Origin of the sequence: Streptomyces sp. NPDC051561 (assembly GCF_044454195.1) — a bacterium.
GTDB lineage: Bacteria > Actinomycetota > Actinomycetes > Streptomycetales > Streptomycetaceae > Streptomyces.
Window position 1 is genome coordinate 129,951 of record NZ_JBITDM010000008.1, and the last position, 115,343, is coordinate 245,293.

Annotated in this window: 98 protein-coding genes, 1 tRNA gene and 1 riboswitch (1 of these 100 only partly in view); of the genes, 34 read left to right on the plus strand and 65 right to left on the minus strand. The window is 71.1% G+C overall.

Annotated features, from left to right (window positions below):
• Positions 1-140: 140 nt before the first annotated feature.
• Complete coding sequence (locus ACIA73_RS19990; RefSeq protein ID WP_399439926.1) at positions 141-980, minus strand: neocarzinostatin apoprotein domain-containing protein; 840 nt, start codon at positions 978-980, stop codon at positions 141-143.
• Between the two features lie 177 nt (positions 981-1,157).
• Between ACIA73_RS19990 and ACIA73_RS19995 the strand changes: the two genes are divergently transcribed.
• Positions 1,158-1,580: a DUF350 domain-containing protein gene (locus ACIA73_RS19995; protein ID WP_399439927.1), complete on the plus strand. Its 423-nt coding sequence runs from the start codon at positions 1,158-1,160 to the stop codon at positions 1,578-1,580.
• An 86-nt stretch (positions 1,581-1,666) separates the two neighbouring features.
• Here ACIA73_RS19995 and ACIA73_RS20000 read toward each other — a convergent pair whose 3' ends face one another.
• From ACIA73_RS20000 to gcvPA, 5 genes are all read right to left on the minus strand, one after another.
• On the minus strand, positions 1,667-2,308 hold the full coding sequence (locus ACIA73_RS20000; protein WP_399439928.1) for a GntR family transcriptional regulator: 642 nt from the start codon (positions 2,306-2,308) through the stop codon (positions 1,667-1,669).
• A gap of 94 nt (positions 2,309-2,402) precedes the next feature.
• Positions 2,403-3,149, minus strand: coding sequence for an SDR family NAD(P)-dependent oxidoreductase (locus ACIA73_RS20005; RefSeq protein WP_399439929.1), 747 nt, complete (start codon positions 3,147-3,149; stop codon positions 2,403-2,405).
• 59 nt (positions 3,150-3,208) lie between these two features.
• Positions 3,209-4,540: an ATP-NAD kinase family protein gene (locus ACIA73_RS20010; RefSeq protein WP_399439930.1), complete on the minus strand. Its 1,332-nt coding sequence runs from the start codon at positions 4,538-4,540 to the stop codon at positions 3,209-3,211.
• Positions 4,541-4,553: 13 nt separating this feature from the next.
• Positions 4,554-6,161: an aminomethyl-transferring glycine dehydrogenase subunit GcvPB gene (gene gcvPB / locus ACIA73_RS20015; RefSeq protein WP_399439931.1), complete on the minus strand. Its 1,608-nt coding sequence runs from the start codon at positions 6,159-6,161 to the stop codon at positions 4,554-4,556.
• Positions 6,158-7,576 carry an aminomethyl-transferring glycine dehydrogenase subunit GcvPA gene (gene gcvPA / locus ACIA73_RS20020; protein ID WP_399439932.1) on the minus strand — a complete coding sequence of 473 codons (1,419 nt, stop codon included), beginning with the start codon at positions 7,574-7,576 and terminating at the stop codon, positions 6,158-6,160. The genes gcvPB and gcvPA overlap by 4 nt, the downstream gene beginning before the upstream one ends.
• 141 nt (positions 7,577-7,717) lie before the next feature.
• Here gcvPA and ACIA73_RS20025 point away from each other — a divergent pair, with 141 nt between their 5' ends.
• From ACIA73_RS20025 to ACIA73_RS20070, 10 genes are all read left to right on the plus strand, one after another.
• The gene (locus ACIA73_RS20025; protein WP_399439933.1) at positions 7,718-9,058 is read left to right on the plus strand and encodes an ABC transporter substrate-binding protein; all 1,341 of its coding nucleotides are present in this window, start codon (positions 7,718-7,720) and stop codon (positions 9,056-9,058) included.
• Positions 9,059-9,065: 7 nt separating this feature from the next.
• Positions 9,066-9,992, plus strand: coding sequence for a carbohydrate ABC transporter permease (locus ACIA73_RS20030; RefSeq protein ID WP_399439934.1), 927 nt, complete (start codon positions 9,066-9,068; stop codon positions 9,990-9,992).
• The gene (locus ACIA73_RS20035) at positions 9,989-10,876 is read left to right on the plus strand and encodes a carbohydrate ABC transporter permease (protein ID WP_399439935.1); all 888 of its coding nucleotides are present in this window, start codon (positions 9,989-9,991) and stop codon (positions 10,874-10,876) included. The genes ACIA73_RS20030 and ACIA73_RS20035 overlap by 4 nt, the downstream gene beginning before the upstream one ends.
• Positions 10,873-12,849 (plus strand): beta-galactosidase, encoded by a 1,977-nt coding sequence (locus ACIA73_RS20040; RefSeq protein ID WP_399439936.1) that lies wholly within the window; start codon positions 10,873-10,875, stop codon positions 12,847-12,849. The genes ACIA73_RS20035 and ACIA73_RS20040 overlap by 4 nt, the downstream gene beginning before the upstream one ends.
• A gap of 2 nt (positions 12,850-12,851) precedes the next feature.
• Complete coding sequence (locus tag ACIA73_RS20045) at positions 12,852-15,032, plus strand: MGH1-like glycoside hydrolase domain-containing protein (RefSeq protein ID WP_399439938.1); 2,181 nt, start codon at positions 12,852-12,854, stop codon at positions 15,030-15,032.
• 432 nt (positions 15,033-15,464) lie between these two features.
• Positions 15,465-17,168, plus strand: coding sequence for an ATP-binding protein (locus ACIA73_RS20050; protein WP_399439939.1), 1,704 nt, complete (start codon positions 15,465-15,467; stop codon positions 17,166-17,168).
• Complete coding sequence (locus ACIA73_RS20055) at positions 17,165-17,575, plus strand: roadblock/LC7 domain-containing protein (RefSeq protein ID WP_384353316.1); 411 nt, start codon at positions 17,165-17,167, stop codon at positions 17,573-17,575. The genes ACIA73_RS20050 and ACIA73_RS20055 overlap by 4 nt, the downstream gene beginning before the upstream one ends.
• Positions 17,572-17,985 carry a DUF742 domain-containing protein gene (locus ACIA73_RS20060; RefSeq protein ID WP_399439940.1) on the plus strand — a complete coding sequence of 138 codons (414 nt, stop codon included), beginning with the start codon at positions 17,572-17,574 and terminating at the stop codon, positions 17,983-17,985. Before ACIA73_RS20055 ends, ACIA73_RS20060 begins: the two co-directional genes overlap by 4 nt.
• The gene (locus tag ACIA73_RS20065; protein ID WP_399439941.1) at positions 17,966-18,580 is read left to right on the plus strand and encodes a GTP-binding protein; all 615 of its coding nucleotides are present in this window, start codon (positions 17,966-17,968) and stop codon (positions 18,578-18,580) included. Before ACIA73_RS20060 ends, ACIA73_RS20065 begins: the two co-directional genes overlap by 20 nt.
• Before the next feature lie 37 nt (positions 18,581-18,617).
• Positions 18,618-20,174, plus strand: a complete 1,557-nt coding sequence (locus tag ACIA73_RS20070) for a cytochrome P450 (protein WP_399439942.1) — start codon at positions 18,618-18,620, stop codon at positions 20,172-20,174.
• A gap of 135 nt (positions 20,175-20,309) precedes the next feature.
• Here ACIA73_RS20070 and ACIA73_RS20075 read toward each other — a convergent pair whose 3' ends face one another.
• Positions 20,310-21,419, minus strand: coding sequence for a hypothetical protein (locus tag ACIA73_RS20075; RefSeq protein WP_399439944.1), 1,110 nt, complete (start codon positions 21,417-21,419; stop codon positions 20,310-20,312).
• A 600-nt stretch (positions 21,420-22,019) separates the two neighbouring features.
• Positions 22,020-22,943, minus strand: a complete 924-nt coding sequence (locus tag ACIA73_RS20080; protein WP_399439945.1) for a phosphotransferase family protein — start codon at positions 22,941-22,943, stop codon at positions 22,020-22,022.
• Positions 22,944-23,071: 128 nt separating this feature from the next.
• Between ACIA73_RS20080 and ACIA73_RS20085 the strand changes: the two genes are divergently transcribed.
• The 4 genes from ACIA73_RS20085 (at position 23,072) to ACIA73_RS20100 (ending at position 27,411) form a co-directional block, all read left to right on the plus strand.
• Complete coding sequence (locus ACIA73_RS20085; protein WP_399439946.1) at positions 23,072-24,427, plus strand: LCP family protein; 1,356 nt, start codon at positions 23,072-23,074, stop codon at positions 24,425-24,427.
• A gap of 64 nt (positions 24,428-24,491) precedes the next feature.
• Positions 24,492-25,370 carry an LLM class flavin-dependent oxidoreductase gene (locus tag ACIA73_RS20090; RefSeq protein WP_399439947.1) on the plus strand — a complete coding sequence of 293 codons (879 nt, stop codon included), beginning with the start codon at positions 24,492-24,494 and terminating at the stop codon, positions 25,368-25,370.
• A gap of 137 nt (positions 25,371-25,507) precedes the next feature.
• Positions 25,508-26,518, plus strand: a complete 1,011-nt coding sequence (locus ACIA73_RS20095; protein WP_399439948.1) for an SPFH domain-containing protein — start codon at positions 25,508-25,510, stop codon at positions 26,516-26,518.
• Positions 26,515-27,411 carry a hypothetical protein gene (locus ACIA73_RS20100; protein ID WP_399439949.1) on the plus strand — a complete coding sequence of 299 codons (897 nt, stop codon included), beginning with the start codon at positions 26,515-26,517 and terminating at the stop codon, positions 27,409-27,411. The genes ACIA73_RS20095 and ACIA73_RS20100 overlap by 4 nt, the downstream gene beginning before the upstream one ends.
• A gap of 74 nt (positions 27,412-27,485) precedes the next feature.
• On the opposite strand, the gene ACIA73_RS20105 is transcribed toward ACIA73_RS20100, so the two are convergent.
• The 8 genes from ACIA73_RS20105 to ACIA73_RS20140 are packed head-to-tail and all read right to left on the minus strand — an operon-like array spanning position 27,486 to position 35,351.
• Positions 27,486-28,670 carry a 4-hydroxybenzoate 3-monooxygenase gene (locus ACIA73_RS20105; protein WP_399439950.1) on the minus strand — a complete coding sequence of 395 codons (1,185 nt, stop codon included), beginning with the start codon at positions 28,668-28,670 and terminating at the stop codon, positions 27,486-27,488.
• A 4-nt stretch (positions 28,671-28,674) separates the two neighbouring features.
• Positions 28,675-29,820: a 3-oxoadipate enol-lactonase gene (gene pcaD / locus ACIA73_RS20110; protein ID WP_399439951.1), complete on the minus strand. Its 1,146-nt coding sequence runs from the start codon at positions 29,818-29,820 to the stop codon at positions 28,675-28,677.
• A complete protein-coding gene (locus ACIA73_RS20115; protein ID WP_399439952.1) occupies positions 29,817-31,358 on the minus strand; it encodes an adenylosuccinate lyase family protein in 1,542 nt (513 codons plus the stop codon). Before ACIA73_RS20115 ends, pcaD begins: the two co-directional genes overlap by 4 nt.
• On the minus strand, positions 31,345-31,938 hold the full coding sequence (gene pcaG / locus ACIA73_RS20120; protein ID WP_399439953.1) for a protocatechuate 3,4-dioxygenase subunit alpha: 594 nt from the start codon (positions 31,936-31,938) through the stop codon (positions 31,345-31,347). The genes ACIA73_RS20115 and pcaG overlap by 14 nt, the downstream gene beginning before the upstream one ends.
• Positions 31,938-32,726 carry a protocatechuate 3,4-dioxygenase subunit beta gene (gene pcaH / locus ACIA73_RS20125; protein ID WP_399439954.1) on the minus strand — a complete coding sequence of 263 codons (789 nt, stop codon included), beginning with the start codon at positions 32,724-32,726 and terminating at the stop codon, positions 31,938-31,940. The genes pcaG and pcaH overlap by 1 nt, the downstream gene beginning before the upstream one ends.
• Positions 32,727-32,737: 11 nt before the next feature.
• A complete protein-coding gene (locus ACIA73_RS20130) occupies positions 32,738-33,925 on the minus strand; it encodes a thiolase family protein (protein WP_399439955.1) in 1,188 nt (395 codons plus the stop codon).
• On the minus strand, positions 33,922-34,569 hold the full coding sequence (locus ACIA73_RS20135; protein WP_399439956.1) for a 3-oxoacid CoA-transferase subunit B: 648 nt from the start codon (positions 34,567-34,569) through the stop codon (positions 33,922-33,924). Before ACIA73_RS20135 ends, ACIA73_RS20130 begins: the two co-directional genes overlap by 4 nt.
• Positions 34,569-35,351: a CoA transferase subunit A gene (locus ACIA73_RS20140; protein WP_399439957.1), complete on the minus strand. Its 783-nt coding sequence runs from the start codon at positions 35,349-35,351 to the stop codon at positions 34,569-34,571. The genes ACIA73_RS20135 and ACIA73_RS20140 overlap by 1 nt, the downstream gene beginning before the upstream one ends.
• 136 nt (positions 35,352-35,487) lie before the next feature.
• Here ACIA73_RS20140 and ACIA73_RS20145 point away from each other — a divergent pair, with 136 nt between their 5' ends.
• The 3 genes from ACIA73_RS20145 (at position 35,488) to ACIA73_RS20155 (ending at position 39,856) form a co-directional block, all read left to right on the plus strand.
• On the plus strand, positions 35,488-37,158 hold the full coding sequence (locus ACIA73_RS20145; protein ID WP_399439958.1) for an IclR family transcriptional regulator C-terminal domain-containing protein: 1,671 nt from the start codon (positions 35,488-35,490) through the stop codon (positions 37,156-37,158).
• Between the two features lie 255 nt (positions 37,159-37,413).
• Positions 37,414-39,312 carry an NAD-binding lipoprotein gene (locus ACIA73_RS20150; protein ID WP_399439960.1) on the plus strand — a complete coding sequence of 633 codons (1,899 nt, stop codon included), beginning with the start codon at positions 37,414-37,416 and terminating at the stop codon, positions 39,310-39,312.
• Positions 39,313-39,430: 118 nt separating this feature from the next.
• On the plus strand, positions 39,431-39,856 hold the full coding sequence (locus tag ACIA73_RS20155) for a pyridoxamine 5'-phosphate oxidase family protein (protein WP_399439961.1): 426 nt from the start codon (positions 39,431-39,433) through the stop codon (positions 39,854-39,856).
• 246 nt (positions 39,857-40,102) lie between these two features.
• Here the strand turns inward: ACIA73_RS20155 and ACIA73_RS20160 are convergent, their stop codons facing one another.
• The gene (locus ACIA73_RS20160; protein WP_399440121.1) at positions 40,103-40,741 is read right to left on the minus strand and encodes a LuxR C-terminal-related transcriptional regulator; all 639 of its coding nucleotides are present in this window, start codon (positions 40,739-40,741) and stop codon (positions 40,103-40,105) included.
• Entirely contained in the window at positions 40,738-42,531 is a 1,794-nt protein-coding gene (locus tag ACIA73_RS20165; RefSeq protein ID WP_399439962.1) for a sensor histidine kinase, read from the minus strand. Before ACIA73_RS20165 ends, ACIA73_RS20160 begins: the two co-directional genes overlap by 4 nt.
• A 319-nt stretch (positions 42,532-42,850) precedes the next feature.
• On the opposite strand from ACIA73_RS20165, the gene ACIA73_RS20170 reads away from it, so the two are divergent.
• The 4 genes from ACIA73_RS20170 to ACIA73_RS20185 all read left to right on the plus strand — a co-directional run bounded on the left by ACIA73_RS20170 (position 42,851) and on the right by ACIA73_RS20185 (position 49,793).
• Positions 42,851-43,897: an MBL fold metallo-hydrolase gene (locus tag ACIA73_RS20170; protein ID WP_399439963.1), complete on the plus strand. Its 1,047-nt coding sequence runs from the start codon at positions 42,851-42,853 to the stop codon at positions 43,895-43,897.
• A 99-nt stretch (positions 43,898-43,996) separates the two neighbouring features.
• Complete coding sequence (locus ACIA73_RS20175) at positions 43,997-46,063, plus strand: hypothetical protein (RefSeq protein WP_399439964.1); 2,067 nt, start codon at positions 43,997-43,999, stop codon at positions 46,061-46,063.
• 90 nt (positions 46,064-46,153) lie between these two features.
• Positions 46,154-47,695 carry an ABC transporter substrate-binding protein gene (locus ACIA73_RS20180; RefSeq protein ID WP_399439965.1) on the plus strand — a complete coding sequence of 514 codons (1,542 nt, stop codon included), beginning with the start codon at positions 46,154-46,156 and terminating at the stop codon, positions 47,693-47,695.
• A gap of 406 nt (positions 47,696-48,101) precedes the next feature.
• Positions 48,102-49,793, plus strand: a complete 1,692-nt coding sequence (locus tag ACIA73_RS20185) for a purine-cytosine permease family protein (RefSeq protein ID WP_399439966.1) — start codon at positions 48,102-48,104, stop codon at positions 49,791-49,793.
• Here the strand turns inward: ACIA73_RS20185 and ACIA73_RS20190 are convergent.
• The 7 genes from ACIA73_RS20190 to ACIA73_RS20220 form a co-directional block, all read right to left on the minus strand.
• Entirely contained in the window at positions 49,748-50,314 is a 567-nt protein-coding gene (locus ACIA73_RS20190; protein ID WP_399439967.1) for a sarcosine oxidase subunit gamma, read from the minus strand. The two genes, ACIA73_RS20185 and ACIA73_RS20190, sit on opposite strands and share 46 nt — an antisense overlap.
• Positions 50,307-53,459, minus strand: a complete 3,153-nt coding sequence (locus tag ACIA73_RS20195) for a sarcosine oxidase subunit delta family protein (RefSeq protein ID WP_399439968.1) — start codon at positions 53,457-53,459, stop codon at positions 50,307-50,309. The genes ACIA73_RS20190 and ACIA73_RS20195 overlap by 8 nt, the downstream gene beginning before the upstream one ends.
• Positions 53,460-53,472: 13 nt before the next feature.
• Positions 53,473-54,705: a sarcosine oxidase subunit beta family protein gene (locus tag ACIA73_RS20200; protein WP_399439969.1), complete on the minus strand. Its 1,233-nt coding sequence runs from the start codon at positions 54,703-54,705 to the stop codon at positions 53,473-53,475.
• Between the two features lie 39 nt (positions 54,706-54,744).
• Positions 54,745-57,207, minus strand: coding sequence for an FAD-dependent oxidoreductase (locus tag ACIA73_RS20205; protein ID WP_399439970.1), 2,463 nt, complete (start codon positions 57,205-57,207; stop codon positions 54,745-54,747).
• Positions 57,208-57,329: 122 nt separating this feature from the next.
• Entirely contained in the window at positions 57,330-58,304 is a 975-nt protein-coding gene (locus ACIA73_RS20210; protein WP_399439971.1) for an ABC transporter substrate-binding protein, read from the minus strand.
• 46 nt (positions 58,305-58,350) lie between these two features.
• A complete protein-coding gene (locus ACIA73_RS20215; protein ID WP_399439972.1) occupies positions 58,351-60,396 on the minus strand; it encodes an ABC transporter permease in 2,046 nt (681 codons plus the stop codon).
• A complete protein-coding gene (locus tag ACIA73_RS20220; protein ID WP_399440122.1) occupies positions 60,393-61,478 on the minus strand; it encodes a glycine betaine/L-proline ABC transporter ATP-binding protein in 1,086 nt (361 codons plus the stop codon). The genes ACIA73_RS20215 and ACIA73_RS20220 overlap by 4 nt, the downstream gene beginning before the upstream one ends.
• Positions 61,479-61,785: 307 nt before the next feature.
• Here ACIA73_RS20220 and ACIA73_RS20225 point away from each other — a divergent pair, with 307 nt between their 5' ends.
• The gene (locus tag ACIA73_RS20225) at positions 61,786-62,532 is read left to right on the plus strand and encodes an IclR family transcriptional regulator (RefSeq protein ID WP_399440123.1); all 747 of its coding nucleotides are present in this window, start codon (positions 61,786-61,788) and stop codon (positions 62,530-62,532) included.
• Here the strand turns inward: ACIA73_RS20225 and ACIA73_RS20230 are convergent.
• The 5 genes from ACIA73_RS20230 to ACIA73_RS20250 form a co-directional block, all read right to left on the minus strand.
• Positions 62,504-63,670 (minus strand): SRPBCC family protein, encoded by a 1,167-nt coding sequence (locus tag ACIA73_RS20230; protein WP_399439973.1) that lies wholly within the window; start codon positions 63,668-63,670, stop codon positions 62,504-62,506. The genes ACIA73_RS20225 and ACIA73_RS20230 overlap by 29 nt on opposite strands.
• 92 nt (positions 63,671-63,762) lie before the next feature.
• Positions 63,763-64,920 (minus strand): NAD(P)/FAD-dependent oxidoreductase, encoded by a 1,158-nt coding sequence (locus tag ACIA73_RS20235; RefSeq protein ID WP_399439974.1) that lies wholly within the window; start codon positions 64,918-64,920, stop codon positions 63,763-63,765.
• Positions 64,917-65,279: a bifunctional 3-phenylpropionate/cinnamic acid dioxygenase ferredoxin subunit gene (locus ACIA73_RS20240; RefSeq protein ID WP_399439975.1), complete on the minus strand. Its 363-nt coding sequence runs from the start codon at positions 65,277-65,279 to the stop codon at positions 64,917-64,919. The genes ACIA73_RS20235 and ACIA73_RS20240 overlap by 4 nt, the downstream gene beginning before the upstream one ends.
• Positions 65,280-65,450: 171 nt before the next feature.
• Positions 65,451-65,645, minus strand: a complete 195-nt coding sequence (locus ACIA73_RS20245; RefSeq protein ID WP_399439976.1) for a hypothetical protein — start codon at positions 65,643-65,645, stop codon at positions 65,451-65,453.
• A gap of 379 nt (positions 65,646-66,024) precedes the next feature.
• A tRNA-Pro gene (locus ACIA73_RS20250) sits at positions 66,025-66,101 on the minus strand.
• Positions 66,102-66,283: 182 nt separating this feature from the next.
• On the opposite strand from ACIA73_RS20250, the gene ACIA73_RS20255 reads away from it, so the two are divergent.
• Together ACIA73_RS20255 and ACIA73_RS20260 are read left to right on the plus strand one after the other, a co-directional pair.
• Entirely contained in the window at positions 66,284-67,027 is a 744-nt protein-coding gene (locus ACIA73_RS20255; protein WP_399439977.1) for a transketolase, read from the plus strand.
• 22 nt (positions 67,028-67,049) lie between these two features.
• On the plus strand, positions 67,050-67,943 hold the full coding sequence (locus tag ACIA73_RS20260) for a transketolase family protein (protein WP_399439979.1): 894 nt from the start codon (positions 67,050-67,052) through the stop codon (positions 67,941-67,943).
• 55 nt (positions 67,944-67,998) lie between these two features.
• Here ACIA73_RS20260 and ACIA73_RS20265 read toward each other — a convergent pair whose 3' ends face one another.
• From ACIA73_RS20265 to ACIA73_RS20310, 10 genes are all read right to left on the minus strand, one after another.
• A complete protein-coding gene (locus ACIA73_RS20265; protein WP_399439980.1) occupies positions 67,999-68,361 on the minus strand; it encodes an MmcQ/YjbR family DNA-binding protein in 363 nt (120 codons plus the stop codon).
• 116 nt (positions 68,362-68,477) lie between these two features.
• Positions 68,478-69,407: an alpha/beta fold hydrolase gene (locus ACIA73_RS20270; protein ID WP_399439981.1), complete on the minus strand. Its 930-nt coding sequence runs from the start codon at positions 69,405-69,407 to the stop codon at positions 68,478-68,480.
• A gap of 69 nt (positions 69,408-69,476) precedes the next feature.
• The gene (locus ACIA73_RS20275) at positions 69,477-70,673 is read right to left on the minus strand and encodes a Gfo/Idh/MocA family protein (RefSeq protein WP_399439982.1); all 1,197 of its coding nucleotides are present in this window, start codon (positions 70,671-70,673) and stop codon (positions 69,477-69,479) included.
• A gap of 99 nt (positions 70,674-70,772) precedes the next feature.
• The gene (locus ACIA73_RS20280) at positions 70,773-71,342 is read right to left on the minus strand and encodes a GAF domain-containing protein (protein ID WP_399439983.1); all 570 of its coding nucleotides are present in this window, start codon (positions 71,340-71,342) and stop codon (positions 70,773-70,775) included.
• 13 nt (positions 71,343-71,355) lie between these two features.
• On the minus strand, positions 71,356-72,090 hold the full coding sequence (locus tag ACIA73_RS20285) for a GTP-binding protein (RefSeq protein WP_399439984.1): 735 nt from the start codon (positions 72,088-72,090) through the stop codon (positions 71,356-71,358).
• Positions 72,068-72,439, minus strand: a complete 372-nt coding sequence (locus ACIA73_RS20290) for a DUF742 domain-containing protein (RefSeq protein WP_399440124.1) — start codon at positions 72,437-72,439, stop codon at positions 72,068-72,070. Before ACIA73_RS20290 ends, ACIA73_RS20285 begins: the two co-directional genes overlap by 23 nt.
• A 2-nt stretch (positions 72,440-72,441) precedes the next feature.
• Entirely contained in the window at positions 72,442-72,879 is a 438-nt protein-coding gene (locus tag ACIA73_RS20295) for a roadblock/LC7 domain-containing protein (RefSeq protein WP_399439985.1), read from the minus strand.
• A 4-nt stretch (positions 72,880-72,883) separates the two neighbouring features.
• Complete coding sequence (locus tag ACIA73_RS20300) at positions 72,884-74,785, minus strand: ATP-binding protein (protein WP_399439986.1); 1,902 nt, start codon at positions 74,783-74,785, stop codon at positions 72,884-72,886.
• An 840-nt stretch (positions 74,786-75,625) separates the two neighbouring features.
• Positions 75,626-76,882, minus strand: a complete 1,257-nt coding sequence (locus tag ACIA73_RS20305; RefSeq protein WP_399439987.1) for an MBL fold metallo-hydrolase — start codon at positions 76,880-76,882, stop codon at positions 75,626-75,628.
• Between the two features lie 214 nt (positions 76,883-77,096).
• Complete coding sequence (locus ACIA73_RS20310; protein ID WP_399439988.1) at positions 77,097-77,876, minus strand: SIMPL domain-containing protein; 780 nt, start codon at positions 77,874-77,876, stop codon at positions 77,097-77,099.
• 466 nt (positions 77,877-78,342) lie between these two features.
• On the opposite strand from ACIA73_RS20310, the gene ACIA73_RS20315 reads away from it, so the two are divergent.
• Positions 78,343-79,215, plus strand: coding sequence for a PfkB family carbohydrate kinase (locus tag ACIA73_RS20315; RefSeq protein ID WP_399440125.1), 873 nt, complete (start codon positions 78,343-78,345; stop codon positions 79,213-79,215).
• A gap of 60 nt (positions 79,216-79,275) precedes the next feature.
• Here ACIA73_RS20315 and ACIA73_RS20320 read toward each other — a convergent pair whose 3' ends face one another.
• Both ACIA73_RS20320 and ACIA73_RS20325 read right to left on the minus strand, forming a co-directional pair.
• On the minus strand, positions 79,276-80,067 hold the full coding sequence (locus ACIA73_RS20320; RefSeq protein ID WP_399439990.1) for an SGNH/GDSL hydrolase family protein: 792 nt from the start codon (positions 80,065-80,067) through the stop codon (positions 79,276-79,278).
• A gap of 255 nt (positions 80,068-80,322) precedes the next feature.
• A complete protein-coding gene (locus tag ACIA73_RS20325) occupies positions 80,323-81,363 on the minus strand; it encodes a peptidoglycan DD-metalloendopeptidase family protein (protein WP_399439991.1) in 1,041 nt (346 codons plus the stop codon).
• Between the two features lie 4 nt (positions 81,364-81,367).
• Positions 81,368-81,574, minus strand: a riboswitch (cyclic di-AMP (ydaO/yuaA leader).
• A gap of 379 nt (positions 81,575-81,953) precedes the next feature.
• Between ACIA73_RS20325 and ACIA73_RS20330 the strand changes: the two genes are divergently transcribed.
• Entirely contained in the window at positions 81,954-82,778 is an 825-nt protein-coding gene (locus tag ACIA73_RS20330) for a tyrosine-protein phosphatase (protein ID WP_399439992.1), read from the plus strand.
• A gap of 86 nt (positions 82,779-82,864) precedes the next feature.
• Here the strand turns inward: ACIA73_RS20330 and ACIA73_RS20335 are convergent, their stop codons facing one another.
• The 18 genes from ACIA73_RS20335 to ACIA73_RS20420 all read right to left on the minus strand — a co-directional run bounded on the left by ACIA73_RS20335 (position 82,865) and on the right by ACIA73_RS20420 (position 103,359).
• Positions 82,865-83,137 carry a DUF6126 family protein gene (locus ACIA73_RS20335; protein ID WP_399439993.1) on the minus strand — a complete coding sequence of 91 codons (273 nt, stop codon included), beginning with the start codon at positions 83,135-83,137 and terminating at the stop codon, positions 82,865-82,867.
• A gap of 1 nt (position 83,138) precedes the next feature.
• Positions 83,139-83,765, minus strand: coding sequence for a helix-turn-helix domain-containing protein (locus ACIA73_RS20340; RefSeq protein ID WP_399439994.1), 627 nt, complete (start codon positions 83,763-83,765; stop codon positions 83,139-83,141).
• A gap of 165 nt (positions 83,766-83,930) precedes the next feature.
• Positions 83,931-85,352: an aspartate aminotransferase family protein gene (locus ACIA73_RS20345; RefSeq protein WP_399439995.1), complete on the minus strand. Its 1,422-nt coding sequence runs from the start codon at positions 85,350-85,352 to the stop codon at positions 83,931-83,933.
• Positions 85,353-85,376: 24 nt separating this feature from the next.
• Complete coding sequence (gene dxs / locus ACIA73_RS20350; protein ID WP_399439996.1) at positions 85,377-87,254, minus strand: 1-deoxy-D-xylulose-5-phosphate synthase; 1,878 nt, start codon at positions 87,252-87,254, stop codon at positions 85,377-85,379.
• A gap of 270 nt (positions 87,255-87,524) precedes the next feature.
• Positions 87,525-88,547, minus strand: a complete 1,023-nt coding sequence (gene hpnH, locus ACIA73_RS20355) for an adenosyl-hopene transferase HpnH (protein WP_399439997.1) — start codon at positions 88,545-88,547, stop codon at positions 87,525-87,527.
• Between the two features lie 5 nt (positions 88,548-88,552).
• Positions 88,553-89,215, minus strand: coding sequence for a 1-hydroxy-2-methyl-2-butenyl 4-diphosphate reductase (locus tag ACIA73_RS20360; protein ID WP_399439998.1), 663 nt, complete (start codon positions 89,213-89,215; stop codon positions 88,553-88,555).
• Positions 89,216-89,224: 9 nt separating this feature from the next.
• The gene (shc, locus tag ACIA73_RS20365; RefSeq protein ID WP_399439999.1) at positions 89,225-91,243 is read right to left on the minus strand and encodes a squalene--hopene cyclase; all 2,019 of its coding nucleotides are present in this window, start codon (positions 91,241-91,243) and stop codon (positions 89,225-89,227) included.
• Positions 91,244-91,386: 143 nt separating this feature from the next.
• Positions 91,387-92,478, minus strand: coding sequence for a polyprenyl synthetase family protein (locus tag ACIA73_RS20370; protein WP_399440000.1), 1,092 nt, complete (start codon positions 92,476-92,478; stop codon positions 91,387-91,389).
• Entirely contained in the window at positions 92,475-93,893 is a 1,419-nt protein-coding gene (gene hpnE / locus ACIA73_RS20375; protein WP_399440001.1) for a hydroxysqualene dehydroxylase HpnE, read from the minus strand. Before hpnE ends, ACIA73_RS20370 begins: the two co-directional genes overlap by 4 nt.
• A 169-nt stretch (positions 93,894-94,062) precedes the next feature.
• On the minus strand, positions 94,063-95,016 hold the full coding sequence (hpnD, locus tag ACIA73_RS20380) for a presqualene diphosphate synthase HpnD (RefSeq protein WP_399440002.1): 954 nt from the start codon (positions 95,014-95,016) through the stop codon (positions 94,063-94,065).
• Positions 95,013-95,915 (minus strand): squalene synthase HpnC, encoded by a 903-nt coding sequence (hpnC, locus tag ACIA73_RS20385; RefSeq protein ID WP_399440003.1) that lies wholly within the window; start codon positions 95,913-95,915, stop codon positions 95,013-95,015. Before hpnC ends, hpnD begins: the two co-directional genes overlap by 4 nt.
• 405 nt (positions 95,916-96,320) lie before the next feature.
• Positions 96,321-97,109, minus strand: a complete 789-nt coding sequence (locus tag ACIA73_RS20390) for an ABC transporter ATP-binding protein (RefSeq protein WP_399440126.1) — start codon at positions 97,107-97,109, stop codon at positions 96,321-96,323.
• A 7-nt stretch (positions 97,110-97,116) separates the two neighbouring features.
• Positions 97,117-98,046 carry an ABC transporter permease gene (locus tag ACIA73_RS20395; protein WP_399440005.1) on the minus strand — a complete coding sequence of 310 codons (930 nt, stop codon included), beginning with the start codon at positions 98,044-98,046 and terminating at the stop codon, positions 97,117-97,119.
• A 104-nt stretch (positions 98,047-98,150) separates the two neighbouring features.
• Positions 98,151-99,023, minus strand: coding sequence for a glycosyltransferase family 2 protein (locus tag ACIA73_RS20400; protein WP_399440127.1), 873 nt, complete (start codon positions 99,021-99,023; stop codon positions 98,151-98,153).
• Between the two features lie 20 nt (positions 99,024-99,043).
• A complete protein-coding gene (locus ACIA73_RS20405) occupies positions 99,044-99,826 on the minus strand; it encodes a CDP-alcohol phosphatidyltransferase family protein (RefSeq protein WP_399440006.1) in 783 nt (260 codons plus the stop codon).
• Positions 99,801-100,868 (minus strand): iron-containing alcohol dehydrogenase family protein, encoded by a 1,068-nt coding sequence (locus ACIA73_RS20410; RefSeq protein WP_399440007.1) that lies wholly within the window; start codon positions 100,866-100,868, stop codon positions 99,801-99,803. The genes ACIA73_RS20405 and ACIA73_RS20410 overlap by 26 nt, the downstream gene beginning before the upstream one ends.
• Positions 100,856-101,593 (minus strand): sugar phosphate nucleotidyltransferase, encoded by a 738-nt coding sequence (locus ACIA73_RS20415; RefSeq protein ID WP_399440008.1) that lies wholly within the window; start codon positions 101,591-101,593, stop codon positions 100,856-100,858. The genes ACIA73_RS20410 and ACIA73_RS20415 overlap by 13 nt, the downstream gene beginning before the upstream one ends.
• On the minus strand, positions 101,590-103,359 hold the full coding sequence (locus tag ACIA73_RS20420; RefSeq protein WP_399440128.1) for a DUF5941 domain-containing protein: 1,770 nt from the start codon (positions 103,357-103,359) through the stop codon (positions 101,590-101,592). The genes ACIA73_RS20415 and ACIA73_RS20420 overlap by 4 nt, the downstream gene beginning before the upstream one ends.
• A 425-nt stretch (positions 103,360-103,784) precedes the next feature.
• On the opposite strand from ACIA73_RS20420, the gene ACIA73_RS20425 reads away from it, so the two are divergent.
• The 3 genes from ACIA73_RS20425 to idi all read left to right on the plus strand — a co-directional run bounded on the left by ACIA73_RS20425 (position 103,785) and on the right by idi (position 106,980).
• A complete protein-coding gene (locus tag ACIA73_RS20425; protein WP_399440009.1) occupies positions 103,785-104,726 on the plus strand; it encodes a cation diffusion facilitator family transporter in 942 nt (313 codons plus the stop codon).
• Between the two features lie 269 nt (positions 104,727-104,995).
• Complete coding sequence (locus ACIA73_RS20430; protein WP_399440129.1) at positions 104,996-106,231, plus strand: GNAT family N-acetyltransferase; 1,236 nt, start codon at positions 104,996-104,998, stop codon at positions 106,229-106,231.
• A 146-nt stretch (positions 106,232-106,377) separates the two neighbouring features.
• Positions 106,378-106,980 (plus strand): isopentenyl-diphosphate Delta-isomerase, encoded by a 603-nt coding sequence (gene idi / locus ACIA73_RS20435; RefSeq protein WP_399440010.1) that lies wholly within the window; start codon positions 106,378-106,380, stop codon positions 106,978-106,980.
• Between the two features lie 46 nt (positions 106,981-107,026).
• On the opposite strand, the gene ACIA73_RS20440 is transcribed toward idi, so the two are convergent.
• Together ACIA73_RS20440 and ACIA73_RS20445 are read right to left on the minus strand one after the other, a co-directional pair.
• Positions 107,027-107,461, minus strand: a complete 435-nt coding sequence (locus ACIA73_RS20440; protein ID WP_399440130.1) for an ATP-binding protein — start codon at positions 107,459-107,461, stop codon at positions 107,027-107,029.
• A 285-nt stretch (positions 107,462-107,746) separates the two neighbouring features.
• The gene (locus tag ACIA73_RS20445; protein WP_399440011.1) at positions 107,747-108,499 is read right to left on the minus strand and encodes an HdeD family acid-resistance protein; all 753 of its coding nucleotides are present in this window, start codon (positions 108,497-108,499) and stop codon (positions 107,747-107,749) included.
• Between the two features lie 87 nt (positions 108,500-108,586).
• Between ACIA73_RS20445 and ACIA73_RS20450 the strand changes: the two genes are divergently transcribed.
• On the plus strand, positions 108,587-109,357 hold the full coding sequence (locus ACIA73_RS20450) for an enoyl-CoA hydratase/isomerase family protein (protein ID WP_399440012.1): 771 nt from the start codon (positions 108,587-108,589) through the stop codon (positions 109,355-109,357).
• A gap of 53 nt (positions 109,358-109,410) precedes the next feature.
• Here the strand turns inward: ACIA73_RS20450 and ACIA73_RS20455 are convergent, their stop codons facing one another.
• Positions 109,411-110,037 (minus strand): DJ-1/PfpI family protein, encoded by a 627-nt coding sequence (locus ACIA73_RS20455; RefSeq protein ID WP_399440013.1) that lies wholly within the window; start codon positions 110,035-110,037, stop codon positions 109,411-109,413.
• Positions 110,038-110,098: 61 nt separating this feature from the next.
• Entirely contained in the window at positions 110,099-111,082 is a 984-nt protein-coding gene (locus ACIA73_RS20460; RefSeq protein ID WP_399440014.1) for a GlxA family transcriptional regulator, read from the minus strand.
• A gap of 153 nt (positions 111,083-111,235) precedes the next feature.
• On the opposite strand from ACIA73_RS20460, the gene ACIA73_RS20465 reads away from it, so the two are divergent.
• From ACIA73_RS20465 to ACIA73_RS20475, 3 genes are all read left to right on the plus strand, one after another.
• Positions 111,236-112,108: a hypothetical protein gene (locus ACIA73_RS20465; RefSeq protein ID WP_399440015.1), complete on the plus strand. Its 873-nt coding sequence runs from the start codon at positions 111,236-111,238 to the stop codon at positions 112,106-112,108.
• 110 nt (positions 112,109-112,218) lie between these two features.
• The gene (locus tag ACIA73_RS20470) at positions 112,219-112,350 is read left to right on the plus strand and encodes an LPFR motif small protein (RefSeq protein WP_399440016.1); all 132 of its coding nucleotides are present in this window, start codon (positions 112,219-112,221) and stop codon (positions 112,348-112,350) included.
• Positions 112,351-112,466: 116 nt separating this feature from the next.
• Positions 112,467-114,920 carry a Tex family protein gene (locus tag ACIA73_RS20475; RefSeq protein ID WP_399440017.1) on the plus strand — a complete coding sequence of 818 codons (2,454 nt, stop codon included), beginning with the start codon at positions 112,467-112,469 and terminating at the stop codon, positions 114,918-114,920.
• A gap of 58 nt (positions 114,921-114,978) precedes the next feature.
• Here the strand turns inward: ACIA73_RS20475 and ACIA73_RS20480 are convergent, their stop codons facing one another.
• Positions 114,979-115,343 carry the 3' portion of a PaaI family thioesterase gene (locus ACIA73_RS20480; protein ID WP_399440018.1) on the minus strand. The gene runs 49 nt beyond the window's last position, so only the last 365 of its 414 coding nucleotides appear in the window; the start codon falls outside the window, past its right edge — the gene reads right to left on this strand; it ends in the stop codon at positions 114,979-114,981.

The window sequence follows — 115,343 nt, forward strand, 5'->3', positions numbered from 1 at the left end:
CCCGCCCCCCGCCCCGCCGGCCCGGCGCCCCCCCCCGGGGCCGCCCCCCCGCCCCCCCCCCCCCCCCCCCCCCCCCCCCCCCCCCCCCCCCCCCCCCCCCCCCCCCCCCCCCCCCCCCGTTCACAGGTGGCCGGCGACCGTTACGGAGTCGGCAGTGGCTGCGCGGGATCGATCCGCAGGGTTGCCCGTACGCTCTCGGGTCCGCGCACCCTGGAGGCGAACGCCACCAGCTCACAGGCCCCCCTGGGCCGGCAGTCGACGGTCCGGCCGGTCCGGGTGGTGAAGGAGGCCTGGACGGTGACCTCGCGCTTCAGCCGCCCCTTGTCGTCCGTCGCGGGCGGGCGCGGTCCACTGGTGCAGTCGTCGTAGCCGATCGCACCGGCCATGCACTGGACGACCAGGAAGTGGTACTGCGGCTCGTAGCCCCGCCCGGTCACGGTGACCTGCTGCCCGTGCTGGAGCTTCCGGTTCGGTTCGATCCGGAAGGTCGGTGCGGCTTCCAGAGTCGCGTCCGGCAGGAAGCTCAGCGGGGTGGAGGTCAGCAGGTTGCCGTTGTTGTCGAACATGGCCAGCTCGCACGGCTCGGCCGCCACCCGGCAGTCGACCTTCCCGGACGGCGTCTCCAGCTGGGAGTAGAGCTTCTTCGGCGACTTGCTGAACGTTCCGTCCGGCAGCACCCGGAACTGCCGCCGGGTGTCGTCGTCGCAGGTGGCCTCCGCCGCGTGGGCGGCGCACATCATCACCCACACATACTGCTTGGCGGGCCCCCCGGTGATCCGGAAGGTGGCGATGTCGCCGTCCCGCAGCCCGGTGGTCCGCTGCACGTTGAGCTGAGGCCCGGCCCCGTCCGCTCCCTCGGTGGCCGCGGCAACCCCCGGTCCCATCCCCACCAGCGACAACAGCAGCGCTCCGGCCGCGAGCCCGGCTCCCGCGACGGCCCTGCGGGATCTCTGCACCAGTCCGTCCGTGTACCTACGCATACAGGTCCCCCCTGTGGTCACGCCCGCCCCTGTGGGCAGGGCGGCACCATGGTGGCACAGGGACACAACGGTCCGGGCACGGTTTGCGTCAGGCCCATGACGCCCCGTGGTACCCGTGCGATAGGTTTTGCGTCTCCCTCAACACCTGCCTCATTACTCGCGGAGACTGACTTCTCAATGGACGACATCGTCAATGGACTTGGCCGCACCGCCGCCTACGGTGCCCTCGGCGTCGTACTGCTGACCCTGGGCATCTTCCTGGTGGACGCGCTGACTCCGGGCAAGCTCGGCAAGCAGATCTGGGAGCAGCGCAACCGCAACGCGTCGCTGCTGCTCAGTTCGGCGCTGCTCGGCATCGGCGGGATCGTCTTCACCTCGATCTGGACCACCTACAACGACTTCGGCAAGGGCCTGGTGTCCACGGCCGTGTTCGGCCTGCTGGGCCTGGTGATGATGGCGGTGGCGTTCTGGGTGGTGGACCTGGTCACGCCCGGCAAGCTGGGCGCGACGCTGGTGGAGGAGGAGCCGCACCCCGCGGTGTGGGTGACGGCGTCGTGCAACATCGCGGTGGCGGCGATCATCTCGGCGTCGATCGCCTGACGACGTACCGCTTCCGGAACGCCCCGCCCACTGAGTGGGCGGGGCGTTCCGGCATGCGGGCGTTCAGAGCCGTCGTCTCATGTCATTCACGGCGCGAGGCGTTCCAGGATGCGGTCCATGCCGCTGTTCCAGTTCTCCTTGAGTGCCGCGACCGCCTGCGTCACGTCGCCGCGCACCAGGCACTCGGCGATCCGCTCGTGTTCCTCGGCGGAGCGTTCCAGTACGTCCTGGTCGCCCAGCGCCACCTGTTCGTAGCGGTGCATGGTCAGCTTCAGTGAGGCGATCAGATCCATCAGGCGGGCGTTCGGGCAGCCGGAGAGCAGCAGGGCGTGCCAGGCGTCGTCGTACCGTTCGATGACGTCGTGCGGTGCCTGCGGGGCGGAGAAGGCGCGGGCCTGCTCCAGCAACTTCGGTGCGAGCCCGGCGAGCTGGGCCGGGTCGCTGGATTCGAGTGCCAGCGATTCGAGGGTGGCGACGATGGTGGTGAGGTCGCGGAACTCCTGGGCGCTCATCGGTGCGAACCGGAACCCCTTGCCACGCTCGCTGGTGATCAGCCCCTCGCGTTCCAGCGAGATCAGCGCCTCCCGCAACGGCGTGCGGCTGACCCCCAGTTCGGTGGCGAGGCGGCCCTCGTTGAGGGGTTCGTCGGTCGGGATGGTGCCGCGCCCGAGCCGTCTGATCAGCTCTTCCTTGACCTGCTCGCGCAGTGGGCGGTTCTCGATTGGCATGTCGGCGGCCCTTCCCCTCGTTGCCTGAAGATTATCGGCCACCACGGGCCCGGCCGTACCTCGGGTGGCCGGGCCCGGTGTCACCGGCCCGCTCTCACGCCGTGCCGCCGCCGTCGACGGGAATGACCGCGCCGCTGATGAAGGCGGCGGCGTCGGAGGCGAGGAAGGCGACGGTCCGGGCGATGTCACGGGGCTGTCCGATACGTCCCAGGGGCCGTTCCGCGGCCTCCTCGTAGAAGGCGTCGGCGCGTTCGCCGAGCTGACGGGCCTCCTCGGCGAGCATCCCGGTGGCGGTGTCGCCGGGGCAGACGCAGTTGACGCGGACGAGGTCGGGGCCGTGGTCGATGGCCATGGCGCGGGTCATGTTGACCACGGCGCCCTTGGAGGCGCAGTACGAGACCGCCCGCGCCCCGCCGGATATCCCCCACCCCGAGCCGGTGTTGATGATGGACCCGCCGCCCTGCGCCGCCATCCCGGGAATCACCAGCCGCGACATCAGCATGACCGACCGGATGTTGACGGCCATCACCAGGTCCCAGTCGTCGTCGGCGATCTCGCAGACGGTGGACCTGCGGATGATGCCGGCGTTGTTGAACAGCACGTCCACGCCGCCGAGTTGGTCCCGCGCGGTGCGTACGGCTTCCTCGCAGTCGGTACGCCGTGAGACGTCGCACCGTACGAAGACGCCGCCCGCCTCCTTGGCGGTGGCCTCGCCTCCGTCGGTGTCGATGTCGGCGACGAGGACGCGGGCCCCGAGTTCTCCGAGCAGCAGGGCGGTGGCGCGTCCGATGCCCGCGCCGCCGCCGGTGACGAGGGCGCGCTTGCCGGTGAGGTCGATCATGAGGCTTCTCCCGTGGTGGTGGGGTGTCTTGTGTGGTCGTGGGGAGGCACTCGGCCGGTTCAGCCGGTGATCCGGTAGAGGGCGGTACGGCCGAGCCCGGTGATCACCCGGCGGTATCCGCAGAGTGCGGCGTCGAGGGCGTCGTCGCCGGTGTCGACGAGGAGGGGCCGCCCGTGGAGTGCGGCGAGCTTGGCCTCCGTGCACAGGACGTGCAGCCGGTCGTCGCCGACGGCCCGCAGCACCTCCGGGGAGAGCTGCTGGTTGCCCCGCCCCAGGAGGAACCCCTGGCCGCCGATGGGCGAGAGAGCGAGGTGCGCGGGGCGGGCGGCGAGGTGGGCGAGGAGCTGGTCCGAGGAGAGGTGGGTGGCGAGGAGGCGGTACGGGGGCGGGGCCGAGGGGGGTGCCCCGGTGGGCGTCGGCGGGCGGGGGCCGGCGCCGGGGGCGGCCGTCACCGTCCGGCCGGGGTGCTCGTGGCTGAGCAGGCTCACCCCGGTCAGGGGGATGTCGGCGCCGAGCGCGGCGGCGACCGCGCGGGTGGTGGTGCCTGGGCCGAGCGCGAGGAGGTCGCCGGGTGCGGGGCGGGAGGCGAGTTCGGCGGCGATCGAGCTGACCGTTTCCGGGGAGGCCGCCGTGGAGCCCGCCTTGCGCTGCTGGACGCGGACGGGAACGTACGGCACCGGGAGCCAGCCGTACAGCCGGGAGGCGAGACGGCCCTCGCGCAGGCGCGCCTCGTCGCGGTCCATCACCTCGGCCTCACGCAGGCCCACCTTTCCCCGGCCGTTCAGCCAGGCGGCGGCGACCTCCCCCGCGGCGCGCGGGTTCACCGCGAACACCGCCGAGTGCATTTTGACCCCGGTCGGGATGCCGAGGACGGGAATGCCGCCCGCCTCGCCGACGGCCGCGAGCACATCGCGGGCGGTGCCGTCGCCGCCTGCGAAGAGGATCAGTTCGGCGCCCTGGGCGACCAGCGCGCGTACGGCGGCGACGGTGTCCTGGGCCCCGGTGGCTCCCGGGCGGACACGGTGCACCGAGGCGCCCCCGGCCGCCCCGGGTGATGCGGCACCGCCCCCGGGCCCGGCACCCCCGGCGGCGTACACCACCCCGGGCACCAGCCCGGCCGCCCGCACCGCCTCCTCCCCCATCCGCCCGGCAGCCGTCAGCACGTCGAACCGGACGCCCGGCGGCGCGCACTCCGCGTACCGGCAGGACAGTTCGGCCAGCGCCACCGCCGCCCGCTCCCCCGCGTGCGGCGCCGCCCCCAACTGCAGAGCGCGCCGCTGGGTGGCCGTACCGTCGCTGCCCTCAAGACCGACCCGGCCGCCGAGCCCCGCGACCGGGTTGACCACCAGCCCGACCACCCGGGGGCGTGTCGCTGCCCCGCCCCCGGTCACCCGCCCCACCCCGTCATGCGCCCTCCACGACCTTCCGCCGGTACGTTCGCCAGCTCGGCGACCACCGCGCCGGGTCGTCCAGCGCTTGCGGCCTGACCCGGTGGATGGTGGAGCGGTGCGGCGCGGTCCGGACGGTCTCCGGGTCCTCGTACGCCTCCCGCGCGACCTCGGAGAGGATCGCCGCATACTCGTCCAGGTCCGCCCGGGAGTATGACTCGGTGGGCTCCAGGGTCATCGGTTCGGGGACCACGTACGGGTGATGGCTCGTCCAGTAGTGGGTGCCGAAGTCGGCTGCCCTGACGCCCAGTTGCTCGCTGTGGATGCCGGTGTCCTCGTGCAGCCGCTGCCAGCTGTACCGCACCTGCTCCACCCGGGGCCGGCCCGCCGCGTACGGCACCGAGACGCCGCGGATCTGCTGGACCAGATGCAGCAGGTAGTTGTTATTGAGGACGGCGGTCTCGGCGACCTCGCGCAGACCTTCGGCGCCCATCGACATGATCCAGGCGTAGGCACGCACCAGGTTGGGGACGACGCCGTGGTACGGGCGGATCTTGCCGACCGAGTGCGGGCGGTCGTCGTCCAGCCAGTAGCGCTCGCCGTCGAACTCGACGGTGGGGCGCGGGAGATAGGGGCCCAGGGCCTCCGTCACTCCACAGGCGCCGGCCGCCGGGCCGCCGCACGCGTGCGGGGTGGAGAACGTCTTGTGCAGGTTGAAGTGGCACAGGTCGAAGCCCGCCTCGCGGGCCCTGGTGATGCCGAGGATGCCGTTGGCGTTGGCCTGGTCGTACGCGCACAGCCCGCCCGCCTCGTGGACGATGCGGACGAAGTCGGCGATCCGGGGGTTGTAGATGCCGGTGTCCTCGGGATTGGTGATGAGGAGGGCGGCGGTGCGGGGACCGACGGCGGCCCTGAGGGCCTCGATGTCGGGGTAACCGTCGGCGTCGGGGTGCAGGGTGATCACCTTGAAGCCCGCGGTCTTGGCGCAGGCGGCGTTGGAGGGGTGGGAGAAGATCGTGGTGATGATCTCGTCGCGCCGGTCCGCCTCGCCGCGGTCGGCGAAGTACGCCCTGATCATGGCCACGTTGGCGTAGATGGCGGCGGAGCCGGCGCCGGGCTGGAGGGAGACCCTGTCCATGCCGGAGACCTCGCGGAGGAGTCCTTCGAGGCGGTGCAGCACGGCCAGTACGCCCTGCACGGTGGAGGTGTCCTGGAGGGGGTGCAGGCCCGCGACGCGTTCGTCGCTGACGAAGCGGTCGTTGACCTTGGGGCTGTACTTCATGGTGCAGGTGCCCTGCCCCACGTCGACGTTGAGGTCCGCGCCCAGCGTCTCCTGGGAGAGCCGGAGGTAGTGGCGCAGGACCTGCTGCTGGCCGATCTCCGGGAGTGCGGGCGGGGTGCGCCGGCGGAGGGCGGCGGGGGCCTCGGCCAGGCCGCCGAGTGCTTCGGTGATCGCCGGGTCGACGGCCGGGACGAGGACGCCGCGCTCGCCCGGTGACCCGAGTTCGAAGATCAGCTTCTCGTCCCAGGACGCCTGGTGGAAGCGGCGCAGTGCGGGCTTGGCGGCGATGCGGGCGTCCTCGGCCGAGACGGCGGCCGGGCCTGCTGCGGGGTGGGCGCTCACTTGACGATCTCCTCCAGGGCGTCGGCCAGTTCGTCGATGTCGGCCTTGGTGTGGACTTCGGTGACGCAGTACAGGGCCCGGTCGGCGGACAGCGGGATGCCGCCGTGGATGGAGCGTTCGAGCAGGTCGGCGTGGATCTCGGCGACGTCGCGACCGCCGGTGAACCGCACCGGGAAGTCCGCGAAGTGGACGGCGTCGGACTGCGGGATCTCCACTCCGGGGATCCGGGCCAGGCGCTGTTTGGCGTACGCCGTGTGGGCGAGGATCGTCTCGCCGATGTCCCGCATTCCCTGCGGCCCCATCAGCGCGAGGTAGACCCCGGCCCCGATGCCGTGCAGCGCGGCGGCCGTGCCGACCCACTCCTTGCCCTCCTCACGGACCGCGAAGGAGGTCCGCTCGTAGGCCACGTCACCGAAGCCGTACTCGCCCTCGACCTCGGTGGGCACCAGCCCGAAGAGCCGGGTCGGGTACTCGGCCACCAGGCGCTCCTCGTCCCGCGCGCCGATGAAGCCGGCGTTGCCGCCGCCGTAGCTCATCCGGATGCCGAGCGGCTGGATGTCACCACAGGTGAGGTCGGCGCCGTACGAGGACGGCGGGGCCAGCACTCCCAGCGAGATCGGGTTGCAGCCGACGACGTACAACGCGCCCGCCTCGTGGGCGAGTTCGCCCATCGGGGGCAGCGCTTCGTCGACCAGGCCCAGCCGGTTCGGCGCCTCGGTGTAGAGCGCCGCCACACCCCCGGCCGCCAGGGCCTCCCGTACGGCGGCGAGGTCGGCGCGTCCGGTCGCCGGGTCGGCGGGCAGCAGCACCACCTCGTGGTCCGGGCGGACGTAGTCGCGGATCTTGGAGAGTTTGTCCGGGTCGATGTCGCCGCTGATCAGCAGCGTGCGGCGGCCGGTGACGCGGCCCGCCATGCGCAGAGCGGTCCCGGCGGCCTGGAAGCCGTCGTACACCGGGACGTTGACGACGTCCACATCGAGGAGCTCCGCCATCAGCGACTGGTACTCCCACATGGTCTGGAAGCGGCCGTGGTCCTCGTACGGTTCACCGGCGTAGGCGGTGAGGAATTCGCTGCGGCCCATCACCTCGTCGACGACGGCGGGTACGTGGTGCGGGTAGCAGCCGCCGCCGAGGAAGCTGAGCAAGTGCGAGGCGGGGGTGTTGCGTCGCAGCAACTCCTCCATGTGGCGCGTCAGTCGGGCCTCGGACCGTAGGGGGGCGGGCAGGTCCAGGGGGCGGCGGAGCCGGATTCCCTCCGGGATGTCCGCGTAGAAGTCCTCGACGCCGGCGACGCCGACCGCGTCCAGCATCGCCCGCCTGACGGCGGGGACCGAGTTGGGAATGTAGGGGTGGGCCACCGGCCCGGATGCCTGGGGCACCGCCGGGGCCTGGGGAGACTTCTCGGGTGGGGTCATGCCGCGCCTTCCGCGTGCGGTGAAAGGCCGGAGCGGGCTCCGGTGATTTCAGGGGCAGTTGACGTACGACCTCTTGACGCAGGGATGCGTCATTCAGTGTTCTGTATACAGCATTAGGTATTCCGACGGCAGGAGACAAGGGTGTCAACTCGACCTGAACGAAGGGCAGTTCTGGCATCCGGGCTGGCGGCCGGAGTCACGGCCGCGCTCGGCGGCTGCGCCACCGGGGGTACCGGTGACAAGGGCGGCGGAAAGGCTCCGGAGGTGAAGGGCGGCGCCGGCCGGCAGCTCAAGGGGTCGATCACCGTCTGGTCCTGGGACGTGGCCGCGAAGGCGATGCAGCGACTGGCGGCCGACTTCGAGCAGAAGCACCCGGGAGCCACCGTCAAGGTCACCGACATCGGATACGACAGCGCCTACGACAAGATCACCGTGGGTCTGCGCGGCGGGTCGGGACTGGCGGACGTGCTGACCGTCGAAGGCCCCCGGATGGCGACGTACATGGGGACCTTCCCGCGAGGTTTCCACGATCTGACCAAGCTCGCGGGACCGCATCAGAAGGACTTCGACAAGGCGGCGTGGAAAACAGTGGTGAACCCGCAGGGCAAGGTGGTCGCCCTGCCGTGGGACATCGGGCCGTGCGGTCTCTACTACCGGACGGACTACTTCCGCGCGGCCCGGATCACCGCCGACCGGATCAGGACCTGGGACGACTTCGTCGCCGCCGGTGAACAGCTGAAGAAGCGCACCGGCCGAAAGATGCTGATCCTCGACCCGGTGGAGGACTCCACCTTCGCGATGCTGCTCCAGCAGCAGGGCCAGCACTTCTACCGGGACGGCCAAGTCGCCGTCGACACCCCCGAGGGCATCCGGGCCGCGACCCTGCTCAAGACGCTCGCGGACAAGGGGCTGGTCGACTACCAGAAGCAGTGGGACGGACTGGTCACCGGCACCAAGGAGGGCAAGGCGGCCACCACGGCGACCGCCGCCTGGTGGATGGGCACCCTGCTGTCCGACATGCCCGAGCTGAAGGGGAGGTTCGGGGTGATGCCGCTGCCCGCCTTCGACGCCGGCGGTGTCCGCACCTCGAACAGCGGCGGCTCGGTCCTCTCCGTACCCGCGCAGAGCAAGAACCCCGAACTCGCGTGGGCCTTCGTCGAGTTCCTGCTGGCGAGCGCCCCGAACCAGGTGTCCATGCTCAAGAACGAGGGCCTCTTCCCCGCCTACCTGCCCGCGCTCGCCGACCCGTATCTGAGCAGTCCGCAGGAGTACTTCGGCGGGCAGCCCGCTCTCCAGGTCTTCGCCCGGCTGGCCCCCTCGACCCCGCCCGTCGAGTACAACAAGGACGGCGCCAAGGCGACCGACATCATGTACTCGACGATCACCGGCATCCTGCTGCGCGACAAGAACCCCGAGGAGGCCCTGGACACGGCCGCCGGACAGATCGCCGCCGCCACCGGCCGGCCGCGGATCGCGGGCTGATCAGCCGATGGCCGCTCCCACGACCACCCTCCCCGTCACCGGCGCCGCCTCACCGAAGGCGCCGCCCCGCAGGAAGCGCCTGCGGGGCGTGCCCTGGCTGTTCGCGGGGCCCGCCGCCGTGCTGTTCGCCGTGTTCTTCGCGTACCCGCTCGGTGCGAGCCTGTGGCAGAGCTTCACCTCGGAGCGCGACGGGGCCTCGGTGTGGGTGGGGCTCCAGCAGTACCGGCGGATGATCGACGATCCGGCGTTCCTGGAGTCGCTGTTCAATGTCGCGCTGATCCTGCTCGTCCAGGTCCCGGTGATGGTGGTGCTCGCGCTGATGCTGGCGGGCCTCCTCAACCAGTCCTGGCTGCGCTTCCGCGGCACCTGGCGGACGCTGTACTTCCTGCCCGCCGTGACCACACTGGTCGCGTACGCCGTGGTCTTCCAGGTGCTGCTGCGCACGGACGGCGGGCTGGCGAACCAGTTCCTCACCCTGCTCGGGCTGAGCCCCGTCGACTGGCTCAACGACCCGGCCTGGGCCCGCATCTCGCTGATCGGCTCGCTCACCTGGCGGTGGACCGGCTACAACGCGGTGATCCTGCTCGCCGGACTCCAGTCGATCGGCAAGGAGCAGTACGAGGCGGCGGCACTGGACGGGGCGGGGACCTTCACGACGTACCGCAAGGTGATCGTCCCGCAGTTGCGGCCGGTGATCCTGTTCTGCGCGGTCACCTCCACCATCGGCACTCTCCAGCTCTTCGACGAGAACTACGTCCTCACCAGGGGCGGCCCCGACAACGCCACCCTCTCCCCCGTCGTCTACCTCTACAAGACCGGCTTCCAGCAGCTGGACTTCGGCTATGCGGCGGCCATCGCCTGGGTGGTGGTCGCGATCATCGCGGTGCTGTCCGTGGCCCAGTACTTCCTGTTCGGACGGGAGCGGCGCCGATGAGTACCACCGTGGTGAGAAGTCCGGCCGTGGCGAAGAGCCCGGCGGTGACGCGGCGGCGGAGCCCGCTGCACAGGCTGGCCGGTTTCGGCGCGGGGCTGGTGCTGGTGGCCGGGGCGGTGGTGAGTCTGGTGCCGTTCCTCTGGATGGCCGTCGCCTCGACCCGGTCGACCTCGGAGCTGTTCCACTCCCCTCCGCCGTTCCTGCCCGGAGGCCGGCTCCTGGACAATCTGGCCCGGCTGGAGGAGACCATCGGCTTCGGCCGGGTGATGCTCAACTCCCTGGGCATCGCGCTCGTGCACACGGTGCTCAGCTCGCTGGTCTCCGCGATGTGCGGGTACGGGCTGGCGAAGTTCCGGTTCCGGGGGCGGGGGCTGCTGCTCGGGGTGGTCCTGGCGACGATGATGATCCCGTTCCAGGTGCTGCTGGTGCCGCTGTTCCAGATGATGGCGTCGCTGGGCTGGGTGAACTCGTACCAGGCGGTGATCCTGCCGTTCCTGGCCAGCTCGTTCGGCATTCTGCTGATGCGCCAGGGTTTCCTGGACTTCCCGGACGAACTCCTGGAGTCCGCGCGGATCGACGGCTCCGGCGAGGTGCGCACCTTCTTCACGGTCGTACTGCCGTGTGTGCGGCCGCAGTTGGGGGCCCTGGTGATCTTCACCTTCATGAGTGCGTGGAACAGTTTCATCTGGCCGCTGCTGATGCTGAACTCGGAGGACAAGTACACCGTGCCCGTCGCGCTCAACACCCTGACCGGTCTGACCCGCATCGACTACTCCGGCCTGATGCTCGGCTCGCTGCTCGCCACCCTGCCCCTGATGGCCCTCTTCCTCTGCTTCCAGCGGCAGTTCATCTCCGGGCTGCTCGGCGGGGCGGTGAAGCAGTGATCCAGTACGGCGGCGACTACAACCCGGAGCAGTGGCCCGAGGAGGTGTGGGCCCAGGACGCCAGGCTGATGCGGGAGGCGGGCGTCACGATGGTGACGGTGGGGGTGTTCTCCTGGGCGAAGCTCCAACCGCGTCCCACGAGGTGGGACTTCGGCTGGCTGGACCGGCTGATGGACCTGATGGCAGAGCACTCGATCGCCGTCGACCTGGCCACCGCGACCGCCTCCCCGCCGGCCTGGCTGGTGCGCGCGAGCCCGGAGGTACTGCCGGTCACCGCCGACGGGGTCCGCCTGGAGTTCGGCTCACGGCAGCACTACTGCCCGTCCTCGGACACCTACCAACGAGCTGCCGCACGTCTGGTCCGCAAGCTCGCCGCGCGCTACGCGAACCATCCCGCGCTCGCCATGTGGCACATCCACAACGAGTACGGCGACCACATCACCGAGTGCTTCTGCGAGGCGTCCGCCGCCCACTTCCGCAGGTGGCTGCGGAAGCGCTACGCGGACATCGCCGCGCTCAACCACGCCTGGGGGACGTCCTTCTGGTCGCAGCACTACGGCTCCTTCCACGAGATAGAGCCGCCGCGCACCGCCCCGGGGCCGGTGAACCCCACCCAGGTCCTGGACTGGCGCCGGTTCTGTTCGTACGCCCTGCTGAGGCTGCACCGCCATGAGCGGGAGGTCCTGCGCGAGCTCACCCCCGACATCCCCGCCACCACCAACTTCATGTCGATGATGGAGTCCCTGGACTACTGGGAGTGGGCGAGGCACGAGGACGTCGTCTCGGACGACGCCTACCCCGACCCGGCCGATCCCCGGGCCCACCTCAACGCCGCCCTGAACTACGACCTGATGCGCTCCCTCAAGGGCGGCAAACCGTGGCTCCTCCTGGAGCAGGCGCCCTCGGCGGTGAGCTGGCGGACGGTGAACACCCCCAAACCTCCCGGCCTGCAACGCCTCTGGTCCCTCCAGGCACTCGCCCGCGGCGCCGACGGGATCATGTACTTCCAGTGGCGGCAGTCCCGGGCGGGCGCGGAGAAGTTCCACAGCGCGATGCTGCCGCACCGGGGCACCGACGCGCGCGGCTGGCGGGAGACCGTCCGCTTCGGGGCGGAGCTGGGGCGGCTCGCGGAGGTCGCGGGCACCTGGATATCCGCCCAGGTGGCGCTCGTCCTCGACTGGGAGTCCTGGTGGGCGCTCGAAGGCACCGACCATCCCTCGGAGCGGATGCGCTGGCGGGAACTGCTGCGTCCTTGGTACGAGGCCCTGCACGCGCGCGGGATCACGGTGGACTTCGTACCGCCGTACGGAGATCTGTCGGCGTACCGCCTGGTGCTCGCTCCCAACCTGTATCTGCTGCGGAGCGAGCACGCCGAGCGGATCGCGGCGTACGTCCGGGACGGCGGACGGCTGGTGTGCGGGCCGTTCAGCGGGGTCGTCGACGGGCACGACCACCTGCACGACGGGGGCGCGCCGGGGCCGCTGCGGGAGGTGCTCGGGGTCGTCGTCGACGAGTTCTGGCCGATACCGGACGGGGACCGTGTGGGAGTGGGGCCGGACGCCGAGGCCACCTGGTGGAGCGAGTGGCTGGTGACCGAGGGGGCGCAGACCCTCGCGACGTACACCTCGGGTGTGCTCACCGGGCTGCCCGCCGTCACCCGCCACTCCTACGGCAGGGGCAGTGCGCGGTACGTCGGCTGCCACCTGGGGGCGGGCATCGGGCCGGTGCTCGACGGGGCGCTGACCGAGGCGGAGGTGCTTCCGGTGCTCGACGGGCCGGTGCCCGACGGGGTGGAGGCGGTCCGGCGCGGCCCGTATCTCTTCCTGCTCAACCACGGCGACCGGGAGACCGACTGCCCCTGCGTTCCCGGACACGACCTGCTCACCGGTGCGCGGACGGGCCGTGTCGCACGGCTCGGGCCGCGCGGCGCGCTGGTCGTCCACCCACTGAAATCCCTTCGAGAAGACAGGTGACCATGCCCCTCCGCCCCCGTACCTCCGCCCTCGCGGTGGCCCTCCTCTCCGGCACCCTGCTCGCCGGAGCCCTCGCGGCCCCCGCCTCCTCCGTGCCGCCGGGACCGGTCGACTACTCCGATGTGCTCGACCGGCAGGGCTCCCCCACCGTCGCGCTCCCCGGCGACGCCGAGGACAACAACCCGGTGAACGTCTTCGCCGACCGGGGCGCCTGGCACGCCTACGCGCTCCCCAGGTCCGGCGACACCGCCTCGTACGGCGGTTTCACCGGACCGCTGTACCTCGCGCAGGAGTACCCGTGGTGGCTGAGCAACGCCTTCAGCCGTATCCGGCTCACCGAGTCCGGGCAGGCGTTGGACCTCGCGGCGGGCGGCGCGCCTCGCTTCACCTCCCAGCCGGGCCGGTTGCTCCAGTCGTACGACCTCGGGCGCGGTCTGCGCCTGACCCTGGAGCTCCGCTTCTCCTCGCAGCGCACCGCGCTGGTCCGGGCCGAGATCCGCAACGAGGGACGCGCGACCCGCACCCTCGACGCGGGCTGGACCGGGAAGTTGCTGCGGCCCGCCGACGCCCCGATGCGGGACGCCCCGGCGCTGAAGGCCACCGCGCGCGGTGCGGCGGTGGACTTCGCGAAGGTGCGGGAGACCTGGGACTACCTCACCGACGGCACCGAGCGCTTCGAGATCACCCACCGCGAGCCGGTCCGTACCACCGTCGACGGCGACACCTACCGTACCGAGGCCGTCGCGCCCGTCACCCTTCGGCCCGGCCGCACTCACTCCTTCGACTGGACCGAGTCGTTCACCTTCACCGAGGCGGAGCGCACCCGTGAGGCGCCCGCGATACGTTCCGCGCTCGCGCGCCCCGATGCGACGGCCCGCGCCGGGGACGGACGCTGGCATCGCTATGTCGACTCGGTGACGCGCGGGGTGCCGGCGGCTCAGCGGCGTACCGCCGTGAAGTCCCTGGAGACCCTGGTCACCAACTGGCGGAGCGCGGCGGGCCGGATCGAGCACGACGGCATCACCCCGTCCCTCTCCTACAAGTGGTTCGCCGGCGGGGTGTGGGCGTGGGACACCTGGAAGCAGGCGGTCGGCACGGCCCGCTTCGAGCCGAAGCTGGCGCAGGAGCAGATCCGGTCGATGTTCGACCACCAGATACGCGCGGACTCCACCGCGCGCCCGCAGGACGCCGGGATGCTCCCCGACTGTGTCTTCTACAACGACCCCGGGCAGGGCGGCGGCAACTGGAACGAGCGCAACTCGAAGCCGCCGCTGGCCGCCTGGTCGGTCTGGAAGGTGTACGAGAAGTCCGGCGACCGGCGCTTCCTGCGGGAGATGTATCCCAAGCTGGCCGCCTACCAGGCGTGGTGGTACCGCAACCGGGACCACGACCGCAACGGCCTGGCCGAGTACGGAGCGACGCTCGACCCGGCGAACGGGACACCGGAGGACCAGCGGCTGGCGGCTGCCTGGGAGAGCGGTATGGACAACGCGCCGCGCTTCGACAAGGCCCTGGGCACCGCCGTGGTCCCCAACAAGGACGCGGCCGGCCGGGTCGTGGGCTACTCCGTCAACCAGGAGTCGGTGGACCTGAACGCCTATCTGGCCGCTGATCAGGCGTACTTGGCGAAGATCGCCGGTGTGCTCGGGGAGCGGGCGGCGGCCGGGCGGTGGGAGGCGAAGTCACGGGCGACCCACACGGCCGTACGCACGCAGATGTATGACGCGAGGTCCGGCTGGTTCTACGACAAGGCGCTCGGGGGCAAGGAGCTGCTGACCGTGCGCGGCCGGGGCATCGAGGGGGCGATTCCGCTGTGGAGCGGGACCGCGTCCCAGGAGCAGGCGCGGGCGGTGCGGGAGAAGCTGAGCGATCCGGCGGAGTTCGCGACCGAGGTGCCGTTCCCGACGGTGTCCAGGAGTTCACCGTACTTCCAGTCGACGAAGTACTGGCGGGGTCCGGTCTGGCTGGATCAGGCGTACTTCGCACAGGAGGGGCTGCGCCGGTACGGGTACGCGAAGGACGCCAACGCGCTGACAGGTCAACTCCTCGCCCGCGCGCAAGGGTTGTCCGGGAACGGCCCGATCATGGAGAACTACGACCCGCTCACCGGGGCTTCGCTGAACTCCCCCAACTTCAGCTGGTCGGCGGCACTGCTGCTGCCGATGCTGACGCGGGAGAGGTAGCCGCCCGGCACCCCTGGCACACAACCACCCAACGCCACCGGCCTGTTCGCCCCTGAGGGCGGGCGGGCCGGTGGCGTTGGGCGTCTTCTATCAAGTCCCGGGTGGTGACGTCCGGCACTCCCGGCATTTTCCTCCCATCCGGTGACTCGGCGTGCACAACCGAGCGCCGAACGTGCAAAGTCGGTGAGTCTATGCCTGGGGCGACGATCGGTGCAGGGGGTTGGGAGAACCGGCCGATGCTCCGATCCGAGAGGGCTAAGCTCGCTGCGCAACGAGCCGAGTTGATGTGAATTCATCCACTTGTTCCCCTTCGCGGTACTTGTTCGCAAAAAGCCAGCATTCTCAGCACCGGCATTCTCACCACCAGCATGCGTCGCAGCACTCGTCACAGACCGCCAACACCGCCCTCAAGACCACCGTCAGAGGCTTTCCATGGTTCGGGTTGATTCCCCCCCACGTCAGGCAGCACATCAGGCACGGCAACCACAGCCGCCGCATCCGGCTCACCAGGCACGACAGCAGGAGTCCTCCTTCGTGCGGCCGCTCGCGCTGGCCGTCGTCCTGGCGATCGCCGCGACGGCCGCCGCCGTGGTCACCGTCACGGAATCCGCCCGGATACCCGTCGTCTGGTCCGGTGCGGTACTGACCGTCGTCGTCGCCCTGTTCACCGCCGAAATCGTGCGGCGCGGGAGGGCGTTGAGGCGCGCGACCGCCGACCACGCACAGCGGATCGCCGGACTTGAGCGACGGCTGGCGGAGCACGACAACGAGACCGTGAGGCTCGCCAAGGAACTGATGCCGGCGGCGATCCACCGGCTGCGCTCGGGCGAGTCACCGGCCGAGACGATGCGCGACATCGTGGACGCCGACGAGCGGTACCGCGACCTGCCGTACGCCCAGCGCGAGTTGCTGCTCACCGTGCTGGAGATCATCGACCTCGAAGAGGCCAGGCGGGAGTCCGCCCAGCGCGCGTTCGTCAACATCGCCCGCCGGGTGCAGGCCATCGTCCACCAGCAGTCCAGCGAACTGCGGCAGATGGAGGAGGACCACGGGCGCAACCCGGAGGTCTTCGACGACCTGCTGCGGATCGACCACGGCACGGCCCTGATCGGCCGTCTCGCCGACTCCATCTCGGTACTCGGCGGAGCGCGCCCCAGTCGCCAGTGGCCGCGTGCCGTACCGCTGTTCAGCGTGCTGCGCGGCGCCATGTCGCGCATCCTGGAATACCGCCGGGTCGATCTGCACTCGATCGCCAAGGTCGCCATCATCGGCACCGCCGTCGAACCGCTCATCCACGCCTGCGCCGAACTGCTCGACAACGCCACCCGTTACTCGCCGCCGCAGACCCGGGTGCACGTCACCGCGGTCGAGGTGCAGACCGGCATCGCCATCGAGATCGAGGACGGCGGCGTCAGCCTCAGCGAGGAAGCCCGCAACCGGGCCGAGAACATGCTCGCGCAGGCCCAGGCCGGTATCGACCTCAACGAACTCGGCGACACCCCCCGCCTCGGCATGGCCGTCGTCGGCCGACTGTCCCAGATGTACAACCTCCAGGTGTCACTGCGGCAGTCCGCGTACGGCGGCGTCCGGGCGGTACTGATCGTGCCGCGCGACATCGTCACCACCGGGCCCGCCCCGGGCATCGCCCACGGCATCGGCGCCTCCGCCGTGCCGCGCGGCGGCAGGAGCGAGGGCATGACGCCCGAGGAGGCCCGCGCACCGCAGCGCAAGCCGCGTCCCGCGGGACCCAAGCCCGTGGTGCCCACGCCCGCGCCCGCCCCGGCGCCCGCGCCCAGGCCGGTGGCGATGCCGATGTCGGCCATGGAGGAGGACGTCCCCGTGGTCACCGAATGGACCGAGAACGGGCTGCCGCAGCGCCGCAGCCGGGGCCGCGCCCCGCTCGGTTCCCACAACCTCCCGGCACAGGAGCGCGCTGCCGCCGCGGAGGCCGCGGCAGCCGCGGCGGCAGCCGGAGCACCACGCAAGGAAGAACCCGAGCCGGGCATCTGGCTCGAAGCATTCACCAAGGCGGCCAACGGAGTGCCGCTGGATCCGCCGGCCGAGACGGACGGTCCGCTCACGCAGCCGGCCGACGCGGATCTGGACAACACGTGGGACAAAGGAGATCTGAAGTGATCCAGCAGCGGGCCAACTTGGACTGGATTCTCAAGGACCTGGCCACCGGGGTACCGCAGATCCACCAGATCGTGGTGCTCTCCGCCGACGGACTGCGGATCGCCCGGCACGGCGGCGACCCCGATGTCGCGGACCGGCTCGCGGCCGCCTGCGCGGGGCTGCAGAGTCTGGCCGCCGCGGTCGCCTCCGAGATCCCGGACAGCGACGGCCGGATGAGAATGGTCGTCATCGAGGTCGACGGCGGCTTCTTCTACCTGATGGCCGCGGGCGCCGGTGCGTATCTCGCGGTGCTCGCCGACGAGACGGTGGACGCGGGAATGGTGGGCGCGAGGATGCGCGACCTGGTCGTACGGATCGGAGCCCACCTGACCAGTCCGCCCCGGCACGACGGGCAGCGCACCGTATGAAGCAGAAACCCCGCCGAGAACGACGGGCGAAACTGCCCGCCCCCGACGCCCCCGGACCCGGTTCCGGGTCCGGTTCGGACAAGGGGGACCCGGAACGGCTCTATGTGATCACCGGTGGCCCGGACGGCAGCGAGCGGGCCTCGCTCGACCTGGTCACCATGGTCGTGGCCTGCTCCATCCCCTCCCCCACGGTGCAGCCCGAGCAGGCCGCGATCCTGCGGCTGTGCCGGGCTCCGCTGTCGGTGGCGGAGATCTCCGCGTACCTCAGGCTCCCGTTCAGCGTGGTCACCTCGCTGCTGACCGATCTGCTCGCCACCGAACTGGTCGAATCGCGCGCGCCCATCGTCCGCGCCGTACTCCCCGACAGGTCCCTCCTCGAAGCGGTGATGCATGGACTTCAAAGGCTCTGACACCCTCGCGGGCCCTCGCTCCGAGGACGTGCTGCCCGCCACCGCCACCGCCGCGGTGAAGGTGGTGATCGTCGGCGGCTTCGGCGTCGGCAAGACCACCATGGTGGGCTCGGTCAGTGAGATCCGCCCGCTGACCACCGAAGAGACCATGACCCAGGCCAGCATCGGGGTGGACGACAACTCCCGGATCGAGGGCAAGACCGCCACCACCGTCGCCATGGACTTCGGCCGGATCAGCATCAGCGAGCAGCTGATCCTGTACCTCTTCGGCACCCCGGGCCAGGAACGCTTCTGGTTCCTGTGGAACGGACTGTTCGAGGGCGCGCTCGGCGCAGTGGTGCTGGTCGACACCCGGCGCCTGGAGGTCAGCTTCGACGTGATCGGGCGGCTGGAGGAGCGAGGGGTGCCGTTCGTGGTCGCCGTGAACACCTTCTCGGACGCCCCGAACCACCCGATGGAGGCCCTGCGCCACGCGCTCGACCTGCCCGACGAAGTACCGATGGTGAACTGCGACGCCCGGCAGCGGGCGTCCAGCCGCGACGTGCTGATGACGCTGATGCACTACCTGCACACGCTCGCCGCGCAGCGCGTCTGACGCCCCCCGAACTGCCCCTTCCTTCCGAGGAGTTGCCTTGACCACCCCCTTCGACCCGTCCCCCGTCCCACCGCCCGAGTGCCCGGCCCACGCCGACGTCGGCGAGTTCGGGCCCGGTGGGCTGCGCCGCCTGTTCGGTCCCGCGCACGAGAAGGACCCGGTCGGCCTGTACGAGAAGCTGCGCGCCGAGCACGGCCCCGTCGCCCCCGTCCTGATCAACCAGGACGTGCCCGCCTGGCTGGTCCTCGGACACAGCGAGAACCTCCACATGACCCGCACCCCGTCCCTGTACTCCCGGGACTCGCGGCGCTGGCGGCTGATCCAGGACGGCACGGTCGGCATGACCAACCCGCTCGCGCCGATCTTCACGTACCAGCCGATCTGCGTCTTCGCGGACGGTGCGGAGCACGAACGGCAGCGCGGTGCGGTCACCGACTCCATCGCCCGGATCGACCACCGGGGGGTGCGGCGCTTCATCAACCGGTTCAGTAACCGGCTGGTCAACGACTTCTGCGAGGCCGGGCACGCGGACCTGGTCGGCCGGTTCGCCGAGCACCTGCCGATGATGGTGATGTGCCAGATCCTCGGTATGCCCGAGGAGTACGACGAGCAGCTGGTGCAGTCCGCCCGCGACATGATCAAGGGCACCGAGACCGCGATCGCGAGCAACGAGTACGTGATGGCGGCCCTGTTCCGGCTGGTCACCCGCCGCCGGGCGGAACCGAGGGACGACTTCGCGACCTGGATGGTGGAGCATCCGGCGGCTCTGGGCGACGACGAGATCGCTCAGCACCTGCGCCTGGTGCTGATCGCCGCGTACGAGACGACCGCCAATCTGATCGCCAACGTGCTGCGCATGGTACTGACCGACCCGCGCTTCCGCGCCCAGCTCAGCGGTGGTCACATGACGCTGCCGGAGGCGGTCGAGCAGACGCTGTGGGACGAGCCCCCGTTCACCGCGATCCTTGGCCGGTGGGCGGCCGGGGACTCCGAACTCGGCGGGCAGAAGATCAAGGCCGGTGACGCCCTGATCGTCGGGATCGCCCCGGCCAATGTGGACCCGGTGGTACGTCCCGACCCGTCGGCCTCCATGCAGGGCAACCGCGCCCACCTGGCGTTCAGTGGCGGACCCCACGAGTGCCCGGGCCAGGACATCGGCCGCGCCATCGCCGACACCGGCGTCGACGCCCTGCTGATGCGTCTGCCGGACATTCAGCTCGCCGTCGAGGAGCACGAGTTGCGGTACCGGAGCACGCTGATGGCCCGGCACCTGATCGAGCTACCGGTGGCGTTCGCGCCGCGCCCGCAGCAGGAGGTGTCCGGTCCGCCGGCCCCGGCCCCGCGCAATGCGCCGCGCCAGGAGTGGCAGGTCAACTCGCCCGCGCGAAACGGCGCACAGCCGTCCGTGACCGCCCAGCCGCTCCCCGCCCAGCCGCTCCCCGCTCAGACGGCCGCCCCGATGGCGGCGCAACCCGGTCCGGTGCCGCAGGCGCCCGGTACCGAGCCGCCCGCCGTCACCCTTCCGCAGCAGAGGCGGGGCTCCGCCCCGGTGCGGGCGTGGCGGGCGCTGGTGACCTGGTGGCGCGGCTACTAGAGGTCGCACCGAACCGGTTTGCGGACGCACGGGCTCCGTCGCGCCCGCCCAGGTGTGCGGCGGAGCCCTCCGCACACCCGAGCCCTTGTCCCGGTGCCCCGCCCGACGGTGTGTCGGAGTGTGCGGCGCGGGGTGTCACGCGGCGTGTCGGACCAGTGGGCGTTCCGCCTCCAGTTGGTCCCACCACCAGGAGATCGCCGGGAGGGGCAGTGCCTCGCCGCTGTCGTCGGCCGGGCGGTGCTTCCACCAGCCGGTCGGGCGGACCGTGACACCGGGTGCGGGCGGCACCTTGTAGCGCGGGCACCGGGACGCCCAGTCGAGGTGTCCGCGCACGAACTGCCCCAGGTCGTGGACGTAGCGCCGCACTTCGGCCCCGCCCTCCCGCAGCACCTGCTCGCGCAGCCGCAGGAAGAGGACCATGACGCGGTCGCGCATCTCGACGGCCCGTTCCAGCGCCTGCGGGGTGCTGCACCCGAGTTCGTGGCGCAGTACGTCGATCAGGTTGAGGTCGTCGTCGGCGCGCAGCAGTTCCTTGTTGCGGGAGTAGAGGTCGTTGTCCCAGCTGACCAGGGTCCAGGTGATTTCGGTGAGGGCCCGCACCCGGGGGTCCTCCATGTCCTCGTCGGGCACTGAGTATCCGGCGACGATCTCCATCATGGCGGTGGAGGGGGCCATGCCGATGGCCCGCATCCACAGGCTGACGTAGTCGTCGAGCGCGGGCAGCCCGGGGGCGCGCCGGCAGTGCGCCTCCCAGACCAGGCCCGAGGTGTAGACCCGCATGGCGTCGACCCAGCGGCGCAGTTGCCGGGGCGTGGCGTAGGTCTCCAGTTCCTGGCGGAGTGCGCGCAGGGCTGCGGCGTGTCGTGACTCACCGGGCGCGGGCACACCGGGCGCTTCCACGGCACGCATTATTCGGGAGGTCTCCTGGGCGAGCTGGCCCGCGGTCGGCTGGGCCTCGTCGCAGACGCCGTCGTCGAGCGAGAACAGTACGGCGTGGAACTTCGCCATCAGGGTGAGCGGTGCCAGGCTGCCGTACGGCATGGTCGACGCGGTGAGGCCGCCGAAGTCGCAGAGCGCGAGGCGCCGGCGCTGATCCGGATCGCTGTCGAGGTCCTGCCGGAACATCCAGTCGACGGTCAGCTCGTTCAGCACCCGTGCCGCCGGATGTGCGGCGGCGGGCACCGGACAGTAGAACGGAATGGTGGGCAGTTGCTGAATCAGCCGGTGATCCGACGCGACAGTCATGGGTTTTCTCCCTGGAGTCCAGGTTTACACCTGCGGTGCGGGGTTCTGCTCCGTACTGGGGCCTATATGCCCATGCCCGATCGTCAATAACAATGCAACTGCCCATCACCTGACTCAAGTTGAGCGCCGGTTGTTCGCACTCGTCGGTCTGGCGCAAATCGCTCCGGGAACGCGCGCCGGTTGATCTGCGGGAGGCGGGCGGGACCACCGTGGCGGATCTTTGCGCGTGCACCCCTCGTCGGGGGGCACCAGAATCGTCCGGAATTCGACGGTTCAGGGCGGGAACAGGAGTACGGGACGAGGTTGGCGGCCGGATAGTGCCTACTCCCGGATCCGCCGGCACATCTGGCGGATTTCACCCTTGCTCCCAGCGCCATGTTCGATATCTGATGCCCCTTACCGGCGGTGGCTCTGCCCGCCCGCGCCCTGCCTGCGCCTCATCGTGCGCCGGTTGCGCTGCCGCGATCCCCCGAATTGAATTCCGCTCGCGTTCGAATACGCATGAGGCATTGCGCTTATGCGTGACGAATATGCGGCACCCGTGGCCGACGATTGCACCGAGGGTGAGCGTCAACAGAGCGACGCCGTGCCGCGCCTCTCTCAGGCTCTCCCGAACCACGTTTCGGCGACCGATTCCCAGGTGTGTTCGGGCGGTGCGGGGAGCTCGCGGAAGTACCGGGTGAAGTTGGAGTAGACGTGCAGCAGGGCGTACGCGAGAAGGTGGCAGGGGTCGAACTCACGGCCGTACGCCTTCTGGAAGCGGCCCATCAGTCCCGGATCTCCGCGGGTGAGGAAGAGTCCGACGGCGACCAGGTCGTACGCCGCGTCCCCGATCATGGCGGGCTCGAAGTCGAAGAGTCCCGTGAGCCGCCAGGTCCGCGGGTCCACGACGAGGTGCTGGCGCATGAGTTCGGTGTGCAGCAGCACGCCGGGGGCGGCGGTCGGCAGGTCGACCGAGTCGAGGAAGCCGTCGATACGCGTGGCCCACCCCTCGGGCAGCTCGCGGGTCCGCTGCCGCTCGACAGCGCCCGTCCGCTGCCGGGCGAGGAAGGCGTTCCAGTCGCCGGGGCCCAGCACGTCGGCGAGCGGGGCGGGATCGAGGGCGTGCAGCGCGGAGAGCGCCTCGCCGGCCTCGGTGACCAGGCGTTCGCGGTCGGCGACGGGGATGCGGGGCCAGACCTGCGAGAGGTCCTCGCCGGGGAGTTGGGACATCAGGACGTAGTGCCAGCCCTCACCGAAGGTGCCGGAGGCGTGCAGGGCGGGGGTGCGGACCGGAAGCCTGCCCTGGAGGTGGGCCAGCACCCGGGCCTCGACAACACCTTCGGCGGCGTCGCAGGTGGGGAACAGTTTGAGGGCGTGCGTGGCGCCGACCGCGTAGACGGGCACGGAGCCCCCGGAGTAGCGGGTCAGGGGCGCCCCGGCCAGACCCAGCCGGGAGCAGAGGTGCCCCGCCGCCGGGCGTACGAGCGCTTCGTCGGGGACGACGGCGTCCCACTCCTCATCGGTGTTCACCTGCGGCAGCATGCGCGGACGATAAGCCGATGATCGGCCCGGCCGCCATTGATTTCTGGGGTGCTTGCGCTACGCTGCCCGCCAGCTTTGACCGCATTTGCGCCATTTCTATCGTCGTTGACTGCCCCTTGGAGGTTGCCTTGCAGCCCAGCCGCTCTCGCTCCGGCCGCTCGCGCTCCGGGCCACGCTCCCGCCGCCGCCTCGCCCTCGCCGCACTGCTGGTGGCCTCGCTCGCCGTGGGCCCACTGCCCGCGACGGCGGATGCTCCGGCGCCGTACACCCTCGCGCACGACAGCACGCTGTCCCCGGCTGCACGGATGGCCCCGGGGACCAATCTGCTGGTGGTCGGGATCGACCGGCGGTCCGGGCTGACGCCGCAACAGAAGCAGCGGCTGTTCGTCAACGGGAAGGAGTGCGACTGCACGGACGTGATGATGCTGGTGCATCTCGCCGAGGACGGGAAGCGGCTGAGTGTGGTCTCCCTCCCCCGCGACTCCTACGTGCGGTTCGCTCCGCACGACCATCCGCAGCACTCCGGCAAGATCAACGGTGCCTTCCAGCACGGCGGGCCCGATCTGGCGGTACGTACCGTGGAGCGGGCCACCGGGATCCGTGTCGACCACTACCTGGAGACCGGATTTGAGGACTTCGCCACGGCGGTCGACCGTCTCGGCGGGGCGAAGGTGTGCACCGACCGTCTCCTTGAGGACCCCAAGTCAGGGCTGCGTCTGCCGCCCGGGACCCATCTGCTGGACGGGCCCGGGGCGCTTCGGTACGCGCGGGCCAGGAAGGTTTCACCGCCCGGCGACCTGGGGCGGGTGCGCCGCCAGCAGCGGGTGCTCCTCGGCATGATCGACCGGCTGTCGGCTGCGGGTGTCTTCAAGGATCCGATGGCTCTCGCGGGTGCGGCACAGGCACTGCTTCCGCAGCTGCGTACGGACGCCGGCACGGGCCTCTCGACGCTGTTCTCGATCGGCTGGCAGCTGCGCGAACTCAGCCCCGCACAGCTGGAGTTCGCGACGGTGCCGATGTCGGCGTTCGACCACCGGGTGGCGCAGTGGGGGTCGACCCTGCTGTGGGACGACGCGCGGGCGGCCCGGCTGTTCTCGGCGCTGCGGGAGGACCGGCCGATCACGCAGGAGCTCAGTCTGCAGGCGGTGCCGGTGGCGATGGCGCCGAGCACGGTGCCGGTGCGGGTGGACGATCCCGATGTGGCGGAGGGGCTGCGCCGCAGCGGCTTCGACGTGACGAAGGCTCAGGCGCCGCTGGTACGGGCCGAGGGGCCGACCGTGATCACCTACGACCCGTACTGGGACCGGTACGCTTCCACGCTGGCCGCCGCCCTGCCCGGCGCGAAACTCAACCCGGTGGCGGGTCACGGCCATGTGTTCCAGGTGAAGGTGGGCAACGGCGGGCGTCAGGTGGCGGAGGTGACGTACGACCGGAGCATGGTGGAGGGGGCACCGTCGACCGGGGAGCAGTTGCGCTGCCCGTAGCGGCGCGGAGGGGCGGGTCGACACCGCTTGTCGGGACCGGAGACGGCGGGTAGGAATGGGTGCCATGACGACTCTCGGTGTGGTGTTCCGTCCCCAGTTGGCCCCGGAGAAGCTGCGTCCGCTGGCGCGGACGGCGGACGCGGCGGGGCTCGATGAACTGTGGCTCTGGGAGGACTGCTTCCTGGAGAGCGGTGTCGCCGCCGCGTCCGCCGCGCTGGCGTGGACGGAGCGGCTGCATGTGGGGGTCGGGCTGCTGCCGGTTCCGCTGCGCAATGTGGCGCTGGCGTCCATGGAGGCGGCCACTCTGCACCGGCTGTTCCCCGGCCGGGTGACGCTGGCGGTCGGGCACGGGGTGCAGCACTGGATGGGGCAGGTGGGGGCGCGGCCCGCGTCGCCGCTGACCCTGCTGCGTGAGCATCTGACGGCGATGCGGGCGCTGCTGCACGGCGAGCAGGTGAGCACCGAAGGGGAGTACGTGCGGCTCGACAAGGTGGCGTTGGACTGGCCGCCGCACGAGGCGCCGCCGCTGTTCGCAGGGGGTGTTGGGCCCAGGACCCTGCGGCTGACCGGCGAGGCGGCGGACGGCACCGTACTGGACGCGTCGACCTCGGCGCAGGGTGTGCGCCAGGCACGTCGGCTGATCGAGGAGGGGCGGGCGGCGGCGGGCCGGACGGCGGACGGCGGACATCGGGTCGTGGTGTATCTGCTGGCGGCCACCGGGTCCGGGGCCGCCGAGCGGGTGCGGGCCGAACTGGCCTCGGACCGGCGGGAGTTGCCGCTGGATCTCGGGGTGTCGGGGGACGCGGAGGCGGTGGCCGACGCGGTCCGGGAACTGGCGGAGGCGGGGGCGGACACGGTGGTGTTGCAGCCGACGGCGGACGAGGTGGATCCGGAGGGGTTCGTGCGGTTCGCGGCGGACGAGGTACGGCCGTTGCTGGGCTAGCCGGAGCCGGAGGGGGTGTGGCCGGCCGGCGGCCCAGCCGGTCCACCACGGCCGTCGGCCGACCACTCTCGTCTTCTTGACGATAAAGGGGTCGCCCTCTTATCGTCTTCATGACGAGAAAAAGGGGGGCCTTCCTCATGGCCGACATCACCCGCCGCTTCGGTTGGCGCCACCTGCGTTCCGCACCCACCGCCCATGTCCGCCACCACAAGCACGGCAAGCTCGTCCATGACGGCCCGGGCCTCAGCTTCTGGTTCCGGTCACTGACCGCCGCACTGTCCGAAGTGCCGGTCAGTGACCGGGAGTTGGCGATGGCGTTCCATGCCCGCACGGCGGACTTCCAGGACGTCACCCTGCAGGCCACCGTGACGTACCGGATCAGCGACCCCGCCACCGCCGCCGCCCGCCTCGACTTCTCCGTCGACCCGGACACCGGTGCCTGGCGCGGCTCCCCGCTGGAGCAGCTGGCGACCCTGCTCACCGAGACCGCACAGCAGCACGCACTGGACACGCTGGCCCGGATTCCCCTGTCGGAAGCACTGGTTGACGGGGTGGGCGCGGTTCGGGAACGGATCGCGTCCGGTCTCGCGGCGGAGCCCCGGCTGCCCGCCACCGGCATCGAGGTCGTCGCGGTGCGGGTGGTGGCGATCCGCCCCGAGGCGGATGTGGAGCGGGCGCTGCGCACCCCCGCGCGGGAGCAGATCCAGCAGGAGGCGGACCGGGCGACGTACCAGCGGCGGGCCGTCGCCGTCGAGCGCGAGCGCGCCATCGCCGAGAACGAACTCGCCAGCAAGATCGAGCTGGCGCGGCGCGAGGAGCAGTTGGTGGACCAGCGCGGCACCAACGCCCGCCGGGAGGCCGAGGAGCTGGCGGCCGCCGATGGCGTACAGGCGGAGGCTCAGGCGGCGCGGACCGTACGGCTCGCACGCGCCGAGGCCGAGGCGGCGCGCGAGGTCGGCGAGGCACGGGCCCACGCACAGGCGGCCTGGCTGCGGGTGCACGGCGAGGTCGACCCGGCGACGCTGCACGCCCTGGCCGCCACCCGGCTCGCGGAGAACGTGCCGCGCATCGAGAGCCTGACGCTGTCGCCCGATGTGCTGACCGGGCTGCTCGCCCGGCTGGGCCGCGGTGGCGGGGACCCGTCGTGAGTCTCGCGCCCCGGGCGGTGCTGGTCCATCGCACCAGTGAGTACGAGGAGTTGCTGGCCCGGCACGGCACGCGGGGCCAGGCCGAGTTCTTCCTCTCCTCGCGGGGGCGCGCGCTTCGCGAGGTGGAGGAGCGGCACCACCGGACGCGGCGGGCGCTGGCCGCGGTGTCGGGGGCGGTGCCGTTGCAGTGGCGGCAGGCGCGGGTGGAGCGGGCGGATCTGGACCGGTTTCTGTTCGGGCCCGAGGATGTCGTGGTGGTGGTCGGGCAGGACGGGCTGGTCGCCAACACCGCCAAGTACCTTGAAGGGCAGGTGGTATTGGGCATCGACACCGATCCGGGCCGGAACCCCGGGGTGCTGGTGCGCCACCGGGCCGCCGACGCGGCGAAGTTGTTGGACTCCGCCGTGACGGGCGGCCGTACCGACGACCTGACCATGGTGGAGGCGGTCGCCGACGACACCCAGCGGCTGCTCGCCCTCAATGAGATCTACTTCGGACCGCCCTCCCACCAGACCGCCCGCTACCGCATCGGCCCCGACGCCGAGGGGGCTGTCGCCGAGACCCAGGCGTCGTCCGGGGTCCTGGTGGGCACCGGCACGGGCGCCACCGGGTGGCTGCGGTCGGTGTGGCTGGAGCGCGGCTCGTCGCTGCCCCTGCCGAAGCCCGGCCATGCCCGGCTGCTGTGGTTCGTACGGGAGGCCTGGCCCTCGCCCGGCACCGGAACCACCCTGGTGGAAGGGGCACTTGACGGTGAAGCGCGGCTGCGGCTGACCGTGGAGTCCGACCGGCTGGTCGCCTTCGGTGACGGGATGGAGGCGGACGCGCTGGAGCTGACCTGGGGGCAGACGGTGCGGGTGGGGCGGTCACGGACGGCGCTGCGACTGCTGGGCTGAGGGCCTGTGCCCGAGGCCTCCCCCACGCGCGGCTTCGCGCGGCGCGGGTCATCCGGTGAATTCGCGCGGCGCGGTCACCCGGTGAAGGGCAGCCCCGCGTAGTTCTCCGCGAGTTCGGCGGCGGCGTGCCCGCAGGAGGCGATCCGGTCCAGCTGGGAGAGCTGGAGGCGGGTCTGGAAGGGGGACTGTTCCGGGTCCGTGTGCAGGGTCGTCGTCATGAAGTACGAGAAGTGTTCGGCCCGCCAGACGCGGCGCAGGGCGGCGTCCGAGTAGGCGTCGAGCAGATCGGACGATCCGGTGGTACGGAGCCGGGTGAACGCCTCGGCGAGGCGGACCACGTCGGCGGCGGCCAGGTTGAGCCCCTTGGCGCCGGTCGGCGGGACGATGTGCGCGGCGTCGCCTGCGAGGAACACCCGCCCGTACCGCATCGGCTCGGTGACGTAACTCCGCATCGGCAGCACGGACTTGGCGGTGACGGGCCCGCGCTCCAGCTTCCAGCCGGGGTCGGCGGTGGTGGAGAAGCGGGTGTCCAGCTCGTCCCAGATCCGTTCGTCGGACCAGTCGGCGGGGTCGGTGCCGTTCGGAACCTGGAGGTAGAGGCGGCTGACGGTGGGCGAGCGCATGCTGGCGAGCGCGAAGCCGCGGTCGTGGTGGGCGTAGATCAGCTCGTCGTAGACCGGGCGGGCGTCGGCGAGGATACCGAGCCAGGAGTAGGGGTAGGTCCGCTCGTACGTCGTGCGCACCGACTCGGGAACCGCCCGGCGCGTCACCCCGTGGAAGCCGTCGCAGCCGACGACGTAGTCACAGGTGAGGGTCTGCTCGCGGCCCTCGTGCCGGTAGTGGACGGTGGGGCGGTCGGTGTCGGCGCCCGCCACCGAGGTGACCTCCGCCTCGAACAACAGAGGTCCGCCGTCGGCGAGTTGGAGGGCGACCAGGTCCTTCACGACCTCCGTCTGGGCGTACACCATGACGCGGCGCCCGCCGGTGAGGGCGGGGAAGTCGAGGCGGTGGGCGCGACCGTCGAAGCGCAGTTCGATGCCGTCGTGCGGCATGCCCTCGCGGTCCATGCGCGTGCCGGCTCCGGCGGAGCGGAGGATGTCGATGGTGCCCTGTTCGAGGATTCCGGCGCGCTGGCGCTGCTCGACGTAGGGGCGGTCGCGGCTTTCCAGGACGACGCTGTCGATGCCCGCGTTGTGCAGGAGACGGGCGAGGAGGAGACCTGCGGGGCCGCCGCCGATGATGCCGACTGTGGTGTGCATGGGGTCAGTTGTCCGTTTCACTCAAGACGTGGTGGGCGATGCCGAAGGCGGCGTTGGCGGCGGGGACACCGCAGTAGACGGCGGACTGGAGGAGGACTTCGCCGATCTCCTCGTGGCTGAGTCCGTTGCGAACGGCGGCGCGGACGTGCAGGGCGAGTTCCTCGTGATGGCCGCCCGCGACGAGCGCGGTGAGGGTGATGCAGCTGCGGGTGCGCCGGTCGAGCGTGTCGCCGGTCCAGATCTCGCCCCAGGCGTAGCGGGTGATGAAGTCCTGGAAGCGGGCGGTGAAGGGGGTGGTACGGGCGACGGCGCGGTCGACATGCGCGTCGCCGAGGACTTCGCGGCGTACCGCCATGCCGTTGGCGTGGGTGCGCGCGCGGCTGTCGGGAGTGGTGAAGTGGCCCTGGAGGGCGGCGAGTACGGGCTGCGGGCGTTCCACATTGGCGAGGTGTCCGGCGTGCGGAAGCTCGGTGAGGGCGGCGTCGGGGATGTGGTCGGCGAGGTGGCGGGCGTCGGCGGGCGGGGTGGCCCGGTCCTCGCGTCCGGCGACGATCAGGGTCGGGGCGGTGATCCTGCCGAGTTCTTCGCGCAGGTCGAAGGCGGCGAGCGCGTCGCAGCAGGCGGCGTACGCGGCCGGGTCGGCGCCGCGCTGGTCCGCACGCAGCGCCTCGACCGCGTCGCCCGCGAAGCCGGGCGTGAACCAGCGGGCGGGTGCGCTCTCCACGAGTGGCGCGGTGCCTTCGCGGCGTACCAGCTCGGCGCGCTCCGCCCACGTTCCGGGGGTCCCGAACCGTGCAGACGAGCAGACCAGGGCCAGCGAGTCCACGCGCTGCGGATGATGGAGGGCGAGCCAGGTGCCGACCGCGCCGCCGAGGGAGATTCCGGCGTAGGAGAACCGCTCGATGCCGAGCGAGTCGGCGAGGGCGAGCACCAGGCGACCGAGGTCGGCGACGGTTGCCCCCTCCTGGAGGAGGGAGGCGGCGGATCCGCCGTGGCCCGGCAGGTCCCACCTGATGACCCTGAACTGCCCAGCAAGCGCGGGCACTTGCGCGTCCCATACGGCGAGCGAGGTGCCGAGGGAGGGACCGAGGAGGAGTGGTGGTGCGCCGGCGGGGCCGTCGGCACGGTGGTGCAGGAGGGGCTGGTTCATCGGGGGTCCCGGGGGGAGGGGCGGGTGCGGGGTCGGGGGTGGCGGGACAGGGCCCGGTCGGTGAGGGCCGGGGCCGAGCCCAGATAGAGGGCGGGGTCCAGGAGTTGGCGGAGTGCGCCGGATTCCGGGAGGTCGCCGGCCTCCGGCTGGTGCCGCAGGGCCTCGGCGAGGTCCGTGCCGTGTTCGGCGGCGTACTGAGAGGCTCTGGACAGCAGGTCCTTGGAGGTGGCGCGGCCGAGCAGGGGGGTCAGGACCGCGCTGAGGCGCTCGGAGGCGATGAGGCCGCCGGTGCGGTGGAGGTTCTCCCGCATGCGGTCGGGGTGCACCACCAGTCCGGCACAGAGTTCCGCAGCGTCGCGGGCAGCGCCGCCGGTGAGCCGCAGCGCGTCGCGCAGGGGCTGCCATTCGGCGTGCCAGGCGCCTGCCGGGCGTTCGTCCTCGGCGGCCAGGGAACCGTGGAGCACGGCGGCCAGAGCCGGTACCTGGCGGGCGGTGGCAGCGATCAGGGTGGCCCTGACGGGGTTGCTCTTGTGCGGCATCGCGGAGGAGCCACCCCCGGACCCTTCGGCCAGTTCGCCGATCTCGGTACGGGAGAGGACCAGTACGTCGGCGGCGAGCTTGCCGAGTGCACCCGCGGTGAAGGCGAGTGCACCGGCCAGGTCGGCGACCGGGGTACGGAGCGTGTGCCAGGGCAACTCGGGTGCGGCGAGGCCCAGTTCGGCGGCGAAGGCTTCGGCGAGGCGCAACGGGCCTTCGGAGCCGAGGGGCGCCGCGCCGGCGGTGTCGGGGGCCGTCCCGGCCGTACGGAATGCCGACGCCGCACCGGATACCTCCGCCGTGCCGGATACAGACGTCGTACCGGATACAGACGTCGTACCGAACGCCTGCGCCGTACCGAACGCCACCGCCTCACCGAAGGCCGCCAGGGTCCCTGCGGCGCCTCCCAGTTGAGCCGGCAGTGACTTCCGTACCCGGCTCACCCGCTCGTGCGCGTCCAGTACCAGCGCTCGCCAGCCCGCCGCCTTCAGGCCGAAGGTGGTCGGGACCGCGTGCTGGGTGAGAGTGCGGCCGGGCATGGGGGTGGCACGGTGTTCGGCGGACAGTTCGGCGAGCCTGGAGGCGACCTGCTCCAGGTCCGCGGTCAGCAGGTCCAGCGTCCGTGCCGCGAGCAACATCAGGGCGGTGTCGAGGATGTCCTGGCTGGTTGCTCCCCGGTGCACGAACTCGGCGTCGGCAGGGGAGAGTTGGGACACTTCCGCGGTGAGGTCGGCCACCAGCGGGATGACCGGATTGCCACCCGCCCTGGCCCGCAGCGCCAGGGTGCGCACGTCATAGCGCGCACGCCCCGCGTCCGCCGCCTCCGTGACCGTTTCCGCCGCGGCGGCGGGGGCGGCCCCGAGCCGGGCCTGGGCCCGGGTCAGCGCCGCCTCGGCGTCGAGCATCGCCTGGAGCAAGGCGGTGTCGCCGGTGGCCGCCTCGGCGGGGCTGCCCGCCGCCACCGGGGCGAAGAGGCCCGGGGAACTCTCAGCGGAAGTCAAGGAACACCGTTTCCCGCTCCCCCTGGAGCCGGATGTCGAACCGTCGTGTTCCGTCCTCACCGGACCGGGCGAGCAGGGTGGCCCGCCGCTCGTCGGGGAGAGCGGCCAGCGCGGGGTCGGTCACCCCGTCCGTGAAGTACGCCCGTGTGTACAGGTGGTGCATCAGTCCGCGCGCGAAGACGCAGACGCAGAGGTACGGGGCGCCGGCCGGCGGGGCCAGGGTGCGGACCGCCCAGTGGCCGTCCGCGTCCGTCGCCACGCGTCCGAAGCCGGTGAAGTCGACGCCGTTGCGGCCGAGGAAGCCGCCGGTCACCGGGTCACGGCGGAGCGATCCCGGCAGTCCGGCGAGGGAGCCGTCGGGGGCCGCCTGCCAGGTCTCGATCACCGCGTCGGGGACGGGCGCACCGGCCCCGTCGTAGACGTACCCGTGGACGGTCACCGTGGCCGGGTGTCCGGCCGGGGCGATGTCGCCGCCCCCGGTGAAGGGCAGGGCGTACCCGTAGAACGGGCCGACGGTCTGGGACGGGGTGGGCGGGTAGGGGGCCGCTTGCCCCCGGGGCGCGGGCACGGTGGTGGCCATCAGTGGTCCTCCTCGGGGTCAGGCAGGGTGGCGGCCGGGCCGTCGAGGGTGATGTCCCAGCGGTAGCCGAGCGACCACTCGGGCCGGGAGAGGGTGTGGTCGTAGGCGGCGACCAGGCGGTCGCGGGCGGCCTGGTCGGTGACGGACTGGAGGATCGGGTCGTACGGGAAGAGCGGGTCGCCGGGGAAGTACATCTGGGTGATCAGGCGCTGGGTGAAGGCGGTGCCGAAGAGGGAGAAGTGGAGGTGCGCGGGGCGCCAGGCGTTGGTGTGGTTGCGCCAGGGGTAGGCGCCCGGCTTGACGGTGGTGAAGGAGTAGTTGCCCTGATCGTCCGTCAGGCACCGTCCGACACCGGTGAAGTTGGGGTCGAGCGGGGCGGGGTGCTGGTCGCGCTGGTGGGCGTACCGGCCGGAGGCGTTGGCCTGCCAGAGTTCGACGAGCTGGCCGCGTACCGGGCGGCCGTCGCGGTCGAGGACCCGGCCGCCGACGGTGATGCGTTCGCCGAGCGGCTCGCCCTGGTGCTGTCGGGTGAGGTCGGCGTCGAGGTCGGTGACGTCGGTGACACCGAAGACGGGTCCGTACAGTTCGGCGGCCTCCGGGTCGCCGTCGCCGGTCAGGGCGACCAGCGGCTGCCGCGGGTGGCGCAGCACGCTGCTGCGGTACGGGGTGAAGTCGCGCGGCGGGTGGTGCGGGGCGCTCGCCCCGTCGGCGACGGCCTTGGCTACGGCGGAGTGCCGGTCGGCTATCTCCGCGCTGATCTGTTGCTGCGTCAGCTCAGGTGTGGACATGGGTGGTTGGTCTACCTCTCCAGTACGAGTGCGAGGCCCTGGCCCACTCCGATGCACAGGGTGGCGAGTCCGGTGCCGGATCCGGCGGCGGCGAGCTGGTGGGCGACGGCTCCGGTGATGCGCGCCCCGGAGGCGCCCAGCGGGTGGCCGACGGCGAGGGCGCCGCCGCGCGGGTTGACCACGGCGGGGTCGAGACCCGGCCACTGGGACAGGCAGGCCAGGGCCTGGGCGGCGAAGGCCTCGTTGAGTTCGAGGACGCCCAGGTCGCCGAGGTCGCGGCCGGCCTTCTTCAGGGCGCGTTGCACGGCCTCGACGGGTCCGGCGCCGAAGTACTGCGGTTCGATGCCGGTGACGGCGGTGGCGCTGATCCGGGCGAGGGGTTCGCGGCCGGTGGCGCGCAGGCCGTCCTCGTCGACGAGGAGGAGGGCCGCGGCGCCGTCGTTGAGCGGCGAGGAGTTGCCCGCCGTCACGGTGCCGTCCTCGCGGAAGACCGGCTTGAGCCTGGCGAGGGCCTCAAGGGTCGAGGAGGCACGGATGCATTCGTCGCGAGCGACGTCGATGCCTTCGACGGGGACGACTTCACCGTCGTACAGCCCCGCATCCCAGGCGTCGGCCGCTTTTTGGTGACTCGTCAGGGCGAAGGCGTCCTGTGCCTCGCGGTCGATGCCGTAGCGGTCGGCGACCAGTTCGGCCCCCTCTCCCAGGGCGACCGTCCACTCCTCGGGCATCCGCGGGTTGGTCATCCGCCAGCCGAGGGTGGTGGAGTACATCTGCTGGTGTCCGGCGGGGAAGGCGCGTTCCGGCTTGGGCAGCACCCAGGGGGCACGGCTCATCGACTCGACGCCGCCCGCGACCGCGACGGAGGCGTCGCCGACGGCGATGGCGCGGGCGGCCTGGATGACGGCCTCCATGCCGGAGCCGCAGAGCCGGTTGACGGTGACGCCGGGGACGGTCACCGGGAGTCCGGCGAGCAGGACGGCCATCCGGGCGACGTCGCGGTTCTCCTCGCCGGCGCCGTTGGCGTTGCCGAAGAACACGTCGTCGATGCGGGCCGGGTCCAGGTCGGGCGTACGGGCGACGAGTTGGCGCAGCACCGTGGCGGCCAGGTCGTCGGGACGTACCCCCGACAGGGCGCCCCCGTACTTGCCCACCGGCGTGCGCACGGCATCGACCACGTACACGTCGCGGAGAGGGGTCATCGCCCCACCACTTCCCCGAGGGCGACCGGCGCCCCCGTCTTCTCGATGAGTTCTTCGGCACTGACACCCGGCGCCGTCTCGACCAGGACGAGCCCGGCGTCGGTGACGTCCAGGACGCCCAGGTCGGTGATGATGCGGTGCACGCAGCCCTTGCCGGTGAGCGGCAGGGTGCACTCCCCCACGATCTTCGGGGTGCCGTCCTTGGCCGTGTGCTCGGTGAGGACGATGACCCGGCGGGCGCCGTGGACCAGGTCCATGGCGCCGCCCATGCCCTTGATCATTTTGCCGGGGATGGACCAGTTGGCGAGGTCGCCGCCCGCCGAGACCTGCATGGCGCCGAGGATCGCCGTGTCGATGTGGCCGCCGCGGATCATGCCGAAGGAGAGGGCGGAGTCGAAGAAGGAGGCGCCGGGCAGGACCGTGACGGTCTCCTTTCCGGCGTTGATCAGGTCGGGGTCGACCTGGTCCTCGGTGGGGTAAGGGCCGACGCCGAGGAGGCCGTTCTCGGAGTGCAGGACGACGTCGACGTCGGTGGGCAGGAAGCTGGGGACCAGTGTGGGCAGGCCGATGCCGAGGTTCACATAGCTGCCGTCGGTGAGCTCCGCCGCGGCGCGTGCGGCCATCTCTGCTCGGGTCAGGGCCATCAGGCGCGCACCGTTCCTTGAGTGGCGGGCGCGGAGACCATGCGCCGTTCGATCGACTTGTCGGTGGCCTGCCGCGGGGTCAGTGCGACGACCCGCTGCACGAAGACGCCGGGTACGTGCACCGAGTCCGGGTCCAGTGCGCCGGGTTCGACCAGTTCCTCGACCTCGGCGATGGTGATCCGGCCGGCCGTCGCGGCGAGGGGGTTGAAGTTGCGGGCCGAGCGGTGGAAGACGAGGTTGCCGTGCCGGTCGCCCCTGGCGGCCCGTACCAGCGCGAAGTCGGTGGTGATGCCCCGCTCCATGACGTACTCCCGGCCGTCGAAGTCGCGGGTCTCCTTGGCCGGGGAGGGCAGTGCGACGCTGCCGTCGGGCCCGTAGCGCCAGGGCAGTCCGCCGTCGGCGACCTGGGTGCCGACGCCCGCCGGGGTGAAGAAGGCGGGGATTCCGGCGCCGCCCGCGCGCAGCCGCTCCGCGAGGGTGCCCTGCGGGACCAGTTCGACCTCCAGTTCGCCGCCCAGGTACTGGCGGGCGAACTCCTTGTTCTCGCCGACGTAGGACCCGGTGACACGGACGATCCGGCCCGCCGCGAGGAGCAGGCCGAGGCCGCCGCCGTCGACACCGCAGTTGTTGGAGACCACGGCGAGGTGATCGGGCCCGCTGTCGTACAGCGCCCGGATCAGCACGTTGGGCACGCCGCTGAGCCCGAAGCCGCCGACGGCGAGGGAGGCCCCGGAGGGGATGTCGGCGACCGCGTCCGCGGCGGTGGCCCTGACCTTGTCCATATGAAGGAATTCCTGACCCCGGGCTGTTCGCCCAGTGAACTAGAGTTCACACTTGACTCGGCATGAGTCTGCTTCGACCCGTCCGGCGTGTCAATGCCCGGCTACGGTTGCCCCTGAGTTCCACCACGGAGAGCCGATGTCTGACACGAACCACCCCCTCGCCCCTGCCGACGACGACCTGCCGCCGGAGGCCGTCGGCCCGCTGCTGCGCGGGATCGAGGTGCTGCTGCGGCTCACCGCCGCCGACGGGCGGTCGAGTCTCGGTGATCTCGTACGGTCCACCGGCCTGGCCCGCTCCACGGTCGACCGGATCACCGGCACCCTGGCCCGGATGGGCCACCTCCGCCTGGAGGGGCGGGACGCGGTGCTCACCCCTCGCCTGATGGAACTCGGCAACGCCTATCTCGCCGCGATCCGTATCCCCGCACTGCTCGGCCCGCACGCCGAACACCTCGCGGACACCCTCGACGAGTCGGTGTCCCTGGCGGTGCCCGACCGGGACGGCATCCGCTTCGTCCACCAGTCGACGCGCCGCCGGGCGATGTCGCTGAGCTTCGGCATCGGCGATCTGCTGCCCGCCGAACGGACAGCCCCCGGGGCCCTGTTCGCCGACGGCTGGGACACCGAGGAGTGGGCGCGCTGGCGGGAGCGCCGGGCCGCCGATCCGCAGGGGCTGGCCTTCGGCGCCGTACCGCCGAGGGAGTCCGGCCCCGACGAGGCGCACTTCGCCGACCGCACCCGGGAGGCCGGGAGGCTGGGGTGGGCGCTGGACGACCAGTTGATCGAGCCGGGGCTGGTCGCGCTGGCTCTTCCGGTACGGGACGCGGCGGGGCGGACGGTGTGTGCGGTGAGCGTGGTCAGCCACACCAGCCGGCACGACGCGGCGTCGCTGCGCGGGGCGATGCTTCCCCAACTGCGCGGGGCGGTGGATGTGATGGAGCGTCAGCTGCGCGAGGCACCGGACGTGGAGCCCACGTCGCCTTCGCAACTGGCACGTTGGACCACGGCGTCCAAGCAGGAGCTGGGTGCCGGATTCGTGGAGTCGCTCGCCCGGGGGCTGACCGTGCTCACCGCGTTCGGCGCGGGTGCGCCGGAGCTGACGCTGAGCGGCGTCTCCGGGGCGTGCGGTCTGGCGCGGGCGACCGCGCGCCGGGCACTGATCACCTTCGGGCATCTGGGGTACGTGGAGTCGGCGGGCGGGCTGTTCCGGCTGACGCCCCGGGTGCTCGGGCTCGGCTTCCCGCCGCTGTCGCACCGCACACTGCCGCAGATCGCCGAGCCGCACCTGGCCGACCTGTCCCGGCGGCTGCACGACTCGACGTCGCTGTCCGTGCTGGTCGACGGGGAGATCCAGTACACGGCGCGGATCGCCACCAGCCGCATCATGAACGTCAACATCACGGTCGGCACCCGCTTCCCCGCGTACGCCACCTCCATGGGCCGTGTGCTGCTCGCCGACCTCCCCGGGGCCGCGCGCGCCGCGCGGCTGGCGGCCACCGCCCCGCAAGCGCTGACCCGCCACACGGTGACCTCGCCCGAGCGGCTGGCCGCCCTGCTCGACGACGTGGCGGAGCAGCAGTTCGCCATGACGGACGGGGAGTTGGAGGAGGGACTGCGCTCGGTCGCGGTGCCGGTGCGGGATCTGTCGGGGCGGGCGGTGGCCGCCGTCAACCTCGCCATGCACAGCAGTCGGCGCACCGCCGAGGAGTGCCGGACCGTGGTGCTGCCCGAGCTGCGGGCGACGGCGGCACGCATCGAGGAGGACCTGGCGGTTGCCGGGCGGTTCACCCGTACAGCGGCCTACTGAGAGCCGGTGCCCGGAGCGGGCCCGGGAAAGAGAGCCTGTGTCTGAACGACACGGGCTCTGAACCCGAACGGGCGCGCACCGCTCCCGGGGCGGCTGCGGCGTGCGCGCTTCCGGTGGAGGATCAGGAGACAACCCGGCCGCTTGCTTCCCGTACGACCTGGAAGGACCTGTACGGACCGTTCGGATCCGCACGTACCCGTGCACCCGTACGCGCCTGTTCCTGTGATTCCCATGTCTCCGGAGGTGAGATGCGGCATGGCCCGCACTTCTGTCGTCAGACCCCGGCTCCGCTACTGGTTCGACAACACCATGACCCGCGGCACCCCGGCCCTGATCGGCTGGCTCTCCGTCACCTGTCTGGCGATCGTCGTCCCGGTGAGCATCCTGCTGGTCTGGGCGGACAGTGCGAGGCCGACCACCGTGCACAACCAGGTGCTGGAGATCTGGAAGAACGTGAGCGTCGCGTTCAAGCTGGGCGGCGCGGTCGGCACCCCGGTGTTCGTGGGCCTCTCGATCCTGCTGGCGCTGGTGGGGCTGGTCTTCGCGAGCACTCTGGTCGGGCTGATCGCGGCCGGCGTCAATCGCAAGATCATGGATCTGCGGCGCGGCCGGTCAGCTGTGCTCGAAGAGGACCACACGGTGCTGCTGGGCTGGTCGGAGCAGGTCTTCCCGATCATCGCGGACCTGGTGGAGGCCAATTCCAACCAGCGGCGCGGGGCGGTGGCGGTGCTGGCTCCCAAGGACAGGATCGAGATGGAGGAGCTGATCCGGGCCCGGGTGCCGGACACCCGCAACACCCGAGTGATCTGCCGTACCGGAAGTCCGGTCGACCCCGCCGACATCGGGCGGGTCAACCCGGGGGGCGCGCGCTCGGTGATCGTGCTGACGCCGGGCGGCGAGGACGGTGACGCGGACCTCATCAAGACGCTGCTCGCGGTCACCAGGAGCCCGGGGATGCAGGACAAACCGCATGTCATCCTCGCGGCCGTGGAGGACGGCCGGAACCAGGAGGCGGCCCGGTTGGCGGCCGGCGACGGGGCATGTGTGCTGAGCGTGGACGACATCGCGTCCCGGCTGATCGTGCAGACCTGCCGCCAGCCCGGACTCTCGGTGGTCTACATGGACCTGCTGACGTACCAGGCCAACGAGTTCTACATGGTGACCGAACCCAAACTTATCGGCCGCACCTACGGCGAGGCGATGTTCCTGTACGACACCTCCGCGGTGATCGGCCTGCGCCGGGCGGACGGCACCCTCGCGCTCAACCCGGCGTCCGAGACGATGATCGACGAGGACGACCAGATCGTCGCGATCTCCTGGGACGACGACACGGTGATCCTTTCCGACTGCGCCTGGAGCATCGACGAGGCCGCCGTGATCACCCCGGCGCCACAGCAACAGCAGCAGCAGCCGCCCGAGCGGACCCTGATGCTGGGCTGGAACCGGCGGGCCCGGATGGTGATCAGCCGGCTCGACCGGTGCGTCTCCCCCGGCTCGACCCTGGATGTGGTCGCCCGGGAGCCGGCCCTGGCCGACACGGTCACCGCCGTGCCCCGGGAACGCGGCGCCCTCACTCCGGCGTTCCACGTCGGCGACGTCACGGAGCCCGCCCTGCTGCGGAGCCTGGACGTCTCCCGGTACGACCGCGTGATCGTGCTCAGCGACGACCCGGACGGCACCGCCGGGCTGCGCGCCGACAACCGCACCCTGGTCACCCTGCTCCAACTGCGTGACATCGGGCGCGGGTTGCGCCGGGAGCTGCCTGTGGTCGCGGAGCTGGCCGACGACCGCAACCGGGCACTGGCGCCGATCAGCGAGAGCGACGACTTCATCGTCAGCGACACTCTGATCAGCCAGCTGATGACCCAGGTCTCGGAGAACCGCCATCTGGCGGCTCTCTTCGAGGACCTGTTCCGGCCCGAGGGCAGCGAGATCTGTCTCAAGCCGGCCCGGGACTACGTGATGCCCGGCCGCGACATCGACTTCTACACGGTGGTGGAATCGGCCCGCCGCCGTGGCCACTCGGCGATCGGCTACCGCAGGCAGGCCGAGGCGGCCGTCGCCCCGAGGTTCGGCGTCCACGTCAATCCGGACAAGAAGGAGCGCCTGCGGTTCGTGGAGGGCGACCGGATCATCGTGCTGGCGCCGGACTGACCGGGACGGGAATTCCTGTGCACGCAAAGGGTGTTGGTCCGTGCACACACATCGCACCGACCGCACGACCGATCAGCGCCGACGCATACCGACGAAGGCCGACGAAGAAGGAGCACCTGTGGCACTCTCCCGCGAGGCACGCGAAGCCTTTCTGGCCGAACCGCACATCGGAGCACTGGCGGTGGACGCAGGACCCGGCCGGGCACCGCTCAGCGTGCCGATCTGGTACGCGTACACGCCCGGTGGCGAGGTGTGGATCGTGACCGCCCCCGACTCCCGCAAGGCGGAGCTGATCCGGGCGGCCGGCCGGTTCACCATGATGGCCGACCGGATGGAGCCGACGGTGCGTTACGTGTCCGTGGAGGGCCCGGTGGTGAGCGAGGAGCCGTGCAGCTACGAGCAGCTGACCGAGATGTCGGCCCGCTACCTCCCGGCCGAGAAACTGGCGGACTACGTCGACTTCTCATGGAAGCAGGAGGGGGCGCCGACGCTGTTCCGGATGCGACCGCAACGGTGGGTGAGCGCGGACCTCGGCACGGTCTGATCCGGACGCCGCGATCCGGACACGGTGATCAGGACGCAGCGATCAGGACACGGTGATCAGGACACGGTGATCCAGCAGGACGCAAAGATTCCGGATCTCAGGGCTGACCCTGATGTCCTGCGCCCGCGGCCTGCCTATGGTGTTCTCACCGGCACCGTTCCGGGGACGACGACGGGGGAAGTACGGGGGATCTCGGGGGAGACGTCGTCCCGGAACGGTTTGCCGCCTTTTTTGTGCCGGGCCTCTTCAGGCCCGCAGATAAGTGAGTACGGCCCTCACTCTGCGGTGGTCCTGCAGGTCCGTCTCCAGCGCCAGTTTGGCGAAGATGTTGCGGACGTGCGTCTCGACCGTCTTCGCACCGATGACCAGACCGCTCGCGATCGCGTCATTGCTCCTGCCCTGGGCCATCAGGCCGAGCACCTCGCGTTCGCGGGCGGTGAGTTCGTCCAGCGGGCCCGGCGCGCGCGGGGTGGCGAGCAGTCGGGACACCACCTCGGGGTCCAGGACGCTCTCCCCGGCGGCGACCCGCTTGAGTGCCCCGGCGAGTTCGTCGATGTCGGCGACCCGTTCCTTGAGCAGATAGCCGAAGCCGCGCGGGTCCTCGGCCAGCGCCCGTACGGTGTCCGTCGTCTCGACGTACTGGGAGAGCAGCAGGACGCCGGTGCCGGGGTGCTCGGCGCGGATCCTGGCCGCGGCCAGCAGGCCCTCGTCGGTGTGGGTGGGCGGCATCCGGATGTCGAGCAGGACCGCGTCGGGGCGGTGTTCGGCAACCAGTTCGGGGAGCCGCTGTGCGTCGCCGAGTTGCGCGGGGACCTCGATTCCGGCGTCGGTGAGGAGTCGTACGACACCCTGTCTCAGCAGCGCCGAGTCCTCGGCCACTATCACCCGCACGGCAGTTCCGCCCTGATTCTGGTCCCGCCACCTGCGGGAGAGTCCACGTGCAGTATCCCGTCCACGGCGGCCAGCCGGTCCGCCAGGCCCCGCAGTCCGCTGCCCCGGGCGGTGTCGGCGCCGCCGATGCCGTCGTCGACGGTCTCCACGACGAGGCGGTCCCCGAGCTGTCGGGCCGAGACGCTGACGGCCCGGGCCCGGGCGTGCTTGGCCGCGTTGGCGAGGGCCTCGCAGACGGTGAAGTAGGCGGTGGACTCCACCACCGGGTCGTAGCGCCGGGGATCGGCGGCGACCACGACAGGCAGCGCGGCCTGCTGGGCAAGGGCGGTGAGGGCGGGGCCGAGGCCTTCGCGGGTGAGGACGGCGGGGTGGATGCCGTGGGCGATGCCGCGCAGCTCTTCGAGGGCGAGTTTCAGGCTCTCCTCCACCTCGGCGACGGAGTGCCGCAGGGAGGGGTCAGGGTGTCCGGCCAGGCCCTTGTCGACGCGGCGCAGTGCCATCAGGGCGAAGACCAGGCGGGCTTGTGCGCCGTCGTGCAGGTCGCGTTCCAGACGCCCGCGTTCGGCGTCGGCGGCGCGCACGATGCGTGAGGTGACCTCCTTTGCCTGGGTGCGCAGCGACAGGTTCTCCAGGGCGAGGCGCAGGGCGGCGCCGACCGCTTCGAGGAGTTCGGGGTCCTCGTCCAGTGCGGGGTCGTGGTGCAGCAGGGCGAGCGGGGTGCCCCGGGAGGAGTCGACGCGGGTACGTCCGGGGCCTTCACCGCGTACGATCTCGCCGGCCCCGTCGACGTACGCGCCCTTCCCCTCCTGCCACAGCCCCAGCCGCAGTCCGGGATCGCCAAGCACCCGCCCGAGCACCTCGCGCAGCCGGTCCTGGTCGGGGTCGGTGCCCAGGTCGATGACCAGGTCACCGACCTCGGCGCGTTGCAGCCGCATCCGCAGCAGGCCGATCAGGAAGGCGACGGGCACAGCGACCTGGGCCAGGTCGGAGAGCAGGAAGACGGCTTCCTGGAGGGGGCCCGCCGGGGGCGTGGGCAACAGCAGGAGCAGCAGGTCCCACAGCAGGAACGCGGAGGCGATCGCGATGGCGATCCAGGCGGGCAGCAGGGCGCGGCGGCGGGCCACGGACGACTGCTGCCAGCGGCGGACGATCGCCACGACCAGGACCACCGAGAGCACCCAGCCGAGCGAGCGGTAGACCGTGTCGACGGGGGTGAAGAGGTCGGTGAGGGCGGGGATGTGCAGGAGGTTGGGGCCGCAGTCGGTGCAGGAGAGGTACGTCGCTTCGACGGCGACCACCGCCGGGTCGTACGTCAGCGCGCGCAGCAGACCGCCGAGCGCGACGAGGCCGTACGAGAACCGAGTGAGGCGGCGGGCGATCCGCGAGGTGAGCCGGCCGTCGGGGAAGGAGAGCACCAGGTGGACGAGGACGGCCATGTTGAGCGCTTCCCACCAGGCCCCCAGGGCGAACAGGGCGGGCACCCCGGTGCCCTGGAGGTTGCCGAGGAACCAGGTGATTCCCTCGGCGACCATCAGCGGGCCCGTGCGGTTGGCGGGCCGGTGCCACCAGGCGACCAGACCGCCACCGACGTAGGCGAGGCCGACGGCGAGGTCACGTGTCACGTCGAGGGCGGTGCCGCCCGCGCGCAGATAGGCCCAGCTGCCGACGGCGGCGGTCAGCGCCGTGGCCAGGGCGGCCGCGGCCATCCGCAGGGGGAGGGTGGTCCTCGGGGGGTGCGTGCTCTTCGGGGGGTGCGTGCTCTTCGGGGGGTGCTGCCTGTTCACGGCCCACACGGTAGGCCATCCGGGTGGTGGGCCGATCGGTCGCGGGAGCGGCCCCGATAGATGCCCAATGCATCTTTGAGGGGCGGTACCCCGTGCCCCGGGAACGGCGCTGCCGCGCACGGGCCCCCGAGGAAGAACAGGCCCCCGCCGGACCACGGGCGCCGGCGCCTCAGTAGTGAGCACAGCTCTTGGGTCCACCTCCCGCGTCCACCCCCGCGCGGTGTGATGCTCAACGCGTCGCGTAATTCCCCCACTTCGGCTTCTCTTCACTACGCTCGAAAGTCCCTGTACGCACCATGGAAGAAACGGGGTGTGCGTCGTGCTGAACCACCTGCCGACCCTCCCGGCCCAGCCCGACGACTGGACCGAACCCGGCGCCCACCGCGTGAGCGACGGCGTCCACCGGATCCCGCTCCCCCTTCCCGACCCTGCGCTGCACGCCGTCAACGCCTATCTGGTCGAGGACGCCGAGGGCCCGGTCCTGATCGACTCGGGCTGGGCCGGCCCCGAGACGCAGAAGGTGCTGAGCGAGGCGCTGCGCTCCCTCGGGTACGCCCTCGCCGACCTCTCCCAGATCCTGGTGACCCACGCCCACTGGGACCACTACACCCAGGCGCTCGCCCTGCGGGAGTCGCTGGGTGCCCGGGTGCGCATCGGGCGCGGCGAGAAGTACTCCATCGACGGCTTCGACCTGACGAACGGCCCGTTCCCCCACCAGGCGGACCAGCTGCGGGCCTGCGGCGCGCCGGAGCTGGCGGGCCGGATCGACGCGCTCCCGGTGCGGCCCGAGGACTGGGCGATGCCGGTCGGTCCGCCGGATGCCTGGCTGGACGACGGGGAGCAGGTCGCGCTCGCCGGGCGCAGGCTGACGACGCTCGCCACCCCGGGGCACACCCGTGGCCATGTGGTGTTCGGGGATCCGGCGGCCGGTCTGCTGTTCGCCGGGGACCACGTGCTGCCGCACATCACCCCCTCGATCGGCTTCGAGTGCGTACCGGAGAAGTCACCGCTGCGCTCCTATCTGCAGTCCCTGCGTCTGGTGAGGGAGTTGCCGGACGCCCTGCTGCTGCCCGCGCACGGCAGGGTGACCCTCGGCGTGCACACCCGGGTCGACCAGCTCCTCGCCCATCACGACGAACGTCTGGACGCGGTGGCCCGCGAGGTCCGCGCGGGCGCCACCACCGCCCACGCCGTCGCCGCCGCCCTCCCCTGGACGCGCAGGCTCCGCCGTCTCGACCAACTCCCCGACCAGCACAGGATGCTGGCGATCCTGGAGATCGACGCGCACTTGGAGGTGCTCGCCGAGACGGGTGTGATCGAGGGGGTGGATGTGGCGGGGGTGCGCCACTTCGCGGTACGCGCGTAACCGCCCGGCCCGTGCCCAACCGGTCAATTCCCTATGCCGTACCGGCGAGTTCGTGAAACGATGCTGCATCCGCGATCACTCCTGCCACAGGGAGACCGGATGCCCCAGGGCTCCAGCACACCGCCCGCCGGCCAGGCGGAGATCGCCGCCTTCGTACGGGAGTGCTGGCGGCGCGGCACCTCACGACCGCTGCCCGTGATCGTCCTGCTGGGGCGGCCCGGCAGCGGCAAGACGTACGCCCTGGAACACTTCTCGCACGAGACCGCGGGCGGCATCACGGCCCGGATCGACCATGCGCCGCTGCCCGTGCAGCGACCGTACGAGATGGCCGTGCACCTGGCGTTCCTGCTGGCCCGCAAGCACTCCCGGGTGCGCCCACCGCGCTTTCCCCGGCTGATGCTGGGGCTGCTCGCCCTCAGTCTGAGCGATCTGCCGCTGGACAACCGGGAGGCCGCCCGCAAGAGGCTCAAGTCCGCCCTCAGCAGCGCCCGCAGCAGTGCCGCGATCGAGGCCGCCGAGGCGGCGGGCGGGGTGCTCGACAACCTGGGCCTGTCCCCGGTGCCGAACCTGGAACTGGCGGCCGGGCTGCTGGTGCGCGGCTTCACCCATCTCCCGGTGGCCACCGCGCTCAACCGTGCGCTGGTGTCGTACGGGCAGGGCAGCACCCAGGCGGGCATCGACGCGCTCATAGATCTCAACCAGCGCCACCGCACCGGCGTCCCGGCCGATGCGGCGCTGGTCGACCGAGGCCTGTGCGAGGTCTTCCTGGACGACCTCACCGCCTCCTTCAGCGGCCGGGGCAGGCTCTACAACTGCCTTGCCCTGCTGGACAACATCGACCGCCCGCACGTCACCCACTTCCTGGAACTCCTCTGCTCGCTACGCGCGGAGAAGGCCCGCTCGGGGGTTTACGACCCGCTACTGATCGTCGCCACGGCCGCCACCACCCGCGCCGTACCGGGCCCCAGTGACGGCAGCCCGGACGACCCGCACATCCGCCTGCCCGAGTCGCTGTCGTACGCGTCGTGGCATCCGCGCCCCGAAGCGGCCCCGCCGCACTGGTGGTGCCCGGTGCGGCTGCGCGACCTGGACGAGGTCGAGGTCACCCTGGAGGCCACCCGGCACGAGAAGGAGCGTGCGGCGGGGACCGGGCGCCCGGAGCCGTGGGTGCTGCCCGCCACCACTCCGCTGATACACCGGCTGACCTACGGACACCCGTGGAGCGTGCGCACCCTGCACGAGGTGCTGGCGACACCGCACCGGGACGGCCCGGCCGAGAGCGATCTGCGGGGGCTGCTGTCGGTGCGCCCGCAGGGGCTGGGCGTGCCGTTGTCCGATGTCGTACGAGGTCGGCTGCTCGCCGGATTCACCGAGGACCAGCAGGGGGCGGCGCTCCTGGTGGCGGCGGCCCGCACTCCCAAGTCGGCGGTGAACGCGGGGCTGTTGAACGACCAGCCGGAGCATGCCCGGGACACCCTGATGCGGGAGCTGCGCGAGCGGCTGTGGCTGTCGCGGCGGGTTCCGGAGGACGCGCACACCCGGGGCGGGCGCGGCCCGTCCGGCTATCTGCTGCCGGGGCCGGGAGCCGGCGGCCGGGGCGAGAACGCGGTGGACACCACCTTCGACACCCAGCCGGTACTGCACCCCTGGCTGCGCCTGCTGCTCCTCGACCGGCTCACGGACCCGACGGGCGGCACCCTGGAGCGGTGGCGGCGGCTGCACGAGGTGCTCGCCTCCTGGCACGCACGCCACCACCAGCCGCTGGACGCCCTCTACCACCGGCTCGCCAAGGGAGAACTCCCCCTGATCGTCGACCACTTCAGCACCGGCGTCTCCGCCAGGGACCTGGTGCCGTGGCTGCGCGAGCTCTACCACGTGACGGCGGCTCCCATGTACGCGGCGTGGCTCTCGGACGAGCCACCGCAGCGGCGGGCCACCGAACTCGCCCGCGAACTGGCCCCGGACGCGTACGCCGACGAACGCCTGGGCAGGCCGCTGGCCGAGCTGTGCGCGGCCCTGTGGCTGGCGGGCGATCCGCGCAACCGGCTGCCGCTGGGCCACCCCGAGCTCAACCACAAGATCAGCGCGAAGCTGCGTCAGCTGGCGATGGTGGCCGACGCCGACGCGGACACCCTGCTGGACGAGGCCGAGCGCTACACCGACTGAGTGGTCGTCACCCGCCTTACGACGTAACGGATTTGGGCCGAGAGAGGATCACCGATGGCGTGGCTGCGCAGAAACCGGGAACCCGGCTGGGTGAGGGACCTGCCACCGTGGTGGCGGCGCTGGCCGGGCAACGTCATCTCCCTCGTGCTGGCGTGTCTGCTGGTGGCGGGCTCCCTGGTGCTGCTGCTGCGTTCGGATCCGCCGGTGGACACCTCCTGCGCGACCGGGGTGGAACGGGTCGAGGACGTGTGTGTGGGCGTCACCGACGGCTCGTACCACTTCGACGAGAAAAACCTGGGCCCGCTCTTCGAGCGGATCCGCGCGGAGAACGCCGAGGTGGACAAGGAGTCGGCGAAGAAGGGCGGCGCGAGCCACGTCGGCGTCGTCTATCTGATGTCCATGGTGCCGGACGCCAAGGACACCAACACCCCGGACTCGGTGCGGCACGAGATCCAGGGCGCGTACACCGCGCAGATGGAGGTCAACCGCACCAACAAGTACGGCGACGCCCCGAAGATCAAGCTGCTGCTCGCGCACCTGGGCAACGGCAAGGCGCAGGCCGACACCACCCTGGAGCAGATCCGGCGGCGCACCGCCGAGGAACGTATCGTCGCGGTCGCCGGTCTCGGCACCAGCACCCGGGCGACCGAGTCGGTGATACGGCGGATCACCGCCGCCCCCGCCCAGGGTGGCCTCCAACTGGCCGCTGTGGGTTCGGTGTTGACCGCCGACACGCTTGCCAAGGTGCCGGGGCTCGTGCGGGTCGCGCCGGTCAACTCGGACGAGGCGTCGGCCGCCGCCGCGTTCCTGAAGCAGAAGGAGAACGTGAGGAAGCGGGTCCTGGTGGTGCAGGACGAGCGGGCGGACGACGACTACACCAGGACGCTGGGCGACACCTTCCTCGCCGCGCTGCCGCCGGGGCGGCTGGCCGGGAAGACGGAGAAGTACGACTCCTCGCAGGCCGGGGTGGCGACCGCCTTCAAGACCCGGATGTCGACGATCTGTGCGGCCAAGCCGGACGTCGTCTACTTCGCGGGCCGGGGCATCGACCTGCCGCGCTTCCTGGCCCCGCTGAAGGACCGCCCGTGCGTGAAGGACCGCCAGGTGCTGGTCATCTCCGGTGACGACGCCTCGCAGACGGCGCAGGCGGCCGGGTTCCAGGACATCAAGGACACCCTGCGGGACGGGAACGTACGGCTCGTCTACACGGGCCTGGCGCACCCGGAGAGCTGGGACAAGCTGCCGGACGCGTACCAGGGGGCGGCCAAGCCGTCGTTCGGCCCGCAGGGCCGGTTCCGGGAGCTGTTCAAGGAGGAGGCGCTGGACGACGGGCAGGCCATCATGGGCCACGACGCGGTACTGACGGCGGTCGCCGGGATCCGGCTGGTCGCCGAGAACTCCGAGAACAACAACGGGGCGGTGTCCGGCTCCGAGGTCATCCAGATCTGGCGCTCGCTGCACGGCCCCGAGAGTGTGCCGGGGGCGAGTGGGCTGATCTCACTGGGCAGCGACGGGTCCCCGGAACGCAAGGCGGTGCCGATCATCGAGATCGGCGCCAACGGGAAGGTCTCGACGCTGGCGGTATCGGCACAGGGCGGGAAACCACTCACGGAGGGGGACATCAGCGGCTAGGCGGGACGGGCGCGGGTGGGCGCGGGTGGGCGCGGGCGCAGGGTGGGCGCGGGCGTGGGCAGGCGCAGGCGCAGGCGCAGGCGCAGGGAGCACGGGCCCAGGGAGCGCCGGCGCGAGCGTGTGCGGGCACCGGTAGGCGCGGACGCGGGTGGGCGCGGGCACCGGTAGGCGCGGACGCGGGTGGGCTGCTGTTCGCGGAGTTCACCGCGCCCCCGGCAGGTGGTCCCCCTGGTGGGGCGCGCATGTATACGGGGCGGTCGGCAGCCTGACCGCCCCGCGGGCGGCAACGGCGCGCCGAAATACGTGTGTTACGCACGGGACCGGGAGCCGAAACACCCGCCGCCTACCGTCACGGCCCACGGGTCCCCACCCGTACCCCGTCCCCCGCGTCCCCAGGAGGCACCCCGTGACGGTCGATCAGTCGCCCGCCGTCGACAGCCGGCAGGACCCACCCCCCACACCGTCCGCCGCCCGCCCCGCGGCGCGCGAGACCCTGGAGGACTACACCCTCCGGTTCGCCCCGCGCAGCTACCGCCGCTGGACCCCCGCCGTGGTCGGCGCCTCCGCCCTCGGTGGCATCGCCTACATGGCCGACTTCTCCATCGGGGCCGGCATCGGCATGACCCACGGCACCGGCAACGCCCTGCTGTCGATCCTGGTGGCCGCCGCCGTCATCTTCGTCTCGGGCATCCCGCTCGCCTACTACGCGGCCCGCTACAACCTCGACCTGGACCTGATCACCCGGGGCTCCGGCTTCGGCTACTACGGCTCGGTGATCACCAGCGTCATCTTCGCCAGCTTCACCTTCATCTTCTTCGCCACCGAGGGCGCCATCATGGCGCAGGGCCTCAAGTTCGCGCTGGGGATGCCCCTGTGGGCGGGCTACGCCCTCTCCACCTTCATCATCATCCCGCTGGTCATCTACGGGATGAAGGCCCTCACCAAGCTCCAGTCCTGGACGAACCCACTGTGGATCGTGCTGATCGTCGCGCCGCTGGTGTACGTCGTGGTGGCCGACCCCGACTCGGTCGGCCGCTTCCTCGCGTACGAGGGCAAGGCCACCGGCGGTATCTCGACGGCGGCCGTGATGCTGGGCGCCGGTGTCTGTCTCTCCCTGATGGGCCAGATCGGTGAACAGATCGACTATCTGCGCTTCATGCCGCCCAAGACCGAGGCCAACAAGCGCTCCTGGTGGACGGCGACCATGCTCGCCGGGCCCGGCTGGGTGGTCTTCGGCGCACTGAAGCAGGCGATCGGTGTCTTCCTCGCCGTGTACATCGTGGACGCGGTCGGCGTCGCCGCCGCCGTCGAGCCGATCGAGCAGTTCACCGCCGCCTTCAAGCAGTTGATGCCCGGCTGGCTGGTCGTCCCGCTCGCCCTCCTGCTGGTCGTCCTCAGCCAGGTCAAGATCAACGTCACCAACTCGTACTCCGGCTCGCTCGCCTGGACCAACTCCTACACCCGGGTCACCAAGCACTACCCGGGCCGCATCGTCTTCGTCCTGGTCAACCTGGGCATCTCGCTCGTCCTGATGGAGGCGAACATGTTCGCCTTCCTCAACAACGTGCTGAGCTTCTACTCGAACTGCGCGATGGCGTGGGTCGTCACCGTCGCCACCGACATCGGGGTCAACAAGTACCTGCTCAAGCTCTCCCCGAAGCAGCCGGAGTTCCGGCGCGGGATGCTGTACGCGGTCAACCCGGTCGGTCTGGTCTCCTTCCTCGCCTCCTCGCTCCTGTCGATCGCCGTGTACTTCGGCCTGTTCGGCGAGGCGGTCCAGCCGTACTCGCCGCTGGTCGCGGTGGTCGTCGCCGTACTCCTCACCCCTGCCGTGGCCGTCCTCACCAAGGGCCGCTACTACCTGCGCCGCACGGACGACGGCATCGCGGAGCCACTGCTCGACGCGGACGGCAACCCGAGCGCCGCGGCCTACGACTGCGGTGTCTGTGCGGAGTCCTTCGAGCGGCCGGACGTGCTGGCGAGTGCGCGGGGCGGGGTGATCTGCTCGCTCTGTCTATCGACGGACCGCGAGGGTGTCCACGTACTGCCTGCTCAGACGTACTCCGTCGCCGCGTCGAGCAGCCAGTCCGTCACGTAGCGGGCGTAGGACGAGCGGACCAGGAGCCAGAATCCGGCTCTCGGCCGGGCCCGGGCCACCAGGACGATGTGTGCGCGAGCCAGCGTCGTTCGGGCGCAATGGCCGGGGGCGAAGGCACGCGGGTGCAGGTCCAGTGGGCAGCCGTGGGCGAGCAGGTCGCGGGCGCGGGGACCGGAGACGAGGAGCGCGGCGCGCTGGGCGGAGACGTCGGTGACCGAGAGGGGGTCGTCACCGCCGGCCACCGCCGCCCGGATCCGGCTCTCCAGGTCCTGCTCGGTGTCCGGGGGCCCCACCACCAGCCACTCGTCGGGACCGAGCCACAAGGCTGTCAACCTCCCTGTTGCCGTGGTGGTGTTGGGCTCCACGGGCAAGGGGAGTCCGAGGGCGAGCGTGATCGCGTCCGCTGCCGCGCTCCCGGCTGCGAGTCGTACGTCGATCTGCGCCGGGAAGCGGAGTGCGGCGAGCCGGAGCGCCCCGCCGGAGGACCGGGTCGCGGCGGCCAGGAGTGCGGGGTCAGCCATCTCGGCGGGCTCCTTCGGGGTCGTACAGGACGGGGCTCGCGACGGTCACCGGGACCAGGTGTCCGGCCACCGGGGCGTACAACCGCTCACCGATCCTGTCGCGGCCGCTGCTGACCAGGGCGAGGGCGAAGGTCCGGCCGAGGGCGGCGCTGCGGTAACTGGAGGTGACATGGCCGAGCATCGGGACGGGCGGGGCGGGGAGCGGGCTGTCGGCCACCAGTTGGGTGCCCTCGGGGAGGAGGGTGGTGGCGTCGTCGGGCAGCACGGCGACCAGGTGTCTGCGGTCGGGGCGGGCGGTGTCGGCGCGGGTGAAGGAGCGCTTGCCGAGGAAGTCGGGCTTCTTCCCTGAGACCGCCCAGCTCATACCGAGGTCGTGCGGGGTGACGGTGCCGTCGGTGTCCTGGCCGATGATCGGGTAGCCCTTCTCGGCGCGCAGCACGTGCATGGTCTCGGTGCCGTACGGGGTGATGCCGTACGGGGCTCCGGCCTCGCCCAGCGCCTCCCACAGGGCGAGGGCCCGCCGGGGCGACACATTGATCTCGTAGGCGAGTTCGCCGGAGAAGCTGATCCGGCAGATGCGGGCGTCGATGCCCGCGACGGTGGATTCCCGGTAAGCCATGAACGGGAAGCTGTCGTTGTCGGCCGCCAGCCTCGGAGACAGCGCGGCCAGTACGTCGCGGGAGCGCGGCCCGGCCAGGGCGACGGTGGCCCACTGCTCGGTGACACAGGTGCAGTGGACGCGCAGTGCGGGCCACTCCGTCTGGAGCCATTCCTCCATCCAGTCGAGGACGGCGTCCGCGTTGCCGGTCGTGGTGGTGAGCAGGAAGCGGTCCGGGGCAAGACGCAGCACGGTGCCGTCGTCGAAGACCATGCCGTCCGGGCGGCACATCACGCCGTAGCGGATCCGGCCGGGCTTCAGGGAGCTGATCAGGTTGGTGTAGAGCAGGTCGAGGAAGGCGGCGGCGTCCGGGCCCTGTACGTCGATCTTGCCGAGGGTGGAGGCGTCCATGACGGCGACGGAGCGGCGGGCGGCCGTGCATTCGCGGAGTACGGCGGCTTCCATGTCCTCGCCGGTCCGGGGGTAGTGGCGGGGGCGCTTCCACTGGCCGACGTTCTCGAAGACGGCGCCGAGGGAGACGTGCGCCTCGTGCAGGGCGGTCACCCGGACCGGGTCGTGGAGGGCGCCCCGGTTGCGGCCGGCGAGGGCGGCGAAGGAGACGGGGGTGTACGGCGGGCGGTGGGTGGTGGTGCCGAGTGCGGAGATCTCCACTCCGAGGAGTGCGGCGACGACGCCACTGGCGAGGACGCCTGAGGTCTTGCCCTGGTCGGCGGCGGTGCCCGCGGTGGTGTAGCGCTTGGTGTGTTCGACGGAGGTCAGTCCGGCGCCGGTGGCGCGGGCCAGGTCGTCGACGGTGACGTCCCGTTGGAGGTCGACGAAGCGGGGGGCGGTGGTGGGGCCGGGGACGAGGAAGAGGGGCATGGACGGTGTGGGTGGTGGGTCCGGGATGACGTCGGGGAGGCGCGGTGCCTGGGCGGAGTGGTCCTCCGCCCCGACGCGGTGGCCCTCCGCCTCGACGGCGCGGGCACCGGCGGCGGCGCCCTGGGCGAGGGTTCCGGCCAGGTCGAGGACGCCGTTCGCGCTGCCCGCGACCTCGATGGACTGGCGGCAGGTGTCCGGGGCGGGGAGGAACGCGCCGAGAGCCGGGTCGTACCGGAGGCTGCCGCCTGCCTGGCTGAAGAGGTGGGCGACCGGGTTCCAGCCGCCGGAGACGAGCAGGAGGTCGGCGGGGAGTTCACGGGTGGGGGTCGCATCGCCGAACGGGGCGAGGGATACGGAGCTGATCCGCTCACCTCCCGAGGTGCCGACGACCGCGTGCCCGGCCAGCACCTCGATGCCGGCCGCGCGGGCCCGCCGGGCCCACTCCCCCGCCTCGGGGCGGGTGTCGACGATCGCCGCCACCTCCGCACCTGCCCCGGCCAGGTCCAGTGCGGCGGCGTACGCGCTGTCGTTGGTGGTGAAGAGGACGGGGCGGTGGCCGGGCAGGACGCCGTACCGGTTGACGTAGGTGCGTGCCGAGGTGGCCGTCATCACGCCGGGGCGGTCGTTGTCCGGGAAGGCGAGCGAGCGTTCGTGGGCGCCGGTGGCCAGTACGACGTGGCGGGCGCGGATGCGCCAGACGCGCTCCCGGGAGATCCGGTGCGGGGCGGCGGCGCCGAGGTGGTGGGTGCGGCGTTCGACGGCGAGGAGGTGGTTGTCGTCGTAGTGGCCGAAGACGGTGGTGCGGGACAGGACCCTGGTTTCGGGGGCGGATTCGAGGTGTGCGCGGGCCGCTGCCACCCAGTGGGCGATCTCCCCCGTGCCGAGGAGGCTGCCGCCCGGCTCGGGCTGTTCGTCGGCGAGTACGACGCGTGCGCCGCTGCGGGCGGCGGTGACCGCTGCGGCGAGACCGGCCGGGCCCGCGCCGATGACGAGGAGGTCGCAGTGCGCGTGGACGGTGTCGTAGCGGGCCGGGTCTGGGGTGGTGGCCAGGCGGCCCCGGCCGGAGAGACTCCGGGCGACCAGGCCGTCGTACAGCTCGATGGTGGTCGCGGGGAGCATGGGTTCGGGGAAGGGCTGCTCGATCTGTACGAGGGCGTTGGGTTCCTCGACGCCGGCCGAGAAGATGCCCCGGGGGCGGCCGAGTCCGATGCTGGTAGCGGCCCGGATGACGCCGTTGGCGAGGAGGGCGGAGGCGAGGGTGTCACCGCGCAGGCCCTGATACTCCGTACCGTCGAAGGTGAAGGTCAGGGGCTCGTCCCTTCGGGGGCGGCCTCCGGCGGGCAGGCGGAAGGGCTGGGCGGACCGCCGCCCCGCTTTTGGCGCCCCGCCCGGGAGGCGGGGCCGCTCCTCCCCCACCCGGTAGACCGCCAGCACCTCGTTCGTCGCCGTGTCCCGCACCACGTTGAACCAGCGCCGGCACCCCGCCCGGTGCGCCCAGCGTTCCGCGAACGGCCCCCTCGGGTTGTCCCGGAAGAAGAGGTACCGCGCCCACTCCTGGTCATCCAGCGCCTCCGGCTCCCCGGGATGGGGCACATGGGCCTGCCCGCCGTAGCGGAACTCGGCCTCGTCGCGGGGCCCGCACCACGGGCAGGCGATCAGCAGCACGCGTCCACACTCCCTAGTGGGCCACCGCGGCGGCGCCGTGCTCGTCCACGAGCGCGCCGGTGGTGAACCGGTCGAGCGAGAAGGGGGCATTGAGCGGGTGCGGGGCGTCCTGGGCGATCGTGTGGGCGTACACCCAGCCGGCCCCCGGGGTCGCCTTGAACCCGCCTGTCCCCCACCCGCAGTTGAGATAGAGGTTCTCCACCGGGGACAGCCCGACGATCGGCGACGCGTCCGGCGTGACGTCGACGATGCCGCCCCAGGTCCGCAGCACATGCGCCCGCGCGAAGACCGGGAAGAGCTCCACGGCCGCCGCCATCTGCTCCTCGATGATGTGGAACGCGCCGCGCTGGGTGTACGCGTTGTACGCGTCGATGCCCGCCCCCATCACCAACTCCCCCTTGTGCGCCTGGCTGACGTACACATGGACCGCGTTGGACATGACCACGGTCGGGTGCACGGGCTCCAGGAGTTCCGAGACGAGCGCCTGCAAGGGGTGGCTCTGCAGAGGAAGGGCGAATCCGGCCATGCCCGCCAGGACCGAGGTGTGCCCGGCCGAGCACAGCGCCACCTTCCCCGCCGCGATCGGTCCGCGCGTGGTCCGCACCCCGGTGACCCGGCCGCCGGACACGTCGAGGCCGGTGACCTCGCAGTGCTGGATGAGATCGACCCCGGCCGCGTCGGCGGCCCGCGCCAGTCCCCACGCCACGTGGTCGTGCTTGGCGGTGCCCGCGCGCGGCTGATAGGTCCCGCCCAGTACCGGATACCGCACCTCAGGTGAGATGTCGACGATCGGACAGACCTCCTTGACCTGCTGCTCGTCGAGCCACTGCGCGTCCACCCCGCCCAGCCGGTTCGCCTCGACGCGGCGGACCCCGTCGCGGACGTCCTGAAGGGTGTGCGCGAGGTTCAGCACCCCGCGCTGGGAGAAGAGCAGCGGATAGCCGAGGTCCTCCTCCAGCCCCTCCCACAGCTTCAGCGCGTGCTCGTAGAGGCCCGTGCTCTCGTCCAGGAGGTAGTTGGAACGGATGATGGTGGTGTTGCGGGCCATGTTCCCGCCCGCCAGCCACCCCTTCTCCAGCACGGCGACATCGGTGATCCCGTGGTTCTTCGCCAGGTAGTGGGCGGTGGCCAGGCCGTGCCCACCGCCGCCGACGATCACGACGTCGTACGACCGCGCGGGGTCGGGGTCGCGCCAGAGCCGGTCGGGGTGCTCGGGAAGCTCGGCGCCGGGGGTGTGCGGACTCATCGGGCGACTCCGGCTGCTGGGACCATGGGGAGAAGGACGCTAGCCACGAAGGCGGGACATGCTCGGGTCGAACAGGGGCTCCTCGGTGACGACCGCCTCGAAGCGGTCCGCGAAGTACCCGATGTGCACCGGCGTACGGGGCACTGCCAGCTCCGCCGGAAGCCAGGCATAGGCGATCGGCCTGCCCACCGTGTAGCCGTACGCGGCGCTGGTGACGTAGCCGACGGCCCGGTCCTCACGGTCGTACACCGGTTCCTGGCCCATGAGCACGGCCCGCGGGTCGTCCATGGTGAGGCAGGTAAGCCTGCGTCGTACGTCGGTGGCCCGGCGCAGCAGCGCGGGTTTGCCCAGGAAGTCCTTGTCGGGGCGGACGGCGAAGGCGAGCCCGGCCTCGTAGGGGTCGTGCTCGTACGTCATGTCGGTGCCGAAGGCCCGGTATCCCTTCTCCAGACGGAGGCTGTTGAAGGCGCCCCGGCCCGCCGCGATCCCGCCCAGCGGCCCGGCCGCCTGCCAAAGGGTGTCCCACAGCTTGAGGCCCAGGTCGGCGGTGGTGTAGAGCTCCCAGCCCAGTTCGCCGACGTAACTGAGCCGCATCGCGGTGACCGGTACGGACCCGATGTACGCCTGCTTGGCCCGGAAGTACTTCAGGCCGTTCGCCGAGAAGTCGGTGCGGGTGAGGGGTTGCAGGACGTCGCGGGCGAGTGGCCCCCAGAGGCCGATGCAGCAGGTGCCGGGGGTGAGGTCGCGGACTTGGACGGTGCCGTCGGCGGGCAGGTGGCGGGTGAGCCAGTGATGGTCGAGGTTGCCGTTGACGCCGATCTGGAAGCGGTCGGCGGCGAGCCGGGCGACGGTGACGTCGCTGCGGATCCCGCCGTCGGTGCCGAGGAGCAGGGTGTACGTCACCGAGCCGACCGACTTGTCGACCTTGCCGGTGCACAGGTACTCCAGGAAGGTGGCGGCACCGGGGCCCGCGACTTCGAGGCGTTTGAGGGCGGTCATGTCGTAGAGGGCGACCCGTTCGCGGGTGACCTGGGCCTCGGCGCCGACGATCGGGGACCAGTGGCGGGCGGCCCAGTCGTTGGGGGTGGGGATCGACCGGCCCTTGAGGAGGCCCGAGTTGGATTCGTACCACTGCGGGCGTTCCCAGCCGTTGGCCTCCAGGAAGTGCGCTCCGAGTTCCTGCTGACGGGGGTGGAAGGGGCTGGTGCGGATCGGGCGGGGGTCCCCCGGTGGCTGGAGGGGGTGCAGGATGTCGTAGACCTCGACGAAGTTGCGGGAGCTGCGGGCCAGCACGTAGTCGGGGGCGAGCTGGTGCGGTTCGAAGCGGTTGAGGTCGCATGCGTGCAGGTCGAAGGTGGAGCAGTGGCCGTCGACCAGCCATTCGGCGAGGGCCCGGCCGACTCCGGCGGAGTGGGTGACCCAGACGGCCTCGGCGACCCAGAAGCCCTTGACGTCGGGGGATTCGCCGAGCAGGGGCAGGCCGTCGGTGGTGAAGGAGAAGAGGCCGTTGATGCCTTCCTCGATCTTGGTCTCGCGGGTGGCGGGGAGCAGGCTGCGGGTTTCCCGCCAGGCGCCCGCGAAGTCGTCCTCGGTGAATTCGAGTACCGAGGGCATGGCGGCGTTGCCCGTCGGCCGGATGTCGTCGGTGACGGGCGTCGGGCGGATGTCGTCGGCGGAGACCGGCATCGGGCGGTGTCCGTAGGAGCCGATGGTGAGGCAGTCGTAGCGGTCGCGGTAGTAGAGGTCGGCGTCCTGGTGGCGCAGGATCGGGCGGACGGCCTCCTCGGTCTGTCCGGCGAGGGCGGGCAGGGGCCCTGTCCTGGCCAGTTGGTGGGCGAGCGGGGTGAGCGGGAGGTTCAGGCCCACCATGCGGGCGATCTTCGGGCCCCAGATGCCGGCGCAGCACACGACGACGTCGGCGGGGATCTCACCCCGGTCGGTGCGGACACCGGTCACCCGTCCCTGGTGCTGGTGGACGTCGAGGACTTCGTGGCGGGCGAGGAAGCGGACTCCGCGTGTGGTGGCCCGGCGGATCTGGGCCTCGACGGCGAGTACGGACCTGGCGAGGCCGTCGGCGGGGACGAAGAGGCCGCCGAGGACCCGGTCGGGGTTGAGCAGCGGGTGCTGGTCGAGGCACTCCTGGGCGCCGAGCAGGCGGGCTTCGATGCCCCAGGAGGTCACCCAGCCGTGGCGGCGGTGGAGTTCGGTGAGGCGTTCGGGGGTGGTGGCGATCTCCAGTCCGCCGACCTGGAGGAAGCAGGGCTGCCCGTCGACGTCGAGGGAGCGGAACTTCTCGACGGTGAAGCGGGCCAGCTCCGCCATCGTCTTGGCGGGGTTGGCCTGGAAGACCAGGCCCGGGGCGTGCGACGACGACCCCCCGGTGGCGGGCAGCGGGCCCTGGTCGACCACGGTCACTTCGGTCCAGCCGCGCGCGGAGATCTCGTCGGCGAGCGCGGCTCCCACCACGCCCGCTCCGATGATGACCACTCGGGGTCCCGCCATCACCGCACCTCCGACTCGATGCTCTCCGGTCTTTCCCTTGCGGGCCGGCCGGGTGACGCGGCCCGCTTGCGAGCCAGGGGGTTGCGCAGCTCACACACGCACCCACTGCGCCACCCGGCGCGCTACTTGATCCAGGCGTCCACCTTGGCGGCGTTGGCCTCGACCCACTTCTTCGCCGCCGCCTCGGGCGTCATCTTGTCCACGGCGATGTACTTGGCCACGATGTTCTGGTCCTCGTTGGTCCAGTTGAACTTCTTCACCAGGTCGTACGCCGGGCTGCCCGACTTGGCGAATTTCGCGGCGGCGATCTTGTCGAGGTCGTACGCCGGGTAGTCGCAGGTCACCTTCGCCGCGTCCGTGTCACAACCCGCCTTGTACGGAGGCAGGTTGACCTTGACCAGGGGCACCTCGGAGAGGAACCACTGCGGGTCGTAGAAGTAGCCGATCACCCATTCCTTGTTCTTCTCCGCCTTGCGGAAGGCCTGGATGAGTGCGGCCTCGCTGCCCGCGTACACCACCTTGTAGTCCAGCCTGAGGTTCTTCACCAGCGCCTCGTCGTTGGTGACGAACGACGGGTCGCCGTCGAGGATCTGGCCCTTGCCGCCCGACTCGGAGGTCTTGAACTTCGACGCGTACTTGTTGAGGTTCTTCCAGTCGGTGATGTCCGGGTGCTCCTTGGCGAGCCACGGCGGGACGTACCAGCCGATCGCCCCTTTGTTGCCGGTGGTCCCCGCGATGACGCCGGTCTTCTGGTCGGTGATGTACTTCTTCTTCAGGTCGTCGTGTCCCCAGTTCTCCATCACCACGTCGACCTCGCCGGTGCCGAAGCCCTGCCAGGCGATCTCTTCCTTGAGGTTCTTCTTTACGACCTTGCAGCCGAGTTCGTACTGGGCGACATGGCCGACGACCGCCGCGTTGGCCTCGTAACCCACCCAGGGGTTGATGGCGATGTTGAAGGTTCCGCACTTGCCCGGGCCGGCGGAGCCGCCGGAGGAACCGGCGTCCTCGATCTTCGCGCCGCCGCAGGCGGTGAGGGTCAGCGAGAGAACGGCCAGGCCGATCGCGCCGGCCCTCCACCGCAGTGCTTGTGTTGCCATGGTCAGTGCTCCTTATGGATGCGCGGCGCAGGTCTGGATACGCGGCTCAGGCCCGCGTGCGTCGTGCCGCTGCCTGGGTGATCCGGTCGAACATGACACCGAGCAAGACGATGGCGAGTCCCGCCGCCAGCCCCTTTCCGTACAGCTGCCCCTGGGAGAATCCGGCCACCACCTGGTAGCCGAGGGCGCCCGCGCCGACCAGGCCGCCGACCACCACCATGGACAGCACATAGATCAGCCCCTGGTTGGTGGCAAGCGTCAACGCACCTCGCGCCATAGGGAGTTGCACCTTGGTGACGAGCTGCCAGGTGTTGCAGCCCGCGGCGGTGGCCGCTTCGACGGTGGTCGCGGGGACCGCCCGTATCCCGTCCGCGACGATCTTCACGGCAACCGGCACGGCGTACACCACGGCGGCCACGATCGCGGTGAAGCGGGTCGCCCCGAACAGTGCGAGGAACGGCACCAGATAGACGAACGGCGGCATCACCTGCGCCGCGTCCAGCGTCGGCCGCAGCCACCGGTCCACCCGTGTGCTGCGCCCCATCCACACCCCCAGGCTCACCCCGAGCAGCATCACCAGGGCGGTCGCCAGCACGGTCGAGGCGAGGGTGGTCATGCTGTCGGACCACAGCCCCGTACCGACCAGCAGACCCACGCACACGGCGGCGGTGAGACCGGCGCGCCACCCGCCGAGCACCGCCCCGAGTCCGACCAGGACGACGGCGACGAGCCACCACGGGGAGTCGGTCAGCAGAGTCTGGAACGGGTTGAGCAGCCCGGTGGTGACCATGTCGCGGAAGCCGTTGGTGAGCGCCCCGAGGTTGTCCTGCGCCCAGGTGGTCACGGTGTCCGCCGCACTCTTCAGCGCGCTGCCGGTGCCGCCCTCGCCGGGGAACTCGGCCGCCCACACATAGGTGTGCGAGAGGTACGCGAGCACCGCCGCCACCGCCGCGCCCGCCACCAGCATCGGTCTGCGCCAGGTGCGGAACCGGTCGCCGGACCGCCGGGTCGCCTCCGCCCGTACGCTCGCGGCGGTGGTGACGCGGTCCAGCACGATGGCCATCACTACGATCGCCAGCCCGGCGTTGAAGGCGGTGCCGACATTCAGCGACTGCAGCGCCTGGACCACGGTCTTGCCGAGCCCCGGCGCGTCGATCAGGGCGGCGATGGTGACCATGGCGAGGGCGGCCATGATGGTCTGGTTGACGCCCATCACCACGGTCCGCGCGGACATCGGCAGCAGCACCTTGCGCAGGGTCTGCCCCCGGGTGGAGCCCATCGACTCGGCCGCTTCCACGGTGGTCGGAGGTACGGAGCGGATCGCGTGCGCGGTGATGCGGATGGCGGGCGGGGCCGCGTAGATCAGGGTGGCGATGGTCGCGGAGGCCGGGCCGATCAGGAAGAACAGGGTGAGCGGGGCCAGGTAGACGAAGGTCGGCATCGTCTGCATGAAGTCCAGGAACGGCGTCAGGACGCGGTGCACCCGCTCCGAAAGCCCCGCCCAGATGCCGAGCGGGATGCCGATCAGCAGGGCGACGAGCACCGCCGAGAGGGTCAGGGCGAGGGTGTCCATGCTCTCCTGCCACAGCCCCTGCAGCCCGAGGAAGGTGAGCCCGGCGACGGTGAGCAGGGCGACCCGCCAGTTGCCCGCCGCCCAGGCGAGGAAGCCCGCGATTCCGACCACACCCAGCCAGCCGAGCTGTGGCAGCGGACGGCCCGCGGTGGGCTGGGAGATCAGTGACTGGACGAAGGTCACCAGGTGGTCGATGACCAGGCGGATCTCGTTGAAGAAGTAGAGAAAGAGCGGGTTGGAGTTGCGGTCGGCGCCGACCGAGTCGTTGAGCTCGGTGAACCAGCGGTGCAGGTCGGTGAGGTCGGCCGCCGCCAGGGTGAGGGTCTGCTTGCCGCGCAGCAGGAGGAAGAGCATCAGCCAGCCGAGCAGGATCCCGGCCACCAGCCTGCGCCGGCTCAGCGTGCGCAGGCCCGCCCCGGTGCGTGGCTCGGCGCGCTGCGGTCGTCCGGGCTGCGGCTTTCCGGGCTGCGGCTGTCCGGGCCGCTCCGGCGTTCCGGGCTTCTTCGGGGCGACGGTCATCGCCCGGCGCCTTCCGGTTCCTGCCCCGTGCCTTGCGATTCCGGCCCCGCGCCTTGCGATTCCGGCCCCGCGCCTTGCGGTTCCTGCCCGGCCACCACAGCGAGGATCTCCTCGTCGCCGACGATACCGAGCAGCTTCCCGTTCTTGACGACCTTGACGGGGCTGCGGGCCGCCAGGACCGCCCTGGTCGCCTCCCGCACCACCACTTCCGGCCCCAACTCCGGTCCATCCAAGGTGTCTTGGGGACCGACGGGCCGCATGATCCAACGCAGCGTGAGGACATCCCCGCGCGGTACGTCCTTCACGAAGTCGCGCACGTAGTCGTCGGCGGGCGCCCCTACCAGCTCGTCGCCGGTGCCGCACTGGACGGTGCGGCCGTCACGCATGATCAGGATGCGGTCACCCAGCTTGAGCGCCTCGGAGAGGTCGTGGGTGATGAACACCATGGTCTTGCCGACCTCGTGGTGCAGCCGGACGACCTCCTGCTGCATGTCCCGGCGGATCAGTGGGTCGAGCGCGGAGAACGGTTCGTCGAAGAGGAGTACGCCGGGGTCGCCGGCCAGTGCCCTGGCGAGACCGACGCGCTGTTGCATACCGCCGGAGAGCTGGTCGGGGTAGAAGTCCTCGTACCCTTCCAGACCCACCAACTCCACGACCTTCATGGCCTTTTGGAGGCGCTCCGCCTTGCTCGTGCCGCGAATCTCCAGGCCGAAGGCCACATTGTCGACGACCCTGCGATGGGGCAGCAGCCCGAAGTGCTGGAACACCATGGAGAACTTGCTGCGCCGCAGTTCCCGCAGCCGCTTGAGGTCCGCCGCGCGAATGTCCTCCCCCTCGCAGACGATCTCCCCCGCGGTGGGTTCGATCAGCCGGGTCAGACAGCGCACCAGAGTGGACTTGCCGGATCCCGACAGCCCCATCACGACGAAGACCTCGCCGGGCGAGACGTCGAAGCTGACGTCGCGCACGGCGGCGGTGCAGCCGGTGCGGTCCATCAGTTCTCGGCGCCCCAGTGCGCGCAACTCGGCCGACTCCGGGACGCGTTCGGCTCTGGGGCCGAACACCTTCCACAGTCCGCGCACGGAGATGACCGGGGTGACGGAGGGGCCGGGGGACGCGCCGTGCGGTTGCGGGGCCGGGTCGGGATCGCGCCACTCGCCGTCCACATACAGGTCAGCCACGTACGGAGCCCTTCGCGAGAATCCGTTGCGCATCATGCACCGTATTGCTTGTGGTGGAACACCCTGGCGAATACGGGAACGTACGTCAAGGGGGCGGCGTACCCGGGCGGCAACGCGGCCACGCAGTCCCGTTGTGTACTGCGCATATAGTTTCGCTGTGAGCAACTACAGCCCGGCAAGCGAGAGTTCAGGCGCGCAGCCCGGCGGGGTGCAGTCCGTCGACCGTGCCATCAGTGTGCTGGAGATCCTGGCCCGGCGGGGCGATGCGGGAGTCAGTGAAGTGGCCGCCGAGATCGATGTCCACAAGTCGACCGCGTTCCGTCTCCTCGGCGCTCTGGAGGCGCGTGGTCTGGTGGAGCAGGCGAGCGAGCGCGGCAAGTACCGGCTGGGTTTCGGTCTGGTGCGACTGGCCGGTGCCGTCACCGGGCGGATAGACATCACCCAGCAGGGGCTTCCGGTCTGCGAGCGCCTCGCCGAGGAGCTGGGCGAGACGGTCAACATCGCCGTGCTGCAGGAGACTTACGCGATCAACCTGTGTCAGGCACGGGGGCCCGGCGCCATCACCGCCCACAACTGGGTCGGCAAACTCACCCAGTTGCACGCCACTTCCAGCGGCAAGATCCTGCTGGCCCATCTGCCCGCGAAGGACCGCGCCGCGCTGCTCGCCGACACCGGTCTGCCCCGGGCGACCCCGCACACCCTGACCTCGAAGTCCAGGCTGGAGAAGAACCTCGCCGAGGCCCGCAGGCGCGGTTACGCCTGGACCGTGGAGGAGTACGAGGTGGGGCTGCACGCCATCGCCGCTCCGATCCGGGACCGGGACGGCGAGGTGACCGCGGCCCTCAGTGCGTCCGGGCCCTCCTACCGCTTCACCGAGGAGCGCATGCACGCGCTCGCCCCGGTGCTGATCGGGGGCGCACAGGAGATCAGCCACCGGATGGGGCACCTGGGCTGACCGATCGGCCCACCTCCCTTTTTCCGAGCCTTTGCTGGATCCACCCGTGGAACTCGCCGATGTGGTGCTCGCTGGGCACCAGCACCCCTCCCCGGGCGTACATCCGGGAACTCATCGCGGGCTGGCAGCGCTCACAGGCCTCAAAGTCCTGCCGGTTCACCCGGTCGAAGAGCTCCACCGAGCGGCTGATGTCCCGGCCGCTCTCGACGACGTACGGCAGGTAGAGCCAGTCGCACTCCACGACGGTGCGGTCCACGGCCACCGGGTACAGCCGGTGCAGGATCACATGGTCGGGCACCAGGTTGAGGAACACCTGGGGCCGCACAGTGATCGCGTAGTACCGCCGGTCCCGCTCCTGCGAGATGCCCGGGATGCGGTCCAGGCCCTCGGAGCCGTCGACGGTGAAGCCCTTGACGCCGTCGCCGAACGCGGCGCCGTGGCCCACGTAGTACTGGGCGGCGTAACCGTCGGCGAACTCCGGGAGTACATCGGTCAGTTCGGGGTGGATGGTGGCGCAGTGGTAGCACTCCATGAAGTTCTCGACGATCAGTTTCCAGTTCGCCCGGACGTCGTAGCGGATACGTTTGCCGAGCGCGAGGTGATCGATGCCGTAGTGCTCGATCGACTCGGTGTCGCCGAGCCTGGCGACGACGTCCTGCGTCACCTCCTCGAAGGGGGGCGGCTCCTCGGCGACGCACACCCAGACATAGCCGAGCCACTCCCGGGTCGCGACGCCCGTCAGCCCGTACTCGGTGCGGCCCACGTCGGGCATCCTGGTGAGGTTGGGAGCGGCGAGCAGCTTGCCCGTCAGGTCGTACGTCCAGGCGTGGTACGGGCACTGGAAGGCCCGCCTGACCTCGCCCGCCTCCTCGGCGCAGAGCCTGGCCCCGCGATGGCGGCAGACGTTGAAGAAGGCGCGTACGGACCGGTCCCGGGCCCGGGTGATCAGGACGCTCTCGCGACCCACGTCGACGGTGCGGTAGGCGCCGGGCCGGTCCAGGTCACCGGCGCGTACCGCGCACACCCACATCGCCTCGAAGATGTGCTCCTGCTCCCGGGCGAAGAGCGCCGGATCGGTGTAGGAGGCGCCGGGGAGGGTGGAGATCAGACTGTCCGACAGGTGGCTGCTGAGGGTCACGGAACGCTCCTCGGAAACGGGTCGGGAGGGCTTGCGTGGAAGCGGGTGCGGGTTACGGGGATGCAGAAGCCACGCATGGAGGTACGTGCGCGTCAGCCGCGCGCGGGGGTGAGCTGTTTGCGGAGGCGGGTGAACGGGCGGGGCCGGTCCATCGCCAGCACCGCCACCGGGTGCCCGGCCCGCCGGTAGACGGCCAGGAAGCTGCGCTCGTCCGGGGTGCCCTCCTCGACGGTCACGCTGTCGGCGCCGGCCGCATGACCGGCGAACTGGATGCGTACGCCGTACTGGTCGGACCAGAAGTACGGCGGTCCGGGCGCACCCGCACCCCCCGCCCCCAGCAGCGCGGCCACCGCCGCGTCGGGCCGCTCCCGCGCACCCGTCCAGTGCTCGATGCGCCGGTGGGCCCGGACGTACGGGTCGTACCAGGAGGCACAGTCCCCGGCCGCGACCACCCCGGGCAGCCCGGTCCGCCCGTCGGCGCCGCACTCGACCCCGTTGTCGAGCACCAGCCCCGACCCGCTGAGCCACTCCACGCAGGGGCGCGCCCCGACCCCCACCACCACCGTGTCGGCGGGCACCCCGCGGCCGTCCTCCAGCAGCACGGCCTCGACCCGCCGCTCCCCGCTCAGCCCCTTCACCCCCACCCCGCACCACAGCCGTACGCCGTGGTCCGCGTGCAGCCCGGCGACGACGGCGCCCCAGCGCGCACCGAGGGCTGCTTCCAGGGGTGTGCGCGCCGCCTCGACCACCGTGACGTCGAGACCCAGGGAGCGGGCGGTGGAGGCGACCTCGGCGCCGATGAACCCGGCGCCTATCACCACCAGCCTGCCTCCCAGGGCGAGTTGGGCGCGCAGGGCGCGGGCGTCTTCAAGGGTGCGCAGGGTGTGTACCCCGGCGAGGCCCTCGCTGCCCGGCAGTTCCCGGGCGGTGGCGCCGGTCGCGAGGACGATGCCGTCGGCGTGGACCTTCCGGCCGCCGGTGAGCCGTACGACCCGGTCCGGGCCGTCGAGTGCGGTGGCCCGGGTGCCGAGCAGCCACTCCACGCCGAGGTCCTCGTCGCCCGCCTCCAGTGCGAGGTCGGCCTCCGGCACGCTCCCCGTCAGGAATTCCTTGGACAGCGGTGGCCTGTCGTAGGGGCGGTGCGGTTCGTCGCCGATGACGATCAGACGCCCGTCGTACCCTCGTCGCCGCAGTGCGCGCGCCGCCGACAGTCCGGCGAGCGAGGCGCCCACTACGGCGACGGTCCTCACGTGGCTCCCCCGGCGAGCCGGGAGACGACGCAGGGCGGCAGGTTCGGGGCTTGCGTCGACGGCCGGACGTAGACCGTGCCGTCCTCGACGACGACCTCGTGGGTACGGACCGGGCGCCTGGCCGGTGGAGCGTCGACGGCGCCGGTCCTGAGGTCGAACTTGGAGGCGTGCAGCGGGCATTCGACCTCGCAGCCCTCCAGCCAGCCGTCGGCGAGCGAGGCGTCCTGGTGGGTGCAGGTGTCGTCGATGGCGAAGAGTTCGCCCTCCTCGGTGTGGAACACCGAGATCGGTGGTTCGACGTCGAGCCGGTGGGCCTCGCCTGGCGGCAGATCCACGAGCAGGCACGCGGGAATCATCATGACACCTCGGTGCGTATGGCGAAACGGATCGCGGGACGCGCAACGCCAGTTTGGAGGCGCCCCAAACCCTTGTCAAGCCATCCACAAAGGCAGCAACTCACCCTGGCCGTACGCCCGTTGAAGCGCTCCGCACTCGCTGTCAGCCCAGCTCAGGGGCGCTCGAAGCGTGATTCACCCGGTGGAGGCGGTGACCTCGTCGAGTACGCCGGGAAGGGGTTCGAGGCCGAGGCCGGGCCCGGTGGGCACCTCCAGATGGCCGTCCGCGAGGACGAAGGGGACGGCGATGCCGAAGGAGGTGCGGAACGGGGAGGCGAGCGGCATCCCGATCCGGCGCGGTTCGACCCCGGAGATCTTGAGACTGCTCACGGGTTGATCCTGGGGTGAGTGGGGGTGGAGGTGGAGGCGGGTGTAGGGCGGACGGGGCAGCTGCGGCGGTCGTGCAGACCGGCCACCTGTGCGCCTTCGTCAAGGAGTGCGCCGAGGGTGCCGCGTACGGCGAGCCGCCAAGCGTGGGCTTCGGGGGGGGGCCTGCGACGTAGCGCCTCGATGCCGTCGGGCAGGTCAATGACCCCGTGAGGACGGCCTGGCGAACCGGAGCCGCATGGCCTCATCCTGGCGCGCACGGGCCCACGGCAGTTGGTTCCCTGCTCCGAGGCCGCGACCGCCGATTGGGCGCCGGGGCCGAAAAACACCGAAGGCCGTCTTCGCATCCCTGCGAAAACGGCCTTCCGACCTGCCCTGAAGCTGGTCGGGACGACAGGATTTGAACCTGCGACCCCTTGACCCCCAGTCAAGTGCGCTACCAAGCTGCGCCACGTCCCGATGCCCGCCTGACCTGGGGTTTCCCCTGGCTGAGCGGACTTGAGAACAATAGCGCACATCAGGACGTGGTTGCGAACGGCTTTGCCCTGAGGCGTTCGGCGCTCTTCGGCGGGTCGGCGCTTGGGTCGGTGCTTGGGTCGACGCTTGACCTCAAGTCCGGTTGACGTTGCACGGTGGTTCTCATGACGACGACAACGGAGTGGACGACGGAGCAGACGGGCAGTTCGGCCGCCGCGCAGAGCCATGCGTACTCGGACCTTCCGCGCCTGATGGGCCTGATGACGGGCGACGAGAAGCACGGGCCCGCCGCGACCTCGACCCTGGACGCATTGTGGGTGCTCTACGACCGGGTGCTGCGGGTGACACCGGAGAGCGCCCAGGACACGGGGCGGGACCGGTTCCTGCTGTCCAAGGGGCACGGCCCGATGGCGTACTACGCGGTGCTGGCCGCGAAGGGGTTCTTCGGGGAGGAGGTACTGCCGGGGTTCGGCGCGTACGACTCGCCGCTGGGGCACCACCCGGACCGGGTGCTGGTGCCGGGTGTGGAGATCGGCAGTGGGTCGCTCGGGCACGGGCTGCCGCTGGCGGTGGGAACGGCGTTGGGGCTGCGGGCGCGGGGACTTGGTGAGCCCGCGGTCTGGGTCCTGGTCGGGGACGCCGAACTGGACGAGGGCAGCAACCACGAGGCCATCGCGTTCGCGGGCCCGGCCGCACTGGAGCGGCTGAACGTGGTGGTGATCGACAACTCGTCCGCCACGCACGGCTGGCCCGGCGGGATCGCCTCCCGGTTCGAGGCCGCCGGCTGGTCGGCGCAGACCGTCGACGGGCGCGACCACGTGGCGCTGCACGCGGCGTTCACCGCACCGCACCCGGGGCGGCCGCGGGTGGTCGTGGCCCGGGTCGAGTCGAAGAACCAGTCCAACTAGCAGCGGAACAGGGGTATGTGCCATGGATACGATGCGCGACCGTTTCATCGCGACCACCGGACGGCTGCTGGACGAGGACCCCAGGGTGGCCGTCGTTCTGGCCGACATCAGCTCGGACGGTTTCGCACCCGCCCGGCGCAGGCATCCGGAGCGGGTGATCAACGTCGGGATCAGGGAACAGCTGCTGATCGGGGTCGGTGGCGGGCTCGCGCTGGCCGGGATGCGGCCGGTGGTGCACACCTTCGCCAGCTTCCTGGTGGAGCGGCCCTTCGAGCAGGTGAAGCTCGACTTCGGGCACCAGGACGTCGGTGGTGTGCTGGTCAGTGCGGGAGCGAGCTACGACTGGCCGGCGGGCGGCTTCACGCACATGGCGCCGGGGGACGTGGCGCTGCTCGACACCCTCGACGGGTGGACGGTGCATGTGCCGGGGCACCCGGACGAGGCGGAGACGCTGCTGCGGCACGCGGTGGCGTCCGGGGACGACCGGGTGTACGTACGGCTGTCGCTGCAGAGCAATGAGCAGCCGGTGGCGGTACGGGGTGAGGGCGGCTTCGTCACCGTGCGGGAGGGCTCGCGCGGGACCGTCGTCGCGGTCGGGCCGATGCTCGGCAATGTGCTCGCGGCCGTGGAGGGGCTCGACGTGACGGTGTTGTACGCCGGCACGGTGCGCCCCTTCGACGGGGCGGCGTTGCGCGCCGCCGGGCACTCCGATGTCGTCCTGGTCGAGCCGTACCTCGCCGGTACCTCGACCGCTGCGGCGAACGACGCGCTGGCCGCTCTGCCGCACCGGGTGCTCGGGCTCGGCGTCGGGCGCCGCGAGTTGCGCCGGTACGGGCAGTTGGACGAGCATCTGGCCGCACACGGACTGGACGCCGCTTCGCTGCGGGAGCGGATCGCCTCCTTCCTCACCAGGTGAGCCTCACCCGGTAGGCGCCTGTGTCATAGGCGCCTGTGTCCGGACCCGGAAAGCGTCAGCCCGGCTCCGGACCGGCCAGTTCCGGGTGTGCGGCGAGCAGCCTGCGCGGGGCGACCTGGCGCCAGGAGTCGAGGAGGATGGCGTGGAGTTCCTCCTCGTCCTCCAGGGCGGCCAGGTGGGCGCGCAGCCAGTTGTAGTTGTCGTCGTGGCCCTCGCGGACGAAGAACTTCTCCGGTTCGGTCGCGATCAGTTCCGGCCGCTCCTCCTTCGGGCACTTGAAGGCTATCGATGAGTCGTCGTCGCCCAGCGAGGCGAAGAGCTTCCCGGCGACCCGGAAGGTCGGCTGCCCCCAGGCGAGCTTCTCCGTCGTGTCCGGCAGGGCGAGCGCCACCCTGCGTACGTCCTCGGAAGTGGTCATGGGAAAACGGTACGGGCCACCACTGACAATCCGCCCGCGGAGCGCGGCCCGGACCTCGTCACGCACGACCGGACCTGGTCACGCACGACCCGGCCCGGCCGGACGACCGGGCCGGCTCAGACGTGCTTGTCCAGCCATGCCGTCAGGTCCTCCTGGACCTCGTCCCGGTTGACCTCGTTGAGGATTTCGTGCCGGGCTCCCTCGTACACCTTCCAGGTCACGTCCTCGATGCCCGCGTAGCGCAGGTCCTCAGTGAGTTCGTACAGCAGCGTCAGCCCCTGGTTGCAGGGGTCCTCGGTGCCGACCGCCAGGTGGAAGGGCAGGTCGGCGGGGATGCGGGCGATGTTCTTCGGATCGTTGAGCTTGCGGATGCCGCGCACCCAGTCCAGTGCGAGCCCGGCACTGAAGGCGAACCCGCAGCGCTCGTCCGCGGCGTAGACGTCGACCTCGGCCTCGTCCCGCGACAGCCATTCGTAGCCCGTGCGACGGTCGAACGCATCATTGAAGGAGGCGAACCGCTCCGGGATGAATCCGGACACCGCCGAACGCCCCCGCTCCGCCACCTCCTCCTCCAGCCGTGCCTGAGCCGCCTGGAGGTCCGTCCCCGGCAGGCTGCGGAAGACCCCCGAGAGGATCACCCCGGCCAGCTCGTCCGGGTACTCCTGCGCGTAGTCGCGGGCCAGCATGGCTCCGAGGCTGTGCCCGAGCAGCACCACGGGCACGCCCGGGTGCAGCGCCCGGGCCTGGTCGCCGACCGTGCGCAGGTCATCGACCATGGCCCGCCAGCTGTCGCCCTCCTCGCCGCCCCCGACCACGCCGAAGCCACCGGTGCCGGTGGCGGTCGCGCCATGGCCGCGGTGGTCGGAGGCGATCACTCCGTATCCGTGCCGGACCAGGTGGCCGGCGAACCGCTCGTAACGCTGGGCGTGTTCGGCCGCCCCGTGCGCGATCTGGACGAGCGCGCGCGGGCGCCCGCTGTCCGGCAGCCAGGTGTACGTCGCGAGCTGGATGCCGTCGTGCGCGGTCGCCGTGCCGATGGTGGTCATGGGTGGCTCTCGCCTCTCTCCGCTGCCAATGGGGCGTACGGTCCTGCCCCTCCCCCGGCACACCTCATCTCATGCCCGCCGCTGCCCCCGCGCGAAGTACTCCACGAGTTCCGGGTCCAGGTCCGGCACCCGGCGCGGTGTCCCGCCGTCCCGCAACGAGGAAGTGGCCTGCACCCCCGCGGCCACCGCCATCCGGGCGGCGACCGGCGAGGTGTCGGTGCGGCCTCCCTCGCGTACGAACCGCAGGAACTCGTCCACCAGCAGCGGATCCGCGCCCCCGTGGCCGGCGTTGTCCTCCGCCGCCGGGATCTCGTGCACCTCGTCCGCGTCGAAGCGGTGCGTGGAGCGGCGGGTGTTCCACACCTTGACCTGGCCACCGGGCCCGTCGCCGAAGTTCTCCAGGCGGCCGGCGTCTCCGATGACGGTGTAGTTGCGCCAGTAGTCGGGGGTGAAGTGGCACTGCTGATAAGCGGCGAGCACCCCGTTGTCCAGACGCATGTTGAGGAGAGAGACATCCTCCACGTCGATCACCGGGTTCAGCGCGCGCTGGGTGTGCGGCGGCCAATGCCCGTCCTTGGTGTACCAGTCGTCCGCCTTGGGTTCACCCGGCGCACGCCGGTGCGGATTGTCGCCGTACACCATCAGATCACCCATGGCCTGTACGTCACGGGCATAGCCGCCCGCCAGCCAGTGCAGGACATCGATATCGTGCGCGGCCTTCTGCAACAGAAGCCCGGTGGTGTACTGCCGCTCCGCGTGCCAGTCCTTGAAATACCAGTCGCCGCCGTACCCGACGAAGTGCCGGACCCACACCGTCTTGACCTCACCGATCGTCCCCGCGCGGATCAAGTCCCGCATCAGGCGCACCACCGGCATGTGCCGCATGTTGTGCCCCACGTACAGCCGGGTGCCCGTCTCGTGGGCCGTGCGCAGGATCCGGTCGCAGTCCTCGACGGTGGTGGCCAGCGGCTTCTCGACGAAGACCGGCTTGCCCGCACGCAGCGCCTCGCAGGCCACCTCGACATGGGTGTGGTCCGGGGTGAGGACGAGGACCGCGTCGACGGCGGGGTCCTCGACGACCTTTCGGGGGTCGGCCGCCGGCGCGGCGTCAGGGAAGGCTTCGGCCGCCCTGGCGCGGGCCGTGTCGTCCGGGTCGGCGACGGCGGTGATCCGGGCTCCGGCGCCGGGGCGGTGCGCCGTGCGGGCGAGACTGCCGCGCAGCCCGTAGCCGAGGACGCCGATACGGAGGTCGGGCTGAGCGGTCATCGTGTGCACTCCCTTGACGTTCCTGCCGTGCGGTGCGCCCTACGGAAGGTGACGTTAGTACCCCGCTGTCCAGCGGATACGACCGGTCCTGCCCCCTCCTCAGATCCCTCCCTCCTCCCGCCGCCCGATCTCCACCATCAGCTCGGCGGCCATCGCCTTGATGGTCTCCAGGCCCTCCTTGCCCCACTGCCGGGGCTTGGTGTCGACGACGCAGATCGCGCCGAGTGCGATGCCGGAGCGGTCGATGAGGGGGGCGCCGAGGTAGGAGCGGATGCCGATCTCGTCGACCACCGGATTGCCCGCGAAGCGCGGGTAGTCGCAGACGTCCTCCAGGACCAGGGCCTTGCGGCGGGCGACCACATGCGGGCAGTAGCCGTGGTCCCGGGCCATCGCCCGGCCCATCCGTCCGGCCGCCGCGGCCGCTCCCAGGTCGCTGCCGGAGTGGGTGCCGGACGGGGTGTGCAGCCCGGCGAAGAACTGCCGGTTCTCGTCGATGAAGTTGACCATCGAGTACGGGGCGCCCACCGCTTGGGCGAGCCGGACCGCGAACGCGTCGAGCATCGGGTCGGGCCGCCCGCCGACCCCCAACTGCCGCAGCCTGCGCGCCCGTTCGGGGCCCTCGCGGTCGGCGGGGGTGAGCAGCAGGTGACCGATCCTGTCGTACGTCATAGGTGGGCTCCCGTCATGGGTGGGCTCCATGGGCTGTGGTGGGGACGGCGGGCGCGCTGTTCAGCAGGTGCTTGACGAGGGTGACCAGGGTGGCGATGCCGGAGCTGGCGAGCCGGGCATCGCACATCACCACCGGGATCTCGGGGTTGAGGTCGAGGGCGCCGCGCACCTCCTCCGGTTCGTACCGGAAGGAGCCGTCGAACTCGTTGACGGCGACGACGAATCCGATGCCGCGCTGCTCGAAGAAGTCGACGGCGGCGAAGCAGTCCTCCAGGCGGCGGGTGTCGGCGAGGATGACGGCGCCGAGCGCGCCCTTGGAGAGCTCGTCCCACATGAACCAGAAGCGTTCCTGCCCGGGGGTGCCGAACAGGTAGAGCACGTGCTGGGCGTCCAGGGTCATCCGGCCGAAGTCCATGGCGACGGTCGTCACGGACTTGTTCTCGATGCCTTCCAGGCTGTCGGTGTCGGCGCCGGCCTGGGTGAGCAGTTCCTCCGTGCTGAGCGGGTCGATCTCGCTGACCGCGCCGACGAAGGTCGTCTTGCCGACGCCGAAGCCGCCCGCGACGAGGATCTTGAGTGCGGTGGGGAAGGCCTCGGGGCCCGGTTCGTCCCCGCCTCCCCCGTCGTCGCCGTAGTCCCCGTAGTCGTCCGCACGGCTCCCGGGACCGTACCCGCCGGATGCGGAGCCTCCGTAGCCGTCGCCACCCCCGAATCCGGAGCCGTAGTCAGAGTTGTCGTCGTAGACCATCGAGCACTGCCTCCAGCAAGTCGCGGTCGGTCGGGGTGTGTCGGAGGATCGGTGCGTGGGTGAGGACCGCGCCGCAGTCCACCAGGTCGGAGAGGACCACCTTGGTGACGACCGCGGGCAGTTTCAGATGCCCTGCGATCTCGGCCACCGACATCGGGGCGTCGCACAGTCCGAGCGCCTGCATGTGCTCGGGCCCCAGGTGCAGGGGCAGACCATTGCCGGTGGCCATCACCAGCGTCAGCAGGTCGAGTTCGGCGGTGGGGCGGGTACGGCCGTTGCTCACCGTGTACGGGCGGATCAGCCGGCCTGCCGCGTCGTCGAGCCAGGGCCCGTCCTGCGGGACCGCCACAGTCACTGCCCCGGGACGTTCTGCGCACTGCCCGCCCGCTGCCGTGCGGGCGTGGCCAGATACGGCCGAACGCTCTTGACCAGCATCGCCATCTCGTAGCCGAGCACGGCGGCATCGGCCTCGCGTCCGGCGAGCACGGCGAGGAAGGTCCCCGAACCGGCCGTCGAGACGAACAGCAGCGTGGAGTCCAGTTCGACCACCACCTGCCGGACCTCGCCCCCGTCGCCGAACCGCATTCCGGCGCTGCGTCCCAGTGAGTAGAGGCCGGAGGCGAGTGCGGCCATGTGGTCGGCGCTGTCGGTGTCGAGGCCGTGCACGGACTTGACCAGCCCGTCGGAGGAGAGCAGGACGGCACTGCGGGTGTACGGCACCCGTTGGACGAGGCCGCTCAGCAGCCAGTCGAGGTCGGCCGCCTGGCCGGTCGGCGCATCGCTCACCATGGGGTCACTCCTTGGGGGTGGGGAAAGTCGAGTCTTCGGTGCGGGCGGCGTCGGCGCGCTCCGCGGATGCTCCGCGTCCTGCTCGCTCCGGCAGGTCCGGGCGCTGCGCACGCTCGTCGAGGCCGTCATCCCGCGGCGGTTCCTCGGTGCGTGCGTCGGCCGCCTCGGCCAGTCCGATGCCGCGCTGGAAGGCGGCCATCAGTCCGGGGTCGTGCAGAGCGGGCTGTTCCTCGTCCTTGCGCGGGGCGGGGCCGTCCTTCAGCTGCGGTACGAGGTTTTCCTGGCTGCGCCGCTTGGGGAGGCGGGGTTTGCTGACCCGCCCGCGGACGGAGCCTTCGACGGCGGGCCGGGCGGCGCTGTGCACGGGTTCGGCCGGAACAACGAATTCCTGGGGTGCGGTGAGCCCGTGGGTGACGCCGGGGACGGCCGCCGCCGGGTTGGGCCGCTCGGTGCGCTCGCCGCGGACGGGGAGCGGGATGTTGCCGGTGGTCTCGGCGGGGGATGCGGAGTCGGGCCCGTCCTCGCGCGGTGTGACGGGCGCGGCGGGCTTGGCGGGTTTGGCCGGGGGCCGGGTGGGCGGTGGTGCGGTGGGTACCGCCCCGGATATCGGTGGCGGGTCTCCCTGCGGCTGTGCGGGGACGCCGCCGTGGGTGGCGCCGGCCGCCCGGCGTGACGTACCGGCGGCGACAGCGTCGTGGTCGTCGCCCAACAGGCCCTCCGGCAGTACGAGTACGGCCTGCACCCCGCCGTAGATGTTGTTCTGCAGGCGGACCGCGATGCCGTGTCTGCGGGCCAGCGCGGACACCACGAAGAGGCCGATCCGGCCGTCCTGGAGCAGGTGCTGCACGTTGACCTGGTCGGGGTCGGAGAGCAACGCGTTCATCTTGTTCTGCTCGGTGACCGGCATGCCCAGGCCCCGGTCCTCGACCTCGATGGCGAGGCCCGCGGTGACGAACTGGGCGCGCAGCAGGACCGTGGTGTGCGGGGCGCTGAACACCGTGGCGTTCTCGACCAGTTCGGCGAGCAGGTGGATGATGTCGGCGACCGCGTGGCCGCGCAGGGTGCCGTCGATCGGTGGCACCAGCTTGACCCGGGAGTACTGCTCGACCTCGGCGATCGAGGAGCGCATGACCTCACTCATGGAGACCGGATTGGACCACTGCCGCCGGGAGATCGCGCCGCCCAGGACGGCGAGGTTCTCGGCGTGCCGGCGGATCCGGGTGGCGAGGTGGTCGACCTGGAAGAGGCCCTTGAGCAGGTCGGGGTCCTCGACCTCGTTCTCCAGCTCGTCGAGGAGCTGGATCTCGCGGTGCACCAGGGACTGGAGGCGCCGGGCCAGGTTGACGAAGACCTCGACCTTCTGGTCCGTACCCGCGCTGCTGGAGAACTGGGAGGCCTGTACGACGGCGGTGACCGCCGCGTCGTGCGCCCTGCCCAACTCCTGTCCCAGCAGATCGAATTCGTCGCCCGCGCGGACGAGTCCCGGTGGCGTGGTGCGCCGGAGGTCGGGGCTGTCGCCGCGGCGCAGCTGGTCCACGACGGTGCGCAGTTCGTCCTGGCTGCGGGCGCTGGCGCGGCGCAGTTCGTTGCACCGGACGAACACCGAACGGGCGGTGCGGTGGGCCGCGAGGGCCGCGGTGCCGACCGCCAGTGCGGCGAGCACCGCGGCGACCGCGAGCCCCGCCCATAAGCTCTGCGTCGGCCGGACGCCCGCCGAGCGGACCGTGTAGAGCACCGCCCCCGCCCCGCTCATGGCGACGACCACCGCCGGAAGGACGGCGGCGCGGAGCATCTGCGGACGGAGGTGCGCCTCGGGAGCGGAAGCCGCGGGGGGCCGGGCCCCCGGTCGGCCGTGCCGCCCGCCTTCACGGCGGTCTGCTCGCGCGGGAGCGCGAAGATGAGACATCAGCGTCCTCGGTACATGGGGCCCCATGGATTCGGCACGGGCGGGACTCTCCTGGTCGGAGGAGTTTCGCCTCCGGACCGTTTACGGCCCGGATCTGGGCTGGGCTCAACTCAGGTGATGCGGGCCCCCGTTGATCACCGAGCACTCACAGTAGTCGGGAACATTCCATGGGTGAGGGGCAGTTGCCAAACTTGCCCGCACGGGGTCCCGCTCTGGTATGAGGCGTCGCACGGAAATACGAAAACCGGCCACCCCCGGAAGAGGGGGCGACCGGCACGGAGGACACCCCTCCACTTCGCTGGCACATGACCGGGGCCGATGCCCCGCCGTAGCCGCACGGCCCACCGGCACCCGTTCCGACGTGGGTTCGAAGGGCCTACCGGGGCACGGGGGTGCGCTGCGGGCGCCCGGCGCCCGGCTTCACGCCCCTGCGCTCATCCGCGTTCCGGCGGCCGGGCGGTGGAGCCCCGGGGCGTGAGCGTCGGGGCGGGGTGGGCACCTGCCGGAAGCCGGCGCGTCGGCCGCCGAGCACCTCGTCGGTGCGGTTCCGGACCTCCCAGGAGCGGGCGGTGCCGCGGCCGGGAATCCACATCCGCGCTGCCACCGGTCGAGCGGGGCGCCCGCGGCGTCGAGCGGCTCCAACTCGGGCTCTCACCAAGCCTGTTCACCGTATCCGCGCGGCCACCACAGTTCGGTGTCGTACGAGAGGAAGTCTCGTACGACTCGTCATCGCATCACGGAAGGACGCGACACCGGGCGCAACCCGACTGGGCCCACCCGGCGTCGCCCTGCTCGCGCGTCCTGCTCCTGCTCCTCCTGCTTTCGTCCGCCCGGGCTACCTCACCGCTCGCCCGCGAGGTCCAGCTCCTCCGCGCCGGCGGGCACCCTCTCCCGTGCCTCCGCCGTCTCGGCAGGCCCCCGCCAGGGGGTGGCGAGCGGCCGCGCGATCGCACGCCACCACGGCGTGACCGGAAGGGTCCCGGCGGGCTCGAAGGGTTCGCCGGGGCAGGGGAAGGCGGTGGCCTGACCGGCCTCCTCGGCGACGTCCCTGGTCCACTCGGCGGGCTCCGACCAGGCGTGCATCGCCAGGTTGAAGGTGCCCCAGTGGATGGGCAGCAGAACACCGGTGGCCTGCTGTCCCTGGAGGTCGAGGTGGGCGCGGAGCCCCTCCGCCGGGGTCATGTGGATGTCCGGCCAGGCGCCGGGCAGCGGCACCGTGTCGGTGTGGCTCTCGGGCCAGTGCGGGCTGTAGGCGCCGATCTGGATCATCGTGGCGTCGAAGGGGCCGTGCTCGGCGCCGATGTCCTTGAATCCGTCGAAGTAGCCCGTGTCACCGCTGTGGTAGATCCGGTGCTCGGGTCCCGCGACGGCCCAGGACGCCCACAGCGTGTGCTGCTGGTTGCGCAGGCCACGGCCGCAGAAGTGGCGGGCTGGGGTGGCGGTGAGGGTGAGGCCGGCGACCTCGGTGGACTCGTTCCAGTCCAGTTCGTGGATACGGTCCAGGGGGATGCCCCAGTGCTCCAGGTGGGCGCCGACGCCGAGCGGCACCGCGAATACGGCGCCGGTGTCCTTGAGCGCCTGGATGGTGGGCATGTCGAGGTGGTCGTAGTGGTCGTGCGAGACCACCACCACGTCCACCTCACCGAGCGAGGCCAGCGGCACCGGCACCGGGTGCAGCCGCTTGGGTCCCGCGAAGGTGAAAGGGGAGCAGCGCTCGCCCCAGACCGGGTCGAAGAGGACCCGGCTGCCGTCGATCTCGGCGAGCACCGTGGAGTGGCCCATCCAGGTCAGCCGCAGTCCGGAGGCGGGTGGCTCGGCCGTGTCGGCGAGCGTGGTGGCGTACACCGGAATGGTTCCCGCGGGGGCGCGCAGCACGCGCTCCTCCTTGCGGAAGTACGACTTCATCAGGTCGAAGGTAGAGCTGGACTTGGGCCTGGTCCGGGTGCTCTCCGGGTTCTGGAAGACGCCGTCGGCAAAGTTCGGCGAGCGGCGGATGCGCTCCATCCGCGCCCCCGCCGGGTCGGCTCCGAACGCCTCGGTCCGCAGCCCGCGCACTCTGTCGCGCAACGGCTTCAGCGGCGAATCCGCACTGGTCACGGCACCTCCAAGGGGTCGGTTCTCCTCCATTATGTGCACCCTGCGTCACGTCGGGGACACGGGCCCGTGACGGGACGCCGCACAGCGGCGGTCCGGTTGGCGGCGGGGCCCGGCCGTCCTCGGCGCACCGCGAGGGTGCATCGGAACAACGGTCTCGGGCCCCGCTCTATGCCCGGTCGGGGCATCTTTCCGATGCCCGTCGGCCGGGTGCCCGTCAGTCGAGTTCGTACACCGCGGTCAGCACGATCTCGTCCCTGACCTCGCCGGGGGCGACGGACACGCCCTCGTCGGCGAACGCCCCGGCCGGCATGGCCATCGGGCGGTGCCGCCCACTGTCGGACTCGTTCACCGAGACGAGGCGGCCGAGCTCGCGCCCGCTGAGCCTGGCGTGCTGCTCGGCCTTGGCGCGGGCGTCCAGGTGGGCGGCCTTGCGGGCCTCGGTGCGCAGCGCGGTGGGGTCGGCCACGTCGAAGTCGACGCCGCCGATACGTCCGGCCTCGCCCGCCGCGTCCATCGCGGCCTGGATGACCGATCCGGTCCGTGCCAGGTCACGCACCCGTACCGAGAAGGTCTGCCCGGCCTGGTAGCCGGTCACCTTGGTGGTGCTGCCACCGTCCTTGCCCGGCTGGTACACGGCGTTGAGCGAAAGGCTCTCCGTCCGTACGTCGCGGTCGGCGACGCCCGCCTTCCGCACGGCCGCGAGCAGCGCCCCGGCTGCCTTCGTCTGCGCGGCGAGCGCGGCCTTGGCGGTCGGGGCGGTGGTCTCCACCCCGACGTTGACGATCGCCAGGTCCGGAGTCGCGGTAGCGGCCCCCTCCCCGGTAACGGTGATCGTGGACGGAACCGGACGGGCGGCCACGGCGGCGGCCGGGCCGGCGGCGACCGCCCCGAGGGCGGGCTGCGCGACGGCGGGCAGCGCCGCCGTCACCAGCAGACCGCCGGTGAGCGCGGCCACGGTGAGCGCCCGGGACACGGTGGGCAGGGGCACGGACATGGTGTTTCCTTCCAGTTGCCGAAGGCCCGGGAGCCTCCGACGGGAGCGGGGGTACGGGGAACGAGCTGGGCCATCCCAGCACTGACCGCGCCCCGGCCCCCCGCGCCACTCCCGCCCACCCCCGAGATTCACCTCCCAGGGTGCCGAACCACCACCGCCCGGCCAGTGCCGGCCGCCCTCCCCCACCCCCGGTAGCCCACTCGGGTGACGGGGCCGCTCTTCGCACGGCGCCGGCCCCTCGGCCGGCGGTAGAGCCGCCCCCGGCCCGGTATCGCCCACCCACCCCACCGAGGCCCTCCACCCCGCATACTGGGCCCCGCCGGGGAGACCGGGGGCACGGGAACAGGGGAGCGCCATGGCACAGCACGAGAAGTCCGGGGCACAGCACGAACAGTCCGGGTTCGACCAGCGCCAGGAGACCCACGACCGGCACACCGGCCCGCACCACGACCCCGCCATCGACGTCCTGGTCATCGGCGGCAGCGGAGTGGACACCGTCGTCCGCGTCGACGCCCTCCCCGTCCCCCTCGCCGACTCCCACCCGGTCGCCGCGATCCGCGAATGGCCGGGCCACACCGGCGGCAACGTCGCCCTCGGCTGCCAGGCCCTCGCCCTGACCGTCAAGTTCCTCGACGTGATCGGCGACGACTGGATCGGGGGCCAGGTCCGGGAACGCATGACCAAGGGCGGCGTCGACTTCGACCCGCTGGTCTCCCCGGCCGGCACCCGCCGCGCCGTCAACCTTCTCGATCCGACCGGCCGCCGGATGTCCTTCTACGACGCCCGCGACCCCGAAGACCTCCGGATGCCGCGCGACTTCTACCTCCCCCACCTGCACCGCGCCCGGCACGCGCACGTCTCGATCATGGGTTTCGCCCGCCATCTCCTGGACGACCTGGTGGAGTCCGGCACCCCGTTCTCCACCGACCTGCACGACTGGGACGGCATCGCCGACCACCACCGCGCCTTCGCCCTCAAGGCCGACCTGGTCTTCCTGAGCGCCGCGGGCGCGGGCGAACGCATCGGCCAGGTGATGCGCGAGGTCCTCCGCGAGGGCCGTGCGCAAGCCGTCGTGGCGACCGCCGGCGCGGGCGGCTCGTACCTGCTGACCCACGAAACGGGCAGCACCCCGCGCCACGTCCCGGCCACTCCCCCGCCCGCCCCGGTGCTGGACTCCAACGGCGCGGGCGACGCCTACGTCTCGGGCTTCCTGTACGGGAAGCTGGCCGGGCGGCCGCTGGAGGAGTGCGCCCGGCTCGGCGCGGTGGCCGGGGCCTACGCGTGCACCGTCGACGGGAACACGTCCCTCATCTCCCCCGACGCCCTCGACCGGTCCTGAACGTGCCTGTCTCCACCCCGGCCGGGGTGGAGACGTTTCCCTGACGCGCCGTCAAAGGGGTCAGAGCGGCAGCAGGTCCGGCCTCTTGGCCTCCAGATGGTCCCCCGAGCTCTCCCCGCGCAGCCGCCTTCCGATCCACGGCACCAGGTGCTCGCGCGCCCACTGGATGTTGTCGCGGCGCGCTTCGAGCGTGCCGCGCGGCGGCATCAGCGGCCAGGCCTCGTCCGGGTCGGCGGGGATCGCCAGCCCGAGCACCTGGCCGGCCCTCAGGGCGACCCGGGTGTGGCCCTCGGCGGAGAGGTGCAACCGGTCGGAGTCCCAGGCCCGCCGGTCCTGCACGGACTTGAGCGACCACAGGTCCAGCACCGGGCAGTCGTACCGGTCGGCGATGGCGCGCACGTGCGCCGAGTAGGTGGCGACCTTGCCGCGCAGATGGCGCAGCACCGGGATGCCCCGGGTGTCGAAGCCGGTGGTCACCATGACGGTGCCGACGGCCGAGGTCAGGTCGGCGACGGCCCTCTCGAACCGCTCGGCGACGTCGTCGGGGTCGCTGCCGGGCCGGATGATGTCGTTGCCGCCGGCACAGAAGCTGACCAGGTCGGGGGCGAGCTTCCGGGCCCTGGGGACCTGGTCGGCCACGATCTGGTCGAGGAGTTTGCCCCGTACGGCGAGGTTGGCGTAACGGAAGGTGTGCTCGGGTACCCGGTCGTCCAGGAGGACGGCCAGCCGGTCGGCCCACCCCAGGTACGCGCCGTCGGGTCCGGGGTCCCCGACCCCTTCGGTGAAGCTGTCCCCGATCGCCGCGTACGACCCGATGGTGCCTGCGCTGAATGATCTCGAATCGTCTGCCACGTCGACACATCCTTCACTTTCGCAAGTGACCTACGCCACCGTAGGGAGGGGTTGACGGAGGGTGAGATATGACACCGGTCAAGATTCATTCAACCCGGAATACCCGGACGAGGCCCTTCCGGGCCGTCTTCCGGAGCATTTTCCGCTGCCCGGGGAACGCGTTCGCCCCCGCACCGGGGGGCGGTGCGGGGGCGAACGGAACCCGTCGGGCGGGAGTCCCCCGTCAGAGGGACCGGAGGGACCTGTGGGGCGGGGTCAGAGCGAGACGCCCTGCTGGCGCAGGTAGCCCAGCGGGTCGATGTCGGAGCCGTAGCCGGGGCCGGTGCGGATCTCGAAGTGCAGGTGCGGGCCGCTGGAGTTTCCGGTGGAGCCCGAGTAGCCGATCTGCTGGCCGCCGGAGACGCTCTGGCCGGAGCGGACGTTCAGCGCGGAGAGGTGGGCGTACTGGGAGTAGTGGCCGTCGCTGTGCCGGATGACGACCTCGTTGCCGTACGCGCCGCCCCAGCCGGCCGAGACGACGGTGCCCGGGCCGACCGCCTTGACCGACGTACCGGACGAGGCCCGGAAGTCGACGCCGGTGTGGTAACCGCTGGACCAGCTGCCGCCGGAGGCGCGGTAGGAGGTGGAGACGCCGGAGGGGACCGGGGCGGTGAAGCCGGTGCGGGAGCCCGAACCGGTGGACTGGCGGGACTCGGTGCGCTGCTCGCGCTTCTTCTCCGTACGCTCCTGGCGCTGCTCGGCGCGCTGCTCGGCCCGCTGCTCCTTGCGCTCCTCGGCGCGGTCCGAGGCCTTGCGCTCGGCGGACTTGCGCTCGACCGGGGCGGCCTGCTTGGCAGCGGCCGGGGCGTCGGAGGCGGGGGCCTTGGCGCCGAGGGTGAGTTTCATGCCGGGGAGGATGTACGACGGGTCGCCGCCGACGACCGACTTGTTGTCCTCGTAGAGCTTCTGCCAGCCACCGCGCACCTTCTCGGCCGCGGCGATCTTCGACAGGTGGTCGCCGGTCGCCACGGAGTACGTCCGGGTGGCCTGGCGTGCACCGTCGGTCTTCGGCGCCGCGACCTGCGCGGAGCTGGACGTGGGGGTGGCCGACGCGGGGGTGGCGGGGCGCTGCTGGGGGATCTTGATCGTCGGCTGCTGGGCCGCCTGCTGCGGCGCGGCGGCGGGGGCCGCGGCCTGGGCGCCGGTGGCGCCTATCAGCGGGAGGGCCAGTGCCGCACCGCCCGTACCAGCGGCGACAAAACCGCGGGTGAGCGAGGAACTGGGCTTCGGGCGGCGGTGCTTACCCTTTGCAGGCATGACGGATTCCTCTCCGGCGCCTGCGAGGTGAGCTGTCGGGTTCGGGCTGGAGATGCCCGGCCGCACTCTCGCGAGTGCGACTTCACCCCTAGCCGTACCGGGCGACTCACGTCTTCCGGTGCCGGCGTACTACCTGGGTCCCCCGCTCCTGCCACACGAAGAAATATGGGTGCGGATGCCGGGCGGTGGCAGGATTCGGCGGTCCACCCGGATTGACGGTGACCGTAGGCGAGTGAAGGGCGCCGGAACAAGCCGTTCCCTTCTTCTCCTTCCCGTCGGCACCTCTTCTCCATGTTTTTCGCTCGCCCCGACATCCGCCCCGGTGCCCGTTTTCCGCCCCTGGCCTGCCAATTGACGCTTCGGCACCAAGGGCACCGAAGTTCGTATGATCCTGCTCACTCACCCCTCCCACCTCTTCACCCCAAAAGCCTCTATGTGCAACAAAGCAACCAATTCGGTCACCCGAGCCTCAAGTCCCTTGTCGCGCCGAGATAGTTGCCCCAGGAACCCATGTCAGTGCCATGTCGTATGGTCGCAAAAGCGCCCCCGTCGGCCACCGCACGCCGGCGAACGACCCATGAGGAGCACTCGTGACGCAGCAGGTTCCGCAGGTCCCGGTCCCGTCGCCCGCCGCCGACGCGGAACCCGATCTGACAGGGGTACGGAACTTCCGCGACGTGGGCGGTCTGCCTACCGCCGACGGGCGGCGGACGCGGCACGGGCGGCTGTTCCGCAGCGGTCACCTCGCGCACGCCACCGGCCCCGACACCGAGTTCTTCAACTCCCTCGGTCTGCACACCGTCTTCGACTTCCGCAACGCCGCGGACCAGAAGCTGGAGGGCCCCGACGTCGAGCTCACCGGGGTCCGCAATGTGAACATCCCGCTGAGCGACCCGGCCGACGGCGCCGAGTTCTGGCGGATGGTCCGCGACGGGGACATGGGCCAGCTGCGGGAGATCCTCGCGGACGGCAAGGCTGCCGGGCGGATGACCGCGTCGTACCGCCGCATGATCAAGGAGCGGACCGCCGAGCACAGCCGGGTCCTGCACGCGCTGGCCGAGGACAGCGTCCCGGCGCTGATGCACTGCGCAGCGGGCAAGGACCGGGCCGGCCTGGCGATAGCCGTGACACTGCTCGCGGTGGGCGTCGGGCGCGACGCCATCACGGCCGACTACCTGAAGTCGAACGACCCGCACCGCCGCTACCGGATCCGCCGCAGCAGCAGCTCCCCCGAGGCGATGAACGACGAGGTGATGGGCCTGCTCGCCCCTCTCTTCGACGCCCGCGCCGACTACCTCGACGCCGCGTTCGCCACCATCGACGAGGTCTGGGGCGACAGCGAGACGTATCTGACGCAGGGGCTCGGCCTCACGCCGGACACCCGCGCGGCGCTGCGCGAGCGCCTGACCTCGTAAACCTCCTGAGGCCGGCACCCCTCACGGCCTGGGCCCCTCACCGCCTGGGCCCCTCACCGCCATGGCCTCTCGGCGGCCAGGACAACTCAGCCCTCGCCGCCGAGGGTGAAGAGCAGATAGATGAAGGCTGCGAAGACGTGGCCCACCGCGACGTAAAGGAAGACCCGGAGGACCAGGCCGCGCGGGGCCTTGTCCTCCACGAAGCCGAGGACCCCGGAGGACTTGCCTCCGCCGTCGTTCCAGTCGGCCTTGCTGGTGTCGTCCTTGCCGCTGCGGGCCATCTCGTCGGCGGCCCTGGCGATGGCGGCCATCGCGGCGTTCTGGGATTCGGTGAGCTCCGTCCGGTTCCGGATCGCCATCTCATGACTCCTGGGGCAGGCAGAGCCCGGCAACGGTGCTCTGCATCAGTGTGTGGACAAAGAGCAGCTCGGCGCCGTCCGGGGTCACCGCGGTGATCCGGTGCGGGGTGAGCGAGTCGAAGTGGGAGCTGTCACCCGCGTCCAGGAGATGGACCCTGTCCCCGAGCACGAGGCGCAGCCGCCCCCGCAGGACGTACAGCCATTCCTCGCCGGGGTGGATCCTGACCAGGTCCTGCTGCGCCGCGTGCGGCACATGGACGCGCAGCGCCTGCATGGCCCGCCCGGGCCCGCCCGCCTGCCGGTACGTCCAGCCGTCGGCCTCCTGGGCTGCCATCTCCCCGGCGCGCAGCACGGCGTCCCGCTCGCCCGTGCTCTCGCCCAGGACCTCGGAGACGGTCGTACCGTAGATACGGGCCAACGCGAGCAGCATCGGCAGCGAGGGCTGGCGCCGGCCGGTCTCCAGCCGGGAGAGGTGCGCGGGCGAGAGCCCGGCGCGGCGGGCCGCGGCCTCCAGCGTGAGACCGCGGTGGCGGCGGAGTTCCCGCAGATGGGATGCGACCAGGGGCATCTCACCGAGCTCACCGGAATCCCCGGAGCCCGCGGCCGTCTCTTCGAGGCGTGGCGTCATATGCCCATTGGGCCAGACACATTGCCCCTGAGGCAAGCCTCTTGCCTCAGGGGCAAAAAACCGGCCTTCCCACGGGCGGCCAGTAGGCGAACACCCGCCGTCAGGCGCCCGCCTGCCGGATGACGCCCACTACCGCAGGGCGATCGCCTACCGGATGGCGACCGCCTATCGGTTGGCGACCGCCTGCTTCATCAGCGTCCTGCCGAAGTCCCACATCAGCCCGCCGCCGCTGTGCGCATCGTCCATCACGGCGGTGAACGCCTCCACGAAGCGGTCGACCTCCGCCTCCCCCACGGTCAGCGGCGGAATCAGCTTGATCACCTCCAGGTGATCACCGGAGACTTGAGTCAGGATCCGGTGCTTCTGGAGCAGCGGTACAACGACCATCTGCGCGAAGAGTCCCTTGCGTGCGGCCTGAAGGACGGTCCACCGGCTGCGCAGCTTCAGCGACCGCGGCCGGCCGAACTCGATGCCGATCATGAGGCCGCGCCCCCGGACGTCGTGCAGCAGCTCGTACCGGCCGATCAGCTCCGTCAGCCGCGCCTTCAGCAGATCACCGGTCCTGCGGGCGTTGGCGACGACGTTCTCGTCCTCCATCACGGAGAGCACCGCGAGCCCGGCCGCCATCGCCTGCGCGTTGGACCCGAAGCTCGCCGAGTGCACCAGCACGCGGTCCATCGACGAATACACCTTCTTGAAGATCCAGTCCTTGCCGAGCGTCGCCCCGACCGGCACATAGCCGCCGGAGAGCGCCTTGGCGACGCACAACAGGTCCGGCTCGACCCCGTCCTCGTGCTGGTACGCGTAGAAGTCCCCGGTCCGCCCGAGCCCGGTCTGCACCTCGTCGGCGATCAGCAGCGCCTTGTGCCGGTGCAGCAGCTCCTGTGCGGCGTGCAGGAATCCGGGCGGGCTCGCCAGTACCCCCTTGCCCTGGATCGGTTCGACGACAAAGCCGGCCACGTCGCCCCGCTTCAGCTCCCTCTCCAGCGCGGCCAGATCACCCATCTCGATCGCGGTGTCCGGCAGCAGCGGGGCGAAGCCGTCCCTGAACCCGCTCTCGCCGTTCACCGAGAGCGACCCGGTGGTCAGCCCGTGGAAGGCGTGGGAGCAGTACAGGATCCTCGGCTTCCCCGTCGCGTACCGGGCGAACTTCAAGGCCGTCTCGACCGCCTCGGTGCCGCTGTTCCCGAAGAACACCCGGTCCAGATGGGGACTGTGCGCCAGCAGTTTCTCCGCGAGCAGCCCCGGCAGCGGCTGGCAGTCGAAGCGCGTCAGGTCCGCGAGCGACGCGTCCAGCACGTCGTGCAGCGCCTTGCGCACCACGGGGTGATGGCGGCCAAGACCCATCACCCCGAATCCGGCCAGCATGTCGAGGTAGTCGTTGCCCTCCGCATCCCAGAAGTACGCGCCCTCGGCCCGCTCGTAGACCCGGTCGAAGCCGATGGTGTGCAGCATTCGCGGCAGCTGGTGGTTCAGGTGCCGTGTGTGCAGCTCGTACCGTTCACCGCCTCGCGCGGCGAGCAGCCCGGCCAGGTCGAAGCCCTTGCCCGCCGCGGACTCCCGGGGCGTGGGCGCGTCCTCTGTCATCCCTCAACTCTCCTTCGGTACCGGTCAGTTGGATGCGTCCGGCGCCAACGCGGCACCGATCCGCCCGGCGATCTCGATGGGTGTGAGCCCGATGTCCGCCAGCACCTCGCCCCGCTTGGCGTGCGCGAGGAACTGCTCGGGAATTCCGAAGGTCCGCAAGGGGACGTCGACGGACGCGTCCCGCAGCGCCTGCCCGACCGCCGAACCGACGCCGCCCGCACGGGAGTTGTCCTCCACCACGGCGACCAGCGAGTGCATCGCGGCCAGCGGGGGCAGTGCCGGATCGACGGGTTTCACCCAGCGCGGGTCGACGACCGTGCACCGTACGCCCCGCGCCTTCAGCAGCTCCACGGTCTGCAGACACACCCCCGCGAGTGCGCCGACGGACACGATCAGGACCTCGGGATCCTCGTCCCTGTGCAGTACGTCCAGCCCGCCGACCCGGTCGATCGCCGGGTACTCGGGCCCCACCGACTCCTTGGGGAAGCGCACCACCGTCGGCGCGTCCTGGACCGCGACCGCCTCCCGCAGTTGCGCGCGCAGCTGTGCGGCATCCCGCGGTGCGGCGATCCGCAGCCCCGGCACCACTTGCAGGATCGACATGTCCCACATGCCGTTGTGCGAGGGCCCGTCGGCCCCGGTCACCCCGGCCCGGTCCAGCACGAAGGTGACTCCGCACCTGTGCAGCGCCACATCCATCAGCACCTGGTCGAAGGCCCGGTTGAGGAAGGTCGCGTACACCGCGAACACCGGGTGCAGCCCGCCGGTCGCCAGCCCGGCCGCCGACACCGCCCCGTGCTGCTCCGCGATGCCGACGTCCCAGACCCGCTCCGGGAACGCCTCGGCGAACTTGGTCAGCCCGACCGGGTGCAGCATCGCCGCGGTGAGCGCCACGACATCCGGCCGCTCGGCGCCCACCTTGACCATCTCGTCCCCGAACACCGACGTCCAGGAGGGCCCGTTGGACGGTGCGAGCGGCTCGCAGGTCAGCGGGTCCATGGCGCCGACCGCGTGGAACCGGTCCGCCTCGTCCTGCTCCGCGAAGGCGTACCCGCGCCCCTTCTGGGTGAGGCAGTGCACCAGTACCGGTCCGTGGAAGCGCTTGGCCCGGCTCAGCGCGGACTCCACCGCCGCCACGTCGTGCCCGTCGATCGGCCCGACGTACTTCAGCCCCAGGTCCTCGAACATGCCCTGTGGCGCGAAGGCGTCCTTGAAGCCCTTCTTGGCCCCGTGCAGCGACTCGTACAGCGGCTGCCCGACGACGGGGGTGCGCTGAAGCAGTTCCTTGCCCCAGGTCAGGAACCGTTCGTAGCCGTCGGTGGTGCGCAGGGTGGCCAGGTGGTTCGCGAGGCCGCCGATGGTCGGCGCGTACGACCGCTCGTTGTCGTTGACCACGATGATCAGCGGCCGGTCCTTCGCGGCGGCGATGTTGTTGAGCGCCTCCCAGGCCATGCCGCCCGTCAGTGCCCCGTCCCCGATCACCGCGACCACGTGATCGGGCCTGCCCAGCACCTGATTGGCCTTGGCGAGACCGTCCGCCCAGCCCAGCACCGTGGACGCGTGGGAGTTCTCGATGACGTCGTGCACGGACTCCTCTCGCGACGGGTAGCCGGACAGTCCGCCCTTCCCACGCAGCTTCGAAAAGTCCTGACGCCCCGTCAGAAGCTTGTGCACGTACGACTGGTGGCCGGTGTCCCACAGGATCCGGTCGACCGGTGACTCGAAGACGCGGTGCAGCGCGAGGGTCAGCTCCACCACGCCGAGATTGGGGCCGAGGTGGCCCCCGGTCCTGGCCACCGCATTGATCAGGAACTGCCGGATCTCCCCGGCCAGTTCGACGAGTTCGACTTCGTCCAGCGCCTTCAGGTCCCGTGGACCCCGGATACCTTCCAAGATCGCCACGTTCGGCCCCCTCTCGGATTACTGTTCAGCTCACCGTGATGCCGGGGCGGCCCGAAGGCACAGCCCCGGCGTCCTCCATGCCGCCGAGCCCGGCGGTCACCTCGTCCGCCGGCCGGTGGACGTCCACCGGGGCCCCTCCGCGGGACGGGCGGAGGACGATGTCCAGCCACCGGCCCGACCCGGATACGCCGCGAGGTGCGGCGCGTCGCGAGCGGTCGGGCCGGCAGCGCGGGGAACCCCGGCTGCACCGGAACCCCGGCGGTCATCACGTCACCCGCGGTTTCCGGCGACGGTCTCGCGGGCGGCCCTGATGGACTCCTTGAGCGAGCCCATGGTGGCCAGCACGGCCGTCGGCTCGTAACCGCAGTGCGCCATGCAGTTGGCGCACCGCGGGTCCTTGCCGCGTCCGTACTTCTCCCAGTCGGTCTCCTCGATGAGCTGGCGGTACGTGGGGACGTATCCGTCGCTCATCAGGTAGCAGGGCCGCTGCCAGCCGAACAGCGAGTAGTTCGGGATCGCCCACGCGGTGCACGGGAAGTCCGCCTTGCCCTCCAGGAAGTCCAGGAAGAGCGGCGAGTGGTTGAGCCGCCACTTGCGCCGGTTCCCCCCGGCGAACGACTTCTTGAACAGCTCCCTGGTCTGCTCCACGCCCAGGAAGTGCTCCTGGTCGGGGGCCTTCTCGTAGGCGTAGGCGGGCGAGATCATCATCTCGTCCACCTCCAGGTCGTCATTGAGGTAGTTGAGCACCTCGATGATGTTCTGCGGGGTGTCGGTGTTGAAGAAGGTCGAGTTGGTGGTGACCCGGAAGCCGCGCCGCTTTGCCTCCTTGATCGCCTCCACCGCCTCGTCGAAGACGCCTTCCTTGGCGACCGACTCGTCGTGCCGCTCACGCAGCCCGTCGATGTGCACGGTGAAGGCGAAGTACGGCGACGGCGTGAACTTCTCGATCTTCTTCCGCAGCAGCATGGCGTTGGTGCACAGGAAGACGTACTTCCTCCTGGCCACCAACTGCCTGACGATCTCATCGATCTGAGGGTGCATCAGCGGCTCGCCGCCGGCGATGGAGACCATCGGGGCACCCGATTCGAGCACCGCCCCCACGGCCTGCGCCACCGGCATGCGCTGCTTGAGCACTCCGGCCGGATGCTGGATCTTCCCGCAGCCCTCGCACTTGAGGTTGCAGGCGAAAAGTGGTTCCAGCTCGACGATCAGCGGGAACTTCTCCCGCTTGCGGACCTTCTGTTCGAGAAGATACGTACCGACCCTGATGGTCTGACGAAGCGGCATTGCCATCTGGCTCACCTCCTGGGGAGCAGCAAAGAACGGTGCCATTCATAAAACGCCGGCAGGACTTGGCGAAGAACTCGGAAGGCCGATATTCCACCGCTGAGCGTGCCGAGTCTGAGGAGTTCGTGCTCGGGTGCGTCGACCACCACCCGGACGGCGGCAACGGGCCTCGGTCCGGTGTGCAGGGCGGCGGCCAGGGTGGCGGCCGACTCCATGTCGACGGCGATCACCCCTTCCGCCCGCAGCGCGGCCCGTTCGGCCGTGCCGCGTACGACGTGGTCGCTGCCGGCCAGCGGCCCGGTGTGGACCACCCGGTCCGGCAGTGCTCTGGCCACCGCGCCGGCCAGTACTTCCACGTCCGTGCACGGCGTGGCGCCGCGCCGGTCGCGGGTCTCGGTGGCGACCACCAGGTCACCGGGGTGCATGCCGGAGGCGAGTCCGGCGCAGAACCCGGAGGCGATGACCGCCGCCTGACTGGCCGGGCCTTCGGCGAGGGTGCGGGCGACCGCGTAGTCGGCGGCCTCGGGGCCCATTCCGGTACGGAGTACCAGGACGGGTCCCGCCGCGCCGCTGCGGTCGCCGCCGCGCAGGGCGAGGCGTTCGATGCCGAGCGCGCAGGCGATCAGCAGCGGCTGGGTACTGCCGGGTCCAGCTGAACCCGGGTTTCGGGTCATGCAGCCCCCTCAGCGGGCGTTGCGGGTGTCCGTGGTGGAGACGGACCGGGAGGTGGGGAACACGGGTTCCCCGTGGACGTACCGGCCGAGCGCGGTGAGCGGGAAGACCTGCCGGTACAGGTGGTAGTTGATGGAGAAGTCCCAGGGGAAGCCGGTGCCGGTGAAGTACGGCTCGTCCCAGGAGCCGTCCGGCAGCTGGGTCTCGGTGAGGAAGGCGACGCCCCGCTCGGTGGCCTTGGAGTCGCTCTCCCCGGCCGCGATCAGTGCGAGCAGCGCCCAGCCGGTCTGGGAGGCGGTGGAGGTGCCGTGCCCGACCCAGCCGGTGTCCTGGTAGGAGCGCAGGTCCTCGCCCCAGCCGCCGTCGTCGTTCTGTACGGATTCCAGCCAGGAGACCGCACGCCGGATCGCCGGATGCGAACCGGGCAGTCCGGCAGCTGTCAGCGCGGGGACCACCGACCCTGTTCCGTATACGTAGTTGACGCCCCAGCGGCCGAACCAGGCGCCGTTCTCCTCCTGCTCGGCGAGCAGCCAGGTGATGCCGCGCCGGGTGCGCGGGTGGTGGGCCTTGCCCTCGACGGCGAGCATCTCCACCACATGGGCGGTGACGTCGGCGGACGGCGGGTCGATGACCTCGCCGAAGTCGCAGAACGGCAGCCGATTGGGGAAGGGACTGGTGTTGTCGGCGTCGAAGGCCGCCCAGGCGCCGTTCTTGGACTGCATCCCGAGGTTCCAGCGCACACCGCGTGCGATGGCCCCCTCTATCCGCTCCCGGTCGGGGTGGGCCACGCGTCTGAGGGCCAGGATGACCTCGGCGGTGTCGTCGATGTCGGGGTAGTTGTCGTTGTGGAACTCGAACGCCCAGCCGCCCGGCGGCAGTTGGGGCCTGCGCACCGCCCAGTCGCCCGGCCGTACGATCTCCTCCGTGAGCATCCAGTCGGCGGCCTTGACCAGCGCCGGGTGGTCGGCGGGGACGCCCGCGTCGGCGAGCGCGATGGTGGCCAGGCAGGTGTCCCAGACCGGCGACTGACAGGCCTCGACCATCCGGGCCCCGTCAGCGCGCCAGACGGCGAACCGGTCGAGCGAGGCCAGCCCGGCCCGCATCACCGGGTGTTCGAGGTCGTAGCCGAGCAGATGCAGCGCGATCAGCGAGTAGACGGCGGGCGGCTGGATGCCTCCCCAGCAGCCGTCGTTCTCCTGCCGCTCGATGATCCAGCGTCCGGCCGCCTTCATCGCGGTGCGGCGCAACGGCGGCGGCGCGAAGCGGTGGTAGACGTGCAGCGCCTTGTCGAGGCGCTGGAAGAGGCCGTCCCAACTGGCGGGCGAGGCAAGGGGCTGGGGAGGGCTGGGGTTACGGGGGTCCGTGTGCAGCTCGGCGAGCGCGAAGGGGGCCGGGCGGACCGGACGCTTGGCCGAGACCACCGTCAGCGGCACGATGGTCTGCCGCGCCCAGCAGCCGAAGTCATAGATGTTGAGCGGTACCCACTTGGGGAAGAAGATCAACTCCGGTGGCAGTTCCGGGAGATCGTCCCACTTCCACCAGCCGAACAGGGCCAGCCAGATCCGGGTGAAGACCCGGCTCGCCGCGATCCCGCCCCGGGCCCGCACCCAGGCGGCGGCCCGGGTCATGTGCGGTTCCTCGGGCAGGTCACCGGCCAGCCGGAGGGCGACGTACGCCTCGATGGTGGCGGAGAGGTCGCCGGGGCCCTTGTAGAAGGTGGCCCAGGTGCCGTCCTCGCGCTGCTCGCCGCGGATGAAGAGCGCGGCGGCGGTGAGGGTCTTCTCGTCCTGGATGCCGAGGAACTGACGGAGCAGCAGGTCCTCGGCGTCCATGGTCACATTGGTTTCCAGGTCGCCCTTCCACCAGCCCTGACCGTCCTGGAGGCCGAGCAGATGCTCGACGGCCCTGTCCGTGGCCCGGCGTGCGGCATCCCTGACGTCGGACGCGGCAGTGGTACTCGTGGTGCTCTGGCTGGCCGCAGTCGCTCCGGGTTCCATCGCCCCGGTGCTTCCGTCGGTCGTCGCTGTCATGGTTTCCCCTTACGTGCAGTTGGACTTCTGCTGTGCTGGGGTTTCCGTCGCCCGGCGCCTCTGGTGGGGACGCCGGGCGGCGACTGCCTGGGGGCCGGCTGGGCGCTAGCCCCCAGGGACGCCGAATATCTGCCGGGGGTTCGTCACCTCTTTCGTACGACCACGAAGTCGGCGAGGGCGGTGAGCTGGGCCCGTACCTGCTCCGGCATGTCGACGCCGTGCAGCGCCTCGATGGCCACCGCGTGCTGGCGGCGGGCCTCCTGGCTGGTCCACTCGCGTCCGCCGGCCTCCTCGATGAGGGCCGCCCGGGTGGCGAACTCCTCCTCGGAGAAGGTGTCGAAGTCATTGCTCTTGGCGTCGGCCGCCAGCAGCTCGCCGAGCTTCTCGGAGGCCGGTCCGCCCGCGGCGAGCGCGGCGACGACCGGCAGCGACTTCTTGCGCTGGCGCAGGTCGCTCCAGGTCTGCTTGCCGGTGGAGTCCGGGTCGCCCCAGATGCCGAGCAGGTCGTCGACGGCCTGGAAGGCGAGGCCGAGGTGGTAGCCGTACGCCTCCAGGGTGTCGGCCGTCCTGTCGTCGGCGCCGCCGAGGACCGCGCCGATGGAGACCGCGCAGGCGAGCAGGGCGCCGGTCTTGTTGCCCTCCATCTCCAGGCACTCCTCGACGGTGACCCGGTCGCGGTGCTCGAAGGAGATGTCCTGCGCCTGGCCGTCGATCAGCTTCCTGGTGGCGGTGGTCAGCCGGCGCGTGGCCCGCCCCGCCTCGACGGTGCCGATCTCCAGGAGGAGTTCGTTGGCGAGCGCGAAGAGCGCGTCGCCGACCAGGATCGCCTGGGCCGGGCCGTGCACCTTCCACACGGTGTCGCGGTGGCGGCGCTGCTCGTCACCGTCCATCAGGTCGTCGTGCAGCAGCGAGAAGTTGTGCACGAGCTCGACGGCCACCGCGCCGGGCACGCCGACCTCGGCGGTCGCGCCCGCGGCTTCGGCGGACAGCAGGGAGAGCGCGGGGCGCACCGCCTTGCCGCCGTCGCCGTCGGAGGGGTTGCCCTGGGCGTCGATCCACCCGAAGTGGTAGGCCGCGACGGTGTCCATGGGCGGCGCGAGCCGGTCCACGGCGGCACGCAGCACCGGGGCGGACATGGCCCTGCCGCGCTCCAAAAGCGCCGCGATGTCCACGGTGTCGACAGCCGGGTTCGCCGGGGTCACAGGCTCTCCTCTTGTTCCAGTGCTGATGCTCATGCCGCCTCCAGTGGCGGAAGTTCATGGGGGCGACCGAGTGCGGTGAGCGCCGCGCCGGCGGCGAAGAGGCCGCTGCGCACTGCGCTTTCCATGGTCGCTGGCCAGCCGGTGTCGGTCCACGCCCCGGCCAGGTACAACCCCGGCGCACGGGTGCGCGGCCCGGGGCGCAGGCGCCCGACGCCGGGAGCGGGGGCGAACGTCGCGGTCCGCTCCCGGGTGACGAAGAAGTCCCGTACCTGAGCGCCTCGTGCGGCGGGCAGCAGCCGCTCCAGCTCCGGGAGGTAGCGCTCCCGCAGCTCGGCCACGGGTGCGTCGATCTCGTCGCCCGCGTCGGACTGCGAGACGGCGAGGTACTGCCCGCCACCGGTCAGCCCGGAGGATTCGGTCCGGTCGAAGACCCACTGCACGGGGGTGCCGAGCGCCGCGAAGAACGGCTGCCGCAGCACCTTGCGGTCGTAGATCACATGCACGTTGAGGATCGGTGCGACACCGATCTCCAGCAGCAGGTCCGGCTCGTCGAGCGCCCCTTCGGGCAGCAGTCCGTGCGCTTCCTTCTGCGGTACGGCGAGCACGACGGCATCCGCCTCGATCCGCTCGCCGTCCACGTGGACGGCCCAGCCCGACTCCCCCGTACGGGAGACGGAGTCGGCCTTGGCCCGCAGCTCGGTGCGTACGCCGGCCGCGTCGAGCGCCTTGCGGGCGAGGGTGTCGTGCAGTTCGCCGAGCGGGACATGGGCCCAGCCGATGTCGGCGGCGCCCGGGTCGGAGAGCAGCCCGGTCTTGAAGACCATGGCGGCCAGCGCCAGCGAAGCGCGCGGCGCGGTGGCGTTCAGGGTGGCCACGCCGACCAGGTCCCAGAGCGCCTCGATCGTACGGCTGGACTGTCCGTACGTGCCGAGCCAGCTCGCGAAGTCGGTGTCGTCCAGCTCGGGGTCGGCCAGGTCCAGACCCTTGAGGGCCAGTGCGGCCCGTCCGACGCTCGCCCGCTCGGCGAGCGAGAGGTGCGGGTAGGTGGCCAGGCTGGCGGCCAGGTGCAGGGGTACGGGCAGGGCATTGCGGCGCAGCCGCCCGAGGCGAGGGCCGCGCGGGTCACCCACGTCGAGCACGGGGACGTCCAACCGGTCCTGCAGCGGCGCGAGTTCGGCGCCCTGCACCCGGTCCAGGAACCAGCGGTAGGCGGTGCAGCAGCGCAGGAAGACGTGCTGGCCGTTGTCGACGGTGAGGTCGCCGCGCTGAAAGGAGAAGGCGAGGCCGCCGAGGCGGGGCCGGCCCTCCAGCAGGGTGACCCTCAGGCCCGCGTCCGCGAGTTCGAGGGCTGCGGTGATTCCGGCGAGGCCGCCGCCGATCACGACGGCGGTCCGCGGCTGCTCGTCCTGCTGCGGGGTGTGCGAGGACCGCACACTGCTGTGTGTCATGTGCCCTCCCCCGAACACAACCCTGAGCCGACCCAGTGGGTCGTTGCAGTCAGGGACGCGTCAGACCTGTGGAGGGTTGCGCACCGGTTCGACGAATTCTGCGCTTTCGGAGTTTCCCGCGATTTCTGCCGTTTCCGCTGTTTCACGTGAAACGCTCTTCCTGCCCCTTTCAAGGACGCCTCCTGGCGGTCTGCCGGGAGATGTGACGCGCGTCGAGGCCGGAGAGTCCGCGCACGGCGACATACGCCTTCTCGCGTCCCGGCAGCGAGACCCGGCCGCGCAGCACGGCGTAGGGGTCGCGTTCGATGCGGTCGAGCAGCCGGCGGTAGATACCGGCCATGGCGGCCACACAGGCGCCACTGCGCCGGTCGAGGTGCGGCAGCAGCCGGTAGCCCTCGGCGAACAGGGCGCGGGCACGCCTGACTTCGAAGTGGACCAGACCGGGGAAGTCGGATCCAGGCGGCGGGGTGGAGCTGTGGAAGCCCTCCGCGCAGCCGAACTTGGCGAGGTCTTCGGCGGGCAGATAGGTCCGTCCGTTGTCGGCGTCCTCGCGCACGTCCCGGAGGATGTTGGTGAGTTGCAGGGCGAGGCCCAAGGTGTCGGCGTACTCCGGGGCGCGCGCGGCGTCCTGTGCGCCCGACGGCGTACCGAACACGCCCAGCGAGAGCCGTCCGATGGCCCCGGCGACGCACCGGCAGTACGCCTGGAGGTCGTCCCAGGTCTCGTACGTCGCCTCGTGCACGTCCATCAGGACGCCGTCGATCAGCTCGTCGAGCCCGCCGAGCGGGATCGGGAAGCGGCGCGCGGCGTCGGTCAGGGCGACGGCCACCGGGTCGGTGTCGTCGTCCTCGATGTCGCCCGCACTGATCCGGGCCAGCAGCGCCCGGGTCTCGCCGAGCCGCTTCTCCTTCACCTCGGGCGGCAGGGTGCCGTCCCCGATGTCGTCCACGCGCCGGGAGAAGGCGTAGAGCGCGGACATCGCGTTGCGCTTGTCGGTGGGCAGCAGCCGGATGCCGTACGCGAAGTTGCGCGCCTGCTGTCCGGTCACCGCCTCGCAGTAGCTGTACGCGGCGAGTACCGGTGCGGACACCTGTTGGTCAAGTCCCTCCACGGTCCGGCTCACCCCTCTCTTCGCAGAGTCGCTCCCACTTCGCGCAGGAGACTGAGCTTGGTGGGCTTGGGCGGTCCAGGGAGTACGTCGAATCCGGCGGTGTGAACCGCCTTGAGGGCGGCGCGGCCACCGGCGACGAAACCGGCCAGCAGAAGCTTCAGTCTGCCGTGCACGCTACCCACCAGCGGGGGGCCTTCATTCAGCAAAAGGGAGGCTCGTTCCGCTTCGTATGCGACCAGTGAGCGCACGGAGGCGTTCGCACTGGACGCGGCAAGGTCGCTTTCGGAGACGTGAAAGCGCTTCATGTCCTCGGCCGGGAGGTAGATCCGGTCCCGTGCCAGGTCCTCGGCCACGTCCTGGAGGTGCTCGACGATCTGAAGCGCCGTGCAGACGGCGTCGGAGCGGCGGACCCGCTCGGGACTGGTGGTTCCGGTGAGGGCGAGGACGAGCCGGCCCACGGGATTGGCGGAGAGCTCGCAGTAGGCGAGGAGGTCGTCGTAGGTGGCGTAGCGGCTGACCGTCTGGTCCTGCCGGTTGGCCTCGATCAGTCCGAGGAACGGCTCGGGGGTGAGGGCGCGGCGGCGGACGACCGGCTGGAGGGCGGCGAGCAGCGGGTGCCTGGGGGTGGCGTCGAAGACCCGGTGCAGGTCGGCCTCGAAGGCGTCCAGCATCGCGAGGCGATCGTCCGTCTGTTCCTTGTCCAGGCCGAGCAGTACGGCGTCGCGGCCACCGGGGGCGAGGTCGCCGTCGCCGATGTCGTCGACCAGCCGGGCGTATCCGTAGACCGCCATAAGGTCGTCGCGCCAGGCCCGCGGCAGGAAGAACGGGGCCACCGGAAAGTTCTCGTCGGCGGCCTTGTCGAGGGTGGTGCGCGTGGCGGAACCGCCGGGCACGTCCCGGAAACCGGTCATCGCCGACTGCCCTCCACGAGGACGGCGAGAGCGTCTCGGAGCAGGAGAGTTTCCTTAGCCATTGCCGTCACACCTCCCGTTCTACACTGCCGACTCAAAACATCCCATTTCGGACACGCCGCCCGTCGTCCGAGGGGCGGGGAGTGCTCTGAGGCGGAGACCCGAGGGGGTATCGCCCCACTTGCCGCGAATCAGCACCGGTACAGCTTACGTTGTACAACGCGAAGCATCTCCGCGGGGTGTTGCGCGCATTACAACAACACTCCAATCCGTCCCAACCATCCCTGATCTTGCGGCAGTTGGCGGCTCGGCCGAATCCTGACGCTCTTTCGGGCGCCACACTTCACCTACACACGCCGAGGGCCCCCGCCGGTTCCGGCGGGAGCCCTCGGCACCGTGTTCGGGTTACTTCCCGGTTTCCCGCTCGTACGCCTTGACGACTTCCTCGGTCGGGCCGTCCATCAGGAGCTCGCCCTTCTCCAGCCACAGGACGCGGTCGCAGGTGTCGCGGATCGACTTGTTGCTGTGGCTGACCAGGAAGACCGTGCCGGCCTCCTTGCGGAGTTCGCGGATCCGCTCCTCCGAACGGATCTGGAACTTCCGGTCACCGGTGGCCAGCGCCTCGTCGATCATCAGGACGTCGTGGTCCTTGGCCGCCGCGATGGAGAAGCGCAGCCGGGCCGCCATGCCGGAGGAGTAGGTCCGCATGGGCAGGGTGATGAAGTCGCCCTTCTCGTTGATGCCGGAGAAGTCGACGATGCTCTGGTAGCGCTCGCGGATCTGCTCGCGCGACATGCCCATGGCGAGACCGCCGAGGATGACGTTGCGCTCGCCGGTCAGGTCGTTCATCAGTGCCGCGTTGACACCCAGGAGCGAGGGCTGGCCGTCGGTGTAGACCTTGCCGCTCTCGGCGGGCAGCAGGCCCGCGATGGCGCGCAGCAGGGTCGACTTGCCGGAACCGTTGGATCCGATCAGGCCGATGGCCTCGCCGCGGTAGGCGGTGAAGGAGACGCCGCGAACCGCGTGGACCTTGCGGACGCCGCGGGTGTCCTCGCCCTTCTTGCCGCGCACGATGCGGTTGAGGGCCGCGGTGGCGCCGCCCTTGCCGCCGCCCCCGGTGTGCACCCGGTAGACGATGTGCACGTCGTCGGCGATGACGGTGGGGATGCGCCCCTGCTTGTCGCGCTCGGCGATGTTGTCCTCAGCCACGGCCGTAACGCTCCTCAGCCTTCCAGAAGTACACGAAGCCCAGTGCGCCGAAGAGCACCGCCCAGAGCACCGCGGCGAGCCAGACGTGCGGCGGCAGGTTCTCCGCCCCGTACCCGTCGATCAGGGCGAAGCGGATCAGGTCCATGTAGACCGCCGCCGGGTTCCACTGGAGGATGTCGGTGATCCAGGCCGGCTGCTCCTTCAGCATCTCGGTGATGCTGAACATGACGCCCGAGGCGTACATCCAGGTACGCATGATGAACGGCATCAGCTGCGCCAGGTCCGGCGTCTTGGACCCCATCCTCGCCATGATCAGCGCGAGGCCGGTGTTGAAGACGAACTGGAGCACCAGTGCCGGGATCACCAGCAGCCACGACAGACGCGGGAAGTTGCCGAAGGCGACCACGATCAGCAGCAGAACGATCATCGAGTACAGCAGTTGCTGGAGCTGCTGCAGGGAGAAGGAGACCGGCAGCGAGGCGCGCGGGAAGTGCAGCGCCCGCACCAGGCCGAGGTTCCCGGAGATCGCCCGTACGCCCGCCATCACCGAGCTCTGGGTGAAGGTGAACACGAAGATGCCGGTGACCAGGAAGGGGATGTAGACGCCCTTGCTCATCCCCCGGCCCGCGTCGAGGATCAGTCCGAAGATGAGGAAGTAGACCAGTGCGTTGAGCAGCGGGGTCGCCACCTGCCACAGCTGGCCGAGCTTCGCCTGGCTGTACTGTGCCGCCAGCTTCGCGGAGGAGAACGCCATGATGAAGTGGCGCCGCCCCCACAGCTGCTGCACGTACTCGCCGAACCCGGGCCGGGCGCCGCTCACCGAGAGGTTGTACTTGGCGGCGAGCTCCGCCGGGGTCAGTCCCTCGTCGGGAGAGGGAGGGGCGCTCACAGCGACCGCTCCGTCTTGGGAAGTGTCACTCACAAGTGGAAACTTTCGTCTTCAAAGATGCGCGAACCGTCGGGCGCCGGGGCGCGGGTGTGCCGGATCCCGGGGGCACGAACCCGAAGCCGGCCACCCTGGAGCTGTCAGATGACGGGTGGTCGGCCCAGTCGGGTCAGCCGCCATACCGTACGCCACTTCATGGGACGTCGCGGACCCGCGGGGGTGGTCCAGCCCTCCTTGAAACCGCCGAACCACGCCTTGAGCGCCGCACCCGAGGGACGACGGGCGAGGGTGAGCAGCAGCCAGACCCCCACATAGACGGGGACCAGCGGGGCGGGCAGGTTGCGACGGGCCAGCCAGACCCGGTTGCGGGCGACCATGCGGTGGTACGTCGCGTGCCGGGCCGGCGAGGTGGTGGGGTGGTTGAGCACCATGTCCGCGCGATAGTCGATGCCCCAGCCGGCGTCGAGGGCCCGCCAGGCCAGGTCGGTCTCCTCGTGGGCGTAGAAGAACTCGTCCGGAAGCCCGCCGACCTCAGCGAAGACCTTGGTGCGGACGGCGTTGGCGCCGCCGAGGAAGGTTGTCACGTGGGAGGAGCGCATCGGGTCGGCGGCGCGCAGCCGGGGGACGTGCCTGCGCTGGGTGACGCCGGTGTCCGGGTCGGCGATCCGGAAGCTGATGATGCCCAGCTTCCGGTCCGCCTCGAAGGCCTGCCTGCACAGTTCGGCGGTGTCGGTGCGGGGCAGCAGGCCGTCGTCGTCCAGGAAGAGGAGTACGTCGACGTCGCTGCCGCCGGGGCCGAAGGCCTCGATGCCGACGTTGCGGCCGCCGGGGATGCCGAGGTTCTCGGGCAGGTCGACGGTGCGGACGAAGTCGGGGACTCCGGTGACGGGTGCACCGTTGCCGACGACCACGATGCCGACGCTGTCGCCGTCCTGCTTGCGGACCGAGTCGATCAGCGCGTTCAGGTCGTCGGGGCGGGTGCCCATAGTGATGATCACGGCACCCAGCTTCAGGGGCTGCCCCTGGGCGCCGGTCACTTGAGCCTGCTGGAGGCGAGGATCGACACCAGGTGCAGCAGCGTCTGGAGCAGGGCGATGCCCGCGAAGACGGCGACGCCGAGGCGGGTGAAGAACAGGTCGTCCCGAACCGCGTCGAAGACCGCGAGCACCAGGATCAGCAGCGAGGCCTCGATGCCGAGGATCAGCCGGTGGAACTGGAGCATGGAGGCGAGGCGGCGGGCCAGCGCCATCCCGGACGAGCGCGGCACGCTCGCCGATTCCGCGACCGGCGGCTTGCCGCCCTGGTGGCGGGCGACGGCGACCAGGTCGGTCTCCGCCTTGATCAGGATCGCGCCGAGGGCGGCCAGCGTGCCGAGGAAGGCCCACAGCCAGTCGATCCGTCCGGTGCCCCAGATGTCGGCGGCGCGCAGTCCGACGCCGACCAGCACGGCGGCGTCCGTCAGATAGGCGCCGACCCGGTCCAGGTAGACGCCGTTCAGCGAGAACTGCTTCTTCCAGCGGGCGACCTCTCCGTCGACGCAGTCGAGCAGGAGGTAGAGCTGTACGGCGACGACGCCGAGGACGGCGCCCCAGATGCCGGGCACGAGCAGGGCCGGGGCGGCGAGTACGCCGCAGACGGTCATCACGTACGTCAGCTGGTTGGGCGTGATCCTGGTGTTGACCAGGTACCGGTCCACGCGCAGCGAGATCTCGCGCATGTACAGGCGTCCGCCCCAGTGCTCACCGCTGCGCCGGTCCTTGACGCCTGCGGGGTGAACGACGGGACGGAGTTCAGCTACTGATGGTCGTCTTGACATAGTCGGCGTAAGCGTCCCTGATCTGGTCTGCGGACAGGTCGAGGTGTTCCAGGATGGTGAAGCGGCCCGGCCGGGTCTGGGGGGCGTACTCGACGGCCTGGACGAATTCGTCGGCGCTGAAGCCGATGTCGTCGGGCAGTACGGGCAGTTGGTGTCTGCGCAGTACGTCGACGAAGAGCGCGGCCTCCTCGGTGGCGCCGCGCAGGTGCATGGCGAACGCGGCGCCGATGGCGACCTGCTCGCCGTGCAGCTGGGAGCGCCGCGGGAAGAGCAGGTCGAAGGCGTGGCTGATCTCGTGGCAGGCGCCGGACGCGGGGCGGCTGTCGCCGGCCACCGTCATCGAGATGCCGGTGAGGACCAGGCCTTCGGCGAGCACCTTGAGGAAGGCGTCGTCGGAGATGGTGCCGGGGTGGCGGAGCACTGCTTCGCCGGCCTGGCGGGCCATCGCGGCGGCCAGGCCGTCGATGGATTCGCCCTTGATGTCGTGGGCGAGTTCCCAGTCGGCGACGCAGGAGATGTTGGAGATGGCGTCGCCGATGCCGGACCGTACGAAACGGTCGGGGGCCTGGCGGATCACATCGAGGTCGATCACGACGGCGATCGGGGTGGGGACTCCGTAGGAGCCTCGCCCGTTGTCGTTGTCGAGGGTGGCGACCGGGGAGCAGAGACCGTCGTGGGCGAGATTCGTGGCGACCGCGACCATGGGCAGGCCCACGCGGGCGGCCGCGTACTTGGCGACGTCGATGATCTTGCCGCCGCCGAGGCCGACCACGGCGTCGTACCGCTGCTTGCCCTTGATGTCGTCGGCCAGCTTGATCGCGGAGTCGATGGTTCCGTCGGCGACCGGGTACCAGTCGGCGTCCGGCAGGGCCGGGGCGAGCCGCTCGCGCAGCGCCTGGCCCGAGCCGCCGCTGATGGCGATGGCCAGGCAGCCGGAGCCGGAGATCCGCTGGTCGGCGAGGAGGCCGGCCAGGTCGTCGAGGGCGCCGCGGGAGATGTCGACGGTGAGCGGGGAGGGGATCAGGCGGGTCAGTACTGGCACGCGATCTCCCGGCCCTTGGCGAGGTCGTCGTGGTTGTCGATCTCGACCCACTTGAGGTCGCCGATCGGGGCCACGTCGATACGGAAGCCGCGGTTCACCAGCTCCTGGTAGCCGTCCTCGTAGTAGAGGTCGGGGTCCCGCTCGAAGGTGACCTTGAGGGCGTCGGCCAGCTCGTCGGCGGCCTCGCCCTCGATCAGGGTGACGCCGATGTACTCGCCGGAGGCGGTGGCCGGGTCCATCAGCTTGGTGATCTTCTGGACGGCACCGGACTCGTCGGTGATCACCTTCATCTCCTCGTCGGCGAGGTTCTTCACCGTGTCGAGGGCCAGGATGATCTTCTTGCCGTCGCCACGGGCGGCCAGCAGCGTCTTTTCGACGGAGACCGGGTGGACGGTGTCGCCGTTGGCGAGGATCACCGTGTGCCGGATGCGGTCGCGGCCGCACCACAGGGAGTAGGCGTTGTTCCACTCCTCGGCCTTGTCGTTGTCGATCAGGGTCAGCTTGAGGCCGTACTTGGCCTCCAGGGCCGCCTTGCGGTCGTAGACCGCTTCCTTGCGGTAGCCGACGATGATCGCGACCTCGGTGAGGCCGATCTCGGCGAAGTTGCCCAGGGTGAGATCGAGGATGGTGGTGTCACCGTCGACGGGCACGAGGGCCTTGGGGAGTGTGTCCGTGTAGGGACGCAGACGCCGTCCGGCGCCCGCTGCCAGTACCAGGCCGATCATGCGGTCTCTCCTTCGTCGTGTACGGCGGGTGCTCCGGAGGAGACCCAGAACCGGATGCTCTCGGCACCCGCCACCAGCGCGACGGCCACAGCCATGACCGTGAGCGCGAGGGGGAAGTCGATGGTTGCCGACAGGGCGGCGAGAACGGCCACCAGCAGGGTGCGGCCCTCATGGCCGCCCAGCGTGCGCACCAGCCAGTTCGGCGGGGCTCCGGTGCCGCCCTTGATGCGGTAGACCGTGTCGTAGTGATGGTAGGCGACCGCTGCGACAAGCCCGAAGGCGGCGGGAAGCGCTCCGGCGACGTCGGCCTTGACCGCGAGGATGAGGACCGCGCAGTACTCGCCGATCCGGAACAACGGCGGAATCAGCCAGTCGAGGGCGCCCTTGAGGGGAACGGCGACGGCGCAGCCCGCGAAGGCGGCGTATACCCCGGCGGCGATCACCGTCTGCCGGGAGCCGAACGGCTGGGTCAGCAGCATGGTGAGCAGCGAGGCGGTGCCGATCAATGCCATCACCGGGGGGAGCCAGGAGATACTGACGGACGAGCCGCCGCGGGCCACGAAGCGCGCGAGCGGTCCGCTGTCCGCGAGGTCGGCGAGCGCCTGGGCGGCCCGGTCGGTGCGGGTGGCCCGCCGGGTGAGGGAGCGCAGCACGCGTCCGGCGGTGGTGTAGCAGGCGGCGAAGGCACAGCCGATGAGCAGGGCGTAGAACACGATCCGGGGCGTGGTGACGGCGGTCAGCACGGCGATCATGGCCCAGCGTTCGCCGATCGGCAGGACGATCATCCGGCGCACCCAGACCGTCCAGCCGACACTGTCGAGCTTCCCGGAGAGGGCCGCGGTGGGGCTCGTGTTGCCGGTGGCGTCGTGGTTGGCCTCGTTGAAGGAGAAGTCCACGACATGGCGGCAGGTCTGGAGGACCATCGCGCCGAGCGCCAGGGCCCATACGTCGTCGCCGCCGCGGATCGCGCCCAGGGCGAGGCCCGCGTAGTAGGCGTACTCCTTGGCGCGGTCGAAGGTGGCGTCCAGCCAGGCGCCCATCGTCGAGTACTGGAGCGAGTAGCGGGCGAGCTGCCCGTCGGTGCAGTCCAGGACGAAGGAGAAGAGAAGCAGTACGCCGGCCGCGATGTAGCCGCCGCGGGTTCCGGTCGCCGCGCAGCCGGCCGCTACGAGGGCGGTGAGCAGCGAGGCGGTGGTGACCTGGTTGGGGGTGAGGCCCCGGCGGGCGCACCAGCGGGCGAGGTAGCGGGAGTACGGGCTGATGCAGTACGTGGTGAAGAAGCCGTCGCGGGACTTCACGGCGGTGCGCAGCCGGACCGCCTCTTCGTCGACGGCGGCCACGGACCGTTCGGCCTCGGTACGGGAGGCCTGGTCGGCCGGGACCACGGCGACGAGCGAACCGAGCTCGGGGCGCTGGACGGCGCAGCCGTCGGCGTCGAGGGCGGCGGCCACCTCGTCCGGCGCGGTCAGCGGCGCCGTGCGCAGCGCACGGCCGAGGGCGGCGCGCGCCTCGGGCTGCGCGGTGAGCGCGCCGGGGACGGCGGCCGCGGGAAAGCGGGGGTCGGTCAGGCCCAGGCGCAACGCGTGCACATGGCCGATGAAGCGGGGGTCGACGAGGGCGACCCGGTCACCGGCCGGTGCCGCGTCCAGGAGTTTCGCGGTCTCGGCCGCGTCGGCGGCGGACCGCACGTCGAAGCCCAGCGACCTCAGATCGCCTTCGAGTGACGACCCGGGTACCGGCGGCCCGGTGAGGATGGCGGTCGACAGACGAACTCACTCCTTGAGCAGGGCTTCGAAAAGCCGCACGGTGCGTCCGCACAGGGGCGGGCGGGGCGGCATCGGCAGAGGCTATCGGATGAACGGGGACGGGATTTCACTGCCCGTTCATGCTCCGCCGGGGCAGGTCCTTCAGGCGGACCGGCCGCCGCGATCATCATGGTCGATCACGGGCCCGCCCCACAAACCGCGTGCGACGGGCCACTGCGGCAGCGTCGGCCGCTCTCTGCGCCGTCCGTCGCCCAACCGCTTCCGAAGATCACCGCACCTTCCTGACCTGCATTCATTTCCGCAGGTCAGGGCACATGACAACGGTGTTCAGTCCCGGCTTGCCCATACCCCCCACCCGTAGTTCACTGGGGTGGCGGGCAGGTCACTTCCCGCATTTCACCACCACGATCCGGAGGCGGCTTCACATGGGGGCTGGGCATGATCACGGGCATTCGCACGGCGGGCCGCCGCCCACCGGTACGGCGGCTGCCGCCTACAAGGGGCGGCTGCGCATAGCCCTGGGCATCACGCTCTCGGTGATGGTCGTGGAGATCGTCGGCGGGCTGGTCACCAACTCGCTCGCCCTGATCGCCGACGCCGCCCACATGGCGACGGACGCCCTCGGGCTGGCGATGGCACTGCTCGCGATCCACTTCGCGAACCGGCCGCCCACCCGGAACGCCACCTTCGGTTACGCCCGCGCCGAGATCCTGGCCGCCCTCGCCAACTGTCTGCTGCTGCTCGGCGTCGGCGGTTACGTCCTGATCGAGGCCGTCCAGCGGTTCGTCGAGCCCACCGCGACCAAGGGCGGTCTGACAATCGTCTTCGCGCTCATCGGGCTCGTCGCCAACATGGTGTCTCTCTCGCTCCTGGTCAAGGGGCAGAAGGACAGTCTCAATGTGCGTGGCGCCTATCTGGAGGTGCTGGCGGACGCGCTGGGTTCGGTGACCGTGCTGGTCTCGGCGGGGCTGATCCTGCTGACCGGCTGGAACTACGCCGACCCGATCGCCTCCCTGGTCATCGGCCTGATGATCGTGCCGCGCACGGTCAAGCTGCTGCGCGAGACACTCACCGTGCTGCTCGAAGCGGCTCCCAAGGGCGTCGACATGCAGGAAGTGCGGGAGCACATCCTGGGTACGCCCGGTGTGGAGGACGTGCACGATCTGCACGCCTGGACGATCACCTCGGGGATGCCGGTGCTGTCGGCGCACGTGGTGGTCAGCCAGGACGTGCTGGATTCGGTCGGGCACGAGAAGATGCTGCACGAGTTGCAGAGCTGCCTCGGCGATCACTTCGACGTCGAGCACTGCACCTTCCAGCTGGAGCCGAGCGGGCACGCCGAGCACGAGATGAAGCTCTGCCACTGAGAGCCTGTGTCCGAGGTCCTGGAAAGGGCGGGCCGGTGGTGGGGACTGTTAGGGTGATCGAAGAGGCGTTCGACCTCCATGGACACGGGTGAAGAACAGGGGAGATGAGTTGATGACGGTCGCGGCGCGCGCTGCCTCGTGCGGCACACGGACCATCCTCATTCCCCGGGCCCTCGGCTGATCTCTTCCACACTGCCGGTTTTCCAGCTGGGCCCTTTCCTGACACAAAGGGATCCACGTTGTCCGACAACGTCATCTTCGGCGCCTTCATGACTCTCCACCGCGACCTGCCCCGGCAGAGTCCCGGTTCCGACGCCACCACCCGGCGTTTCCTCTCCGTCGCCGCGCTCGCGGGACGGCTCCCCGAGCGTCCTCGCGTGCTCGACCTGGGCTGCGGTCCCGGCCGGGCCTCGCTGCTGCTGGCCGCCGAGGCCGCGGCGCGGGTCACCGCGGTCGACCTCTACCAGCCGTTCCTCGACGAACTCGACGCCGCTGCCGCCGCCAGGGGGCTCGGCGACCGGATCCGTACGGTCCGCACCGACATGGGCGCGCTCGAAGGCCCCGGTTTCGAGGACGGCTCGTACGACCTGGTGTGGGCGGAGGGATCGGCGTACAACATCGGCTTCGCCCACGCACTTGAGCGGTGGAAGCGGCTGCTCGCCCCCGGCGGTGTGCTGGTCGTCTCCGAGATCGAGTGGACGGCCGAGGAGCCCTCGGCCGGGGTCCGCGCCTTCTGGGAGCCGCAGTACGCCCTGGGCACCCGCGCCTCGAACAGCGCGGCAGCCGTCGCCGCCGGCTACGACGTACTGGGAGCGCACCTCCAGCCGGACAGCGACTGGGACGAGTACTACGGCCCGCTCGGCGCGCGCAACGAGTCCGCCGATCCGGACCTGCCCGGGATGGCGGAGGCCCTCACGATGACCCGCGAGGAGATAGAGGTGCGCCACCGTCACAGCACCGAGTACGGGTACACCGGTTATGTCCTCAAGCCGTCCGACCCGCGCTGGCGGACCCGCCCCCAGACCCCGGACGACCGCCTCGCCGTGCACGCGGTCAATGCCGCCGCCTTCCCCACCGAGGGCGAGGCCGACCTGGTGGAGGCGCTGCGCGCGGATGCCGACGCCTGGCTGCCGGGGCTCTCGTACGTCGCCGAGGCGCCGGACGGGACCCTCGCGGCGTACGCCCTGATCACCCGGTGCCAGGTGGAGGGCGTCCCGGCCACGGCGCTCGCGCCCGTCGCGGTGCGCCCCGAGTTCCAGCGGCAGGGGGCGGGGGCCGCCGTCACGCGGGCCGTGCTCGATGCGGCGCGGGCCGGGGGCGAGCGGCTGGTGCTGGTGCTCGGACATCCCGAGTACTACCCGAGGTTCGGGTTCACGCCCGCCTCGGGGCTCGGGATCAAGCCGGGTTTCGAGGTGCCGGACGAGGCCATGATGGCGCTCGTGCTGGACGAGGCGGCCCCGCCGCCGCGCGGTGAGATCCGGTATCCCAAGGCCTTCGGGGTCTGATCCCCGTCACAAGTGGGAAGTCCTGCTCCTGTCGCACCCGCGACGGGAGCAGGACTCTTTTTTGCCGTACTTGCTACGTCCGAAGTACGGACAAGCGGCTTTTGTACGGCAGACTTGGCAGCCGGGAACCGAAGCGAAGGATGGTTATGCCGACCACACCCGCCACCGCGGCGAGCAGTATCCAGAACGGATCAGCGGGAGAGACGCCCGAGATCCTCCTCGAACTGGTCGACGAGAGCGGCAACACCATCGGCACCGCGGAGAAGCTGTCGGCCCATCAGCCCCCGGGGCAACTGCATCGAGCGTTCTCGGTCTTTCTCTTCGACGAGACCGGCCGGCTGCTGCTCCAGCAGCGCGCGCTCGGCAAGTACCACTCCCCCGGCGTCTGGTCCAACACCTGCTGCGGCCACCCCTACCCGAACGAGGGGCCGTTCGCGGCCGCCGCCCGCCGGACGCACGAGGAGCTGGGCGTCTCCCCCACGCTGCTCGCCGAGGCCGGCACGGTCCGCTACAACCACCCGGACCCGGCGTCCGGTCTGGTCGAGCAGGAGTTCAACCACCTCTTCGTCGGCCTGGTGCAGTCGTCGTTGCGGCCGGACCCCCAGGAGGTCGGGGACACCTCGTTCGTGACGCCCCAGGAGTTGGCGGAGCAGCACGCGAAGGACCCGTTCTCGGCGTGGTTCATGACGGTGCTGGACGCGGCCCGTCCGGCGATCCGGGAGCTGACGGGAGACGCGGTCGGCTGGTAGCCAGGCAGGCACCCCGGGGCCGGATGCGGATCCGGCCCCGGGGTGCCTAGTACCGTCCGGCGAGCGGCACGGCCGCCCAGATGACCTTGCCGCCGCTCGCGGTGTGTTCGACGTCGCAGGCGCCGCCGGCCTCGCCCGCGATCTCCCGCACCAGCAGCAGGCCGCGTCCGCCGGTCTGGGCGAAGTCCGTCTCCAGCGGTATGGGGCGGTACGGGTGGCTGTCCTCGACCGAAACCCGTATCCACTCGGCACCGATGGCCACCTCCACGGCAAGCTCCGGGGAGAGCAGTGCCGCGTGCTTGACCGCGTTGGTGACCAGTTCGGAAACGATCAGCAGCAGGCCCTGCACCAGGTCCTCGGCGATCGGCACGCCCTGCCGGCGGATCAGGTCCCGGACCGCGTGCCGGGCCTGCGGGACGGAGACGTCGACGGCGGGGGCGACGAACCGCCAGACCCCTTCGTACGCCGGCGACGGCCCCACTTCGTCCGCCTCCGCCCGCCGGGGCTCTGCCCCGTTCGCCTGCGGGGGAACTGCGCCATCGCCGGCGCTCCCGCCGGGCGGGGCGCCGACGGCCGCCCCCTCGGGGGGTGGGGCGCTCCCACGGCTCTCCATCATCGGGCACCCGCCCTCACGCTCGGTCGTGACCACGATCCGAGTGTTCGGGGCGGGACGGTCCGGGCCCTTGAGCTGAACACAAGTCAGCCGTAAGAGTCGCTTTCCGACCGCCTGTGCTCACTCTGCGGCCTTTTGCATACCGCTTGGCAATCAGTTGGGCGACCGGTCCTGATCTTCCGGCTTGGTGAAGTCGGGCTCCGCGGCGGGCCTTTGCGGTGTGGCCGCGGCGCCGGGCGTCTGCGGATTCGCCGGGGACACGGGCGCGGGCGGGGTCTCCTCGGCTTCCGGCCGCATCGCTTCCGACACCATGGAAACGACCCGGCGTCCGCCCAAACCGATCGAGATCAGTCCGAGTCCGTCGAAGAGCAGGGCCAGCGAGAAGAAGGTGCCGAGGACGTACAGGCTGCTGTGCGGCCAGTCGAACAGCACCAGGAGGCCGAGCAGCAGACCGAAGGCGCCCTGGACGAGGGTCCAGCCGAACTGCGGCCCGCGGACCACCGCACTGCCGACAATCCTGAAGAGTCCGCCGGTCAGGAAGAGCAGGGCGGCGAACATGGTCAGCGCCTCGGCGGAGCCCATCGGGTGGCGGATGACGACGACACCGGCCGCGATGTTCAGCGCGGCGACGACGACGCCGAGCCAGAAGAAGCTGGTACCTCGCGACTGCACCGCCTGGAGCAGCCCGATCAGTCCACCGGCCAGCAGCAGCCAGCCGAACAGCACCATGGAGGTGAGGGTGGCGAAGGCGGTGTAGAAGAGCCCGATGACTCCGCCGATGACCAGCAGAATGCCGAGGAACGCCAGCCAGCCGAAGTTCCGGCTCAGCTTCTTGGTCTCTTTGGTCTCGTGGGGCGGCCGTGCCCCGCTGTCGTCCGTGGTCCTGTCGGTGGTCCTGTCCGCCATGGAGCACTCCTCGGTCGGCCCCCGTGCCTGCCTCGGCCCCCCGATCCCCCGATCATAGGTTCCGCGCGTGCGGATAGCATCCGGCGCATGCAGCTGTCTCCCCGGGTGAATCACACCGTCGTCGACTCCGTAGCCACCGTTGTGCTCAGCAACCCCGCCAAACGCAATGCGATGACGGCCGGGATGTGGCGTGCGCTGCCGGACCTGCTGGCCAGGCTGGCCACCGACCGGGACGTACGCGCGCTGGTTCTGACGGGTGACGGGGACACCTTCTGCGCCGGGGCCGACATCTCCTCGCTGCGTGAGCCCGCGGAGGCGGCCGGCGGTACGCCGCAGGAGCTGGCGGTACGGGCCGAGGAGGCCCTGGCCGCCTTTCCGAAACCGACGCTGGCCGCGGTGCGCGGGTACTGCGTGGGCGGCGGCAGCCAGCTGGCGGCGGCGTGCGATCTGCGGTTCGCGGAGGAGGGGGCGCTCTTCGGGGTGACCCCGGCGAAGCTCGGCATCGTCTACCCGGCGTCGTCGACGCGACGCCTGGCTGCGCTGACAGGGCCTTCGGCCGCCAAGTACCTCTTGTTCTCCGGAGAGTTGATCGATTCTGAGCGGGCGCTGCGCACCGGACTGGTCGACGAGGTGCTGCCCCGGGGCCAACTCGGCAAGCGGGCGGCCGAGTTCACCCGGATACTCGCGTCGCGTTCGCAGCTCACGCAGGCGGCAGCGAAGGAATTCACCGATGGGCGCACCGACCGGGACGCGTACTGGGCGGAGCAGGCGCGCGGCAGCGGCGACACCGCGGAGGGTGTCGCCGCCTTCCTGGAGCGCCGTTCACCGCACTTCGAGTGGAGTGCGCCTCAGGACTGACCGGTACGCGGCCGGCCGGAACCGGCATTCCCGCAAAGGGGCTTGAGTGGCCGTCAGGCCGCCGCCTGCGCGCGCCAGTGCGCGACCAGTTCGGCCGGCGCCTTCTCCGGGGAGCCGGCCTCGTGCGGCGGCTGGGGGTCGTACTCGACCATCAGCTGGATGCTCTGGGCGGCGAATTCGCCCGCGATCTTCTCGGCCAGCATCAGCCCCATGTCGATGCCGGCAGACACGCCGGCCGCAGTGACGTACTTGCCGTCGAAGACGACCCGCTCCACCGTCATCTCCGCGCCGAGCGCGGCCAGGTCCTCGCGGGCCAGCCAGTGCGTGGTGGCGCGGCGGCCGTCGAGCAGCCCGGCGGCGGCCAGCGCGAGGGAGCCGGTGCAGACGGAGGTTGTCCAGGTGGTGGTGGGGTCGACGGCGCGCAGCCAGTCCTGCAACGGCTTGTTGTCCAGTTGGGCGGAACGGTCCGGGCCGCCGGGGACGATCACGATGTCGGGGCTGGTCACCTCGTCGAAGGACTTGGTGGCGATGAGCGACAGGTGGCCCCGGTCGTTGCGGACGGGTCCGGCCTGCTCGGCGACGAAGACGACGTCCGCGCCGGGGAGGTGGCCGAGGGTGTCGTAGGGGCCGACGGCGTCGAGGACGGTGAGGTTCTCGTAGAGGACGATGGCGATCTGCATGACAGGGCTCCGTTTGTCGGTTTGTCGGTGGGTCCGCTGGTGGGGCTTGTGCCGGCTGGACTCAGTGGCTGGGGTTCAGGGGCCGGAAGCGGCGGCGGTATTCGGCCGGGCCCGTACCGAGGGTCTTGACGAAGGCGCGGCGCATGGCCTCGGGCGTGCCGTAACCGCAGGCCCGGGAGATGCACTCGACGCCCTGCGGGCTGTCCTCCAGGAGACGGCGGGCGTGTTCGACCCGGACGCGCTCGACGTAGCGGCCGGGGGTGGTGCCGGTCTCGGCCTGGAAGGCGCGGGCGAAGTGCCGGGGCGAGAGACGGGCCCTGGCCGCCAGGGCCTCGACGGACAGATCGGCCTGCGGGTGCTCGGAGATGTACTGCTGTACGTCGCGGAGCGGCTCGCGCACGGCGGTCTGGGCGGACAGCTGGGCGCTGAACTGCGCCTGGTTCCCCGGGCGCCGGAGGAAGACGACCAGGTGCCGGGCGACGGTCAGCGCGGTCTCCCGGCCGTGGTCCTCCTCCACGAGGGCCAGCGCGAGGTCGATGCCGGAGGTGACTCCGGCGGCGGTGGAGATCTTCCCGTCGCGTACGTAGATGGAGTCGGGATCGACGTCGATCTCGGGGTGCTTGCGGGCGAGGCGGTCGGTGAAGTTCCAGTGGGTGGTGGCCCGCCGCCCACCGAGCAGACCGGCTGCCGCGAGCAGGAACGCGCCGGTGCAGACCGAGACGATGCGTCCGGCACCCGGGGCGTGCTCCCGCAGCCAGTCGACCAGGCGGGGGTCGCTGTCCCGGGTGCCGGTGCCGCCGGGGACGAGCAGCATGGCCGTGGGGCCGAGCCGGGCCGTGAAGTCCGCGAGGCGGCCGTCGGGGGTGAGGGTGAGACCGCTGCTGGTGCGGATGGGGGTGCCGTCCAGGGAGGCGGTGCGGATGTCGTACGGCCTGCCGGTGACGTAGCCCGCGCCCGAGAGGACTTCGACGGGGCCGGTCACGTCGAGGCTCTGCACACCGTCGAAGAGGACGACCAGGACGAGTTCGGGGCGCTGCTGCGTCATGCCTCCATGGTTCGCCGCCCCGGGCGTGGCCGCAATGACGAGTTCCCCACCTTTCCTGCCACGGCGGTCCGCGCCGGCTTTTCCCACGCCTCGGCCGTGCGCACTTGACGGCCCGGACTATGCGACGTACTAACCAGTCGGTAACGTGCAGGCATGACTGACACCACTGTGCTCCCCGCCCGCGCCGGACGCCGCTGCCACAACCCCCTCAACTCGCTGCACTCGACGGTCTACTTCTCCCCCGAGTACGCCGCCGAGCTGGCCGCCATCGGCATCGACGACCCCGAGGCCCCGTTCTTCGTGGGCCGGGTGGCGGCCTTCGGCGAGGCCGGCCCCGGTCTGGTGGCCGCCTCGTTCTACAACTACAACTACGAGCTGATCGCCAAGGTCCTGCCGGCCCTCTGGGACGTCGTGACGCCACAAGCGGTGCTCGGGGCACGGATGAGCGCCGCCGACGCGGCGCTGCGGCGGCTGCTCGGCGCGGAGATCATCGCCTCGGACGAGATGGCGGAGGCCGCCGCGCTCGCGGTGCGCGCCACCGAGGCGTGCACCCGGCAGGCCAGGCCGCTGTACGCCGCCCACGCGGACCTCCCGATGCCCGACGTACCGCATCTGGCGTTCTGGCACGCGGCGACGCTGCTGCGCGAGCACCGGGGCGACGGTCACCTGGCCGCGCTGCTCACCGCCGGGCTCGACCCCGTCGAGGCGCTGGTCAGCCACACCGCCACCGGCAAGGGCATGAACCCGCGCTGGGTGCTGCGCACCCGGGGCTGGTCGCGCAGCGACTGGGACGCGGCGTCCGACCGGCTGCGCGCCCGTGGGCTGCTCGACGCCGAGGGCGCTCTGACCGAAGCGGGTGCGGCGCTGCGGGCAAACGTCGAGGACACCACGGACCGGCTCGACCTGGCACCGTACGAGCACCTGGGCGCGGCGGGAGTCGAGCGGCTCACCGAGCTGGGGCGCGGCTTCCTGATGACGGCGGCAGCGGCGGGGGCCTTCCCCGAAACCCTGCTCGGCAAGGGCTGAGGGGCCACGCCTGCGAGGGGCTGAGCAGCGCCTCCCCGGCCCGCCCCCGTTTGCGGCGGGCCGGGGAGGCAACCCGCACGGAGACAGCGATTCCGGACGAGGAGGACCCCGTGTTCCGTGCCATTGCCGATGCTCTCCGTACGGTCGGCGGCGCCATCGCCACCGTGGTGACGCTGCCGTTCCGCCTCCTGGCGAAGCTCTTCGGCGGAGCGTCGCGGGGTGGGCGTACCCGCAGGGCGTGAACCGGCTCGCGGGCGGTCCCGTGCGTGGCTCCGTCCGCCCGCACGGCAGAATGCAGGGGCACCGCAGTTGAGGTGCGACATGCACTGCCCGCAGGAGAAGGCGAGTCGGTAACACCGTGACGACGTCCATCGAAAGCATCGAAAGCAGGATCGCCGGGGAACTCGGCGTAAAGGACCGGCAGGTCAAGGCCGCCGTCGAGCTGCTCGACGGCGGCTCGACCGTTCCGTTCATCGCTCGCTACCGCAAGGAAGCGACCGAGATGCTCGACGATGCGCAGCTGCGCACCCTGGAGGAGCGGCTGCGGTATCTGCGGGAGCTGGAGGACCGCCGGTCCGCGATCCTGGATTCCGTACGGGAGCAGGGCAAGCTGGACGCTGCCCTGGAGGCGCAGATCCGGGCGGCCGAGACCAAGGCGCGTCTGGAGGACATCTACCTCCCCTTCAAGCCGAAGCGGCGCACCAAGGCGCAGATCGCCCGCGAGGCCGGTCTGGCACCACTGGCGGAGCGTCTGCTCAAGGACCCTTCGGCCGACCCGCTCGCCGCTGCCGCCGCCTTCGTCGACGCGGACAAGGGCGTCGCGGACGGGGCTGCCGCGCTGGACGGGGCCCGGTCGATCCTGACCGAGCACTTCTCGGAGGACGCCGACCTGATCGGCGAGGTCCGCGAGCGGATGTGGTCGCGCGGCCGGCTGTCGGCGAAGGTGCGGGACGGCAAGGAGGAGGCGGGCGCGAAGTTCGCCGACTACTTCGACTTCGCGGAGCCCTTCACCGCACTGCCCTCGCACCGGGTGCTGGCGATGCTGCGCGGCGAGAAGGAGGACGTGCTCGATCTGGTCCTCCAGCCGGAGCCGGACGACTCGGAGGTGGTGGGCCCGTCCTCGTACGAGAACATGGTGGCCCGCCGCTTCGGTGTCGCCGACCGTGGCCGTCCGGGTGACAAGTGGCTTGCGGAGACGGTGCGTTGGGCGTGGCGGACGCGGATCCTGGTGCATCTGGGAATCGATCTGCGGCTGCGGCTGCGTACGGCCGCCGAGGACGAGGCGGTGCGGGTCTTCGCCGCGAACCTGCGCGATCTGCTGCTGGCGGCCCCGGCCGGGACGCGGGCGACGCTGGGGCTGGACCCCGGTTTCCGTACCGGTGTGAAGGTCGCCGTCGTGGACGCCACCGGGAAGGTGGTGGCGACGGAGGTCATCCATCCGCATGTACCCGCCAACCGCTGGGACGAGGCGCTGGGGAAGCTGGCACGGCTGGCGAAGGAGCACGCGGTCGATCTGATCGCGATCGGGAACGGCACCGCCTCCCGCGAGACGGACAAGCTGGCCGGAGAACTGATCGCCAGGCACCCGGAATTGAACCTCACCAAGGTGATGGTTTCGGAGGCGGGGGCTTCCGTCTATTCGGCTTCTGCTTTTGCCTCGCAGGAATTGCCGGACATGGATGTGTCGCTGCGTGGGGCGGTTTCCATTGCGCGGCGGCTGCAGGACCCGCTGGCGGAACTGGTGAAGATCGACCCGAAGTCGATCGGCGTGGGCCAGTACCAGCACGACCTGTCGGAAGTGAAGCTTTCGCGGTCGCTGGACGCGGTGGTCGAGGACTGTGTGAATGGGGTGGGGGTGGACGTCAATACGGCGTCCGCACCGCTGCTTTCGCGGGTTTCCGGAATTGGGTCCGGCCTGGCGGAGAACATCGTCGCGCACCGGGATGCGAACGGTCCTTTCCGTTCGCGGAAGGCGCTGAAGGACGTGGCGCGGCTGGGCCCGAAGGCGTACGAGCAGTGCGCGGGGTTCCTGCGGATCCGGGACGGGGAGGACCCGTTGGACGCGTCGAGCGTGCACCCGGAGTCCTATCCGGTGGTACGGGCGATGGCGAAGTCGTCCGGAGCCGGGACCCTGGTCGGGAATGTGGAGGTGCTGCGCGGGCTGCGGGCCGCGGACTTTGTGAATGAGAAGTTCGGGCTGCCGACGGTTTCCGACATTCTCCGGGAATTGGAGAAGCCGGGGCGGGACCCGCGTCCCGCGTTCAAGACGGCCACTTTCAAGGACGGCGTCGAGAAGATCGGTGATCTGACGCCCGGCATGATCCTTGAGGGGGTCGTCACCAATGTGGCCGCCTTCGGGGCGTTCGTGGATGTCGGTGTGCATCAGGACGGTCTGGTGCATGTGTCGGCGCTGTCGAAGACCTTCGTGAAGGATCCCCACGACGTCGTGAAGTCGGGGGATGTGGTGCGGGTGAAGGTGATGGACGTGGATATCCCGCGCAAGCGGATCTCGTTGACGCTGCGGCTGGAGGATGAGGCCGGGGACACGCCCCGGCGCTCCTCCGGGGGGTCCCGTTCCGGCGATGCGCAGGGACGGGCCGGTACGCAGGGGCGGCCTCCGCAGCAGCGGCAGGGCGGAGGCGGCGAGCGCGGCCAGGGCCGACAGGGTCAGGGCGGAGGCCGGCAGGCTCAGGACGGTGGTCGGCAGCAGCGCGGTGGCGGCCGCTCGGCTGCCGGCCCTGCTCCGGCCAACAGCGCGATGGCCGATGCGCTCCGCAGGGCGGGACTGACCGACCCGGGGAAGCGCCGCTGAGGGGTTAGCGGCCACGAGGGCTTCCGGGGGCGGTCGGGCAGCCCTCGGAGCTGGTGGCTCAGCTGTCGTTGCGTTCCGGTGGGCGAATGTAGGTCAGGGTGTGGTGGGCGACCACCTTGCCGGCGGTGTCGGTCGTGGTGGCTGTTGCGTACACGATCAGACGGCCCGGCCGCAGGATCGTGGACTCGCAGGTCAGGTCGGTGCGGGCGGGGCCGAGGAAGCTGGTGGTCAGCTGCTGGGTGACCGAGGGATCGTCCTTGCCGAACAGCGACATGATCGCGATCCAGCAGGTGACGTCCGCGAGCGTCATGGCGCAACCGCCCTGGAGGACCCCGCCCGGACGGAACAGCTCGGGCCGCTGCGGCAAGGAGACCCGGGCCGTCCCCTTGCCGACCTCGTCCACCCGGAACCCCCACCAGGGGC

Excerpts from the sequence above, each read along its gene's own strand:
- ACIA73_RS19990 (WP_399439926.1), bottom strand. The coding sequence starts at position 980 with ATGCGTAGGTACACGGACGGACTGGTGCAGAGATCCCGCAGGGCCGTC.
- ACIA73_RS19995 (WP_399439927.1), top strand. The coding sequence starts at position 1,158 with ATGGACGACATCGTCAATGGACTTGGCCGCACCGCCGCCTACGGTGCC.
- ACIA73_RS20000 (WP_399439928.1), bottom strand. The coding sequence starts at position 2,308 with ATGCCAATCGAGAACCGCCCACTGCGCGAGCAGGTCAAGGAAGAGCTG.
- ACIA73_RS20005 (WP_399439929.1), bottom strand. The coding sequence starts at position 3,149 with ATGATCGACCTCACCGGCAAGCGCGCCCTCGTCACCGGCGGCGGCGCG.
- gcvPA (WP_399439932.1), bottom strand. The coding sequence starts at position 7,576 with ATGACCCCACCCGAGAAGTCTCCCCAGGCCCCGGCGGTGCCCCAGGCA.
- ACIA73_RS20030 (WP_399439934.1), top strand. The coding sequence starts at position 9,066 with ATGGCCGCTCCCACGACCACCCTCCCCGTCACCGGCGCCGCCTCACCG.
- ACIA73_RS20035 (WP_399439935.1), top strand. The coding sequence starts at position 9,989 with ATGAGTACCACCGTGGTGAGAAGTCCGGCCGTGGCGAAGAGCCCGGCG.
- ACIA73_RS20045 (WP_399439938.1), top strand. The coding sequence starts at position 12,852 with ATGCCCCTCCGCCCCCGTACCTCCGCCCTCGCGGTGGCCCTCCTCTCC.
- ACIA73_RS20050 (WP_399439939.1), top strand. The coding sequence starts at position 15,465 with ATGGTTCGGGTTGATTCCCCCCCACGTCAGGCAGCACATCAGGCACGG.
- ACIA73_RS20060 (WP_399439940.1), top strand. The coding sequence starts at position 17,572 with ATGAAGCAGAAACCCCGCCGAGAACGACGGGCGAAACTGCCCGCCCCC.
- ACIA73_RS20065 (WP_399439941.1), top strand. The coding sequence starts at position 17,966 with ATGGACTTCAAAGGCTCTGACACCCTCGCGGGCCCTCGCTCCGAGGAC.
- ACIA73_RS20075 (WP_399439944.1), bottom strand. The coding sequence starts at position 21,419 with ATGACTGTCGCGTCGGATCACCGGCTGATTCAGCAACTGCCCACCATT.
- ACIA73_RS20080 (WP_399439945.1), bottom strand. The coding sequence starts at position 22,943 with ATGCTGCCGCAGGTGAACACCGATGAGGAGTGGGACGCCGTCGTCCCC.
- ACIA73_RS20090 (WP_399439947.1), top strand. The coding sequence starts at position 24,492 with ATGACGACTCTCGGTGTGGTGTTCCGTCCCCAGTTGGCCCCGGAGAAG.
- ACIA73_RS20095 (WP_399439948.1), top strand. The coding sequence starts at position 25,508 with ATGGCCGACATCACCCGCCGCTTCGGTTGGCGCCACCTGCGTTCCGCA.
- ACIA73_RS20105 (WP_399439950.1), bottom strand. The coding sequence starts at position 28,670 with ATGCACACCACAGTCGGCATCATCGGCGGCGGCCCCGCAGGTCTCCTC.
- pcaD (WP_399439951.1), bottom strand. The coding sequence starts at position 29,820 with ATGAACCAGCCCCTCCTGCACCACCGTGCCGACGGCCCCGCCGGCGCA.
- pcaG (WP_399439953.1), bottom strand. The coding sequence starts at position 31,938 with ATGGCCACCACCGTGCCCGCGCCCCGGGGGCAAGCGGCCCCCTACCCG.
- pcaH (WP_399439954.1), bottom strand. The coding sequence starts at position 32,726 with ATGTCCACACCTGAGCTGACGCAGCAACAGATCAGCGCGGAGATAGCC.
- ACIA73_RS20130 (WP_399439955.1), bottom strand. The coding sequence starts at position 33,925 with ATGACCCCTCTCCGCGACGTGTACGTGGTCGATGCCGTGCGCACGCCG.
- ACIA73_RS20135 (WP_399439956.1), bottom strand. The coding sequence starts at position 34,569 with ATGGCCCTGACCCGAGCAGAGATGGCCGCACGCGCCGCGGCGGAGCTC.
- ACIA73_RS20140 (WP_399439957.1), bottom strand. The coding sequence starts at position 35,351 with ATGGACAAGGTCAGGGCCACCGCCGCGGACGCGGTCGCCGACATCCCC.
- ACIA73_RS20145 (WP_399439958.1), top strand. The coding sequence starts at position 35,488 with ATGTCTGACACGAACCACCCCCTCGCCCCTGCCGACGACGACCTGCCG.
- ACIA73_RS20150 (WP_399439960.1), top strand. The coding sequence starts at position 37,414 with ATGGCCCGCACTTCTGTCGTCAGACCCCGGCTCCGCTACTGGTTCGAC.
- ACIA73_RS20175 (WP_399439964.1), top strand. The coding sequence starts at position 43,997 with ATGCCCCAGGGCTCCAGCACACCGCCCGCCGGCCAGGCGGAGATCGCC.
- ACIA73_RS20190 (WP_399439967.1), bottom strand. The coding sequence starts at position 50,314 with ATGGCTGACCCCGCACTCCTGGCCGCCGCGACCCGGTCCTCCGGCGGG.
- ACIA73_RS20200 (WP_399439969.1), bottom strand. The coding sequence starts at position 54,705 with ATGAGTCCGCACACCCCCGGCGCCGAGCTTCCCGAGCACCCCGACCGG.
- ACIA73_RS20205 (WP_399439970.1), bottom strand. The coding sequence starts at position 57,207 with ATGGCGGGACCCCGAGTGGTCATCATCGGAGCGGGCGTGGTGGGAGCC.
- ACIA73_RS20210 (WP_399439971.1), bottom strand. The coding sequence starts at position 58,304 with ATGGCAACACAAGCACTGCGGTGGAGGGCCGGCGCGATCGGCCTGGCC.
- ACIA73_RS20215 (WP_399439972.1), bottom strand. The coding sequence starts at position 60,396 with ATGACCGTCGCCCCGAAGAAGCCCGGAACGCCGGAGCGGCCCGGACAG.
- ACIA73_RS20240 (WP_399439975.1), bottom strand. The coding sequence starts at position 65,279 with ATGATGATTCCCGCGTGCCTGCTCGTGGATCTGCCGCCAGGCGAGGCC.
- ACIA73_RS20255 (WP_399439977.1), top strand. The coding sequence starts at position 66,284 with ATGACGACGACAACGGAGTGGACGACGGAGCAGACGGGCAGTTCGGCC.
- ACIA73_RS20260 (WP_399439979.1), top strand. The coding sequence starts at position 67,050 with ATGGATACGATGCGCGACCGTTTCATCGCGACCACCGGACGGCTGCTG.
- ACIA73_RS20265 (WP_399439980.1), bottom strand. The coding sequence starts at position 68,361 with ATGACCACTTCCGAGGACGTACGCAGGGTGGCGCTCGCCCTGCCGGAC.
- ACIA73_RS20270 (WP_399439981.1), bottom strand. The coding sequence starts at position 69,407 with ATGACCACCATCGGCACGGCGACCGCGCACGACGGCATCCAGCTCGCG.
- ACIA73_RS20275 (WP_399439982.1), bottom strand. The coding sequence starts at position 70,673 with ATGACCGCTCAGCCCGACCTCCGTATCGGCGTCCTCGGCTACGGGCTG.
- ACIA73_RS20280 (WP_399439983.1), bottom strand. The coding sequence starts at position 71,342 with ATGACGTACGACAGGATCGGTCACCTGCTGCTCACCCCCGCCGACCGC.
- ACIA73_RS20285 (WP_399439984.1), bottom strand. The coding sequence starts at position 72,090 with ATGGTCTACGACGACAACTCTGACTACGGCTCCGGATTCGGGGGTGGC.
- ACIA73_RS20295 (WP_399439985.1), bottom strand. The coding sequence starts at position 72,879 with ATGGTGAGCGATGCGCCGACCGGCCAGGCGGCCGACCTCGACTGGCTG.
- ACIA73_RS20300 (WP_399439986.1), bottom strand. The coding sequence starts at position 74,785 with ATGTCTCATCTTCGCGCTCCCGCGCGAGCAGACCGCCGTGAAGGCGGG.
- ACIA73_RS20310 (WP_399439988.1), bottom strand. The coding sequence starts at position 77,876 with ATGTCCGTGCCCCTGCCCACCGTGTCCCGGGCGCTCACCGTGGCCGCG.
- ACIA73_RS20325 (WP_399439991.1), bottom strand. The coding sequence starts at position 81,363 with ATGCCTGCAAAGGGTAAGCACCGCCGCCCGAAGCCCAGTTCCTCGCTC.
- ACIA73_RS20335 (WP_399439993.1), bottom strand. The coding sequence starts at position 83,137 with ATGGCGATCCGGAACCGGACGGAGCTCACCGAATCCCAGAACGCCGCG.
- ACIA73_RS20340 (WP_399439994.1), bottom strand. The coding sequence starts at position 83,765 with ATGACGCCACGCCTCGAAGAGACGGCCGCGGGCTCCGGGGATTCCGGT.
- ACIA73_RS20345 (WP_399439995.1), bottom strand. The coding sequence starts at position 85,352 with ATGACAGAGGACGCGCCCACGCCCCGGGAGTCCGCGGCGGGCAAGGGC.
- hpnH (WP_399439997.1), bottom strand. The coding sequence starts at position 88,547 with ATGGCAATGCCGCTTCGTCAGACCATCAGGGTCGGTACGTATCTTCTC.
- ACIA73_RS20360 (WP_399439998.1), bottom strand. The coding sequence starts at position 89,215 with ATGACCCGAAACCCGGGTTCAGCTGGACCCGGCAGTACCCAGCCGCTG.
- shc (WP_399439999.1), bottom strand. The coding sequence starts at position 91,243 with ATGACAGCGACGACCGACGGAAGCACCGGGGCGATGGAACCCGGAGCG.
- ACIA73_RS20370 (WP_399440000.1), bottom strand. The coding sequence starts at position 92,478 with ATGAGCATCAGCACTGGAACAAGAGGAGAGCCTGTGACCCCGGCGAAC.
- hpnE (WP_399440001.1), bottom strand. The coding sequence starts at position 93,893 with ATGACACACAGCAGTGTGCGGTCCTCGCACACCCCGCAGCAGGACGAG.
- hpnC (WP_399440003.1), bottom strand. The coding sequence starts at position 95,915 with ATGACCGGTTTCCGGGACGTGCCCGGCGGTTCCGCCACGCGCACCACC.
- ACIA73_RS20405 (WP_399440006.1), bottom strand. The coding sequence starts at position 99,826 with ATGTCAAGACGACCATCAGTAGCTGAACTCCGTCCCGTCGTTCACCCC.
- ACIA73_RS20415 (WP_399440008.1), bottom strand. The coding sequence starts at position 101,593 with ATGATCGGCCTGGTACTGGCAGCGGGCGCCGGACGGCGTCTGCGTCCC.
- ACIA73_RS20425 (WP_399440009.1), top strand. The coding sequence starts at position 103,785 with ATGGGGGCTGGGCATGATCACGGGCATTCGCACGGCGGGCCGCCGCCC.
- ACIA73_RS20430 (WP_399440129.1), top strand. The coding sequence starts at position 104,996 with ATGACTCTCCACCGCGACCTGCCCCGGCAGAGTCCCGGTTCCGACGCC.
- idi (WP_399440010.1), top strand. The coding sequence starts at position 106,378 with ATGCCGACCACACCCGCCACCGCGGCGAGCAGTATCCAGAACGGATCA.
- ACIA73_RS20445 (WP_399440011.1), bottom strand. The coding sequence starts at position 108,499 with ATGGCGGACAGGACCACCGACAGGACCACGGACGACAGCGGGGCACGG.
- ACIA73_RS20450 (WP_399440012.1), top strand. The coding sequence starts at position 108,587 with ATGCAGCTGTCTCCCCGGGTGAATCACACCGTCGTCGACTCCGTAGCC.
- ACIA73_RS20455 (WP_399440013.1), bottom strand. The coding sequence starts at position 110,037 with ATGCAGATCGCCATCGTCCTCTACGAGAACCTCACCGTCCTCGACGCC.
- ACIA73_RS20460 (WP_399440014.1), bottom strand. The coding sequence starts at position 111,082 with ATGACGCAGCAGCGCCCCGAACTCGTCCTGGTCGTCCTCTTCGACGGT.
- ACIA73_RS20465 (WP_399440015.1), top strand. The coding sequence starts at position 111,236 with ATGACTGACACCACTGTGCTCCCCGCCCGCGCCGGACGCCGCTGCCAC.